General features: G+C 36.4%; 89 protein-coding genes, 2 other RNA genes and 1 pseudogene (2 of these 92 only partly in view). 54 read left to right on the forward strand and 38 right to left on the reverse strand.

The window, feature by feature from the left end; translation table 11 throughout:
* The 11 genes from WJN01_RS07490 to WJN01_RS07540 all read left to right on the forward strand — a co-directional run.
* Window positions 1–2,532, forward strand: the 3' portion of a protein-coding gene (locus tag WJN01_RS07490; RefSeq protein WP_445196532.1) for a malectin domain-containing carbohydrate-binding protein. It extends 993 nt beyond the left edge of the window; only the last 2,532 of its 3,525 coding nucleotides appear in the window; its start codon lies beyond the left edge, outside the window; it ends in the stop codon at window positions 2,530–2,532.
* Between the two features lie 17 nt (window positions 2,533–2,549).
* Window positions 2,550–4,970: a glycoside hydrolase family 2 TIM barrel-domain containing protein gene (locus WJN01_RS07495; protein WP_445196533.1), complete on the forward strand. Its 2,421-nt coding sequence runs from the start codon at window positions 2,550–2,552 to the stop codon at window positions 4,968–4,970.
* Between the two features lie 6 nt (window positions 4,971–4,976).
* Complete coding sequence (locus WJN01_RS07500; RefSeq protein ID WP_445196534.1) at window positions 4,977–6,218, forward strand: ribulose-bisphosphate carboxylase large subunit family protein; 1,242 nt, start codon at window positions 4,977–4,979, stop codon at window positions 6,216–6,218.
* Window positions 6,218–7,603 carry a four-carbon acid sugar kinase family protein gene (locus tag WJN01_RS07505; protein WP_445196535.1) on the forward strand — a complete coding sequence of 462 codons (1,386 nt, stop codon included), beginning with the start codon at window positions 6,218–6,220 and terminating at the stop codon, window positions 7,601–7,603. Before WJN01_RS07500 ends, WJN01_RS07505 begins: the two co-directional genes overlap by 1 nt.
* Window positions 7,600–8,265, forward strand: a complete 666-nt coding sequence (locus WJN01_RS07510; RefSeq protein ID WP_445196536.1) for an aspartate/glutamate racemase family protein — start codon at window positions 7,600–7,602, stop codon at window positions 8,263–8,265. The genes WJN01_RS07505 and WJN01_RS07510 overlap by 4 nt, the downstream gene beginning before the upstream one ends.
* A gap of 40 nt (window positions 8,266–8,305) precedes the next feature.
* Entirely contained in the window at window positions 8,306–9,559 is a 1,254-nt protein-coding gene (locus WJN01_RS07515; protein ID WP_445196537.1) for a bile acid:sodium symporter family protein, read from the forward strand.
* Between the two features lie 147 nt (window positions 9,560–9,706).
* Window positions 9,707–11,122, forward strand: coding sequence for an L-fucose/L-arabinose isomerase family protein (locus WJN01_RS07520; RefSeq protein ID WP_445196538.1), 1,416 nt, complete (start codon window positions 9,707–9,709; stop codon window positions 11,120–11,122).
* Window positions 11,123–11,151: 29 nt separating this feature from the next.
* Window positions 11,152–11,976: a transketolase gene (locus tag WJN01_RS07525; RefSeq protein ID WP_445196539.1), complete on the forward strand. Its 825-nt coding sequence runs from the start codon at window positions 11,152–11,154 to the stop codon at window positions 11,974–11,976.
* Window positions 11,977–11,981: 5 nt separating this feature from the next.
* Complete coding sequence (locus WJN01_RS07530; protein WP_445196540.1) at window positions 11,982–12,953, forward strand: transketolase family protein; 972 nt, start codon at window positions 11,982–11,984, stop codon at window positions 12,951–12,953.
* Between the two features lie 91 nt (window positions 12,954–13,044).
* Window positions 13,045–14,544 carry an FGGY family carbohydrate kinase gene (locus WJN01_RS07535; RefSeq protein ID WP_445196541.1) on the forward strand — a complete coding sequence of 500 codons (1,500 nt, stop codon included), beginning with the start codon at window positions 13,045–13,047 and terminating at the stop codon, window positions 14,542–14,544.
* A gap of 307 nt (window positions 14,545–14,851) precedes the next feature.
* Complete coding sequence (locus WJN01_RS07540) at window positions 14,852–16,048, forward strand: T9SS type A sorting domain-containing protein (RefSeq protein ID WP_445196542.1); 1,197 nt, start codon at window positions 14,852–14,854, stop codon at window positions 16,046–16,048.
* A gap of 189 nt (window positions 16,049–16,237) precedes the next feature.
* On the opposite strand, the gene WJN01_RS07545 is transcribed toward WJN01_RS07540, so the two are convergent.
* From WJN01_RS07545 to WJN01_RS07555, 3 genes are all read right to left on the reverse strand, one after another.
* Window positions 16,238–16,570: a CCC motif membrane protein gene (locus WJN01_RS07545; RefSeq protein ID WP_445196543.1), complete on the reverse strand. Its 333-nt coding sequence runs from the start codon at window positions 16,568–16,570 to the stop codon at window positions 16,238–16,240.
* A gap of 9 nt (window positions 16,571–16,579) precedes the next feature.
* On the reverse strand, window positions 16,580–16,861 hold the full coding sequence (locus WJN01_RS07550; protein ID WP_445196544.1) for a DUF2752 domain-containing protein: 282 nt from the start codon (window positions 16,859–16,861) through the stop codon (window positions 16,580–16,582).
* 100 nt (window positions 16,862–16,961) lie between these two features.
* Window positions 16,962–17,264 carry a hypothetical protein gene (locus WJN01_RS07555; protein WP_445196545.1) on the reverse strand — a complete coding sequence of 101 codons (303 nt, stop codon included), beginning with the start codon at window positions 17,262–17,264 and terminating at the stop codon, window positions 16,962–16,964.
* Between the two features lie 169 nt (window positions 17,265–17,433).
* Between WJN01_RS07555 and WJN01_RS07560 the strand changes: the two genes are divergently transcribed.
* Both WJN01_RS07560 and WJN01_RS07565 read left to right on the forward strand, forming a co-directional pair.
* Window positions 17,434–17,679, forward strand: a complete 246-nt coding sequence (locus tag WJN01_RS07560) for a hypothetical protein (RefSeq protein ID WP_445196546.1) — start codon at window positions 17,434–17,436, stop codon at window positions 17,677–17,679.
* Window positions 17,679–18,242: a DUF8465 domain-containing protein gene (locus WJN01_RS07565; protein WP_445196695.1), complete on the forward strand. Its 564-nt coding sequence runs from the start codon at window positions 17,679–17,681 to the stop codon at window positions 18,240–18,242. Before WJN01_RS07560 ends, WJN01_RS07565 begins: the two co-directional genes overlap by 1 nt.
* Here the strand turns inward: WJN01_RS07565 and WJN01_RS07570 are convergent.
* Window positions 18,239–19,141: a hypothetical protein gene (locus WJN01_RS07570; RefSeq protein WP_445196547.1), complete on the reverse strand. Its 903-nt coding sequence runs from the start codon at window positions 19,139–19,141 to the stop codon at window positions 18,239–18,241. The genes WJN01_RS07565 and WJN01_RS07570 overlap by 4 nt on opposite strands.
* Window positions 19,142–19,282: 141 nt before the next feature.
* Between WJN01_RS07570 and WJN01_RS07575 the strand changes: the two genes are divergently transcribed.
* Window positions 19,283–20,443 (forward strand): cysteine desulfurase family protein, encoded by a 1,161-nt coding sequence (locus tag WJN01_RS07575; RefSeq protein WP_445196548.1) that lies wholly within the window; start codon window positions 19,283–19,285, stop codon window positions 20,441–20,443.
* Here WJN01_RS07575 and WJN01_RS07580 read toward each other — a convergent pair.
* On the reverse strand, window positions 20,427–22,892 hold the full coding sequence (locus WJN01_RS07580; protein WP_445196549.1) for a TonB-dependent receptor: 2,466 nt from the start codon (window positions 22,890–22,892) through the stop codon (window positions 20,427–20,429). The genes WJN01_RS07575 and WJN01_RS07580 overlap by 17 nt on opposite strands.
* A 12-nt stretch (window positions 22,893–22,904) precedes the next feature.
* Window positions 22,905–24,590, reverse strand: coding sequence for a M23 family metallopeptidase (locus WJN01_RS07585; protein WP_445196550.1), 1,686 nt, complete (start codon window positions 24,588–24,590; stop codon window positions 22,905–22,907).
* Window positions 24,591–24,763: 173 nt separating this feature from the next.
* Here WJN01_RS07585 and WJN01_RS07590 point away from each other — a divergent pair, with 173 nt between their 5' ends.
* The 4 genes from WJN01_RS07590 (at window position 24,764) to rny (ending at window position 27,158) form a co-directional block, all read left to right on the forward strand.
* Complete coding sequence (locus WJN01_RS07590) at window positions 24,764–25,054, forward strand: coiled-coil domain-containing protein (protein ID WP_445196551.1); 291 nt, start codon at window positions 24,764–24,766, stop codon at window positions 25,052–25,054.
* Window positions 25,055–25,070: 16 nt separating this feature from the next.
* A complete protein-coding gene (locus WJN01_RS07595) occupies window positions 25,071–25,364 on the forward strand; it encodes a cell division protein ZapA (RefSeq protein ID WP_445196552.1) in 294 nt (97 codons plus the stop codon).
* Between the two features lie 55 nt (window positions 25,365–25,419).
* Window positions 25,420–25,526: non-coding RNA, 6S RNA (ssrS, locus tag WJN01_RS07600), on the forward strand.
* A 57-nt stretch (window positions 25,527–25,583) separates the two neighbouring features.
* Entirely contained in the window at window positions 25,584–27,158 is a 1,575-nt protein-coding gene (gene rny, locus WJN01_RS07605) for a ribonuclease Y (protein ID WP_445196553.1), read from the forward strand.
* Between the two features lie 76 nt (window positions 27,159–27,234).
* Here rny and xerD read toward each other — a convergent pair whose 3' ends face one another.
* On the reverse strand, window positions 27,235–28,131 hold the full coding sequence (xerD, locus tag WJN01_RS07610; protein ID WP_445196554.1) for a site-specific tyrosine recombinase XerD: 897 nt from the start codon (window positions 28,129–28,131) through the stop codon (window positions 27,235–27,237).
* A gap of 222 nt (window positions 28,132–28,353) precedes the next feature.
* On the opposite strand from xerD, the gene WJN01_RS07615 reads away from it, so the two are divergent.
* Both WJN01_RS07615 and aroQ read left to right on the forward strand, forming a co-directional pair.
* A complete protein-coding gene (locus WJN01_RS07615) occupies window positions 28,354–28,854 on the forward strand; it encodes a DUF3575 domain-containing protein (protein WP_445196555.1) in 501 nt (166 codons plus the stop codon).
* A 78-nt stretch (window positions 28,855–28,932) separates the two neighbouring features.
* On the forward strand, window positions 28,933–29,349 hold the full coding sequence (gene aroQ / locus WJN01_RS07620; protein WP_445196556.1) for a type II 3-dehydroquinate dehydratase: 417 nt from the start codon (window positions 28,933–28,935) through the stop codon (window positions 29,347–29,349).
* 134 nt (window positions 29,350–29,483) lie between these two features.
* On the opposite strand, the gene lpdA is transcribed toward aroQ, so the two are convergent.
* Window positions 29,484–30,860: a dihydrolipoyl dehydrogenase gene (lpdA, locus tag WJN01_RS07625; RefSeq protein ID WP_445196557.1), complete on the reverse strand. Its 1,377-nt coding sequence runs from the start codon at window positions 30,858–30,860 to the stop codon at window positions 29,484–29,486.
* A gap of 241 nt (window positions 30,861–31,101) precedes the next feature.
* Between lpdA and WJN01_RS07630 the strand changes: the two genes are divergently transcribed.
* Window positions 31,102–32,388, forward strand: coding sequence for an NAD(P)/FAD-dependent oxidoreductase (locus WJN01_RS07630; protein ID WP_445196558.1), 1,287 nt, complete (start codon window positions 31,102–31,104; stop codon window positions 32,386–32,388).
* A gap of 1 nt (window position 32,389) precedes the next feature.
* Here WJN01_RS07630 and WJN01_RS07635 read toward each other — a convergent pair.
* Window positions 32,390–32,940, reverse strand: a pseudogene (locus WJN01_RS07635) (DUF1572 family protein).
* 13 nt (window positions 32,941–32,953) lie between these two features.
* Window positions 32,954–33,424: a peptide-methionine (R)-S-oxide reductase MsrB gene (gene msrB / locus WJN01_RS07640; protein ID WP_445196559.1), complete on the reverse strand. Its 471-nt coding sequence runs from the start codon at window positions 33,422–33,424 to the stop codon at window positions 32,954–32,956.
* Between the two features lie 153 nt (window positions 33,425–33,577).
* Between msrB and WJN01_RS07645 the strand changes: the two genes are divergently transcribed.
* Together WJN01_RS07645 and WJN01_RS07650 are read left to right on the forward strand one after the other, a co-directional pair.
* Window positions 33,578–34,396, forward strand: a complete 819-nt coding sequence (locus WJN01_RS07645; protein ID WP_445196560.1) for a M48 family metallopeptidase — start codon at window positions 33,578–33,580, stop codon at window positions 34,394–34,396.
* Window positions 34,397–34,461: 65 nt separating this feature from the next.
* The gene (locus tag WJN01_RS07650) at window positions 34,462–35,772 is read left to right on the forward strand and encodes an MFS transporter (protein WP_445196561.1); all 1,311 of its coding nucleotides are present in this window, start codon (window positions 34,462–34,464) and stop codon (window positions 35,770–35,772) included.
* 67 nt (window positions 35,773–35,839) lie between these two features.
* Here the strand turns inward: WJN01_RS07650 and WJN01_RS07655 are convergent, their stop codons facing one another.
* The gene (locus WJN01_RS07655) at window positions 35,840–38,386 is read right to left on the reverse strand and encodes an ATP-dependent Clp protease ATP-binding subunit (RefSeq protein ID WP_445196562.1); all 2,547 of its coding nucleotides are present in this window, start codon (window positions 38,384–38,386) and stop codon (window positions 35,840–35,842) included.
* A 258-nt stretch (window positions 38,387–38,644) separates the two neighbouring features.
* Between WJN01_RS07655 and gyrA the strand changes: the two genes are divergently transcribed.
* The 4 genes from gyrA (at window position 38,645) to WJN01_RS07675 (ending at window position 43,623) form a co-directional block, all read left to right on the forward strand.
* Window positions 38,645–41,212 carry a DNA gyrase subunit A gene (gene gyrA, locus WJN01_RS07660; protein WP_445196563.1) on the forward strand — a complete coding sequence of 856 codons (2,568 nt, stop codon included), beginning with the start codon at window positions 38,645–38,647 and terminating at the stop codon, window positions 41,210–41,212.
* Window positions 41,213–41,229: 17 nt separating this feature from the next.
* Complete coding sequence (locus tag WJN01_RS07665) at window positions 41,230–42,480, forward strand: tetratricopeptide repeat protein (protein WP_445196564.1); 1,251 nt, start codon at window positions 41,230–41,232, stop codon at window positions 42,478–42,480.
* Between the two features lie 114 nt (window positions 42,481–42,594).
* Window positions 42,595–43,140, forward strand: coding sequence for a YfiT family bacillithiol transferase (locus tag WJN01_RS07670; RefSeq protein ID WP_445196565.1), 546 nt, complete (start codon window positions 42,595–42,597; stop codon window positions 43,138–43,140).
* On the forward strand, window positions 43,141–43,623 hold the full coding sequence (locus WJN01_RS07675; RefSeq protein WP_445196566.1) for a GNAT family N-acetyltransferase: 483 nt from the start codon (window positions 43,141–43,143) through the stop codon (window positions 43,621–43,623).
* Window positions 43,624–43,639: 16 nt separating this feature from the next.
* On the opposite strand, the gene WJN01_RS07680 is transcribed toward WJN01_RS07675, so the two are convergent.
* The gene (locus tag WJN01_RS07680) at window positions 43,640–44,203 is read right to left on the reverse strand and encodes a thioredoxin family protein (RefSeq protein WP_445196567.1); all 564 of its coding nucleotides are present in this window, start codon (window positions 44,201–44,203) and stop codon (window positions 43,640–43,642) included.
* A 45-nt stretch (window positions 44,204–44,248) separates the two neighbouring features.
* Here WJN01_RS07680 and WJN01_RS07685 point away from each other — a divergent pair, with 45 nt between their 5' ends.
* The 3 genes from WJN01_RS07685 to WJN01_RS07695 are packed head-to-tail and all read left to right on the forward strand — an operon-like array spanning window position 44,249 to window position 46,527.
* Window positions 44,249–44,584, forward strand: coding sequence for a tRNA-binding protein (locus WJN01_RS07685; protein ID WP_445196568.1), 336 nt, complete (start codon window positions 44,249–44,251; stop codon window positions 44,582–44,584).
* A 4-nt stretch (window positions 44,585–44,588) separates the two neighbouring features.
* Window positions 44,589–45,491, forward strand: coding sequence for a bile acid:sodium symporter family protein (locus tag WJN01_RS07690; RefSeq protein ID WP_445196569.1), 903 nt, complete (start codon window positions 44,589–44,591; stop codon window positions 45,489–45,491).
* 1 nt (window position 45,492) lies between these two features.
* Entirely contained in the window at window positions 45,493–46,527 is a 1,035-nt protein-coding gene (locus tag WJN01_RS07695) for a lysophospholipid acyltransferase family protein (RefSeq protein ID WP_445196570.1), read from the forward strand.
* A gap of 56 nt (window positions 46,528–46,583) precedes the next feature.
* On the opposite strand, the gene WJN01_RS07700 is transcribed toward WJN01_RS07695, so the two are convergent.
* Both WJN01_RS07700 and WJN01_RS07705 read right to left on the reverse strand, forming a co-directional pair.
* A complete protein-coding gene (locus WJN01_RS07700; protein WP_370479608.1) occupies window positions 46,584–46,967 on the reverse strand; it encodes a PUR family DNA/RNA-binding protein in 384 nt (127 codons plus the stop codon).
* A gap of 158 nt (window positions 46,968–47,125) precedes the next feature.
* Complete coding sequence (locus tag WJN01_RS07705) at window positions 47,126–48,883, reverse strand: ABC transporter ATP-binding protein (RefSeq protein ID WP_445196571.1); 1,758 nt, start codon at window positions 48,881–48,883, stop codon at window positions 47,126–47,128.
* Window positions 48,884–49,122: 239 nt separating this feature from the next.
* Between WJN01_RS07705 and nusB the strand changes: the two genes are divergently transcribed.
* The 5 genes from nusB to WJN01_RS07730 all read left to right on the forward strand — a co-directional run bounded on the left by nusB (window position 49,123) and on the right by WJN01_RS07730 (window position 51,941).
* Window positions 49,123–50,034, forward strand: a complete 912-nt coding sequence (gene nusB, locus WJN01_RS07710; RefSeq protein ID WP_445196572.1) for a transcription antitermination factor NusB — start codon at window positions 49,123–49,125, stop codon at window positions 50,032–50,034.
* Window positions 50,035–50,117: 83 nt separating this feature from the next.
* Complete coding sequence (locus WJN01_RS07715; RefSeq protein ID WP_445196573.1) at window positions 50,118–50,594, forward strand: DUF1573 domain-containing protein; 477 nt, start codon at window positions 50,118–50,120, stop codon at window positions 50,592–50,594.
* A gap of 11 nt (window positions 50,595–50,605) precedes the next feature.
* A complete protein-coding gene (yajC, locus tag WJN01_RS07720) occupies window positions 50,606–50,896 on the forward strand; it encodes a preprotein translocase subunit YajC (protein WP_445196574.1) in 291 nt (96 codons plus the stop codon).
* Between the two features lie 357 nt (window positions 50,897–51,253).
* Window positions 51,254–51,694, forward strand: a complete 441-nt coding sequence (locus WJN01_RS07725) for a GNAT family N-acetyltransferase (RefSeq protein WP_445196575.1) — start codon at window positions 51,254–51,256, stop codon at window positions 51,692–51,694.
* A 55-nt stretch (window positions 51,695–51,749) separates the two neighbouring features.
* A complete protein-coding gene (locus tag WJN01_RS07730) occupies window positions 51,750–51,941 on the forward strand; it encodes a hypothetical protein (RefSeq protein WP_445196576.1) in 192 nt (63 codons plus the stop codon).
* Window positions 51,942–51,999: 58 nt separating this feature from the next.
* Here WJN01_RS07730 and WJN01_RS07735 read toward each other — a convergent pair whose 3' ends face one another.
* Window positions 52,000–52,485 carry a hypothetical protein gene (locus WJN01_RS07735; protein ID WP_445196577.1) on the reverse strand — a complete coding sequence of 162 codons (486 nt, stop codon included), beginning with the start codon at window positions 52,483–52,485 and terminating at the stop codon, window positions 52,000–52,002.
* 148 nt (window positions 52,486–52,633) lie between these two features.
* On the opposite strand from WJN01_RS07735, the gene WJN01_RS07740 reads away from it, so the two are divergent.
* Window positions 52,634–55,558 carry an FAD-binding and (Fe-S)-binding domain-containing protein gene (locus tag WJN01_RS07740; RefSeq protein ID WP_445196578.1) on the forward strand — a complete coding sequence of 975 codons (2,925 nt, stop codon included), beginning with the start codon at window positions 52,634–52,636 and terminating at the stop codon, window positions 55,556–55,558.
* 6 nt (window positions 55,559–55,564) lie between these two features.
* On the opposite strand, the gene WJN01_RS07745 is transcribed toward WJN01_RS07740, so the two are convergent.
* Entirely contained in the window at window positions 55,565–56,452 is an 888-nt protein-coding gene (locus WJN01_RS07745; protein WP_445196579.1) for a UDP-2,3-diacylglucosamine diphosphatase, read from the reverse strand.
* Between the two features lie 157 nt (window positions 56,453–56,609).
* Between WJN01_RS07745 and aroC the strand changes: the two genes are divergently transcribed.
* The 7 genes from aroC to WJN01_RS07780 all read left to right on the forward strand — a co-directional run bounded on the left by aroC (window position 56,610) and on the right by WJN01_RS07780 (window position 73,393).
* A complete protein-coding gene (aroC, locus tag WJN01_RS07750; protein ID WP_445196580.1) occupies window positions 56,610–57,668 on the forward strand; it encodes a chorismate synthase in 1,059 nt (352 codons plus the stop codon).
* 245 nt (window positions 57,669–57,913) lie between these two features.
* Complete coding sequence (locus WJN01_RS07755) at window positions 57,914–58,363, forward strand: hypothetical protein (RefSeq protein ID WP_445196581.1); 450 nt, start codon at window positions 57,914–57,916, stop codon at window positions 58,361–58,363.
* Between the two features lie 356 nt (window positions 58,364–58,719).
* Complete coding sequence (locus tag WJN01_RS07760) at window positions 58,720–60,045, forward strand: beta-helix domain-containing protein (protein WP_445196582.1); 1,326 nt, start codon at window positions 58,720–58,722, stop codon at window positions 60,043–60,045.
* 153 nt (window positions 60,046–60,198) lie between these two features.
* Window positions 60,199–61,638, forward strand: a complete 1,440-nt coding sequence (locus tag WJN01_RS07765; protein WP_445196583.1) for a T9SS type B sorting domain-containing protein — start codon at window positions 60,199–60,201, stop codon at window positions 61,636–61,638.
* A 1-nt stretch (window position 61,639) separates the two neighbouring features.
* The gene (locus tag WJN01_RS07770; RefSeq protein WP_445196584.1) at window positions 61,640–64,084 is read left to right on the forward strand and encodes a PorP/SprF family type IX secretion system membrane protein; all 2,445 of its coding nucleotides are present in this window, start codon (window positions 61,640–61,642) and stop codon (window positions 64,082–64,084) included.
* 80 nt (window positions 64,085–64,164) lie between these two features.
* Window positions 64,165–72,375, forward strand: a complete 8,211-nt coding sequence (locus tag WJN01_RS07775; RefSeq protein ID WP_445196585.1) for a T9SS type B sorting domain-containing protein — start codon at window positions 64,165–64,167, stop codon at window positions 72,373–72,375.
* A 34-nt stretch (window positions 72,376–72,409) separates the two neighbouring features.
* A complete protein-coding gene (locus WJN01_RS07780) occupies window positions 72,410–73,393 on the forward strand; it encodes a PorP/SprF family type IX secretion system membrane protein (protein ID WP_445196586.1) in 984 nt (327 codons plus the stop codon).
* A 44-nt stretch (window positions 73,394–73,437) separates the two neighbouring features.
* On the opposite strand, the gene WJN01_RS07785 is transcribed toward WJN01_RS07780, so the two are convergent.
* Complete coding sequence (locus tag WJN01_RS07785) at window positions 73,438–74,466, reverse strand: glutaminyl-peptide cyclotransferase (RefSeq protein WP_445196696.1); 1,029 nt, start codon at window positions 74,464–74,466, stop codon at window positions 73,438–73,440.
* Window positions 74,467–74,553: 87 nt separating this feature from the next.
* Here WJN01_RS07785 and ffs point away from each other — a divergent pair.
* Together ffs and WJN01_RS07795 are read left to right on the forward strand one after the other, a co-directional pair.
* An RNA gene (gene ffs, locus WJN01_RS07790) (signal recognition particle sRNA small type) lies at window positions 74,554–74,652 on the forward strand.
* Window positions 74,653–74,708: 56 nt separating this feature from the next.
* Window positions 74,709–75,515: an SDR family oxidoreductase gene (locus tag WJN01_RS07795; RefSeq protein WP_445196587.1), complete on the forward strand. Its 807-nt coding sequence runs from the start codon at window positions 74,709–74,711 to the stop codon at window positions 75,513–75,515.
* 56 nt (window positions 75,516–75,571) lie between these two features.
* Here the strand turns inward: WJN01_RS07795 and WJN01_RS07800 are convergent, their stop codons facing one another.
* A complete protein-coding gene (locus tag WJN01_RS07800; RefSeq protein WP_445196588.1) occupies window positions 75,572–76,312 on the reverse strand; it encodes a hypothetical protein in 741 nt (246 codons plus the stop codon).
* A gap of 189 nt (window positions 76,313–76,501) precedes the next feature.
* The gene (locus tag WJN01_RS07805; protein ID WP_445196589.1) at window positions 76,502–77,920 is read right to left on the reverse strand and encodes a TlpA family protein disulfide reductase; all 1,419 of its coding nucleotides are present in this window, start codon (window positions 77,918–77,920) and stop codon (window positions 76,502–76,504) included.
* A gap of 218 nt (window positions 77,921–78,138) precedes the next feature.
* Between WJN01_RS07805 and WJN01_RS07810 the strand changes: the two genes are divergently transcribed.
* Entirely contained in the window at window positions 78,139–79,764 is a 1,626-nt protein-coding gene (locus WJN01_RS07810) for an ABC-F family ATP-binding cassette domain-containing protein (protein ID WP_445196590.1), read from the forward strand.
* Here the strand turns inward: WJN01_RS07810 and WJN01_RS07815 are convergent, their stop codons facing one another.
* Window positions 79,765–80,001, reverse strand: a complete 237-nt coding sequence (locus WJN01_RS07815; RefSeq protein ID WP_445196591.1) for a putative signal transducing protein — start codon at window positions 79,999–80,001, stop codon at window positions 79,765–79,767.
* Window positions 80,002–80,139: 138 nt separating this feature from the next.
* Between WJN01_RS07815 and WJN01_RS07820 the strand changes: the two genes are divergently transcribed.
* A complete protein-coding gene (locus tag WJN01_RS07820) occupies window positions 80,140–80,871 on the forward strand; it encodes a sulfite exporter TauE/SafE family protein (protein ID WP_445196592.1) in 732 nt (243 codons plus the stop codon).
* Window positions 80,872–80,931: 60 nt separating this feature from the next.
* Here the strand turns inward: WJN01_RS07820 and pheT are convergent, their stop codons facing one another.
* From pheT to uvrA, 10 genes are all read right to left on the reverse strand, one after another.
* Window positions 80,932–83,358 carry a phenylalanine--tRNA ligase subunit beta gene (gene pheT / locus WJN01_RS07825; protein WP_445196593.1) on the reverse strand — a complete coding sequence of 809 codons (2,427 nt, stop codon included), beginning with the start codon at window positions 83,356–83,358 and terminating at the stop codon, window positions 80,932–80,934.
* A gap of 226 nt (window positions 83,359–83,584) precedes the next feature.
* Entirely contained in the window at window positions 83,585–84,034 is a 450-nt protein-coding gene (locus tag WJN01_RS07830; protein WP_445196594.1) for a hypothetical protein, read from the reverse strand.
* 23 nt (window positions 84,035–84,057) lie between these two features.
* Window positions 84,058–84,198 carry a hypothetical protein gene (locus tag WJN01_RS07835; protein WP_445196595.1) on the reverse strand — a complete coding sequence of 47 codons (141 nt, stop codon included), beginning with the start codon at window positions 84,196–84,198 and terminating at the stop codon, window positions 84,058–84,060.
* An 86-nt stretch (window positions 84,199–84,284) separates the two neighbouring features.
* Window positions 84,285–86,132, reverse strand: coding sequence for an ATP-dependent nuclease (locus WJN01_RS07840; RefSeq protein ID WP_445196596.1), 1,848 nt, complete (start codon window positions 86,130–86,132; stop codon window positions 84,285–84,287).
* Between the two features lie 121 nt (window positions 86,133–86,253).
* Window positions 86,254–86,724: a hypothetical protein gene (locus WJN01_RS07845; RefSeq protein WP_445196597.1), complete on the reverse strand. Its 471-nt coding sequence runs from the start codon at window positions 86,722–86,724 to the stop codon at window positions 86,254–86,256.
* 257 nt (window positions 86,725–86,981) lie between these two features.
* Complete coding sequence (locus tag WJN01_RS07850) at window positions 86,982–87,713, reverse strand: hypothetical protein (protein WP_445196598.1); 732 nt, start codon at window positions 87,711–87,713, stop codon at window positions 86,982–86,984.
* A 133-nt stretch (window positions 87,714–87,846) separates the two neighbouring features.
* Window positions 87,847–90,258, reverse strand: a complete 2,412-nt coding sequence (locus WJN01_RS07855) for an alpha-ketoacid dehydrogenase subunit alpha/beta (protein ID WP_445196599.1) — start codon at window positions 90,256–90,258, stop codon at window positions 87,847–87,849.
* A 163-nt stretch (window positions 90,259–90,421) separates the two neighbouring features.
* Window positions 90,422–93,253 carry a gluzincin family metallopeptidase gene (locus tag WJN01_RS07860; RefSeq protein WP_445196600.1) on the reverse strand — a complete coding sequence of 944 codons (2,832 nt, stop codon included), beginning with the start codon at window positions 93,251–93,253 and terminating at the stop codon, window positions 90,422–90,424.
* Window positions 93,254–93,385: 132 nt separating this feature from the next.
* Window positions 93,386–94,075 carry an LOG family protein gene (locus WJN01_RS07865; protein ID WP_445196601.1) on the reverse strand — a complete coding sequence of 230 codons (690 nt, stop codon included), beginning with the start codon at window positions 94,073–94,075 and terminating at the stop codon, window positions 93,386–93,388.
* Between the two features lie 31 nt (window positions 94,076–94,106).
* Entirely contained in the window at window positions 94,107–96,938 is a 2,832-nt protein-coding gene (gene uvrA / locus WJN01_RS07870; protein ID WP_445196602.1) for an excinuclease ABC subunit UvrA, read from the reverse strand.
* Between the two features lie 133 nt (window positions 96,939–97,071).
* Between uvrA and WJN01_RS07875 the strand changes: the two genes are divergently transcribed.
* Window positions 97,072–97,596 (forward strand): DUF8685 domain-containing protein, encoded by a 525-nt coding sequence (locus WJN01_RS07875; RefSeq protein WP_445196603.1) that lies wholly within the window; start codon window positions 97,072–97,074, stop codon window positions 97,594–97,596.
* 1 nt (window position 97,597) lies between these two features.
* Here the strand turns inward: WJN01_RS07875 and WJN01_RS07880 are convergent, their stop codons facing one another.
* The 3 genes from WJN01_RS07880 to WJN01_RS07890 all read right to left on the reverse strand — a co-directional run bounded on the left by WJN01_RS07880 (window position 97,598) and on the right by WJN01_RS07890 (window position 100,683).
* Entirely contained in the window at window positions 97,598–98,320 is a 723-nt protein-coding gene (locus WJN01_RS07880; RefSeq protein ID WP_445196604.1) for a hypothetical protein, read from the reverse strand.
* Between the two features lie 72 nt (window positions 98,321–98,392).
* Window positions 98,393–100,087, reverse strand: a complete 1,695-nt coding sequence (ggt, locus tag WJN01_RS07885; protein ID WP_445196697.1) for a gamma-glutamyltransferase — start codon at window positions 100,085–100,087, stop codon at window positions 98,393–98,395.
* Window positions 100,087–100,683: an acyl carrier protein phosphodiesterase gene (locus WJN01_RS07890; protein ID WP_445196605.1), complete on the reverse strand. Its 597-nt coding sequence runs from the start codon at window positions 100,681–100,683 to the stop codon at window positions 100,087–100,089. The genes ggt and WJN01_RS07890 overlap by 1 nt, the downstream gene beginning before the upstream one ends.
* A gap of 78 nt (window positions 100,684–100,761) precedes the next feature.
* Between WJN01_RS07890 and glmM the strand changes: the two genes are divergently transcribed.
* The 4 genes from glmM (at window position 100,762) to WJN01_RS07910 (ending at window position 105,096) form a co-directional block, all read left to right on the forward strand.
* Window positions 100,762–102,150, forward strand: coding sequence for a phosphoglucosamine mutase (gene glmM, locus WJN01_RS07895; RefSeq protein WP_445196606.1), 1,389 nt, complete (start codon window positions 100,762–100,764; stop codon window positions 102,148–102,150).
* Window positions 102,151–102,319: 169 nt separating this feature from the next.
* Window positions 102,320–103,645, forward strand: coding sequence for a dicarboxylate/amino acid:cation symporter (locus WJN01_RS07900; RefSeq protein WP_445196607.1), 1,326 nt, complete (start codon window positions 102,320–102,322; stop codon window positions 103,643–103,645).
* A gap of 8 nt (window positions 103,646–103,653) precedes the next feature.
* Window positions 103,654–104,460 carry a sulfurtransferase gene (locus tag WJN01_RS07905; protein ID WP_445196608.1) on the forward strand — a complete coding sequence of 269 codons (807 nt, stop codon included), beginning with the start codon at window positions 103,654–103,656 and terminating at the stop codon, window positions 104,458–104,460.
* Between the two features lie 18 nt (window positions 104,461–104,478).
* Entirely contained in the window at window positions 104,479–105,096 is a 618-nt protein-coding gene (locus WJN01_RS07910) for a YiiX/YebB-like N1pC/P60 family cysteine hydrolase (RefSeq protein WP_445196609.1), read from the forward strand.
* A gap of 80 nt (window positions 105,097–105,176) precedes the next feature.
* On the opposite strand, the gene WJN01_RS07915 is transcribed toward WJN01_RS07910, so the two are convergent.
* From WJN01_RS07915 to WJN01_RS07925, 3 genes are all read right to left on the reverse strand, one after another.
* Window positions 105,177–107,075 carry a mucoidy inhibitor MuiA family protein gene (locus tag WJN01_RS07915; protein ID WP_445196610.1) on the reverse strand — a complete coding sequence of 633 codons (1,899 nt, stop codon included), beginning with the start codon at window positions 107,073–107,075 and terminating at the stop codon, window positions 105,177–105,179.
* 120 nt (window positions 107,076–107,195) lie between these two features.
* Window positions 107,196–107,612, reverse strand: coding sequence for a thiol-disulfide oxidoreductase DCC family protein (locus WJN01_RS07920; RefSeq protein ID WP_445196611.1), 417 nt, complete (start codon window positions 107,610–107,612; stop codon window positions 107,196–107,198).
* A gap of 100 nt (window positions 107,613–107,712) precedes the next feature.
* The gene (locus WJN01_RS07925) at window positions 107,713–109,590 is read right to left on the reverse strand and encodes a tetratricopeptide repeat protein (RefSeq protein WP_445196612.1); all 1,878 of its coding nucleotides are present in this window, start codon (window positions 109,588–109,590) and stop codon (window positions 107,713–107,715) included.
* A gap of 296 nt (window positions 109,591–109,886) precedes the next feature.
* On the opposite strand from WJN01_RS07925, the gene WJN01_RS07930 reads away from it, so the two are divergent.
* Window positions 109,887–111,455, forward strand: coding sequence for a thiol-activated cytolysin family protein (locus WJN01_RS07930; protein WP_445196613.1), 1,569 nt, complete (start codon window positions 109,887–109,889; stop codon window positions 111,453–111,455).
* A gap of 65 nt (window positions 111,456–111,520) precedes the next feature.
* On the opposite strand, the gene WJN01_RS07935 is transcribed toward WJN01_RS07930, so the two are convergent.
* Window positions 111,521–113,689 carry an endonuclease MutS2 gene (locus WJN01_RS07935; protein WP_445196614.1) on the reverse strand — a complete coding sequence of 723 codons (2,169 nt, stop codon included), beginning with the start codon at window positions 113,687–113,689 and terminating at the stop codon, window positions 111,521–111,523.
* A gap of 181 nt (window positions 113,690–113,870) precedes the next feature.
* Here WJN01_RS07935 and WJN01_RS07940 point away from each other — a divergent pair, with 181 nt between their 5' ends.
* Window positions 113,871–114,962 (forward strand): DUF2911 domain-containing protein, encoded by a 1,092-nt coding sequence (locus WJN01_RS07940; RefSeq protein WP_445196615.1) that lies wholly within the window; start codon window positions 113,871–113,873, stop codon window positions 114,960–114,962.
* A 60-nt stretch (window positions 114,963–115,022) separates the two neighbouring features.
* On the opposite strand, the gene recG is transcribed toward WJN01_RS07940, so the two are convergent.
* Window positions 115,023–115,343 carry the end of an ATP-dependent DNA helicase RecG gene (recG, locus tag WJN01_RS07945; protein WP_445196616.1) on the reverse strand. Its footprint extends 1,782 nt past the window's final position, so 321 of the gene's 2,103 nt are visible here — the last part of the coding sequence; its start codon lies beyond the right edge, outside the window; the stop codon is at window positions 115,023–115,025.

The raw sequence follows: 115,343 nt of genomic DNA on the forward strand, positions 1-115,343 counted from the left end.
GAACCGTTTTTTATTAACGGCACTTGTGAGTACGAACATTTAATTGGGAAAAGTCATTCTTTTTCAGAAACTGAAATACAAACTCGAATAGAACAAGTAAAAGCTGCCGGATACAATGCCTTTCGAGAAGGGCATCAACCCCATAACCTGCGTTATCAAGAGCATTTAGATGAAGAAGGTATTTTATTTTGGAGCCAGTTTTCAGCGCATATTTGGTATGATACACCCGAGTTTAAACAGAATTTTAAAACACTTTTAAAGGAGTGGATTAAAGAACGGAGAAACAATCCATCAGTAGTAATGTGGGGTTTGCAAAACGAAAGCACCATTCCAAAAGAATTTGCTGAGGAATGCACCCAAATTATTCGTGAACTCGATCCAACTTCTGCTAAACAGCGTATTGTTACCACCTGCAATGGCGGCGAGGGCACCGATTGGAATGTCATTCAAAATTGGTCTGGAACTTACGGTGGTGACCCATATAATTATGGGGAGGAATTGACGGAACAATTGCTAAACGGTGAATATGGCGGATGGCGATCGGCAGATTTACACACAGAAGGCGAATTTAACCAAAAAGGTGAATTGAGCGAAAATCGTTTTACGCAACTCATGGAAATCAAGGTTCGTGAAGCCGAATCGGTATGGGATAAAATTGTTGGACAATATCATTGGCTATTGTATTCTCATGAAAATCCAGGGCGTTCACAAAACGGTGAAGGTTTTCGCGACATCGATAAAGTAGGCCCTGTAAATTATAAGGGCATTTTCACCATTTGGGGAGAACCTTTAGATGCATTTTACATGTACCGAGCTAATTATGTGCCTAAAGAAGAAAGTCCGATGGTTTACATCGTATCACACACATGGCCAAACCGTTGGGAATCACCAGGGATTAAAAATGGTATCGATATCTATTCAAATTGTGATGAAGTTGAACTATTTAATGATGTTGAAAATAGTTCACTTGGGAGGTTGAATAACCCTGGATTGGGTAAACATTTTCAATGGAATAATGTGAATATAAAGTACAATGTGCTTTATGCGGTTGGCTATGTAAACGGTAAAGCCGTGGCAAAAGATTACATCGTATTAAATAATTTACCTGAAGCGCCAAATTTTGAAAAGTTGGTCAGTGAATCCAATGATATTTTAAAACCTGACAACATTAATTATTTATACCGCGTTAATTGCGGTGGATCCGATTATACAGATACTTTTGGTAACACTTGGTTGGCCGATGTTCATAAAACCGATGAAAATACTTGGGGTTCTTTATCGTGGACAGACGATTTTGAAAACCTTCCCGCATTTTACGCAAGCCAAAGGCATACTAACGACCCTATTGCAAATACCAAAGATTGGTCTTTGTTTCAAAGTTTTAGATATGGGGCGAATAAATTGAAATATGAGTTTCCTGTTCCCGATAGTAAGTATTTGGTAGAATTGTTTTTTAACGAACCGTGGCACGGAACGGGTGGCGGTATAAACTGCCAAGATTGGCGTGTTTTTGATATTGCTATTAATGGAGAAACCGTTGAGGAAGATTTGGATATTTGGAATGAAGTAGGGCATGATGCAGCATTGAAAAAATCATATACAGCAGAAAGCAAAAATGGGAAAATGGTTATTTCATTCCCAAATGTTGCATCAGGACAAGCAGTGATTTCAGCCATTGCCATTGCTTCAAAAGATAAAAACATGAAGCCTGCAAAACCTTCTGAGAAAGATATTTTGAATGTGCAAAGCAACATCGATTTTGAAATTGGTACTTGGTTAAATCTTAATCATAAACAGTATCTAAATACAAATATTGGGTATCAAAAATTGCCGCCAGAACTTTATGGAGTCCATTATTTGCGTTTTTCAAATTCTCATGAAAACAAAAATATTTCAGGATCATTTACATCAAAAGAAAATGCGAATGTTTATGTGTTATTTGATTCAAAATCCAAGCCATCACCATGGTTAATTGGTTATCAAAAGTTGAACGATACTGTTCGGAACAATGCCGGAACTGAGTTTCATGTGTTCAGAAAAGAAGTGAAAAAAGGTGAACAGGTGAATTTTGGAAGTCTTGGTGATGGAGAAATGTACTCAATTGTGGTTGTGCCAACTTATTCCATGGATGAACAAGACGGCCGACCCATTTTAAAGCTTAAAGCCGAAGATGCTAAAGTCACAGGCGAAGGTATTAATAAAGCCAATTTCAAAAAAAGTGATTATGTTGAATTTACCCAAAATACGGAAAACAGCATCACATTTACCGTAAATCCGGGCGTGGCGAATATTTATTTGATGCGTTATCATTACATGAACATGAATGACCATCCGGTAAAAGTGCGGTTGAAAATTGAGGATGCCAATGGTATTCTATTGCGTAATGATGATATTGAATTTCCCATAAGGCAAGACAAATGGAAAATTTTGAATACTACTTCTGGCGGATTTATTAACGCTGGAGTCTATAAAATAACTTTAGAATCAAACCAAATGAAAGGCTTACGTATAGAATCGTTTGAATTTCAATAAAACTAAAAACATCAACCATGAAGCGGTTTATCATATTTAGCTTTTTTCTGTCCTTGCTTGTGGCATGTAATACTTCAGAAGAAAAAAATGCTCGACTTATTGAGGATTTTAATTTCGATTGGCGTTTTCAATTGGGCGATCATCCTGAAGCTATTGATTCTTCATTCAACGCTGAAAATTGGCGAACCATAAATCTACCCCACGATTGGAGTATTGAAGGTGATTTTAGTGAAGAACACCCTGCAAAACCTGAAGGCGGTGCGTTACCAACGGGAATTGCATGGTATAGAAAAACCTTTAAATTGCCAGAAGCGTATCAGAACAAGTCCATTTGGATTGAGTTTGATGGCGTGTATCGAAATAGTGAAGTTTGGATAAATGGTCAGCATTTTGGAAAACGACCTAACGGTTATATTTCTTTTGCTTATGATTTAACCGAACATTTAAACTTTGGTGAAATCCAAAATGTTATTTCCGTAAAAGTTGATAATTCCGAGCAACCTAATTCTCGTTGGTATTCGGGTTCTGGGATATATCGAAATGTACGTTTGGTGGTTGCCGAAAATCTGCATGTAGCGCATTGGGGAACATATGCGACAACGCCACAGGTTTCAGAGGAAAAAGCTACTGTGGATTTGGAGGTAACACTTCAAAATGAATCGGAAACCGATAAATCATTTAGGTTGGTAAGTTCTATTTTAAATCAAGATAATTTGGTAGTTGCCGAAACAATTTCTGAAGGGCAAATCGGTAAAAACAACTCAAAAATAGCTGTTCAAAATTTTGAAGTATTAACTCCAAATTTGTGGGATACAAAACATCCCTACCTTTATAAAATCCAAACCAAGGTTTATGAGAACAATAAGTTGGTTGATGATTATGAAACACCTTTAGGTTTTCGGTATTTTAATTTTGATGCAGAAAAAGGGTTTTCATTAAATGGTGTTTCAACAAAAATCCATGGCGTTTGTTTGCATCATGACAATGGTGCTTTAGGTGCGGTTGCCAATTATGAAGCCATCAAGCGTAAACTACAAATCATGAAAGATATGGGCGTAAATGCTATTCGTGTTTCGCATAACCCTTCTTCGTTGGAGTTATTGGAATTGTGCGACAAAATGGGATTCATCGTACAGGTTGAGGCTTTTGATGTTTGGAAAAAACGAAAAGTAAAAGCCGATTACAACTTGTTTTGGGATGAATGGCACGAACAGGACTTAAAAGATTTTGTTAAGCGCGATAAAAATTTTCCCTCGGTGATGATGTGGAGCATTGGTAACGAAATTCGTGAGCAGTTCGATAGCACCGGAATTGCCATGACGAAAAAACTGGTAGATATTATTAAAGATTTGGATAAAACCAGACCAGTAACATGTGCATTGACAGAAAATGTTCCCGAGAAAAATTTTATATACCAATCGGGTGCTCTCGACCTTTTGGGTTTTAATTATAAGCATAAGGATTATTACGGTTTCCCTGAAAAATTTAAAGGTGAAAAAATAATCGCTTCCGAAAGTGTATCGGCGCTCGAAACCCGTGGACATTATGATTTGCCTTCCACCGAGATAAAACGCTGGCCACCAGCTTATAATGAACCTTTTGATGGAAATGAGGATTTAACGGTTTCGGCCTACGACCAAGTTTCGGCCTACTGGGGCGCAACCCACGAAGAAAGTTGGAAAGCCGTAAAGGCTTTGGATTATATTGCTGGTACGTTTATTTGGACGGGGTTTGATTATATAGGCGAACCTATTCCTTATCCTTATCCTGCGCGAAGCTCGTATTTTGGCATTGTGGATTTGGCCGGATTCCCGAAGGATGTGTATTATATGTACCAAAGTGAGTGGAGCGATAGGGATGTATTGCATATTTTCCCACATTGGAATTGGGAAGCGGGTCAAAAAGTTGACGTTTGGGCGTACTACAATAATGCTGATGAGGTGGAGCTATTTTTAAACGGAAAATCCTTGGGAACAAAATCAAAGGAAAATGACGATTTGCACATTATGTGGCGTGTTCCGTTTGAACCAGGAACATTAAAAGCAGTTTCAAAAAAAGATGGGAACGTGGTTTTGGAAAAGGAAATAAATACGGCTGGCGAACCTTCAAAAATTGAATTAGAGGCCCATAAAGAAACCATGAAAAATGACAATTACGATTTGGTTTATCTAACAGTAAACGTTTTAGATGGCAATGGTAATTTAGTGCCAAAGGCTGATAATCTGATTAATTTTGAGGTGTCTGGTGGTGGAAAAATTGTGGGAGTAGATAATGGTTATCAAGCCAGCTTAGAGTCTTTTAAAGCAAATTATAGAAAGGCCTATAACGGAAAATGCTTAGTTATCATTCAATCAAACGGAAAGGCAGAAAACATTCAAATAACAGCATCTTCTAATGGTTTGACATCTGAAAGCATTCAAATAACAACGACAAATTAAAAACCAATGGAACGAGTTTTTGCAGAATATTATATAGAAACGCCATATGAGGTGGAACATACTGCTGCTGTTTTGGCTGGCGAACAATCTTCGGGAACATTTGTTTCCGTTCCAGGTGAAACGGAAGAACTAAAACAAAGGTTTGCTGCAAGGGTTGAGGCCATTGAGCTATTGGATTTGGTCGATAACCCGTCAATTCCGGGTAACATTATCCCAGGTAAAAAATACCAACGGGCCAAAGTGAAAGTGAGTTGGTCTATTGAGAATTTTGGTTATAATTTACCCGTTTTAGTCAGTACATTACAAGGTAATTTATACGAAATAAGTCAGTTTACAGGTTTGAAATTGATGGATTTGGAGGTGCCCGAATCTTTTAAAAATCATTTTGAAGGACCAAAATTCGGAATAAAAGGGTCAAAAAAATCATGTAGCGTTGGCGATAGACCCATGATTGGAACGATTATAAAACCCAGTATTGGCATGTCAATTGAAGAAACGGCAAGTCTGGTGGAGTTGCTCATTGAAGCTGGAATCGATTTTATAAAAGATGATGAACTTATGGGTTCTGCGGCCAATTCACCTTTTGAGGAACGTGTAAAAGGCATCATGAAAGTTATTCGAAATAATGAACAAAAAACCGGAAAAAAGGTGATGTATGCCTTTAATATTTCTGATGAAATAGACCAAATGCAACGCAATTATGACACCATTGTTAATGAAGGCGGAAGTTGTGCCATGATAAGCGTTAACAGTGTGGGCCTGGCCGGAACAAAGAAACTTTGCGATAGAGGAGAATTGGTTATCCATGGACATAGAAATGGTTGGGGCATGTTGAATCGTCACCCATTGTTGGGTATTGAATTTCCAGCATATCAAAAAATTCAACGCCTGTGTGGTGTAGACCAGTTGCATGTGAATGGCATTCAAAATAAATTTTGGGAATCTGATGACTCTGTAGTGACTTCTATAAAATCCTGTTTAAAGCCCATGTTGGGTGGTTATGAAATTTTACCCGTTGTTTCTTCGGGGCAATGGGGCGGACAAGCCTTCGAAACTTATAGAAGAACCCAAACCACCGATTTACTGTACATGGCAGGCGGTGGTATTTTAGCGCACCCAATGGGACCAAAAGCTGGAGTAACCGCGTTACAGCAAGCTTGGGGAGGAGCGGTTGACGGTTTGTCTTTGGAAGAGACGGCAAGTAAATATGAGGCATTTGCAGCTTCAGTAAAGAAATTTTCTAAATAATGACAAAAACAAACCCCTTGCTTTTAGCATTTTATGGCGATGATTTTACAGGCTCTACCGATGCTTTGGAATTTTTAACCTTGGCAGGAGTTAAGACGATTTTGTTTTTGAAAAATCCTGAGCAGAAGGATTTAGATAAATTTCCAGAAATTCAAGCCATTGGTGTGGCAGGAAAAAGTCGTTCCATGTCCCCAAATGACATGGAAAATGAACTGATACCTGTTTTTAATAAATTTAAAAAATTCAACCCTAACCATGTGCATTACAAGGTATGCTCTACTTTTGATTCTGCACCACATGTTGGCAATATTGGAAAAGCCATTGAAATAGGTAGCACAATTTTTCAACAAAGAACCGTATTTGTTTCACCGTCTGCACCACATTTGGGGCGTTATTGTGCTTTCGGAAATTTATTTGCAAAAATGGGAATTGCTGGTGATGGTAAAATTTATAGAATAGACAGGCATCCTTCAATGAGCAAACATCCTGTTACGCCTGCACTTGAAGGCGATTTAACGGTACATTTATCAAAGCAAACCAATAAATCCATCGGTCTGATAAATGTAACTAAAATAGATGAGGGGAAGTCTGCCGTAATTTCAAAAGTAAAAGAGAATAAAGATTCGGAAATCCTGTTTTTTGACGGATTAAATAAAACACATTTGGAGATTATTGGGGGAGTATTCAACGAGTTTGCAAATGAGAACCCTTTGTTTTCCGTTGGATCCTCTGGAATAGCTATGGCTTTGGGGTTGGATTGGAAATCTAAGGGCATAATAGACGGTGAAAGGAAATTCAATGTTTGCGGTGAAAACGGGCCTATTTTGGTGCTATCCGGAAGTTGTTCTCCCGTTACAGAAAACCAAATTAATTATGCTATTGATAATGGTTTTGCCGAAATTGCTCTAGGCGTTGAAGCGATTAGCAATTCAAATCAAAACCAAGTTATTGAAGAGGTTGTTGGGCAAATAGTTGCCAATTTTGAAAATGGAAAAAGCATCGTATTACATACCAGCAAGGGTACAGAAGACCCAAGAATTTCAGATTCAGAATTATTCTTCAAGAACCAAGGGTTCGAATCCGAAGATATCCAAAACGCCTGTAGTTCTAATTATGGACATGTTTTGGGGCAGATTGCTAAACAAGTGTTGGCACAAACCGATATCAAAAGAATCCTTTTGGCTGGAGGTGATACTTCAAGTTACGCCGCTTCAGAATTAAATATTACAGCTCTTGAGATGATTGCACCATTGGCACCGGGCGCTCCGTTATGTAAAGCTATTTCGGACGATGAATGGGTTAACGGATTGGAACTGAATTTTAAAGGCGGACAAGTAGGAACAAGAGATTATTTTATAAAAGTTTTAAAAGGAGAAAAATTATGAAGGCAAAAACATTGGGTTTTGTGCATACATCGGCAACATTGGTGCCGTTGTTTCAGCAGTTGACAAACGAATATCTCAAGAATGTTGAAACATTCAATATCGTCGATGATAGCTTAATAAAAGATGTCATTAAAAAAGGTGAATTAAAACCTAACACTGCGGCAAGGGTAGTTCAACATGTGCAAGCTGCTGAAGATGCCGGAGCTGATGTTATTCTGGTAACCTGCTCATCTATTGGGGCAGCTATTGAAACTGCTGCGACTTTAAGTACGGTTCCAGTAATAAGGGTGGATCAAGCTATGGCTGACGAAGCCGTTAAAACAAGCAACAAAATTGGTGTCATTGCAACCCTGCCAACAACATTAGGGCCAACAACAGATTTGGTAAGGCGAAGGGCTGAAGCAGCCGGAAAAAACGTGTCTATTTCTTCAAAATTATGTGAAGGAGCGTTTGAAGCCTTAATGAGTGGTAATGGAGCAAAGCACGACCAAATGGTAGCTTCGGCATTGAAAGAACTAATGAAAGAAGTTGATGTTATTGTTTTGGCACAAGCTTCTATGTCTAGAGTTGTTGATGGTCTGAGCGTAGATGAAAAAATAGTGCCCATTTTAGCTAGTCCTGCTATTGCCATGAAGAAATTGGCTGAAATTTATTTTAATTAAAATCTATCTTGCTTTAAAGCATACCAACTAAACCAAAACCATGCGTAAATACATCCTTTATCTAGCCGTTATTCTTGTAATCTCTTCAGGTATTGGTTGGTTGCAAGATATAGGATGGTTGAGTAAATTAGGTTTTGTTTTAGGATTGTCATGCTTATCGGTTGGGGTTGGTGCAATAAAATCGCTTTCTGGATACCAATATACCTTTTGGATTGTTACTGCGGTGGCGGCGGGTTTAATCTATCCGCAAACATTTTTAAATATTGGAGGTATCGATTTGCGGAATAAATGGCTCATCCTTATAATCATTCAGTTGGTTATGTTTGGTATGGGCACGCAAATGAGCATAAAAGATTTTATAGGTATTCGAAAATCGGGACGAGGTGTATTGGTTGGTCTTTTGTGCCAATTTACTATCATGCCCATTGTCGGTTTTGTTATTGCGAAAACGTTTAGTTTTGAACCCGAGATTGCAGCGGGAATAGTGCTTATAGGTTCTTGTAGTAGTGGGTTGGCATCCAATGTGATGACTTATATCGCCAAAGGCGATTTGGTCTTGTCGGTTACCGTTACGGCCATTTCAACATTAACAGCTCCTATAATGACCACTTTTTTAATGAAATTATTTGCAGGGACGTTTATTGAAATCAATTTTTTCGATATGATGATGAACATCGTTAAAATTGTATTGGTTCCGCTAACGGCAGCTATGATACATGATGCATTGAAAATTTATGGAAAACAAGTACGAAAGAGAATAATGGGAATAGCAATTGTTTCTGGTATTTGGTTATTGGTGGCGCTTTTATTCAGTAACGTCATTTTGGGCACTGAAAAATACAACGGTGTCGAAATTTTGAACTTTATATGTGCCGCTTTTGTAGTTGGCGTACTTTATCATTATTTGTATAAAATTTTGCCAAAGGTTGACGCTTTTATGCCTCTTTTCTCCATGTTCGGTATTGTTTATTTTACTTTGGTAACTACGGCTGCAGGACGCGACAATTTATTGGAAATAGGAATGATATTGTTCCTTGCCGCTGTTTTACATAATACTGCAGGTTATATATTAGGATATTGGTTAAGTAGAGCGGGAGGATTGGATAAAAAACAAAGCCAAACCATTGCCTTTGAGGTCGGGCTTCAAAATGGAGGTATGGCCTCAGGGTTGGCAGGTGCTATGGGCAAATTGGCCACTTTAGGTTTGGCCGCTGCTGTGTTCAGCCCTTGGATGAATATCTCCGGATCTATGCTTGCAAATTATTGGAGGAAGAAGCGAGAAAGGTTGCAATAAAAACTCATAATGGCATTGTTTCTTGGTTCAAGAAAGAAATGCTTTTTTTTACAAAATTGACCACCGCTTAAAAAGTAATCTTAACTTAAATTAAGTTTGTTAATTTTATCAATCTTTTAAAAAACTAAATAAACGAAAACATATAACATGTCAAAACAAGCATTAAGCATCGGAATTATTATTGGAAACCGCGATTTTTTCCCAGATAGTTTAGTTGAAAAGGCAAGAACTGAAATTATTGATGTCTTTGCCAAACTAAATCTTAAACCTATTTTATTGGAGACTACCGACACTAAATTGGGTGGCGTTGAAACCTTTAAAGAAGCCCAGAAATGTGCTGATTTATTTAAAAAACATAATGAAGAAATAGCTGGTGTTTTGGTGTTATTGCCAAACTTCGGCGATGAAAAAGGGGTTGCCGATACGCTTAAGTTGGCAAATTTGAACGTTCCTGTTTTAGTTCAGGCTTACCCAGACGAATTATCTAAAATGAACGTAGTTAATCGTCGGGATTCTTGGTGCGGTAAAATCTCGGTTTGCAATAACCTATATCAATACGGTATTAAATATTCTTTGACAAGCAAGCATGTTTGTTCGCCTTCAGAGGAAGTTTTTCAAAACGATTTAAAAGATTTCGTTGCCGTTTGCCGAGTGGTGAAAGGATTGCGTAATGTACGCATTGGTGCTGTTGGCGCCAGACCTGGTGCATTCAATACAGTTCGTTATTCTGAAAAAATACTGCAAAGAAACGGCATCACTGTTACTACGGTCGATTTATCTGAAATTCTAGGAAAAGCCGATAAACTTTCAAAGGACGATGCCGTTGTTAAAAAGCATATTGAAGCCATCAATGCCTATGCACCGAAAGGCAAAACACCTGATGCTGCTATGATACAAATGGCAAAATTAGATGTGGTTTTAAACGATTTTGTTGAAGAATACGCTTTGGACGCCACTGCTATTCAATGTTGGACATCGCTTCAACAGAACTTTGGTTGCAATGTATGTACCAGTATGAGTATCATGTCTGAAAACATGCTGCCTTCCGCTTGCGAAGTTGATGTTACCGGAACTTTAAGTATGTACGCTATGCAATTGGCTTCTGGGTCTCCAAGTGCGTTGGTAGATTGGAACAACAACTATGCCGATGATATAAATAAATGCGTGTTGTTCCACTGCGGAAATTGGGCAAAATCGTTCCTTCCAGATATTGAAATAAGTAATGCTCCAATATTAGGAACAACCGTGGGCGTTGAAAATACCTATGGTGCATTGGACGGAAGAACACCTGCAATGCCATTAACCTATGGTAGAATTAGTACCGATGATCCTAAAGGCATCATTAAAGCATATATAGGTGAGGGTGAATTGACCAACGACCCATTAAATACGTTTGGCAACAGGGCCGTGGCGCAAATAAATGATTTACAAGGCTTGATGAATTACGTGTGCAGAAATGGTTTTGAACATCATGTGGTTATGAATGCTTCGAAAACAGGAGTTATTCTTGAAGAGGCTTTAGGAAATTATATGGGTTGGGATGTTTACAACCACAAAGGATAATTTCAAAAAATAGATGAAAAGGAAATATAATGATGAATAAAGAATTAAAATTGAAATCGGTTTACTTGAGAAAAAATCTTCTTAAGTACATTTATAAAGCAAAAGCTGGCCATACCGGAGGAAGTTTGTCATGTGTTGATACACTGAACGTTCTTTACAATCGTGTCTTGCATGTTGACCCAAAAAACTTTAAAAATCCTGACAGAGACCGATACATTCAAAGTAAAGGGCATTGTGTTGAGGCACTTTTTGTAACCTTGGCAGACCGCGGATTTTTTCCAGAATCGGATTTGGAGACTTTGTGTCAATTCCAATCACATTACATTGGCCATCCTACAAAAAAGGTAAATGGTGTTGAACAAAACACAGGTGCTTTGGGCCATGGTTTGCCCATATGTGTGGGTGAGGCTATTGCCGCTAAATTAGATGGGAAAACGTATCGTGTATTCACATTATTAGGTGACGGCGAATTGCCAGAAGGCTCCAATTGGGAAGCGTTTTTATCAGCAGCTCATTATAAGCTGGATAATCTCTATGCTATTTTAGATTACAACAAACAACAAATCACGGGAGATAATAGTGAGGTGATGAATACCGCTTCGGTTCGTGAAAAGCTGGAAGCTTTTGGCTGGGCAGTGAAAGAAGTTGACGGTCACAATCTTGAAGAACTTGAAGGAGCATTAAATAGTGGCCCTCTAGAAAAAGGCAAACCCAATTTTATCATAGCGCACACCATTAAAGGTAAAGGTGTGAGTTATATGGAACGCAATATTAAATGGCATCATGGAGTGCCTAGCCCAGAACAGTATGAATTGGCATTGAAAGAATTAAATGAAGCAGAAGCATTAATCTAAGCATTATGGAGTTAGACAAAATAGAGGAAAAGGATTTAAAAATGGGCAAGGCCAACCAAGAAGTGTTTTCTGAAACCATGCAGGCTTTGGCTGAAACTGATAGAAATATTATCGCTGTTACTAGTGATTCCCGTGGTTCGGGCAAATTGGTGCCATTTGGACAAAAATATCCCAATCAAATTGTGGAAGTTGGTATTGCTGAGCAAAATTTAGTGGGTGTAGCCTCTGGTTTGGCTTCCGCAGGAAAAAAGGTGTTTGCCATTTCACCAGCTTGTTTTTTAAGTGCTCGTGCTTTGGAACAGATTAAAAACGATGTGTGCTATTCCGATAACCCAGTGACTTTAGTTGGGATAAGCTCTGGTGTGAGTTACGGTGCTTTAGGAACAACGCACCACAGTCTGCACGATTACGCTGTGCTTCGAGCCATCAATAATATAACCATTGTTGCTCCTGCTGATAATTTTGAAACTGAGCAAGCAGTTCGTTTGGCTGCTGAACATGACAAACCTATTTACATGCGCTTTGGCAAAAAAGCGATGCCTTTTCTAGACGAAAACAATAAACGTTTTGAATTCGGAAAGGGACGTTTGGTGAGAGAAGGTAATGATTTAGCTATAATTGCCAGTGGTGAAACCGTTTACCCTGCTTGGTTAGCTGCCAAAAAACTGGAAGATGAGCATGGCATCAAAACAGCTGTGGTAAGCATGCATACCATAAAACCTTTGGATGTGAAATTGTTGGAAGATTTAGCTTCCAACGAGCGACCAATAATCACTGTTGAGGAACATATGGTAAACGGTGGTTTAGGAGAAGCTTGTGCTTCACATCTATTCCAAAAAGGATTTAGAAACCCGTTTAAAATTGTCGGGATTCCTGATGAATATACGGTTACAGGTTCACAGGTTGAAATCTTCAATCATTACGGTATTTCAAAAGAAGGCCTTTATGAAATCGGGAAAAAACTACTAAAAATTTGAAATTAGATTTTATAAAGATACCAACTAAACGAATTAAACTTCAAAAAATTTAATTCTTTTACTTGCTGAAGATTAAAAATCAATTAAAAGCATGTCTAAATCTTATATTTTATCGATAGACCAAGGAACAAGTGGAACCAAAGCCGTTATTTTTGATGAACTTGGAAATGTCGTTATTAAAACTACAGAACCCTTAAAATCTTATTATCCTGAATCAAGCTTTGTAGAACAAAATCCAGAGGAAATTTACCAATCGGTCATTCATGCGGTTAAAAATTGTGTTTCAGAGTTTAACGGAAAATTTCCGGGTGATGACCATAAAATTATTTCTTGCGGTATATCCAATCAGCGAGAAACATTTGTCTTGTGGGATAAAAATGGAAATCCGATGCACAATGCAGTAGTTTGGCAGTGCAAAAGGTCTATCTCAATATGCGAAAAACTTAAAGAAAAGGATTTAGAAATAACCATTAATTCTAAAACAGGACTGACTATAGACCCTTATTTTTCGGCTACTAAAGCCACTTGGCTATACGAGAACAATCCTAAAGTTAAAGAAGCTATAGATGCTGGTAATGCTTATTTTGGAACTGTCGATACCTGGTTACTGTATAAACTTACTAACGGTAAAAGTTATAAAACTGATCATACTAATGCATCACGAACCCTATTCTATAATATTTATGATTTAGAATGGGATTCGGAACTGCTTAAAATCTTCAAACTTGAACATTTAAATTTACCTGACGTCACTTTTTCATCTGATTATTTTGGCGATTCTACATTTGAAGGCACTTTTAAAAACCCATTGCCCATATCTGGAATTATTGGAGATTCGCAAGCAGCTTTTTTCGGTGAAGCCTGTTTTTCCAATGGTATGGCAAAAGCTACTTTAGGAACAGGCTCTTCTATTCTTTACAATGCTGAAAAAATGGAAACACAAGCCAAAAACGGTATGTTAACAACTATTGGATGGAGTATAAATGGACAGGTAAATTATGCTTTGGAAGGCGTTATTGTAAGTTGTGGCTCTACTTTAGAATGGTTGAAAAATCAGTTGGACATGTTCACTTCACATGACCAAATTGAAGTCATGGCAACATCTTTGAAATCCAACGAGGGTGTGTATGTGGTACCCGCATTTAGTGGTATGGGGGCACCTTATTGGCAGGAACACTGGAGAGCTTCCATTCATGGGTTGACTTTCGGTACTAATAAAGAGCATTTGGTGAGAGCTGCTTTAGAATCTATTGCTTTTCAAATAAAAGATGTCATCCAATCCATTGAAGAAGAAACCAACTCATCGTTAAAAGAATTAAAAGTAAACGGTGGTATAACAGCCAATAACTTTTTAATGCAATTTATATCAGATTTATTGAAAACACCAATTACGAATATGGGCATTACTGATGTGTCCGCTTGGGGCGCTGCCCTAATGTCAGGGTTAGGTGCAAAACTTTGGAATAATGTAAATGATTTTCCCCAACCTTCGCCAGAGGTTGTTAAAAGCTATAAGCCAAATAGCAATAGCATAACAGTGCAAACCTCTTATGGTAATTGGCAAGCTATCCTTAAAAATAAAAGGGCTTAACAAATTATTGCGGTTCGATGCACATTTAAGATGACTATCAGAAAAAGGATGTTAAAGCAGCGCGACATCGAACAAAAATGAATTTCAGCGAATTAAATTATAAATGCCATTAAAGGCATAAAAAAAAGAGTTATCTTATTTAATCAAATTTGAAGCTTCACAAGTGAATCATTGATTCACAACTATTTACTTATAAAATCGACCGTTGTTCAAAAATAGTTGTGAATTAAAATAAAATTCGCAATTTTGGGTATTCAAATACAATCGATTACAGAAATTATATTTAACAACTAAAAAACTATTTAAAATGAAAAAAAAATTACTATTGTTTTTAGTGCCCGTGTTATTGCTTGCTTCGGTTACGCAAGCCCAAATTAAATATTGGGACTTTGGGGCTAAAGAATTAGGAACGGGTTACGACAACATGCTTCCTGAATTCTATTTGAATGCATTTGCCAATTATTTACGACAAATTGATTGGGTTGACGGAGGAGGTACACCTGTGACTAATTTCGCAGATGGTGTTGCGTATGCACCTAAAACGGGTTATGAAAATGAAAACGGACATAGTGTGGAATCCCTTTGGTATTTAACGTTTAATGCAAATTACGCAGATTTTGCCAATTTTCACTTTACGCTATCATCAAAAGGTTCTTCACCAAACCCACCAAATGGTACTCTATTAAGTGGAGAAAGTCTTTATACTAAACCACAAATGTTGCCAGATTTAGATGGCGCCACTAATATGGTATTTTACAAAGATAGTAATAGCGATGCTCTTATGTCAATAAACAGCAATTTAACTAGATATGATGAACGTACGGGTATGCCGGACGCCATATCTGGTGAGTTTGAAGGGTGTATCCAATTTACAACACCAGGTGAAAAACGTTATAGGTCTGATGGAACAAGACATAGGGGTTTTTTAATGGATCTGCAGGCCAACGAGTATGTAACGGTAGTTGGTGCAGGACAGTATACTGATATTGAAGGTGACCAAAGTTTAGGTTGCGAAACAGGTTACTTGTCATTTGAATCTTATGGTGGAACTGGTACACCAGTTTACCAAGAAGACTTTGGAACAGGTAAGGGAGCTTTTGATTGTAGTGGTCTTACTGGTGGAGATACTGGCGATGAGGCACCGAGAGTTATGGAGTTTCAGGCGGACGGTGCACAAACATACAGACTTGCAAATCGCGGTGGTAAAATAAGAATTTACAGAATTTATATAAGTTCATCTTCAATTAAAAGTCAAGTGGAAGCACTTCTTGGAGTTGATGATGTAGCTTCTCCTGTTTCTACAGATTTAAAAGCCGTTGGTAACAGAGTATATTTATCAAACGTAAAATTAAACACAGAAATCAATATTTACAGTATTACTGGTTCTTTGGTTAAATCAATCAAAGTTGATGCTGATACTGATTTTGAGTTCAAATCTGGACTTTGGATAGCGACTTTAAAAACTGCTGAAGGACAAAAATCGGTTAAATTTGTAACTAAGTAATCTAAATCAGATTTCGAAAAATAATCCTTAATTTTTTAAGGACAATTAAATCCCTTGAAGGTGAGATATAATCTTCAAGGGATTTTTTATGATTCATTTTAAAATAGATATTAAATGTATTATGCAAGGGATATAGATAAAAATGAAAAAGCGACACGATGGTCGCTTTTTGTTTAGATTCATTTTTGATTATTGACCCATCATTTCTCTTATTCTCTCTTGCATTAATTCTTGGTCTTGTAGACCTTCCCATCCAAAGGTCATAACCATCCAAGCTACAAAAATCAAATATAGGGAGCTAAGAACGATTCCTATTATGGCTAAAATTTTTCCGGTTTTCACATTCGAAATTCCGGTATAGCCTTCTGGGTTTTCAGCATAAACTTTGGTTGCTTTATTGGCCAAAACTACGGCAATGATACCAAGAATTAAACCAACGAAGCCATAACAGCAGCAGGTTACGATTGACAAGATTCCGAAAATCAATATTAATGTTGCATTGGGTAATTTTTGTTGTTCCATATTATTGTTTTAATTGATTATAAATGTTTTTGCCACGAAGTTTCCAACAATGATAACTCCATTAAGAATGGCCAAAATAGTAATTATTTTGTTTGCATACTTGAAATTATGAAACGCATTAAAAGCCACGGCACCAAAAAGTATGATTAATGTATAAACAGCAGGATACATTTGAAAAGCTGCTGCAAATTCACCTTCAAAAATTAAAGCTATAGAACGTTGCAAGCCACAGCCCATACAATCAATGCCAAAAAGCTTTTTGTTTAAGCAGGGTAACATGTACTCTTCCATGGGATAAAATAAAAGATTAAGGTGCTAAAATATAAAAAGAGTAGTTTTTAAATATTCTTTTTTTGAAATACTTATCTGCTACTCTAACAGTTTTATGGTATTAAGAAGATAAAGCAGCAGCACCAATTCCTGCAAAAACTAATATCAATAAAATTATTCCAATCAATGAAATAACTAAACCGGCAATGGCTAAACCTCTTGGAACTTTAAAAATTCCTATGAAGGATAAAACAAGCCCCAGAATCCAGATTAACCATCCCAAAATAGGAATCCATCCAATAAATAAAGCTATTAGGGCAAGAACAAAACCTGCAGTTCCCAAGCCGTTAGATTTTTTCTCTGTTTGATTCACGATGATGGTCTGCCCAGAATTATTTTGCCCTCTGTTTTGACTTTCTTCCATTAGAGTTGATTTTAAGTTGGTTGTTGATAAAATAAAGATAGCAAAAGTCCACCTAAAATGCTCTTTTTTTTGTGAAGTAAATGATCAGGGAATTATTAAATACAAACCGTCACATTTGTAATTAAAATATTTTGATTTCTAAAAACTGAATTAAAGAGATAAAAAGAACATGAAATCTTATATTTGGACAAGCTTATCAACTAACGTCATAATATTTGAAATGAAATACTTCAACTATGTTTTAATCATCATTGGTGCTTTTGTTGCTATGTATGCCAAAGCTGGAGAAGAACAAAATCAATTAATATTAATTGTGGGCATTGTACTGTTGATGGTTGGTGTGTATAGAATTGCGAGAACCATACCGAGTAAAAATGATAGTGATAAAACCGATAATTCTGAAAGTGAACAATGATGTCGTTTAAAAAAGGTGATTATGTTTTGGTTTTAGATGAAGACCTGTCAGGCACTGTTAAAAGTATAAAAGGGAATGTTATATCCATTGAAACACAAGAAGGTTTTTTGATGGATTTTAATTCTAACGAATTGGTTAAAAAAGAGAAAAAGGAATCTATAAAATCCAATCTCTTTTCACATTCATCCATTGATGATGTTGTTTTGGAAAAAGAACAGCCCAAAAGAAAAAAGAAACCAAAAAAGAAGGCTAAAGAGCGCAATGAGCCAACAATGGAAGTGGATTTACATATTAACGAATTGGTTAAATCTACAAGAGGTATGACTAACTACGATATGCTTACTTTACAATTAGATACGGCCAAGCGTAAATTGGATTTTGCTATTGCCAATAGAATACAAAAGGTTGTGTTTATCCATGGAGTGGGTGAGGGCGTACTAAAATTGGAATTGGAATATTTATTTGGGCGTTACGATAATGTAAAGTTTTATGATGCCAACTATCAGAAATATGGTTTGGGAGCAACTGAAGTCTACATTTATCAAAATACAACTTCAAACTAATTAAAATCTGGAGTAACCTTTCTGCTTTTTTCTGAAGTCGGGATTTCGCTGGAGTTCAACGTCCCAAAATTTAAAGCATCCAAAGAAATTAAAGTTAAATCAATGTCGGTGATGACCATTGTAACCGTAAATGTTCTTAAAATGGTATGTTCTCTGTAACCTGTTGCTGCAACTGTTGTAGACACATCAGGATTTAAATAATCGGCTCCAACTTCACTATTTGTTATGTCATTGGCTGGGTTGTTATCTTGGGAGTCGTTTTCCTCATCACGTGTTTTAACACCGTCACCATCATCGTCATCGTCTAAATAATTCGGAATGCCATCTCCATCAGTATCCAAGGCATCACTTAAATCACCATCTCCATTGGGGTCTGGGCCTTCATCTTTTGTTAAAATATTGTCACCATCGTCATCAGCATCAATGTAGTTAGGCAATCCGTCTCCGTCGGTATCTCCATCAAATTCCAATTCAGCGGCAACACCATCATTGTCATCCTCCGTTAAAACTGTTTTAATTGTGGCCGTTCCACTCGTGCTCACAATATCTTCCTTTAGTTTAACTTCAGAATTTGGTATGGCATTGCAAAACAGATTGCTGGGCAAGGTGGTGTTGCTGTATGTTCTATAATTAAAAGGGTTTGATGTGCTTATGGTAACTGTTGTTTCAAAAATACCTGATTCATCAACATTTAAAATATTATCTAGAGTAAGTGTGGAAATGGTTAACGATAGAGATTCAGAAGGGTCGCTTTTTGTTTTATAAAAAACCAAAACATCTGTTTCGCAAGCTTCAAAAGTATCGTCAAAATCCAATTCAAAGGTGATGATATCGCCATCGTCACAAGAACTCATTGGAAGTAAAACAAAGGTAATTAGTACAAAAAATAGCTTACGCATTGGGTTTGGGTTTTAGGCAAAAATAACAGAATTGTTATTTATAACGTAGCTTATTGATAATAATTTTATTTCAAGTATTTTTGGGGCTTTAAAGTCTTTTAGTTTTTCTAGAGGCTTTTTGTAAACCTGAAATTTAGCTCGATGAAACCTGTTTATTTTGATAATGCTGCGACCACGCCTATCCGAAGTGAGGTGATAGATGCCATGACCAAAGTGATGCAAAGCCATTTTGGCAACCCTTCGTCGTCGCATAGTTTCGGCAGGGGTTCAAAAGCATTGGTTGAAAAATCAAGAAAAGCCATTGCGAGTCACTTCAATGTTTCGGCCGGTGAGATCATATTTACTTCTGGTGGTACTGAGGCTGATAATTTAGTGTTAAGAAGTGCCGTTAAAGATTTGGGCGTTAGGCAAATTATAACTTCAAAAATTGAACATCACGCCGTTTTGCATACGGTTCAGCACTTGCAGAAGGAATTTAAAATTGAGGTTAGTCACGTTAATTTGGACGAGAAAGGTGGGATTGATTTTAATCATTTAGAAAGTCTACTGCAGACCAACGAAAAATGCTTGGTAAGTTTAATGCACGTGAACAATGAAATTGGCAACATTTTAGATTTAAAGCGCACTGCCGATTTGTGCAAAGCAAACAATGCTCTTTTTCATAGTGATGCTGTGCAATCTATTGGCCATTACAAAATGGATTTGAAAGATATTCCTGTTGACTTTTTAGCAGCTTCGGCCCATAAATTCCATGGACCAAAAGGTGTGGGTTTTGCTTTCATCAGAAAAAATACCGGATTAAAATCCCTCATAATAGGAGGAGAGCAAGAGCGCGGGCTGCGTGCAGGAACCGAAAGCGTACATAATATTGTTGGTTTGGATGAAGCGCTTAAAATGGCATATCAAAATATTGAAGAAGAAAAACAGTATGTTGAGGATTTGAAGCATTATTTTATTGAAAGAATTAAAGCTGAAATCCCTCAAGTTATCTTTAACGGCTGTTCTTCAGATTTTGAAAAAAGCACCTATACGCTGGTTAATGTTTGCTTACCTGTCCTACCTGAAAAATCAGCGATGTTGTTGTTTCAGTTGGATTTGAAGGGTATTGCTTGTTCAAAAGGAAGCGCGTGCCAAAGTGGAAGCTCACAAAACTCACATGTTTTATCCGAAATTTTGAGTGATAAGGATTTATTAAAGCCATCTATTAGGTTTTCTTTTGGTATTTATAATACCAAAGAAGAAGTAGATTACGTAATTAATGTTTTAAGTGATTTTGTTGCTAAGTCTAAAACTTCATCGTAGTCCTCACATTAAAAACTCGAGGTGTTAAATAGTTGGGAATAGCATATTGGCGCTTGCTGTCTACATCGCGTACCCAAGTATTTGTTATCGAATTTTGCACATCAAATATGTTGAATATTTCGAAGCCGAAAGACAATTCTTTAAAAGGCTTTTTCCAGCCACTTCTAAATTGTTTTTTGGCATCAACTAACACAAATTGTAAGCCCAAATCGGCACGTTTGTAATCTGGTAATCTGTTTTGGTAAACATAAGGATCCGCATAACTTGGTGAGCCACCCGGCAGACCTGTGTTGTAAACCAAGTTTAAATACATTTTCATGCTTGGCACATTGGGCACATAATCTTGAAAAAGTGCTGCAAATTTTAAACGTTGGTCTGTTGGACGTGAAATATAACCTTGATTATTGATGTTTTCTTCCGTTTTTAAGTAACCAAAACTAAACCACGATTCTGTTCCTGGTACAAATTCGCCATTTAATCGCATATCCAATCCGTAGGCATAGGCTTTGGCACTATTATTTGCACGATAGCGAATACGAACGTTTTCAAGCGTGTATGGATTCACATCAGATAAGTTTTTATAAAATAACTCAGAGGTTAACTTAAAAGGTCTGTCCCACATTTTAAAGCTGTAATCGTTGCCCAAAACCAAATGAAACGACTTTTGTGCTTTAACTTCTGGTTGGATAACGCCATTGGCATCGCGCAGTTCTCTATAAAATGGCGGTTGGTAATACATGCCCGTTGCTACCCTAAAAAGCATATCTTTTTCCCAATCGGGTTTTATGGCAAATTGGGCACGCGGACTAAAAACCATTTGGCTTGATGATGAAATACCATCACCACTCACTTGCCAACTATGTCCTCTAACACCGGCATTATACCAAACTTCGTTATTACCCCAAGCACTTCTTTTGCTCCATTGGGCATAGGCCTGAAAACGATTTATGGTGGTATTGTTGGTAGCCCTAACATTGGTGAAAGGCAACAACGGACCCGAGTAAGGTTCGTAGGGCTGTTCGTTAACTAGAGTTGTTTTCGGGGGGCGTAATGAAAATCCTGCCGAGTCGATAACTTCCCATTCCACCAAACGGTCGCGTATATTTTCATTGGTGTATTTTACTGACCATTCAATACGGTTGTCTTCAATTTTAAAATCTCCTTTGTGTTCAACATTCGTAATCAAAGCATCCAAATCGTTTCTGCCATGGGTCAATTGACTGCCAATGCCTTCGCTAAATTCAACTTCGCCTAAATTTTCTTCACCAATGCTGTTGTTTACTTCGCCTAATCTATACTGCGCAAAAATATCAAAGTACTCCTCCTCGGTGGTATGATAGGTTGAAGAAATTAAATGTAACGTTAAATCATCATTCGCAAAATAGGAACCTTTAAATGCACCAAATAAGGTTTGATATCTGTCTTTTTCCTGACCTTCATAAAATACAATAAGCGCAACTGGGTCGGCCAATGTCCCGAAATTTGTTTGGCGTGTTTGGGGTTGGTAATTATACTTATTCAAAGAAGCATTTCCTAAAAAGCTCATATGGAATTTATTCGTAAACTTATAGGTGAAATACGCTTGGGCATCAGCAAAAGAAGGTTGAAAATTGGTTTCAGTTTCTTTGGCATTAACCAAAAGGCTATTGTCTCGATAACGCAAACCAACAATTCCGGTAAATCTGGAATCTTTGCTTATGTTTTCTATAGAGAGGCTTCCGCCGAGTAAACTTAAATCGGCATTAATTTCAAATTGATACGGGTTTTTGTAGGTGATATCCAAAACCGAAGAGAGTTTGTCACCATACTTTGCCTGAAACCCACCTGCAGAAAAATCCACATTTTGAACTAAATCGGTATTTACAAAGCTCAGTCCTTCCTGTTGGCCGGAGCGCACCAAAAAAGGTCTGTAAACCTCAATGCCATTAACATAAACCAAATTTTCGTCGTAGTTCCCACCGCGTACGGAGTATTGTGTACTCAATTCGTTATTGTTGCTAACACCTGGGAGGGTCATCAATAAATTTTCAACACCGGCATTTGCGCCAGGCATTTTCCTGATAACTTCTGGTTTTAGTGTTACAATGCCTTCAACTTCCTTTCGTCTGTTACTGTTTATTATTACAGTGGCAATTTGTTCAACGGTGTTACTCATTACTGGATTAAACTCATAAGTTTCACCATTTTTTAGATTAAAAGTGCTTACCACTTTTTTATGGGAAATATGTGTAAATTCAATAGTAATGTCCTTATTTATCGGGATGTCTATGGTGAAGAAACCGTTTTCATTGGTTTTGGTTCCGCTATCTCGGCTGGTTTTAATGTTTACATTTTCAATGGGCAGGCTATTTTCATCTAAAATAACACCTCTAATGGTTGCTGTTTGCGAAAAACCCAGAGCAAGTGCGGAAAATAGTAAAATGGTGGTCAGTAAAAGTTTTGCCTTCAAAGATGTAAAAGTTTATTTTCGATAAAATAACGCTTCAAAAGTAGAATTATTTCCAACATTATCGGTAACAATCACCTTTAAATTATTCTGTGTGTCAGTGATTATGCCATCGTTAAAATCATGGGTAAGGGTTTTAGTTTTGTAATCGTATTCAATTAAAATCCATTTACCATTTACCGTTGCCCTGTAATTGGATATGCCCGATTCATCATCATCAATTTTTACTTCCAGAAATCGGTATTTGCTCAACCATTGCCCGTCTTTAAAATTTGAAGCCGTAATGGCGGGCTTTATAGTATCCATGGCCAAAGCATAAGTGCCCAATTTTTTGGTGCTCGCCGTTAAAATATTACCTTGTTTTTTGGTGTAAGTATATGATGGGTATTGCCTGTAGCCAATTAATCTGGCTATGTATAATTTTTCGATATCCTGACTATTGTATTGACTAACGTCGTAGCTTATCGTGAAATCTTTCATCGTTGCCACCACATCATCGTGCAGTTTTAATGTATCGTTTTTTACTTCAAAATCTATATAGAAATCCTCATAAAACGTGTTTTTATAAAAATCAACCGAAACATTCCCCGACTTTAAATTTGTGGTTTCGTTGGCTTTTATAAAGTAAGGTGTAGTTTTTGGAGCCTCAGGTTGAGATATGCTATTTTTGGAGCCTTTTATTTGAATAGTAACCCAAGACTCGTTGTTTTTATAGTCTGCCACCCTGATTTTATAAACAGAATTCGTGCTATCCTGAATGGACAGAACCCCATCATTTATTGTCGATTTTAAAATACTTAGTGGATTGTTTTTCTTGAATAACTTTTGAAGACGCTCTTTGTTTTTTGAAAAGTGTTCGTAATCAATCAATTGGTTAATGTGCTTGGTTTCATCAAATGAAAAGCATTGAAAATCAAGTTCAAAATTTCTACTGCCATTTACAAAAGTCTGTATGTTGTATACGCCGTTTGAGTTTGCCGCCAAGTCTTGCCTGTCAATAGTGCTTATGCCAAAGCCAATTTTACCAATGGCTTGAATGCTTTCTGCAACATAATCGCCATTATTAAGAGCTGTTAGCCGCAATTTTTGTTTGGATTGTGAATTATTTATAAATGCATTTTCATCCAAAGGATAAACATAAAGAGATTTTACAACAGGAACAGTGGTGTCTTTGACATCTATTCCAAAAAGCATAGGGTTCATTGGGCGTTCCTCTTTGTCCCTGATTTCAAAATGCAAATGTGGGCCACCAGAACCTCCTGAGTTTCCGCTGTAAGCCACTAAATTATCTTTTTCAACTTGCAGTTCATCGGCACGTGGAAACAATTCAATCTCATAACTCTCCTGTTCATATTGGTATTTCTTTACATAAGCTTCAATTTCTAGAGCAAACTTTTGTAGATGGGCATAAACCGATGTATATCCATTGGGATGGGTAATGTATAAAGCCTTTCCGTAACCATAATGTGAAACTTTTATTCTACTGACAAAACCGCTGGCAACTGCTTTAACATTCAATCCGGTACGCTGTTGTGTTTTAATATCCAAGCCGGAGTGAAAGTGGTTGGAACGCAATTCTGCAAATGTTCCGGAAAGTACTAATGGGATTTCCAAAGGATTGCTAAAATAATCTTGTGGGTAATTACTTTGGGCACTTGCAAATAATGAAAAAACTAAAAATAGGGGCAGTAGAAAACGCATAAAAATCTATTGGGCTAAAATATTAATTAAGATGTTAAATGGCAAAGAATTAAACAAAAATCAAGCCATTTATTGTATATGCTAACCAGAATTATTTTGAAATTTTATGAAAAAACAATTGTAATTTATGCTTCGGAATGTTAACTTTGTGAGATAAGTATTGAAATTTGTAAATGAGTAATATTGAGGATATTGTAGATTCGTTAGAAAACAAGATTAGTAAAGTATTACACAAATTAGAGCTTTTAAAGCTTGCCAATTTGAAATTAAGTGAAGAATTAGAAGTTTCAAAGCAAGAAATTAAAACCCAAAAAAAGCATATTGCTGATTGGGAAGAAAAGTACGAAGCCCTTAAAATGGCAAATACAATACTTGGTAGTGACGATAATAAAAGAGAAACTAAGCTTAAAATAAACGCCTTAATCAGGGATATTGATCATTGTATAGCTCAATTATCTGATTGATTAAACGTTAAACCCAATGTCAGAAAAGCTTAAAATAAAGCTATCTATAGCTAACAGAGTATATCCTTTAACAATTGAGGCCCATCAAGAGGAAGGATTGCGAAGAGCGGCTAAAAACATTGAGGTTATGATAAAGCAATTTGAGCAAAGTTATTCTGTTCGGGATAAACAAGATGTATTGGCCATGTGCGCTCTACAATTTGCTTCCCAAGTAGAGCAGAAGTCCATTGATAAAGCAAATGTTAACGAGCATGTAGAAGAAAAACTTAATGCTTTAAATGAATTGCTACATTCGCATTTGGCCTCTTAAACGTTCTTTAAAATAAATAAAAGTTACTGCCTGCATTGGTTATTTTTTTTGATAAACTCAACGTTAATTCTTTAAAAAGGGTGAGTTTAAGTTGTAAAAGCAAGCTGCCTTGAGCAGATCCTTGATCAGCTTGTTAGCCCTAAACTTGTTTTTAAGGAGTTTATACAAAATTTTAAACTGGTGTAGGCTTTTTTTATATATTCAAATTAACTAAACACGATGGACAACTCAATTATAATTGGAGTAGTAGGGGTTATTGTAGGGCTTATAGTTGGCTTTATTATAGCTAAGTTACTCGAGAAAAACAATGCTTCAAAACTAGTTAAGGAAGCAAAGAAAAGCGCGACCTTGATACTCAAAGAGGCGCACAGCGAAGGCGAAAGCATTAAAAAAGACAAAATTCTTCAAGCTAAGGAAAAGTTCATAGAGCTAAAATCTGAACATGAAAAGGTTATTTTGGCGAGAGATAAAAAAATGGACGAGGCGGTTAAGCGTACCCGTGATAAAGAATCCCAGGTTTCTAGTGAACTTTCCAAAAGCAAAAAACTAAACGAAAGCCTTGAGGCTAAAATAAGCGATTACAACCATAGGTTGGATGTGCTTGACAAAAAACAAGAGGAGCTTGATAGATTGCACAAAAGCCAAGTACAGCAGTTGGAAGTTATCTCAAGTTTATCTGCCGAAGAAGCCAAAGAACAATTGGTGGAATCTTTAAAAGGTGAAGCTAAGAATGATGCTATGTCATACATTCAAAGTGCTATGGAGGAAGCTAAATTAACTGCTGAACAAGAAGCCAAAAAGGTCATTATTAATACTATTCAACGTATTGGAACAGAAGAAGCTGTTGATAACTGTGTGTCAGTTTTCAATATTGAATCGGATGACGTAAAAGGACGAATCATTGGTCGGGAAGGTAGAAATATCCGAGCCATTGAAGCTGCAACTGGTGTAGAAATAATTGTTGATGATACCCCTGAGGCTATCATCTTATCATGTTTCGATTCTGTTAGAAGAGAAGTGGCGAGGCTGTCACTTCATAAATTGGTGACGGACGGTAGAATTCATCCAGCTCGAATTGAGGAAATTGTTAATAAAACACAAAAACAAATAGAGCAAGAAATCATTGAGGTTGGGAAGCGTACTGTTATAGACTTAGGAATTCACAATCTTAACCCTGAGCTTATCAAGATGGTTGGTAGAATGAAGTATCGTTCATCTTATGGACAAAACCTATTGCAGCACTCTCGAGAGGTTGCCAAACTTTGTGGTGTAATGGCTGCAGAATTAGGATTAAACCCAAAATTGGCAAAACGTGCCGGATTATTGCATGATATTGGAAAAGTGCCAGACGCAGAGGCTGATATGGAAACACCTCATGCTATATTGGGTATGCAATGGGCAGAAAAATATGGTGAGAAACCTGAGGTTTGTAATGCCATTGGAGCGCACCATGATGAGATAGAAATGAAATCGCTTTTAGCGCCTATAGTGCAAGTTTGTGATGCTATTTCTGGAGCCAGACCAGGTGCACGTCGTCAAGTTTTAGATAGCTACATTCAGCGTCTGAAAGATTTGGAGGATATCGCGTTTGGATTTAACGGCGTTAAAAAGGCTTATGCCATTCAAGCTGGTAGAGAGCTTCGCGTAATTGTTGAAAGTGAAAAGGTAAATGATGATATGGCAGCCGATTTATCATTCAACATTTCTCAAAAAGTACAAACCGATATGACTTACCCCGGGCAAGTTAAAGTTACTGTTATTAGAGAAACAAGGGCAGTTAATATTGCTAAATAGGCTGTTCTCTCAAAATAATAAAGAAATTAAATCCAGCAGTAATGCTGGATTTTTTATTTATAAAAAGAATAAATCTCTATTTTCTTGGATGGTATTTTTCAACAACATCGGTTAAATGACTTTTGTCCAAATGAACATAGATTTCTGTTGTTGTTATGCTCTCATGGCCCAACATTAATTGAATAGAGCGCAGGTCGGCATCATTTTGTAACAGATGTGTCGCAAAAGAATGTCGGAAGGTGTGTGGTGAGATGTTCTTTTTTAAACCGATTTTTTCAGCCAATTGTTTTATGATAGTGAAAACCATGGCTCGCGTAAGTTGCTTTCCTCGTCTATTCAAAAATAAGGTGTCCTCGAAGCCGGATTGAATCTTCAGATGATTTCTGACTTCATTTCTGTAAATGTTTATATATTTTTTTGTAACGTCAACAATGGGCACAAACCTTTGTTTGTCACCTTTTCCGGTTACTTTAATGAAGCCTTCGTCAAAAAACAAATCAGATATTTTTAGGCCAATTAGTTCACTTACACGCAATCCGCAACCGTACAACGTTTCAAGCATAGCTCTGTTCCGCTCACCTTCAGGTTTGCTTAAATCGATGGCTTTAATAATGTTGTCAATTTCTGTTTCAGACAAAGTGTCTGGCAGTTTTCTGCCAATTTTTGGGGATTCAATAAGCTCTAACGGATTGTCTTTTCGGTAATCTTCAAATACCAAAAAATTAAAAAAACTTCTTAGGCCGGATATTAAACGAGATTGGGAGCGTGGATTTACTGTTTTGGCAACATCATAGATAAATTGTTGAACAATTTCAGAGGTTGTACTAATAGGTGATGATTTTATGTTTCCATCTTCCAAAAAAGAAATGAGTTTTTTTACATCAAGCGAATAGTTGTCAATAGAGTTTTGCGATAATCCGCGTTCTATTTTAAGATAGGTTTGATAATCCTTAAGTGCGTTTTCCCATTTCATTAGAGTAAAAATAAAGAAATAAGAATAATTTAAAATACTTTGTTTGTTTATAATTAAACTTGTTTATAAATAAATTGTTAATAATATAAATTTTATAACATTGAATTACAGATACTTAAATATTATTGTTAATAATAATGTTAATAACTCTGACCTAAATGCGATATTATTAAAAAAAATGACTTTAATTTGTGAATATCAAATCTTCTAACACTTTAAATTATGAAAAACTTATTATTTAGTGCCGTAATTGTTTTCTTGGTCGTTTCAAAAGTAACTGCTCAAGAAAATGTTGTGAAATTTAATCCTTTGGCTTTAATTGTCGGGTCTTTTGAACTTGGATATGAAAGGGTCTTAAACGACAGTCAGTCATTACAAGTGGATTTAGGGTATGCGTCATTTAGTTCAGGCTCTTTTGACTATACTGGCTTTGGAGCTGGGCTACAGTACAGGTTTTATATCCAAAAATCACATGATGCACCTACAGGATGGTTTGCTGGACCTATAGCAAGCTACTCTTCAGCTAGTGCAGATAATGATTTTAAAACGTCTGTTTTTGCTGCTGGAGGGGTCATTGGGTATCAATGGAACTGGAATCCTGTAACCTTAGATATATACGGTGGGCCAGCATATTATAGTATTGAAGCAGATGATACTTCATTTGATTTTGGATTTGATGGTATTGGTCCTCGTTTGGGGCTTTCACTAGGTTTTGCTTTTTAGAGGAATATTAATTCATATAGTTGAAAAGGGGAGCGTTTAGGCTCCTTTTTTTATATCTATTTTTAATATATTTACTTCATGAAAAAACTAATAATCATCAATGGTCCCAACCTTAATTTATTGGGAAAGCGCGAGCCCAATATTTATGGAAATTTAACATTCAGAGAATTTTTTGATCAGGTAAAAAAGAAGTATCCGAATGTGGATTTAAGCTATTATCAATCAAATATTGAAGGGGAACTTATCGATAAGCTTCATGAAGTTGGTTTTAGTTATGATGGTATTATTTTAAATGCCGGGGCTTATACGCATACTTCAATTGGTATTGGTGATGCCATTAAAGGAATTGAAACCCCTGTGGTAGAAGTGCATATTTCTAACACTTTTGGACGCGAAGAGTTTAGGCACCAATCCTTCATTTCTCCAAATGCTAAAGGAGTTATTCTTGGTTTTGGATTGCAGAGCTATGAGTTGGCGATTCAAAGTTTTGTCTAGACATTTTAGATTACTAGATTCTTAGACATTTGCTTAGCAAATTTTAAATAAACAAAAAGTTCCAGAAATTTCTGGAACTTTTTGTTTTTTATAAGACAATCTAATTTTCCAAGTTGTCTATAAATCTAAAAAGTCTAAATATGTATTACTTCATCATAAGCAGCAGCAACTGCTTCCATAACTGCTTCGCTCATTGTTGGGTGAGGGTGAACTGCTTTTAAAACTTCGTGACCTGTTGTTTCTAATTTTCTGCCTAAAACAGCTTCGGCAATCATATCGGTTACCCCAGCGCCAATCATATGGCAACCTAACCATTCACCATATTTGGCATCAAAAATAACTTTTACAAAACCATCTTTGTTACCACCTGCACTAGCTTTTCCTGATGCAGAGAATGGGAATTTTCCAACTTTAATATCAAAGCCTTTTTCTTTGGCAGCTTTTTCAGTTAAACCTACACTGGCAATTTCTGGTGTACAATAAGTGCAACCTGGAATATTTCCGTAGTCAATAGGCTCTACATGGTGGCCGGCAAGTTTTTCAACGCATAAAATACCTTCGGCTGAGGCAACGTGTGCCAAAGCCTGACCGGGCGTAACATCACCAATGGCATAATACCCAGGAATGTTGGTTTGGTAAAAGTCGTTTACAATAATTTTATCTCTGTCGACTACAATACCAACATCTTCCAATCCAATGTTTTCAATGTTTGTTTTAATACCAACGGCACTTAAAATGATATCAGCTTCAAGTGTTTCTTCACCTTTACTGGTTTTTACAGTTGCTTTTACGCCTTTTCCAGAAGTATCAACTTTGGTAACTTCAGCAGAAGTCATAATGTTAATGCCTGACTTTTTAAAAGAACGTTCCAATTGTTTTGAAACATCTTCGTCCTCAACAGGTACAATATTTGTTAAATATTCAACAATGGTAACCTCAGTTCCCATCGAATTGTAGAAATAGGCAAACTCAACACCAATGGCTCCAGAACCAACAACAATCATTTTTTTAGGTTGCTTTTTTAAGCTCATAGCCTCACGGTAACCTATCACTTTTTCACCATCTTGAGGCAGGCTTGGTAATTCCCTGGAGCGTGCTCCAGTGGCAATTATAATGTTATCGGCACTGTATTCTGTTCCGTCAACATCAACCTTTTTTCCTGGTTTTAGTTTTCCGTAACCTTCAATAACGTCTATTTTGTTCTTCTTCATTAAAAACTGAACCCCTTTGCTCATGCCTTCAGCAACCCCGCGACTCCGTTTTACAACCGCGTCAAAATCGTGTTTTGCGTCTTTAACGGTTAGTCCGTAATCCTCTGCATGTTTCAGATATTCAAAAACTTGGGCAGATTTCAATAATGCCTTTGTTGGAATACAACCCCAATTCAAGCATACGCCACCAAGATTTTCTTTTTCAACAATAGCGGTTTTAAACCCCAATTGTGATGCTCTAATAGCCGTAACATAACCACCAGGACCACTTCCAAGAACAATAATATCGTATTTACTCATTTGTTAAAATTTAGGCTACGAATTTACGAAATCGATTTTTAATAAAGAATTTAGAACGCTTTTAAATCGAAAAAAAATCCTCGGACTTTTTATTCTTGGAGGATTGGAGTTTTCAATCATGTAAAATTGACTATTTAAGTTGAGGTGTTTAATAACCATTACTATAATTTATTTATTGTTAGATGTGTGAAATTCTTTATTCAACATCTTTGCCTTACCTTTGTAAAGCAAGAATAAATTTATGAATATACCTATAACCAGCTTCCCCAGAATCGTAATAATTGGTGGTGGTTTTGCAGGAATTGCATTAGCAAAAAAATTATCAAAACAAGAAGTTCAGGTTGTGCTTTTAGACAAGCATAACTATCACAATTTTCAGCCCTTATTGTATCAGGTTTCCACTGGCGGATTGGAACCTGATTCCATAGCATACCCAATAAGGAAGATTTTAAAGGATTTTCCCAACTTCTACTTCAGGCTAGCAAATGTTGAAGAAATTGATGCCCAAAAGAATATGGTTATTACCGATATAGGTAATCTTAAGTTTGATTATTTGGTGGTGGCTTCAGGCTCTGAAACCAATTATTTTGGGAATTCTGAGATTGAAAAAAATAGTATGGCCATGAAAACCATACCTCAAGCTTTGAATTTAAGGAGTCTAATCCTTGAGAATTTCGAAGCGGCACTCTTAACTTCAGACTTGAACGAACGGAACGCTTTAATGAACTTTGTAATTGTTGGAGGTGGGCCAACAGGGGTGGAGTTGGCCGGAGCTTTGGCTGAAATTAAAAAGGGCATTTTGCCTAAGGATTACCCCGATTTGGATACACGCATGGTACAGATAAATATTATACAGTCCAGTGATTGTATTTTAAAGGGTATGAGCGATAAGGCCTCACAAAAGGCCGAAGACTTTTTAGAGAATCTTGGGGTAAATATCTGGAAGAACGTCCGGGTAACCAACTATGATGGAAAAACTGTTACCACAAACACCGATTTAACTTTTGAAACGGCTACCTTGGTTTGGGCGGCTGGAGTTAAGGGTGCTACCATTAAAGGGTTGGATGCTGATGAATTTATAACCAGAGGCAATCGAATTTTGGTAAATGAATTTAATCAAGTTAAGGGGTTTAAGCACATTTTTGCCATTGGTGATATTGCTTGTATGGAAACAGAGGAATTTCCAAACGGATTGCCCATGATGGCGCAACCGGCCATTCAACAAGGTCACCAATTAGGTGATAATATGTTAAGGCTAATTGAAGAAAAACCCATGAAACCTTTTAAATATAAAGACAAAGGATCTATGGCAACCATTGGTAGAAATAAGGCTGTGGTAGATTTACCAAAAATCAGGTTTCAAGGTGTTTTTGCTTGGTACGTTTGGATGTTCGTTCACCTCTTTTTCTTAATAGGTTTTAGAAATCGAATGGTGGTTTTTGTTAACTGGGTGTATAATTATGTACGCTTTGATAGAGAAGCTAGATTGATTATTCGTCCGTTTAAGAAGAAATTAAAGGCTGAGTAGTTTATAAATCGTCTGTAAAATGACGTTTGCTTTTTTTTTGACTGAATTTTTCTTGGTTGTATTTTGATGATTCACCTTTAGGGATGGACAAAGATTGCCATTCATCACCTTTGATTAATTTTTCCAAAAATACAATTTGACCCACATGATAAGCGTAATGAGCTAATTGCCTGTTAATGGCTTCAACAACCGTGTGTCCACCATTTCTAATGTAAATTATACGTTCTAAATCTTCTTCTCTTAAAGGGTTAATTGCACTAAATAAACAGTGCCAACCACTTTCCCAAGACGCTATAATTTCTTCCTTGGTTTGGTAACTGCCAACAAATTCATTATCGCGGTTTCTCCAAGTTTTTTCACCGTCCTCAGTTAAAAAGTTGGTCCATCTGCTCAACATATTTCCAACCATATGTTTTACAATTATTGAAATACTATTGGCGTCTTCATTGCTTTGCCATAACATTTCGTCAAAAGTTAATTGGCAAAGGTTTTATCACCCAAACTTTTATAGTATTCAAATTGTTTTGTGATGCTTGTTAAATAACTCTCCATTTAAAAAAAATAGTTAGTCTTTAGGAATAAATTTCAACGCAACGCCATTAATGCAATGGCGCTTTCCTGTTGTTTCCCTTGGGCCATCATTAAATACGTGTCCTAAATGTCCACCACAGGTTGCGCAATGTTCTTCTGTTCCGTAAAAGGAATGAGACTGACTCGCATAAGCTACATTGCCCTTAATTTCTTGGTCAAAACTGGGCCACCCAGTACCAGAATCAAATTTATGCTCGCTTTTAAATAAAGGTGTATCACAGCCTTTGCAAACGTACACGCCTTCTTCGTAGTTTTTGTTTAGCGGACTGCTAAATGCACGTTCGGTGCCCGCTTTTCTTAAAACATAAAATTCCATCTCTGTGAGTTGAGCTTTCCATTCAGCTTCAGGTTTAACAACAGTATATTGTTTTTTTGATGGTTTTTGCGTGTTTCCTTTACAATTAAAGGCTAATAAAACTAAGGTAAGTAAAAGTATTTTCTTCATTTTATATTTTTGGTAACAGTCGTTTTACATTAAAAAACTTTACAAATTAAAGGTCAGAATTAATTTATGGTCTTGTGACGAATAAATGCAAATTGTGTCATAAAATTAAGGTATGATTTTTGTATTTTTAACAACAATAAAAAATTTAAAATAATGAAGCTGAAAAAAGCATTTTTAATATTTGGTATAGTCTTGGTTGCTATATCTTGTGCAACAAATCCATTCACCGGAAAAAAAACCATGGCTTTAGTGCCAAATTCACAATTATTCCCAACGGCTTTTGCACAATATAATCAGTTTTTGAGTGAAAACAAAGTGGTAACTGGCACTTCCGAAGCCGCTATGGTAACTCGGGTTGGTCAGCGCATAGCGGTTGCAGCAGAGCGTTATCTAAATGCCAATGGTCATCAAGGTTATCTTAACGATTACAAATGGGAATATAACTTAGTGGACGACAAAACTGTAAATGCTTGGTGTATGCCAGGAGGAAAAATAGTGGTTTATACAGGTATTTTGCCCATTGCAAAAAATGAAACAGGGTTAGCAGCTATAATGGGACACGAGGTGGCTCACGCTTTGGCAAATCATGGGCAACAGCGTATGAGTGCGGGCATGTTACAACAATTGGGAGCTGTGGCTGGAAATATTGCTATTCAAGATGAAAAATCAAGAAATGCGTTTAATCAATATTATGGAGTGGGTTCTACGGTTGGTGTTATGTTGCCTTTTAGTAGGGCGCACGAAACCGAAGCGGACAACATTGGGGTATACTTAATGGCCATTGCTGGCTATAACCCAACAGAGGCTGCAGAACTTTGGAAACGCATGAAAGCTAATAGTGGTGGACAAGCACCTCCAGAAATTTTAAGCACACACCCTTCCAATGATTCACGTATAGCAAATCTTGAGGCGATAGCTCCGAAAGCTATTGCTGAAGCTAAGAAATTCGGAATAACTTCATTTAGGGAATAGTTGCTGCTATTCAAATAAAAATATTTAGTTACTTTAGAAGCTGCTAATAAAAGGCAGCTTTTTTTATGGATCATCTAAAAAAAGGAAGTAAAAAAATTCTCAATGCTTGGGCGTTTTACGATTGGGCAAATTCGGTTTATACACTCACCATTGCCTCATCTATTTTTCCTATTTTCTATTCGGCATTATTTATATCAAGTGCTTCGGAAATTAAAACGGTTTGGGCTTTTGGTTATGAATTTAAAAGCACCGCGTTAATAACGTTCGTAACCGCATTTACTTTTTTGGTCGTTTCTGTGATGTCCCCAGTACTTTCAGGAATCGCAGATTATGTTGGTAATAAAAAGAACTTTTTAAAGTTTTTCTGCTACGTTGGTAGTGCAGGTTGTATTGGCTTGTATTGGTTTGATATTTCCCCTAGTGGCATACATTTAAGTTTGCTGTTTTACTTTATGGGGCTTATAGGTTATTGGGGCAGTTTGGTATTTTACAATTCCTATCTTCCGGATATAGCTTTTCCTGAACAGCAAGATAGTGTTAGTGCCAAAGGATTTTCAATGGGTTATATTGGTAGTGTTATTTTGTTGATTATTAACCTGATTATGGTAATGACGCAAAGTGAGGGAGTGGCAAAAATGCAGATGATGCGTTATTCGTTTATTACTGTTGGGATTTGGTGGGCTTTGTTTAGCCAATACACCTTTTATTATCTACCAAAAGGAGCCTCAACAGGACATAAAGTAACAAAGGCGGTTATTTTTAATGGTGTGAAAGAGTTGAAACAAGTATGGGAACAGCTCAAAGAAAACCTTCGTTTAAAACGTTATTTGTATGCTTTTTTCGTGTTTAGCATGGCGGTGCAAACCATAATGCTTGTTGCAGTTTATTTTGGTGAAGAAGAAATTGCTTGGGGCAGCGATGGCGAAAAAACAACGGGATTAATTGTCAGTATATTGGTTATACAGTTAGTAGCTATCGTGGGGGCTATATTGACTTCAAGGGCTTCAGCTAAATTTGGAAACATTAAAGCCTTAATTGCAGTCAATTTCATTTGGATGTCCCTGTGCTTTTATGCTTATTTTATGGTAACACCTATGCAGTTTTACATTGCAGCGGGAATTGTTGGCTTGGTTATGGGGGGCATTCAATCTTTGGCACGTTCAACATATTCCAAATTTTTACCAGAAACGGATGATACTACATCATACTTTAGCTTTTATGATGTGGCCGAAAAAATTGGGATTGTAATTGGCATGGTCATTTTTGCCTTTATAGATCAGTTAACGGGCAGTATGAGAAATGGTATATTATTTTTATTTATCTTCTTTTTATCCGGGATTATATTGTTGTTTCGCGTTCCAAAATCAAGTAATTAGGGATGAATTAAAAAAGCCCGCATTATCACTAACACGGGCTTTACTGTTATTCTATTCAATATGAGAATTAAGATTCAGTGGGCTTTTCGGCCTTTTTAATTGAAATTTTTAATTCTTCAGTTTTATTATCTAAATCAATATTGATTTCATCACCTTCTTGAAGATTTGAAGCCACAATTTCCTCTGCTAGGGCGTCTTCAACATATTTTTGAATTGCTCTCTTCAAGGGCCGTGCACCATATTGTTTGTCAAAGCCTTTTTCAGCTATAAAATCTTTAGCTGACTTGGTCAAGGTTAATTGATAGCCCAATCCATTAATTCTGAGCAAAAGCTTTTCTAGCTCAATATCAATGATTTTGTTGATGTCTTCTTTCTCTAACGGGTTGAAAACTACAACATCATCAATTCTATTTAAAAACTCAGGGGCAAAAGACTTTTTGAGTGCGTTCTCAATAACGCTTCTTGCATTGGCATCTTCCTGGGCCTTTTGCGATGCAGTACCAAATCCAATACCTGTTCCAAAATCTTTAAGTTTTCTGGCTCCAATGTTGGATGTCATAATAATAATAGTATTTCTAAAATCAATTTTTCTGCCCAAACTATCTGTTAAATATCCATCGTCAAGCACTTGCAAGAGCATATTAAATACATCTGGATGCGCCTTTTCAATTTCATCCAAAAGAATAACCGCGTACGGTTTGCGTCTAACTTTTTCCGTTAATTGCCCGCCTTCTTCGTAGCCAACATATCCAGGAGGTGCACCAATTAATCTGGAAATGGCAAATTTTTCCATGTATTCGCTCATATCTATTCTAATCAGCGAATCTTCGCTGTCAAACAACTCACGAGAGAGCACTTTTGCCAATTGTGTTTTACCAACACCAGTTTGCCCCAAGAAAATAAATGAGCCAATCGGTTTATTTGGGTCTTTAAGTCCGGCACGGTTACGCTGAATGGCCTTAACGACCTTAGAAACGGCTTCGTCCTGACCAATGACTTTACCTTTAATTAGGTTTGGTAATTGGGCAAGTTTATTAATTTCGGTTTGTGCAATTCTATTCACAGGAACACCTGTCATCATGGAAACAACATCGGCAACATTATCTTCCGTTACAACTTCACGGTGTTGCTTCGTGTCTTCTTCCCATTTCTCTTGGGCAATTGACAATTCTTTTTCAAGACGTTTTTCATCATCTCTCAATTTAGCGGCTTCCTCGTATTTTTGCTTTCTAACAACGGCATTTTTAGTCTCTTTAATGGCCTCAAGTTGTTTTTCAAGCTCAATGATTTGTTTTGGAACATCTATGTTGGTAATGTGCACACGAGAACCTGCCTCATCCAAAGCGTCAATGGCTTTATCTGGTAAAAAGCGTTCGGTCATGTATCTATTTGTCAATTTCACACAAGCTTCAATGGCTTCTGGCGTGTAATCAACATTGTGATGGTCTTCATATTTGGCCTTGATGTTATTAAGGATTTCAATGGTTTCTTCAACAGAAGTGGGCTCCACAATTACCTTTTGAAAACGACGCTCTAAAGCTCCGTCCTTTTCTATGTATTGCCTATATTCATCCAAGGTTGTCGCTCCAATGCATTGAATTTCACCACGTGCCAAAGCTGGTTTGAACATGTTTGATGCATCTAAACTTCCGGTTGCACCGCCTGCCCCAACGATGGTATGAATTTCATCTATGAATAAAATAACATCATCATTTTTTTCAAGCTCATTCATAACAGCTTTCATGCGCTCTTCGAACTGCCCGCGGTATTTTGTCCCTGCTACTAAACTTGCTAAATCAAGCGTTACAACGCGCTTGTTAAAAAGAATTCGGGAAACTTTTCTTTTAACAATTCTGAGTGCTAAACCTTCGGCTATTGCAGATTTACCTACACCGGGCTCGCCGATTAAAAGGGGATTGTTTTTCTTTCTTCTACTTAAAACCTGGGAAACACGCTGAATTTCCTTTTCTCTTCCCACAACAGGGTCAAGTTTGCCTTCTTCAGCCAAAGCGGTTAAATCGCGTCCAAAATTATCTAATACAGGCGTTTTGGACTTTTTATTGCTTTTTCCAGCGGGAGCATTGAAAATATCTTTTGAAGCTTCATCTTCAGGATTGTTGTCGTCATCCTGAAATGATTCAGCTTTCGGTTCTATATAGTTGTTATCGTTTGTAATCATAAGTTTAAATTGTTCTTTAACATTATCGTAGTCAACTTTAAGCTTATTCAAAAGCTTGGTAGTGGGGTCATTTTCGTTTCTTAAGATACAGAGCAAAAGATGCGCAGTATTAATTGATGTACTTTGAAATAATTTGGCCTCTAAAAACGTTGTTTTTAAAGCACGTTCTGCCTGCCTTGTAAGATGTAGGTTTTTCTTTTGGTTTGAAGCTACAGCAATATTTGGGTTAGCAGGACTTAAAATTTCAACCTTTCGCCTTAAATGATTTAAATCAATTTCTAAGGCATTTAATATGTTGATTGCTTTGCCATTGCCGTCTCGCAAAAGACCAAGCATTAGGTGTTCAGTGCCAATAAAATCATGGCCTAAACGCAATGCTTCCTCCTTGCTGTAAGCAATAACATCTTTTACTCTTGGGGAAAAATTATCATCCATATTCTCGTCCTTTCAGCATTAAAAATAGTAAAACATTTTACCAAAGGCAAAAACTATACCTTAAATTGTCTATAAAATGCTAATTGACGAAAAAAACTTTATAAAATCAAAATATTTGGAGGTTTACTTATCAACCGAAAAAGCACCCAAAATTGTTAATAAAAACATTAAAAATTACCATTGAAACACCAGTTGAAACTTATGAAATATTTATATTAGCATGTTTTGAAAAACTCGTAAAACTAAATTGAATTATTTATGGCAGAAGGAGAAAAATTGATCCCTATTAACATTGAAGATGAGATGAAATCGGCTTACATTGACTATTCAATGTCGGTCATTGTGTCACGTGCTTTACCAGATGTAAGAGATGGTTTAAAACCAGTTCACAGACGCGTGCTTTATGGCATGCACGAACTTGGAGTTAGAGCAAATTCAGCACACAAAAAATCCGCAAGAATAGTTGGAGAAGTTTTAGGAAAATACCATCCTCATGGTGATACATCAGTTTACGATGCCATGGTGCGTATGGCCCAAGAATGGAGTTTGCGTTATATGCTAGTTGATGGGCAGGGAAATTTTGGCTCTATTGATGGTGATAGCCCAGCAGCAATGCGTTATACTGAAGCACGTATGCGTAAAATATCTGAGGATATGTTGGCAGATATTGAAAAGGAAACAGTAGACCATCAATTAAATTTTGACGATACATTAAAGGAGCCAACAGTTTTGCCAACCCGTATTCCCGGGCTTTTGGTAAATGGGGCTTCAGGTATTGCGGTTGGTATGGCAACAAATATGCCTCCCCACAACATAACAGAGGTTGTGAATGGTACTATTGCATATATTGAGAACTCAGACATTGAGGTTGATGAACTGATTCAACACGTTAAAGCTCCAGATTTTCCGACAGGTGGAACTATTTACGGTTATGATGGTGTTAAAGAAGCTTTCCAAACTGGGCGGGGGCGAATTGTAATTCGTGCTAAAGCCAATGTTGAGGAAGTTAACGGGCGCGAGTGTATCGTTGTAACTGAAATTCCATATCAGGTCAACAAGGCAGATATGATTAAGAAAACTGCAGATCTGGTAAATGAGAAAAAACTTGAAGGCATTGCCACAATTCGAGATGAGTCTGATAGAAAAGGAATGCGCATTGTTTATGTTTTAAAGCGCGATGCAATTCCGAATATCGTATTAAACAAATTATTTAAGTATACTGCGCTACAATCCTCATTTAGTGTGAATAACATTGCATTGGTTAATGGTCGTCCGCAGTTATTGAACTTAAAGGACCTCATTCATTATTTTGTGGAGCACAGGCACGAAGTTGTTGTTAGACGTACAACTTTTGAATTGCGTAAAGCCGAAGAACGCGCTCATATTTTAGAAGGCTTAATCATTGCATCCGATAACATCGATGAGGTTATCGCATTGATTAGGGCATCTTCAAATGCTGATGAAGCACGCGAAAAATTAATGGAACGCTTCAAATTAACAGAAATTCAAGCTAAGGCCATTGTTGAAATGCGATTACGTCAGCTTACAGGACTGGAGCAAGATAAACTGCGCTCTGAATACGAGGAGTTGATGAAAACTATTGAAGACTTGAAGGATATCCTTGATAAAAAGGAAAGAAGAATGGATATCATTAAGCAGGAGTTGGAAGAAGTTAGAGATAAATATGGTGATGAGCGTCGTTCGACTATTGAGTATGCAGGTGGGGATTTAAGTATTGAAGATATGATTCCTGATGAAAAAGTGGTGATAACCATTTCACATGCAGGCTATATAAAGCGTACATCGCTTACCGAATACAAAACGCAGAACAGGGGAGGAGTTGGACAAAAGGCTTCAACCACTAGAAATGAAGATTTCTTGGAGCATCTTTTTGTGGGTACCAATCATCAATACATGTTGTTCTTCACCTTAAAAGGGAAGTGTTTCTGGATGAGGGTATACGAAATTCCAGAAGGAAGCAAAACTTCAAAAGGAAGAGCCATTCAAAACCTTATAAATATTGAGCAGGATGATAAAGTAATGGCCTTCATCTGTACCCAAGATTTAAAGGATGAAGATTACATTAATAGCCATTATGTCATTATGGCTACTAAAAATGGTCAGGTTAAAAAGACTTCATTGGAACAGTATTCCCGTCCGCGTACGAACGGTATAAATGCCATTACGATTAAGGATAATGATGAGTTGCTAGAGGCTAAATTAACAACCGGTAATAGCCAAGTTATGCTGGCATTGAAATCGGGTAAAGCCATTCGGTTTGAAGAAGCCAAAACAAGGCCAATGGGACGTAGCGCCTCTGGTGTTAGAGGAATTACCCTTGGTCATGATAATGATGAAGTAATAGGCATGGTAACTATTGAAAACCCTCAAGAAGAGTCTGTTTTGGTGGTTTCGGAAAATGGTTATGGTAAGCGCACCTACATTGATGACCCGGAAGATGGAGAACCCGTATACAGAATCACCAACAGGGGTGGAAAAGGGGTGAAAACCATTTCTATTACAGAAAAAACAGGTAAATTAGTGGCTATTAAATCTGTAACTGATAATGACGATTTAATGATTATCAATAAATCAGGAATTGCCATTAGAATGGTGGTTGCCGATTTAAGAGTAATGGGAAGGGCCACCCAAGGGGTAAAATTAATTAATCTTAAAGGTACCGACTCTATTGCAGCTGTGGCCAAAGTAATGCGTGATGAAGATGAAGTTAATGGAAACGATTCAGAAAGCCAAGATATTACTGGTGCCACTGAAGATGGCACAACTCTTGATACCAACTTAGACAACAATAACACTGAAAGTTAAATTAAATATTACAAAAAATGAAAAAAGGAATTCTTGTAGCTTTAGCTATTTCGGTTAGTGCATTTTCATTTGCACAAAAAAAGGAACTGAAGGCTGTTGAAAAGGCTATTAAATCTAGCAATTTTGCTGAAGCAAAAGCTGCTTTAAAACAGGCTGAATCTTTAATGTCTGCTATGGACGATAAAACTAAGGCCAAATATTACTATTTGGAAGCACAAACTTTGTATGCAAATGGAAAAGGTACTGATGCTGATATTGATGCTTCATTGGAAAGTTTGAGTAAAGTTGAAGGTGATTACCAAAATGAGGTTGAGGAACTTAAGGTAAAAATGTTAAATGAAATGCTTACTGCTGGTAACGATGCCTATGAAGCAAAAGATTATTCAAAGGCATCTAAGTATTTCGAAAGATCTTACAGGGCTTCAACAAAAGACACACTGTTTCTCTATTATGCTGCATCTGCCGCTGTGAATGTTAAAGAATACGACCGAGCTCTTAAACTGTATGAGGAACTTAAAAATATGGGTTTTACTGGAATTAAAAAAGAATATTATGCAACTAACGTTGAGACTGGAGAAGAGGAGGTTATGGACAAAAATACGCGGGATATTTATGTAAAAACCAAAAGCCACAAAGATCCAGGTGAGCGTACTACAGAATCAAAGAAACCTGAAATAGTTAAAAATATAGCTCTAATATACATCAGTCAAGGTAATGATGAGAAAGCTCTTGAATCTATGGATGATGCAAGGGCAGAAAGTCCAGACGACATCAATTTAATATTAAGCGAAGCGAACATCCATTTTAAAATGGGTAATACCGAAAAGTTTAAATCACTGCTTGAAAGAGCTACTGAACTAGATCCCCAAAACCCAGAATTACAATATAATCTTGGTGTTATTTCCTCTGAATCAGACCATCCTGAAGAGGCAAAGGCTTATTATAAAAAGGCTATAGAATTAGATCCAAACTATGTAAATTCCTATATAAATCTTGCTGCTCTAATTTTAGGTGAAGAAAGACCTATTATAGAAGAAATGAATGGCTTGGGAACTTCTAAAAAGGATAATTTAAGGTATGATGAATTGAGGGAAAAGCGAAAAAATCTTTACAGAGAAGCGATACCATATTTGTCTAAAGCTTTAGAAATTAAAGAGGATAATATTGAGGCGGCAAGAACATTAATGAATATTTACAGTATTATTGGAGAAACAGATAAATTTAAAAGCTTAAAAGAAAAGGTAGATATGCTTGAAGCAGGTAATTAATCAAGCTTTTACCATTACTCTACTTTAATTAAAGCTGGAATAATACTAGAGATTGCGCCAAATAAGGTAATTTAATTTGATTACTTTATTTGGCGTAAATTTTTATATTTGTTTATGACAGAGAAAGAACTTCAGCGACTTAAATACCCAATTGGAAAATTTGACTGTCCGCCCAGTATTTCAAGAGAGCAAATAGAAAGTTGGATTTCTATTTTAGAGCATTTTCCCAACAGATTGGAGAAGTTGGTTGCAAATCTTTCAGACCAACAATTGGATACCCCATATAGACCAAATGGTTGGACGATACGGCAAGTTGTGCACCATATTTCAGATAGCCATCATCATAGTTATTCACGTTTTAAATGGACGCTAACAGAAGAATCTCCGGTTATTAAGGCTTATTTTGAAGAACGTTGGGCAGAACTTGCAGATTCTAAATTTGCTCCAATTGAAATGTCTTTAAATCACATTAAAATTGTTCATTTTAAATTGGTTTATTTGCTTAAAACACTTTCGGATGAAGAGTTGAACAAATATTTCATTCATCCTGAAACAAATAGTAAGGTCACGTTAAAATGTAATATTGGTAATTATGCATGGCACAGCAACCATCATTATGCGCATATTGAAAATTTATTAAAACGAAAAGGCTGGCTTTGAATGATACGACAAGTACATATTGATGATGCTAAATCACTATTGGAGATTTACAATTATTTTGTGTCAAATTCTGTGGTGACTTTTGATATTGAACCTTTATCCTTAGATGCTTTTGAGAATAAAATGGCCCATATTATTGCAGAATATCCATTTTTGGTTTTTGAAGAAAGCAACGAACTTTTGGGTTATGCATATGGTAGCAGATTCAGGCCGAAACCGGCCTACAAAAATACAGTTGAAACTACGGTTTACGTAAAAAATGGATTGCATGGAAAACAGATTGGTACACAATTGTATAAAGAATTGCTCCAGCTTCTTAAAAAGCAAAATCTTCATGTGGCTTTAGGTGTTTTGACTCTTCCAAATGATGCCAGTGTTAAACTACATGAAAAATTTAATTTTAAGTTGGTCGGCCATTTTAAAGAAGTTGGCTTTAAATTTGGAAAATGGCTTGATGTTGGCGTTTATCAGTTAAATCTTTAAATCCAAAAAGAAAAGCTCAAAATGGTTTTTTCCATTTTATATTACAGCCAATGCTAGGTTTTTGTAATTGAGTATTTTCCTTATCCAAAATCAAACAATCCAGAGCATGTTTTAAATCTTTGCCTGTTAATGCTATGCCGTTTTCTGGTCGTGAATCATCAAGTTGGCCACGGTAAACCAATTTTAAATCGGCATCAAAAGCATAAAAATCTGGTGTACATGCTGCGTCATAAGCTTTAGCTGCTTCTTGGCTTTCATCATATAAATAAGGAAAAGGGTAATTCTCGTTTGCAGCATGAATTTTCATGTTTTCTGGAGAATCCTGCGGATAATTTTCAACGTCGTTACTTGAAATAGCTATAAAGCTAATCCCTTCTTTAGTGTAAGTATTTGCTATGTCAACAATTTTAGAATTCACATGTATTACAAATGGGCAATGGTTGCAAATAAACATGATTACAGTGCCTACTTTGCCCTTAGCATTATCAAGATTTACGAGTTTTTCGCTAACAGTATCGGGAAGTTCAAAATAAGGAGCTTCGGTGCCTAACGGAAGCATATTTGAGGGTGTACGGGCCATAATTTTAGTTTTTCCAAAGTTCGTGATAAATTGTATTTTTAAAAAATGAACAAGCACATAACTTTTGAGGATTTCAGTAAAGTTGATTTAAGGATAGGTACCATTATTGAAGTGAACGATTTTCCTCAGGCAAGAAAACCTGCCTATCAACTTACAATCGATTTTGGAGATTTAGGGATTAAAAAATCTTCCGCTCAGATAACAACCCTTTACAAAAAAGAAGACTTGATGAACAAGCAGATTGTGGCGGTTATTAATTTTCCCAAAAAGCAGATTGCCAGTTTTATGAGTGAATGTTTAGTTTTAGGCGCTTTAAACAATAACGATGTTATACTGCTAAATCCAGAAAACATAGTTAAAAACGGCAGTGCCGTATCTTAAAAATATGCAAGAGCTAGACCAAGCAAAAATAAACTTTGATAGTACAGGTCTTTGGATTTTAAACATTGCTTTGGCAATTGTCATGTTTGGAGTGGCTCTTGGTATTACTATTGGTGATTTTAAACAATTGCTTAAAACGCCCAAGTTATTGATTGTTGGTATTCTATCACAGTTTATACTGTTGCCATTATTGACTTTTGTTTTGGTAAGTTTAGTTAAACCGCAACCCAGTATTGCTTTGGGTATGGTTATGGTTGCTGCTTGTCCCGGCGGTAATATTTCCAACTTTATGACGCATCTGGCAAAAGGCAATTCAGCATTATCTGTAAGTTTAACTGCTTTTGCCACGTTCATGGCTGTTTTTATGACACCGTTTAATTTTCAGTTTTATGGAAGTTTGTATCAACCAACGGCACAAATTTTAAAGGAAGTGGAGTTGAGCCCTTTTGAATTGATAGAATTGGTACTTCTAATACTTGGAATCCCGTTGGTTTTGGGCATGGTATTAAAATATAGGAATGGGTTATTGGCGGACAAATTATCTAAAATTTTAAAACCATTTTCAATAATTGTATTTGCCTTGATTGTTGTATTGGCATTTTTAAAAAATATTGACGTGTTTAAAAGTTACATACACCGTGTTATGCTTTTAGGAATTGGACATAATATTTTGGCTTTGATATTGGGGTTTTTGGTGGCTAAAGTATTCAGGCTTTCATTTGCTAACCAAAAGACATTGACCATTGAAACGGGAATTCAAAATTCTGGTTTAGGACTTTTGTTGATATTTACCTTTTTTGATGGATTGGGTGGAATGGCCATTTTAGCAGCATTTTGGGGTATTTGGCATATAATTTCCGGGTTAACCTTGGCCTTTTATTGGTCATATAAAGCATCAAAAGTATAGCATGGTAAAAACAATTTGGCTCTATAGCGTGCGTGCTTATTTAAAATTGGCCATGTTTTTTTATTTTAAAAGAATTGAAGTTTATGGTGTTCATTTAATTCCTAAAGAAAAGTCTGTTTTATTCCTGTGTAATCACCACAACGCGTTATTGGACCCATTGATTATAGCCATAAAAAATAAGCGTTTTTTATATTTTTTAACCCGAGCAGCCGTATTCAAAAATCCTCTTATAGCAAAACTTTTAGGGACATTACAAATGATTCCTGTGTTCAGGATAAGAGACGGTTGGCTCAATTTGAATAACAACTCAGCTATTTTTAAAACATGTTCTAAATTATTAAAGGAAAAGGAGGCTGTTGTTATTTTCCCTGAAGGAAACCATAACTTAAACCGCACTGTTCGGCCTTTAAGCAAGGGGTTTACGCGGATAGTTTTTGAAACGCTTGAACAATTTCCTGAAACAGATTTACAATTGATTCCGGTTGGGATCAATTATGAACATGCAGAAAAATTTCCTGATAGTGCTTCGTTGTTTTTTGGAAATCCAATACCTGCAAAAGATTTTGTTTTAAAGGACAAAAATGAATCTGTGATTTTTATGAAGAACAGTATTCAATTGGAAATATCAAAACTAACAACCCATATTCCATCCGAAAACTATGGAGACACATTAAATAGGCTCAATGAGTTACAGGTCAATTTTTTAAACCCTATAAGCGTTAATAAAACCATATCCAGTAATTTTCGATTTGTTGAGAGCGTCGGGAAGAAGAAAAATCAATTTATCAAGTCGTTTTTTTATGTTGTTTTAATTGTCTTATTGATTGTTCCTTATGCCATTTGGAAACTTATGGTACAACCCAAGGTTACCGAAATTGAGTTTCTTTCTACCTTTAGGTTTGTGGTTGCCATTACATTGGTGCCTATTTGGGTTTTGCTATTATCGATTGTGCTTACCACAAATTTTGGTTGGTCTATGGCGTTGGTTTATTTTATTGGTGTTTTGGGTACGACTTTGGTTGTGGTTAAAGCATAAAAAAACCGTTATATTCTAATACAACGGTTTTTGTAATATTTTAAATGATATTCCGATTATATATCATCAAAGTCGATATCGGTGAAACTTCCCGGGGTTTTTAATTGGTCTTCGGTAACTCTTGGGCTATCGTCGTAATCCTTTTTAAAATCTTTTTGGTGTCTTTCGCTAATTACTTCATCACCTTTCTCATCAATAATAAAATCGGTCATTTCAGATAAGATTTCCTTAAATTCTTCAAAGTCCTCTTTGTATATGTAAATTTTGTGTTTTTTGTAATGAAAAGACCCGTCGTCGTTTGTGAACTTTTTACTCTCAGTAATTGTTAAGTAGTAATCCTCTGCTTTAGTTGCCCTTACGTCAAAAAAATAAGTGCGTCTTCCTGCTCTTAATACTTTCGAAAAAATTTCCTCTTTCTCCATCATATCGTTGTTCTTCATAGTTGAATTAAATTTTTTATTAATCAATAGTTTACCAAAAATCTAAAAAAAACCGATACTAACCAACATTTTTTAAAGTTTCTTTTTAGAATCCAATCTTTTATTGAATTTAATTGAATAAAATGCGCCTAATTAATTAACAGTGAACAGGTTGGGATTTAGTGGCCCGCAGGTTGGCTCAATTGTTTTAGATAGAGGTGTTTGTAATAACCATCGATATTTATAAGCGAGTCATGCGAGCCTTCTTGAACAATTTTGCCGTTATCTAAAACAATAATTTTATCGGCGTTTTTCGCAGAAGAAACTCTGTGGCTAACAATAATTGCTGTTTTCCCTTTAGATATTTTACCCAATGTTTTCAATATTTTTTCTTCGGTTTCAGTATCTACGGCAGATAAACAATCATCAAATAACAATATTTTGGGTGATTTAATAATGGCCCTTGCTATGGAAACACGTTGCTTTTGTCCACCAGAAAGCGTAATGCCACGTTCGCCCAACACGGTATCGTAGCCTTTATTGAATTTCACAACGTTTTTATGAACTTGGGCATTTTTCGCTGCCTCAATAACATCCTCTTCAGTGGCATCCTGTTTTCCAAATTTTATATTGTTTTTTATACTATCTGAAAACAGAAAGGCATCTTGTGGCACATATCCAATACTGTTCCTTAAGGTGTTTAAATTGTGTTCTTTTATTTCTGTACCATTAATTTTTATGGAACCTTCATCTATATCATAAAGCCGTCCGATTAAATCCAGAATTGTAGATTTACCAGCCCCAGTTTTTCCTAAAATGGCTAATGTTTCTCCTTCTTTTATGTTGAAACTTATATCTTTTAGGGCTTGAATATTGGTATCGTCATATGTGAATGAAACATTTTTAAAAGAAATGTCACCTGTGATTTCTGTTTCATCATGAACCATATTCTTAATTTCGGGTTCAATTTTTAAAAACTCATTAATGCGTTTTTGCGAAGCTTCGGCCTGTTGCACAATTGAGGTAACCCAACCCACCGTTGCCACCGGCCATGTAAGCATATTTACATAAATAATAAACTCTGCAATGGTACCAATGCTGTTTATTTCACCGTTTATATATTGCATACCACCTATATAAATAACCATGAGGTTACTGGTGCCAATAAGTAAAATCATCATGGGGAAAAACCAGGCTTGTACTTTTGCCAAGTCAATTTGTTTACCTTTACTTTCTTCAGCTAAAGATTTAAAGTTGACCGAGGTTTGTGGCTCAATACCATAAGCTTTAATTACAGAAATACCACTAAATGATTCTTGGGTAAACGTAGAAAGCTTAGACAAATATTCTTGAACAATGGTGCTGCGTTTATGGATTTCGCGACTTAGTTTATAAATAATTACAGATAAAATGGGCAAAGGCAAAATGGTATATAAGGTAAGCTTTGGTGAGGCATTCAGCATATAAATTATTACAATAACAAATAGTGTAATAGTGTTGATGCTATACATAAGTGCTGGGCCAACATACATCCTAACCCGACCAACATCTTCTGTTATCCTATTCATCAAATCCCCAGTTCTGTTTTTCTTATAGAAGTTTAAGGACAGTTTTTGGTAGTGTTCATAAACTTCATTTTTCAAATCAAATTCTATGAATCTTGACACGTTAATGATGGTCTGTCTCATAAAAAACGTGAGGATACCCCCAATAATGGCTGCTCCAATAATATAAAGTATGGCCTCGGTTAATTCGGATTTGAATACACTATCTGAAACCCCGCCGTCAGCATATTTTTCAATAGCTATAAATATTTTTTTTACATACCTAGGCGTGTAAACCAAAAATATACGCGCTAAAATGGTAATGAGAATACCAATTAACAAGTGCGTTCTATATTTTACAAAATATTTATTTAGATGCTGTAATTCTTTCATTATAGAAAAACGAGATAGAAGGGCAAATATATGGTTTAAATGCCAATAAAGGCAGACAAAACAATTGTGAAGTTGTTAAAAAAGGCTTAAAGCCAATTACTGTAATTAAAGTAAATTTAAAGTGTTTGTTTTTAAATATAGTTTTATTTTTGCAGCGTAAAAACCGTGATAAATTTTCATCTTTTTAATTAAAGTTCTTTGCAATGATGTTAACCAGGCGACATATTCGTGTAAAAGTAATGCAAACACTATATGCTTTTAAGGGCAGTGAAAGTGACGATTTTAGTAAGGACCAAAAGTTTTTGCTTTTCAGTATTGATAACATGTACAATCTTTACTTGCTTTTAATTTCGCTGTTGATTGAAGTTCAAAAAAGAGCTGAGGAAGACTTGCAAAAGAAGCAAAATAAACACCTAGCCACTAAAGAAGACAAAGACCCAAACCGAAAGTTTGTTAATAATCAACTATTAAAAGGTTTATGCGAAAACCTTCAACTTAAAAACCAGTTAGAAGCTAATAAAATAAATTATTGGGAACTTGATGGCGAATATGTAGATGTTGTTTTTAAAGCTATAACTTCCAGTGATTTGTACAAGGAATACATGAAAACTCGGGTGTCAGATTTTCATGAGGACAAAGAGTTTATTGTTGATGTTTTCAAGGAAATAATTGCCCCCAACGAGAAGCTATATGATTATTTGGAGGACAAAAACTTGACCTGGTTGGACGATCTGCCTACGGTAAACACAACTATTTTAAAACTGTTGCGAAAATCAAAAGCAAATGTGGCAGAAGGCTTTTTTGTACCACAATTGTATAAAGATATTGAGGATAAACAGTTTGCCATCGATTTGTTTAAAAAAACACTTTTGAATAGAACCGCAATAAACGAGGAAATTGACCTTAAAACACAAAATTGGGATGCTGATAGGATTGCCAATGTAGATTATGTGTTGCTACAAATGGCTATATGCGAGTTGAAAAATTTCCCGTCTATTCCGGTAAAGGTTACAATAAATGAATATCTGGAAATATCTAAGGAATATTCAACCCCAAAAAGTAGCATATTCATCAACGGTATCTTAGATAAACTGGTTAAGGAATACGAGGCTTCTAGTAAATTGAAAAAAGTGGGTAGGGGATTGATGTAAATTTCTGTTAAGAAACTGTGTAAAATTTTTAATCGGTTAAATAATTGTTATTTTTGTTCACCTTAAAAATTAATATATCTATTATGAAAAAAATAATTTTAAGCCTTAGTGCCTTATGTTTGGTGGCTTTTATATCATGTAAAGAGAATGCGGCCAAAAAAGTTGAAGAAAGCAATGTGGCGGCTGCAGCAGAAAGAGATGCTGTGGCATCAAAATTTCCTGTAATTGAGTTCGATAAAACGGAACACGATTTTGGTGAAATTGAGGCAAGAACACCAGTTGAGACTGTATTTTCATACAAAAATACCGGTGATGCTCCTTTAGTTATAACCGATATTAAAAGTTCATGTGGCTGTACAGTGCCCCAAGATTGGAGTAGAGACCCTTTAGCTCCTGGAGACTCTGGCCAGTTTACAGTTAAATTTAATGGAAGTGGTTCCAATAAAGTTTCAAAAACCATTACTGTTACAGCAAATACCGAAAAAGGCAGTGAAGTGGTTAAAATTACCGCTTTTGTAAAGCCAGATCCAAATAAACCAACACCAGCTGCGGCTCACTAATTAAATTTAAAATGGGAGAAGGAATGGGACAATTACCGTTTTTACTGCTTATGATTGCAGTAGTGTATTTCTTTATGATTGCGCCACAAATGAAACGCGCAAAAAAAGAAAAGAAATTTGCAGCCGAATTAAAACGCGGCGATAAAGTAATAACCAAAAGCGGGTTACATGGAAAAGTGGCAGATTTAAATGACAAAGACAACAGTTGTATTATTGAAACTATGGCTGGAAAACTTAAGTTCGATAAATCGGCAATTTCTATGGAAATGAGTACAAAGCTCAACGCACCTGCTAAAGAATAGAAATCTATTAACTTCACAATAAAAAAGCTTCCAAATATTGGGAGCTTTTTTATTTAACATAGTCTTGTGATTATCCATGGAACTTCCATTTGCGATTGGCGCTCTGTTTTTGTAATTTTGCAAATATGCGAAAAGGAATAGGTAAACAACAAAATTACAGAGTCTTCAATTTTAATTTTCTAGTTTTTAGAATTCAATCAGATAAATTTATCCCTCCAGCAATCTAGTTTTTTGGCGATTTCAGGTAAATCCTGTTTTTTAATAAAAATATCGCTCTCTGCGATACCTTATCCTCATTTCATTTTTTAAGTTCAATCTTTTTTAAAATTAGAAAAGACTGCAAATAATTTTCTATACATGACCATAAAAACCTATGATGCCTTTTCTAGGCTGTCAATCATTAACATAAACCGCATTGCCAATTTTTTGTTTCAGAATTTCGACCAGTTTCGGGACTCGAAAAGTGCCATTAGAAAGTCCCTAATGTATGCCGCAAAAGAGATTCCGGGGCTGGGCGGTTATGTGTTTGTACTTGAACATAAGGACGAAATTGTAGGTGCCGTTGTGGTAAATAGAACGGGAATGAACGAATATCTTTCAGAAAATATATTGGTTTACGTTGTTGTGAAGAAGGAGTTTCGTGGAAAAGGAATTGGCAAGAAATTGATTGAACACACCATTGACTATTGCAAGGGAGATATTGCCATTCATATCAATAAGGATAATCCCGCTGTTAACATGTTCAAAAATAAAGGGTTTAAGGCGCGAAATATAGAAATGAGATTAACACGTCATTAATCAATAGAAAGTGCAATAGCATTAAATCAATAGTAAGTTTAAAATAATACAATACATGAAAATATTATATATAAGAAGAAAAACAAGATACGAAAAACGGCACAGCGTAAAAATGGGCGAATTAACAACTAAGGTTACCTACATTAAAAAGTATTTACTCGGGCTACCGGTTAAAACGCTTCACAAATACAGAAGGACCTATTATGGTGAAGTTAAAAGTTGTGATGACTGTATGTTGTTCGTTTAGCATTAAAAATAAAAAAGCACCTTGAAAGGTGCTTTTTTGATATATTATAATATTTGTTTTAGAAACGGTAACGAATACCCAAAGCAATATCAAAATCTAAATCGTCTCTGTAATCGCCAAAACCTAATTCAGGCCTTGCATCAATAGATAATTGTAGTGGAATATCAAAATTATATTCGATTCCTATGTCACCAGCAATAAAAACAAATGTTTCACTGTCATCAAATCCAGGAGGCACATTATCGAAGCTATAAGAGCCTAGTCCACCACCAACACCAGCGTACCAATTAAAATTGCCTTCAAGAATCCAAACCCATTGGTAAATACCGGCTAGTTTAAATCCGTCGTAACCGTTTCCACTTCTCAGTCCTAAGTCTAATTCTAGTCTGTTGTTTTCGCCCAATGCACGTTGATATGATATCTCGGCCCCAAAGCCATCGCTATCTCCTAAACGCAATCCAATGGCATTGTCTGAAATGTCTTGGGCGCTTAACGCAAATGTAAATCCGAGTACGGCAATTGATAATAAAAATAATTTCTTCATAAATTAAAAGTTTTATTGTTAGTAGTATATACGACCCTTTTTAACAAAAAGATCATTTTTTTGTTCTTCGAATTATTTTACAAAAATAACGCCAAAAATGTGATTATATTTAACAACTGTATAGTTTTATAAACAATTTTTCAATTTCATGACGTTAACGCCACATTTACAGGAGTTAAGCAAAAAACTTTCTGGTGAACTCTTTTATGATGATTTGATAAAATCAATATACGCAACAGACGCCTCAGTTTATAGAATGTTACCATTGGCAGTGGCGTATCCAAAAAATAAAGAAGATATAAAAGAACTAATCAATTTCGCCAAAACCCATAAAATCTCATTAACACCAAGAACGGCAGGGACTTCGCTTGCTGGGCAATGTGTGGGTGAGGGCATCGTGGTTGATGTTTCCAAATATTTTACAAAAATTATTGCAGTTGATGAAAAAGCCCAAACGGTAACCGTTCAGCCAGGTGTAGTTCGAGATGCTTTAAACAATCATTTAAGGCCACATGGCTTATTTTTTTCACCAAATACCTCAACTTCAAACCGTTGTATGATTGGGGGAATGGTAGGTAATAACTCTTCAGGCACCACATCAATTCAATATGGTGTTACACGGGATAAAGTTCAAGAAATCCATGCCATTTTAAGCGATGGAAGTGAGGTTGTTTTTAATGAAATTTCTAGGGAAGATTTTCAGAGCAAAACAAAGCAGAACAATTTGGAAGGACATATTTATAAATCTATTTATACTGAATTAAATTCCGAAGCAGTTCAAAACCAAATTATTGAAAACTTTCCTAAACCAGAAATACATAGAAGAAATACAGGTTATGCCATTGATGAGTTAATAAAATCGGACGTTTTTTCTAAATCTGACGAAAAATTTAATATGTGCAAGCTCCTTTCTGGAAGTGAGGGTACTTTGGCATTCACTACTCAAATCACTTTAAAATTGGATAAATTGCCACCAACTGAAGTTGTTGTGGTTGCCGTGCATTTTGACAGTATTGAAAGCTGTATGAGTGCTGTGGCATTGACCATGAAGCACAATTTGTATGCTTGTGAAATGATGGATAAAACCATATTGGACTGTACAAAGCACAACAAGACCCAACTTGAAAATAGGCAGTTTATCGTTAAAGATCCCAAGGCTATTTTAATATGTGAGGTTAGGGCAAATACCTCGAGCGAGGTCATGGTTTTGGCCGATAAGTTGATTGAAGATATTAAGGCCTCAAATTTAAGTTATGCCTACCCTAAACTTGTGGGCGAAGATGTAAACAAAGCTAATAATTTAAGAAGTGCAGGTTTAGGCCTGCTTGGTAATATAATTGGAGATAAAAAATCAGCAGCATGTATTGAGGATACGGCTGTGGCCCTGCCAGATTTGGCCAATTACATTAGCGAGTTTTCAGTGTTGATGAAAGGTTACAATCAAGAAGCCATTTATTACGCTCATGCCGGTGCTGGTGAATTGCATTTGCGACCAATTTTAAATTTAAAGAAAGCCGAGGACGTTATATTGTTCAGAAAAATAACGACCGATGTAGCCCATTTGGTTAAAAAGTATAAAGGTTCCATGAGTGGGGAACATGGCGATGGAATTGTGCGTGCGGAGTTCATTCCGATGATGATTGGGGATGAAAATTATACCATCTTAAAGAAAATTAAAACAGCTTTTGATGCGGATAATATTTTCAATCCAGGAAAAATAGTTGATGCTTTTAAAATGGATGAATCCTTAAGGTATCAACCAGATAGGGTAGAGCCAGAAATAGAATCGTTGTTTGATTTTTCAAAATCTCAAGGGATTTTAAGGGAAGCCGAAAAGTGCAACGGCTCGGGCGATTGCAGAAAGCTGCCCGAGTTTGGTGGCACTATGTGCCCAAGTTATAGAGCTACCCGAAATGAAAAAGACACAACTCGCGCTAGAGCAAATGCGCTTCGTGAATTCTTAACAAGTTCTAATAAACCAAACCCATTCAACCATAAAGAGTTGAAAGAGGTTTTTGATTTGTGTTTAAGCTGTAAGGCCTGTGCTAGTGAATGCCCAAGTAGTGTGGATGTGGCTGCGTTAAAAGCCGAATTTCAATATCAATACCAAAAGGCAAATGGGATTAGTTTGCGTACAAAGGCGTTCGCTTATAACAATAAGTTGAATCGTTATGGAAGCTTGTTTCCCAAACTTTCAAATTTTGTGTTTTCAAATGGTTTTACGTCTTCAATTTTAAAAAAATCATTAAAGGTTGCCAAGGAAAGAAGCTTACCCTTTATTTCAGAAAAAAGTTTAAATAAAAGATTTAAAAGCATTAAAAATCAATTGGTTGTAAAGGGAAAAATAAAAACGGTTTATTTTTTTAATGATGAGTTTTTAAATTATTTGGATGCGTCAATAGGAGAGGATGCCATTCACCTTTTAACCGCATTAAACTACGAAGTTAAACTTGTAAAACATGCTGAATCTGGTCGTTCATTTTTATCAAAGGGATTGTTGGAACAAGCAAAAGATTTGGCAAACAAAAATGTTTCCATTTTTAAAGATTTGGTTACAGTGGAAACACCTTTAATTGGTATTGAGCCTTCTGCGATTTTAACATTTAGGGATGAATATTTAAAATTGGCAGAGGATAATAGTTCGGCAGAAGCCCTATCGAAAAATACCTTTTTAATAGAGGAATTTATTCAGAAGGAAATAGAATTGGGCAACATAAAATCTGAACAATTTACTTTGGAATCAAGAACTATAAAATTCCATGGGCATTGCCATCAAAAATCATTGGGCAACCAATTATCGAGTTTTGCCGTTTTAAATCTGCCAAAAAACTACAAAGTAACTATCATTCCAAGTGGATGTTGCGGTATGGCAGGTAGTTTTGGCTATGAAGAGGAGCATTACGAGGTAAGTATGAATATCGGTGAACAAACTTTGTTCCCAGCAGTGAGAAAAGCTTCAAAAGACACCATTATTGCGGCCAATGGAACGAGTTGCAGGCACCAAATTAAAGATGGTACGCAACGAATCGCAAAACATCCCATTACCATTTTAAGGGAAGCCTTGCTCAATTGACGGGTTCTATTTTGCTTTCTTGCTGTATTGCTCAACTATAGTAATAGCGGCAATTAAATCTTTAGTTTCCATATCAATGGCTTCATCTTCATCTTCAACAGCAAAGGGCAATAACTTATCTTTATTGTAATTGTAAATTTTCCAACGTTTAAATTGGTATTCCAAAGCCGTGAAATTTTCCACCCAATCACCAGAGTTTAAGTACATGGTTTTTCCTTGCCTGTTTTCTTTATAAACGACCTTGGGCTGATGTATATGACCACAAACAACATAGTCGTAACCATTTTCAATGGCCAAATCTGAAATTATAGTTTCAAAATCGCTAATGTATTTAACGGCACTTTTAACGCTGTTTTTTATTTTTTTGGAAAATGAATAGCGTTCCTTGCCGCGTTTCTCTAAAATCCAATTTACAAATCGGTTCATAAGAATCAAGAGGTCGTAGCCATAGCTTCCAAACTTTGCCAACCATTTCGCATTTTGAATGGAAATATCAAAAACATCACCATGAAAAAACCAAGCTTTCTTTCCATCAAGCTCTAAAACTGCTTTGTCCACTATAGAAATATTGCCAATGGTTGTATCGCTAAATTTTCTTAGCATTTCGTCATGGTTTCCTGTAATGTAGATGATTTCAACCCCATTGGAAGCCATGGTCATTATTTTTTTGATGACTTTTAAATGTGATTTTGGAAAATAGCGTTTGCTGAATTGCCAAATATCAATAATATCGCCGTTTAGAATAAGTTTTTTTGGGGCAATACTGTTAAGGTAATTCAATAAATGCTTGGCGTGACAACCGTAAGTTCCTAAGTGAACATCAGATATCACGGCAATTTCTACTTTTCTTCTTATTTCCAATTCAGGTGTAGGTTTGTTTGGTACAAATAACAAGTTTTAGTGTTATGTGGATATTATCTGATAATTATTTGTTTATGAGGCTATTGTTAATTAATTGTTATGGATACTATTTTTTCTAAGGCCATAACTTAGTGCGTTTTCTTTTCCTAATTTATAGGATTAGCGTTATTTTAGCCGAAAATTGAAACTTATGGCTGGTAATTCCTTTGGAAAACTGTTTACGCTTACAACTTATGGTGAATCTCATGGACCTGCATTGGGAGGTGTTATTGATGGTTGCCCACCAGGTATTGAATTGGATTTTGATGCTATACAAGATGAGTTAGACAGACGTAAACCAGGGCAGTCAGCCATTGTTACACAACGTAAAGAACCAGATGGGGTTAAGTTTCATTCAGGTATTTTTGAAGGTAAAACTACGGGAACACCAATAGGTTTTGTTATTGAAAACACCAATCAAAAATCCCACGATTATTCACATATAAAAGATAGCTACAGACCTAGCCATGCAGATTATACTTATGATAAAAAGTATGGTTTGCGCGATTATAGAGGTGGTGGACGAAGTTCAGCAAGAGAAACGGCATGTAGGGTAGTGGCTGGAGCCATAGCGAAACAGATGTTGAGCGATGTTGAAATTAATGCTTATGTTTCAGCTGTTGGCACAATGAAGCTTGATAAACCATATACGGACCTAGATCTCACAAAAATAGAATCTAATATTGTGCGTTGTCCAGATCAGGAAATGGCACAAAAAATGGAAACTTTCATTAAGGAGGTGCGTAGTAAAGGCGACACCGTTGGTGGTGTTGTAACTTGTGTGATAAAAAATGTGCCTGTTGGTTTGGGTGAGCCTGTTTTTGATAAACTTCATGCTGAATTGGGTAAAGCCATGTTATCCATAAATGCTGTAAAGGGCTTTGAATATGGTAGCGGATTCCAGGGAAGCACCATGTACGGTAGTGACCATAATGATGCCTTTAATAGTGATGGCTCAACGAAAACAAATTATTCTGGGGGTATCCAAGGGGGGATAAGCAACGGTATGGACATTTATTTTAATGTTGCCTTTAAACCAGTTGCTACACTTATTCAAGAATATGAAACTATTGATAAAGAAGGTAAAGTTGTTAAAATGCATGGCAAAGGACGTCATGACCCTTGTGTTGTGCCAAGGGCCGTGCCTATTGTTGAGGCTATGGCGGCGCTTGTTTTGGCAGATTTCTATCTAATCAATAAGATTTATTAGCAATTTATATTTGTTCTTTTGGGTTAAGTCTCAAATTTGCCCTGAATGAGCTTCCCAAATTCATTTGAAATATTTTATTCCAAGTTTAAGATTATTGAGTTTTTTAGGAGTTAAAGACATGTTGATGACATTTAGTCTTGACATGCAACATCTAAATTTGTAATTATTTCTAAAAAAATCGATAAAACGCTTGTTTTTTACGATAAATTACATAGATTTGTGCTTTAATCCCTTAAATCTAAACCATGAAACTAAAAATTTTCATTTGCAGTTTTGCCTTCCTACTGGTAGCTAGTGTTAGTTTTGCTCAAGGCAAAAAGGATCCTAAAAGTATTATCAGCGAAAAAATTTCCATAAAAAAGTATCACAACAAGGATGAGCTTGACCGTATGCAAAAAGGTGAGTTGATAGAGCTTTACACGGAAAGAAATCAAGTTTTGGTAAACACCTTGCCATATATTGCTTTTGCTACAAAGCCAGGAATTACCATGTCTACTTTAGGTATTCCAAATGATAGCGATAACAGAAAAGCTTTAGAAGACCAATTTGATACCACAGATGACTATCTTGAAAAGTCAACTGAGTTTCATAAAGTGTATTTGCCCTATTCAGATACGAAGAATTTGATTGCGGCAATATTATTTTATGAAGAAATCATGAAATCATTGCATCAATACGCCGAATTTCGACAGTAGTAAATTATTCGCTTATTTTAAGATTTAGATTTTGTTTTTAATTTGAAGAAATTAAAAAAGGAGGATCCGAGATATGAATTTACGTCACACTTGATAAATTCTTACAATTTTCATTAAAAAATATCAAATCTTAAAAATTACAGAAATGCAACGTAATCATTTTCTTTTCCAAAAATTTTAAACCTTAAATGCGTTTGTATATCAGTTTGATGTATTTCATCGAGTGATTTTGCTTATAAATTTTTTTAAAATATGCATTTCAACGAAATAATTGGTATTTCATAGGGTTTTTTGTATTTTTGGATTATATTATTAAAGAAAAAAACATCGAGTTTTTAATCATAAAATAAATGACAATGAAAAACTTTACCCAAATCATTTTCATATTTCTTTTTGTAACGGGCCAACTTTTTTCCCAACAAGAAAAGGGAATCGTCGGTTCTGAAAATTGGTTAAACAATTGGACGGAATTTAGACCCAACCAATCAGACTATGGCGAGCCTACAAAAATATTAGCTGGAAATATTACAGAAAACACAACCTTGGTTAAAAGTCAAGTTTACTTGTTGCTTGGCAGTGTATTTGTAACTAATGGAGCAACTTTGACCATTGAGCCTGGAACGGTTATAATGGGTGACCAGAAAACAAACGGATCGCTTACCATAACTAAAGGCGCTAAAATTGAAGCTTCTGGACTGCCTACTGATCCCATAGTGTTTACCTCTAATCGCACGGTAAAAAGAGCGGGAGATTGGGGAGGTATCATTATGCTCGGTAATGCGGCGTCAAATAGATTTGGCAATGGTTCTGCTTCCTCCTTTTTTCCAGACTTGAATCCATCAAATTATGCTTTGGCAAACTATGGTGGCGAAAATAGTGAAGATGACTCGGGCATACTTAAGTATGTTAGAATAGAGTATGCGGGCAAAAGGCTAAAAAATGGTTCTTATTTCAGTGGACTTTTACTGGCTGGAATTGGGTATTCAACGACGCTCGAAAATATTATGGTTTCCTATTCTGGAGGAAATGCCTTTGATATTTGGGGTGGACGTTTAAATATGGTAAATCTTGTTTCATTCAAAACGAATAACAACGATTATGAATTCAATTTTGGTGCACAGTGCCACTTGACTAATTCTTTGGCAGTTAGATCGCCTTATGTATCAAATAGCACGGGCTCAAGATGCTTGAAGGTGTCGTCGTACGATAAAAAGGAAAACATAGATTTTTCAAAGAAAGCAACGTCTGTTGTGGCTAAGAATATAACTTTTGTTAATGATAGCCAAGATTTGGAAACCGATATAAAAATGGGACTTGTAAAGGCTGCTGTATATGTTGGAGACTTTGCGTCCTTGGATATGAATAAGAGTGTTATTTCTGGTTTTAACCCTGCAGTTGTTTTAGAGGACAAAATTTCAGTTAATCAACAAAACCTAGAGAAAATCAGGTTTACTTCAATGTATTTCAATAACTGTAATGGAAACATTTTTGTTGAAAACAATGCAAACAATGAAGATTTAGAGAACTGGTACGGAAATAGTGCATTTTTTAATGTGTACTCAAAAAGTGCAAATGCGGAAACGTTCATTGATTTATACAATGAAAGAAGACCAGATTTCAGGTTGCGTATAAACAAGATAATTGCTTCGAATGAAGTAGACCCAGATTTACGAATGGATTAAAAGAAAACCAATTGAATAAGCCCCCAAAGCCTATTATACTTTCCTTATTTTGATATGCTCATGAATTTAGGAAATTCTTTAAAATACTAACTGTTATAATGTTAGGCGATAATTGTTTTTGGGAGTATTGTTTGCTGAATAAAATAATATCGAATGAAGAATTTTACTCTAATTAGCATTTTAATTTGCCTTGTTTTCTCTGTCTCGGAGAAAAGCTTTGCGCAAATGGTTATTGGTAAGCCTAGTTTAGGTTTTACACAGGCTTGCGCCAGTCCTTCATTCAATACCTATAATGTAACCTTTAGTTTTTCGCCAGACACGGCATTATTGCCAACCAATCAGTTCATGATAGAATTGTCTGATGAAACAGGAGACTTTTCTAATGCAACAATCATATATTCATCTAACGCTGGTGCTGTAACGGCATCTCCGGCTACTTTAACTTTTTCAGTTCCTACTTCAATAGCTGGAGAAGCTTATAAAATTAAAATCAAAAGTACTGCTCCAGTATCATCTAGTACGCCATCTAATGCGTTTGCCGCTTATTATAAAATTCAAGACACACCATTTTCAATCAATAACCTGATAGCAACGGGTTCTTATTGCTTAGGTGGAAGTTATTTATTGACCATTGATAACCCAGGTGGCGAGAACAACGATTCCCCATTACAGTATCCATCACTTACATTTAATTGGTATAAAAGAATTGATGATACAAATGATGTTTTTGTGGCAACAGGAGAGAGCCTTAATGTAAGTGAACCTGGAACTTATTTTGTTGAAACCAATTACGGTACTTGTACTTCCAATTCATATTCAAATAGAGTAACTGTTAGTCAAGCAACTTCACAAAGTAGTTCAAGCATTAGTTCAAGTAAAGGAAATCCATTTTGCTCTGGTGAAGGCGCTACAATTTTAAGTGCCATTAACGGGAATAGTTACCAATGGTATAAAGATGGTGAGGTAATTTCTGGTGCAACCGATCAAATGTATGAAACTAGTGAATCTGGAACATATTCTGTAAACATTGACTTAGGTGATTGTACCACAAGTGCATCTATAGATTTGGAAAGCACAGGATTTACAAGTGATATTAATGTTGAAAAAGTTAACATGATTGATGAAAATGAAACATTAGAGGTCATTATTACTACAGATGCTGTTGGTCCGCAATTCAAGTGGTTTTTAAATGAATCATTAATATCAAGTGCAGTTACAAATACCTATGAGGTCAATCAAACAGGTAGCTACAAAGTTGTGGTCAACCAAACATCAGGTTGTACGGCATCTAGCGAATTTAGTTTTCTTGTTCAAAACGCTTTTCCCAATGTTGTTGAAATTCCGAATTTAATTAGTCCGAATAATGATGGTGCCAATGATACTTGGATTATTCCCCAAGAATATGTTAGTGGTACAAATACAGAAGTTACCATATTAAATTCATCAGGAAAGGTGGAACTTCAAACAAATAACTATCAAAATAACTGGCCCCAAAATCAAATTGATTTTAAAAGTATAAATCCAGTGTATTACTATATAATAAAACCCCAAAACGGCAAAACCAAAAAAGGCTCCATTACGGTGGTCAAATAGCATGACAAAACATATTGTACATATTATTTTGTTACTCTGTTTTATACAGCAACTCTATCCTCAAAATGACGATGGAGTTGTTGCGTTTGACATACCAGCCAGAAATTCTCTAAAATTTAACAGGTATATTATTAATCCAACCTTCAGTTTTGTTAGGGAACAAAATCGATATATCAGCTTCAATAACAAACGCGAATGGGTTCAATTTGATAACGCTCCGCAAACCTATTTATTTAGTTATTCAGGTAGATTTAGAGAAAATATTGGTATTGGTGCTGGTTTGTTCCAGCAAAATTATGGTGTGTTAACCAACTTTGGAGGTGTATTGAATTTTGCATACAACGTGATTTTGGATAGGGAAAGTAATTTAACATTCGGATTGAATTTAGGATTCAATAAAAGTGGCATCAATGATGGAAATGTAATTACAAACTTTCCAGACCCATCATTAAACAATATTCCATCCAACTCTGTTATTTCCATTAACCCTGGAATTAATTACGGTACGGCATTTTTTGATTTTGGATTATCTGTAAACAATTTGGTGTCTTACAATCTAACAAATTCAGTGATGATTGAAGATAACCCCGCTCAGGCATTGCAAGCACACATCATGTATACCGGATATGTTAATAGCCGTGGTTTCTTTGATGAAAGTAAATTTTCTGGTTTACTAAGATCGGAATTTCAAAAAGAAGAAACCGTGATTTCCGGGCTCATGATGCTAACCGTGCCAAAAGGAATTTGGGCTCAAGTGGGGTATAACACATTGTATGGAATGTCAGCGGGTATCGGATTAAATATTAGTGAGCAATTAGCCATTGAATACAACTACGAAAAAGCCATGGGTAATTTATCTGCTTTTGGTAACTCCCACGACATTACTTTGGCATTTAAATTTAATAATCCATTCAGATATAATTACAGTGGTGACGACGAAGAGGAAGCTTTATTGATTCCTTCAAAAAGCAAAAATACTAGAGTGGCCAAACGTAGAGCTTCTTCAAGTCCAAAACCTCGTAAAAAACCAGAAACCGAGGTTGCACAAGTAAAACAATTGGGTACGAATGGAATGTCTTCAAACGGTGTTGAAGAAACTAAAATAGAAGCTGCCCAAACGCAAACGGCAGAAAAAGAACAACAAGAACAAGCCAGATTAGCTGAAGAAGCTAGAATCAAGGCAGAGAGAGAGGAAAAATCTCGATTGGCAGAAGCAGCTAGAGTTAAAGCTGAACAGGAAGAACAGGCAAGATTGGCCGAAGAAGCCAGAATAAAGGCAGAGAAAGAGGAAAAGGCGAGAATAGCGAAAGCAGCTAGAATAAAGGCTCAGCAAGAGGAACAGGCAAAAATAGCAGAATTAGCTAGAGTTAAAGCCGAGCAAGAAAAAGAAGCAAGATTGGCCGAGGAAGCCAGAATCAAGGCTGAGACAGAGGAAAAGGCAAGACTAGTTGAAGAAGCTAGAGTCAAAGCTGAACAGGCAGAACAAGCAAGGTTGGCTGAAGAAGCTAGAATTAAATCTGAAGAAGAAGCTAAACAAAAGCTTGTAGAGGAAACTCAAGTTTCAGAAAATAATATAGTGTCTGGTTTTGTTCAAAAAATGAGCGACTTGGCAAAATCATCTGAGGAAACCAATAAGCAACAGCGTGATTTATTGTTGAAATTAACCGAAAAAGTTGCCAGCAAGCAAAAAGATCTTGATGACCTTAAAGAGGAAAACGATTTAAGCGAGCAAGGAATTTATCAGGAACCAAAAGCGTTTAAGAGCGTTTCAGCAGAGAATGCTGTTTTAGAAACTCTTAAAACAGAAATAGATGACGCTATAAATGAGCAAAGTGAAAAAATAGCGGAACTGGAAAACCTTTATCAAGCTAGACTGAAAAAAGTTAAAAGTAAAAATGATGCCACTAATTTGGCCTATTTAGAAACCATAGAAACTTTAAAAGAAGAGCAGTCTCAAATTGTTCAGTCTAAAGAAGAACTATATTCAACGTTAGCCGAAATTAAAGTGGCAACCGAAATTGAGAGAAAACGTAGGATCAAGCGAGCTCTTTATGATAATCAGGAAGATCAGTACAACAAAGATAGAGCTAGTTTGGAACGTATTAAAAAGTTTACCGAGCCAAGTGCAGAGCCATTAACATCTGCAGATTTTGATAACGGCGAAGAGTTAAGCAACATTCAAATTGTAAAAGATGTTAAGCATGTTGATGAAGGATACTACGTGGTTGTGGCGGTGCATTCAGATGTAAATAAACGTGATGAGTTTTTATCAAAAGCAGTGGCTGCAGGTAGAACCGATATCGATTTCTTCTTTGATGTAAATACTAGTAAATACTACATCTATTACAATAAGTTTGATACTATTGATCAAGCTAAATCGATGATGGAAACGAAAGGAAGTGAGCCATATAACGGTAAAATGTCAATGGTTAAAATTGAAAACTAAAAACTAAATGATATAAATTACAGACTAACATTTCTTTTTGAAAAGCCCCAAGTAAAGAGGAGATGATAAATATAACGACTATGAAAAAACCTACTTTAATAATTCAAGGACTTCTGATTTTGATGCTGTTGTTGAGCATGCAATCAATCGGACAAAATTTGGTTCCTTTTGTACCTCGATATGATGAGGCCATAAAGGGTGACATACTTTTAATAGGAAACAGTAACGTGGGGCTGCATGTCTCAGATCCTTACAACGGGAACGATACGAATGATAGGGTGGATGCTGCCGTTTATGTTGACATTGATGGAGACCCAAGTACGTTCAATTCCAGTAGTGCAGATTTGGATGTGCCGAATGATGTAAACTGTTATCAAATAGTCTATGCTGGTTTATATTGGAGTGCGGTTGTTAATGGGGCTGATCCAATTTCAGATGTTAAATTTAAAACACCTGGTGGAACTTATACAGATATAACAGGTACCCAGGTGTATTTCCAAAATGCCGCAAACAATAGCCAATCGAATACCTATGTGTATTATCATGACGTAACAGATATGTTAACGGCATTGCCAAATCCGGAAGGTACATATTCAGTCGCAAACATTTCTTCTTTGGTTGGGCCACAACCCAATCAAGAAGGACTTTCAGCTGGATGGTCGCTTTTCATAGTTTATGAAGACCCTTTATTGCCTAGTAAATATATCACATCCTTTGATGGATTTACTAAAATTACATCTACCATTAGTGAAACCTTTCCTGTATCAGGATTTCAAACTATTCCGGTAGGACCCGTTCGTGCCAAGTTTGCATTTAGTACCATTGAAGGAGACAGAAGATATACAGGAGATTATTTAAGGCTTAATGGGACCACAATTGATGCCACAAATAGTGCAGGTACGGTGATACGACCAGGAAATAACTTTTTTAACAGTACAGTTTCTTATATAGATCCAGTTACCAATACCCCAGAACTTTTTACAACAAGAGTGCCTGATGGTTCAAATACCCTAGGTTTTGATGCAGGTATCATCAATATTCCGAACGCGGGAAACACAATAATTGCCAATGGGGCAACATCTGCTACCATTAGCTTAGGAAGTAATTTGGATATTTATTACTACTATTTCAGTGCATTTGCCATCGAAATTATAGCACCAAATATTGTATTGACCAAAATTGTTGAAGATTCGCTAGGAAACGATATCGGTGGTCAGATAGTAGATTTAGGTGACGAACTTTATTATACTATTGGTTTTCAGAATAACGGTAATGATGATGCTAGGGATATGATAATTAGGGATATACTTCCAATCAATGTTGTTTTTAATTATCCTTCCGATATAGATACATTGCCTCCAGGTGTAACTGTTCAGAGCTACGACCCAAATACCAGAGAGCTTATTTTTAGCATAGATGAATCCATTGTTGAGGAGAATGACCCGGTTTCAGAAATTCGTTTTAAAGTTACCGTAGTATCTACGTGTAGCTTGTTAAGTGATGCCTGCGCCAACATTATTAACAATCAAGCATATGCTACTTATAAGGGTACCATAAACCCAGATTTTATTATTTCAGACGACCCAAGTTATGCAAGTAATACAGGGTGTTTGTTGAATCCTGGTGCAACCAATTTTCTTGCCGATTTAAATGATTGTACTTTTGAAGAGGAAGTAATTTTATGTGGTTCAAGTGTAACCCTAACTGCAGGTAGTGGCTACGACGCTTATACTTGGTCTACAAGTCCAACGGGCACACCAGTAATAGGTACAACGCAATCCATAACCGTAACACAAACAGGAACTTACTATGTTCATAATACCGCGGTTGCTCCTTGTCAGTCAACTGACCAAGTGTTTAATGTCATTACCTTTGGAGCTAACGTGACCAATCCTGTTATTCCTTTTGCTGATGAAGTTGTAACATGTCCTAACGATGGTAAATTACTGCCAAATATATTCTTGTGCGGTGCGAACGATTCGCGATATATAGAAACAGGTATTACTGATACAACATCAATGATTTGGGAAGTATTAGACGAGGGAAGTTGTGCTGCTGTTGCCAACGAAGATTGTGCCAATGAAGATCCAGCCTGTTCTTGGAACCAAGTTGAAACGGGACCAAACTTTTTAGTCGATACGGCAGGACAATATAGATTGACGTTGAACTATTCAGGCGGTTGTTTCAATCAGTTTTATTTTAACGTTTATACCAATTTGTTGGTTCCAACAGTTACCTCAAGAGATATTTATTGCACCACGCCCGGTGAAATTGTTATTGGAAGCGTGCCTAGTGGCTACGAGTATAGTATTGATGGTGTAAATTATCAACCAAGTAATACGTTTTCAGTAAATACTTCCGGTATTTATTCGGTTTATATCAGACAAATCGGAGTATCACCAAATCCATGTATTTTTTCAGTACCTGATGTTCAAATTAGGGACAGGGATTTTACCGTTTCAACCATTATCAATCAACCATTATGTCACGGCGAACGAGGAAGTGTTGTGCTGGCTGCCAATGATGTTCGTCCGCAATATTTCTTTTCAATTTATGACGGGGGAACTTTGGTAAACAGTGTTGGACCAATTACGCAAAGTGACTATACCTTCAGTAATTTAAATCCGGGGATATATACCGTTAATGTATCAACCGAAGATGGCTGTGCCTATACAGGAGATATTGAAATCATCGAACCACCTTTATTAACGGCCACTGCTGCACTCACTAAACCCTTAACTTGTACCGATGGTGAAATAACCGTTTATCCAGTAGGCGGAACTCCACCATATTACTATTTTGTTAACAGTACAACTGTTTTTCAAGGAACACCAATAATAAATGTTACAGCACCTGGGGTTTATGATATTACGGTTGTTGATGCCAATAACTGTTCGGCAGATACATCCATTACCGTTGATGCTCTTTTACCACCGGATTTCACAATGTCGCAATCAGATATATTATGTGCTGACAACGGAAATGTTGGAAGCATTGTTGTGAACGTAACGAACCCTAACGGAAATACTTTAGAATATAGCATTGATAACGGTGTAACTTTTGTAAGTTCCCCAACTTTTACAGGTCTTGCGGCGGGTACTTATGATGTGGTCGTTCAATACAGCGTAGGGCCTGACGTGTGTACCACAGCTCCACAAAGTATAACCATTACCACACAACCGGCCATTACTGGGACAGCAACCTTAACAACACCATATTCTTGTACAAGTACCGGTGAAATTTCGGTTTCTGGTGTTTCAGGTGGAACAGCTCCCTACGAATACAGTATTGATGGTTTTAACTTTCAAGCTGGAACAACATTTACTGGACTTACGGATGGAACGTATACAGTAACTATTCGTGATTCAGGAGGTTGTACGTTTATTACAGCGCCAATTACAATTGACCCAATTGACCCAATAACCGATTTAACATTCAGTAATACGCCAATAAGTTGTCCATCGTTAACTACCAATGTGACCGTTGATGCCGTTGGAGGAAGAAATCCAATTCAATATCAAATTATTGCACCAGCAATAGCGGCCACGCCATATCAGAATTCTAAGAATTTTAACGGATTAACACCAGGAACATATACGTTTCAGGTTATAGATGCCAATGGATGTACGTATAGCGAATCATATACAATTCCTCCGTTACCTGCCGTTACAGTGAATACTGTACTAACCAAAGATTTAGACTGTACAGCTTCACCTGATGCCGTTATTACAGGTACTATTACCAGTGGAACAGCACCATTTACTTATGCTGTTTCTATTAATGGTGGTGCTTATACTAATTTAGGAGCAACGGGTTCTCCTTTTACTTATACAACAGCAATGGATGGTATGTATCAATTCGAAATAACCGATGCCAATGGTTGTAGTGTAGAATCAAGCGTTCAAACCATAAATACTATTTCATTACCTGAAATAACTTCCGTTACGTCAACGCCAAACTTATGTAATGGTGATACATTTGGTGCTATTCAAGTTGTAATCAATAATACTGTTGGAACGCCTCCATTTGCAATCAATGTTTATAATGATACCACTGGAACGGATTATGGTACACAAACATCAGGTTTGCCAGCAGGAAATTATACCATTACGCTTACCGATTCTAAATCTTGTACAGATATTGAAACCGTAACTATTTCAGAGCCAGATGCTATTGCGTTTACTTTGTCAAAAGTAGATATCACGTGTAACAACCCAGGTGGTTCTAGTCTTGGGGAAATCACAGTTGAGAACGTTACGGGAGGAACAGCACCTTTCACTTATTACATTACCAATAATTTTGGTGATGTGATTCCAGGAAACCCTTATTCTGCGGTATCCAATGAAAATCATACGTTTAATATCATCAATTTTGGAAATTATACTGTTAATGTGGTTGATGCCAATGGATGTAGCCTATCGCAACAAGTTGTAATGGCATCGCCTCCGTCTGATTTATTGATTGATGTTTCAACTGTTCCATCAGATTGTACTATTGGTGGTACAGCAACGGTTCAAGTAATTTCGGCGGTGGGAAGCGGAAGCTATGAGTTTGGTATCTTGGAATTCAATTCCGCTCCTTATACATCGACCTATTTTGGTCCGGACCTTCCTGGTGGAGATACACGAACGTTTACCAATTTAGTGCCTGGGGTACTTTATACTTTTGTTGTTCATGACCTTACAACGGATTGTTATTACGTAAAATCTGCTGATACTGAAATTGACGCGGCATCAACAATGACTTCATCTGTTGTACCTAATAATGTGGTTTGTCAAGGTGAAAACAATGGTAGTGTCACCTTTACTATTGACAATTTTGACAGCACAACAACGTCTGTAGATTATGAAATCTATTCCGCGTTTGATAATGTTTTGGTTGACGGGTCAACAAACGTGGCCGTAACTTTTGGAACACCTGAAACGGTAACAACACCTTCACCGGGAACTTTATCGCCCGGTCAATATTATATCGTCTTTACTGAAAATGGAACGGGTGCATTTAATGGATGCCAATCGGCTTCAGCCATTTTTGATATAAATGAGTCTGCCGTCGATTTGGATGTAACGGCTACAGTCAATCAAAATGCAAACTGTAATCCAACTTCTGGAGTAATAAGCGCTATTGCAACCAATGGTACAGCGCCATATTTATTTCAACTGACAACATCTGCTGTACCACCATTAGATACAGACCCATCATGGGCTTCAGCAAATACATTTAATGCCGATGCAGGAACGTACTATGTACATGTCATCGATGCCTACGGATGTATTAAATCAACCCCTGCAATCGTTCTAGGTACTGACCCAGAGCCTGTAATCGCCGCTGTAACCAATAATCAGTGTACTGTAACCGAAGGGAATTTTGAAATTGATGTTACATTAACAACTCCGGGCATAGCCCCATACAGTTACAGCATTGATGGTGGAGCTTTTCAAACACGCACTGCACCTTTCAGCATTTCAAATTTAGCTTCAGGAATCCATACTGTTGAGGTTCGTGATGCCAATGGTTGTGGAAATTTAGTAACCATTGATATTGAAGCCCCAATTGAATTAGTGCCAGATGTAACAGCCTTGGCCACTTGTAACGATGATGATGGCGAAGTAACCATTACAGGAAATGGTGGTTCAGGTTCATATACTTATGCTATAAGTCCGAATCTAGCATCCATTAGTTTAAGTGGCAATGTGTTTTCTGGAGTACCATCAGGAACTTACACAGTAACCATAACTGATGCAGTAACCGGATGTACCAATGATGCATCTATAGTTGTTCAGCAGGAAACACCTCCAACAGTGACTACACAACCAACCGCAGTGACTTGTTTTGGAGATAATAACGGTTCCTTTGAAATTAATGTGAGCGATTATTCAGGGCCATATAACTACGAAGTTTTTGATGCTTTGGGGGCTTCGGTAACAGGCATTATTGCTGCCAATACTACAACAAACCCAGAACTGGTAACAGGCATGTTGGCTGGAACCTATTCGGTGGTTATTACTGAAACAGCTAGCCCATTTTGTACAGCTAGTTCCAATGCAATTGTTAGTTCTCCATCTGAACCTTTGGTGTTGGTTGCCAATGAAACTTCCAATGTAACCTGTGATGATGACAAAGGAACCATCACGGCTGTTGCCACGGGAGGTTGGGGCAGTTATGAATATGAATTGATAGGTGCAGCTACGGTAGCCTATTCGCCTAACGGAACATTTACAGGCTTATCTGCCGGTGCTTATACCGTTAACGTTCGTGATGCAGGAGGGTGTATCGTTTCAGAAAATATAAACTTGAACCTTCCTACACCTATAGATGCTACTATTAACGCTAGCCCAAGTTTATTATCTTGTTTTGGAGATGCAAATGCTACAATAACAGTAAGCGCAACAGGAGGGCAAGGAAGCAATTATACTTATGTACTTAATATGATTGCTCCAACAGTAAGTTCATCAGGACCCCAAACATCTCCAGTTTTTGGTGGATTGGGTGCAGGAACCTACAACGTTACGGTGACAGACGGATATAATTGTGAATTCACTTCGGCCGATGTTACCATTACAGAGCCTTCTCCAATTGAAGCTCTTTTGGTTAAAGAAACATCACAAACCTGCTTAACAAATGCAACCTTAACACTAAGTGCAGCTGGAGGCACAGGAAATTATGAATATAGCAATAGTTCGACTTTTTCAACTATTTTAGGCTCATTTGCGTCATCAGTTACTTTCCCAGTTTCTCCAGGAACTTATGAATACTATGTTCGCGATGCCAATGGGTGTACTGCAATGGTTTCCAATGAAATAACCATTGATCCATTACCAGCATTAACGGTTAATCTAGATACAACAAATGCCACTATCAATTGTGCGGGAGATACAGACGGTGTCATCATCGCTATGGCACAAGGTGGTTTGGGCAACTATGTTTATACACTTCAAGATACGTCTGGTAACGATATAACGCCAGTTACCCAAGATAGCCCAGGAGTATTCACAAACTTACCGATTGGTAGCTACCAGGTTAGAGTTGAAAGTGGCGATTGTTTAATTACAAGTGCACAGGTTACCATTACAGAACCTGCTACACCGTTAACCGCTAGTTTTGTTCCGTCTGATATTACCTGTCCTGGGACAAACAATGGGATGTTGGAAATAACAGCTTCTGGTGGAACTGGAATTATAAAATACGCCATTTCACCACGTATGGATCAATTTTTTGATGACCCAATTTTTGATGAACTGGCTCCAGGAAATTATCAAGCGATTGCCCAAGATGAGTTAGGTTGTTTTGTCTTTTTTGATTTTACCATTAATGATGCGATTCCTACAGTATTGACCATTGTTCCAGGTTCTGTTGTTCCTGAAGATTGTGATGGGGATAACAACGGGGCATTTAGCATTGAAATATCAGGAGGACAAATGCCCTATAGCGTTGCTTTAGATGACCCGAATGGAACCTACACCACAGGAACAACAACACAAACGTTTTTTGATTTCACTGGACTTGGTGGAGGAGACCATATCGTTTATGTGCGCGATAACCTAGGCTGCGAGACAGAATGGAACATTCCATTCCCTGAATTTATACATATAGATCCAATTGCTGTTGTTGAGTATGGTTGTACCAATAATTTATCTACAAACATGGTCACAGTAACCACTGATGATAGCGTTGATCCTGTGGATTTAGATTACTCATTGGATGGTGGTCCGTATCAAGCCAGTAATATTTTCATCGATGTGCCTGCTGGTTTAGGACATTACATTGATGTAAGACATACCAGTGGATGTGTTCAAAGAACTGAATCTTTTGATATTGAAGGGTTTGACCCGCTTCAAATGGCATTGGATGACAGTGAATTAAACCTGATTAGAGCCATTACAACAGGAGGTGCAGAACCTTATGAGTATACCTTGAACGGAGTATCTTATGGTAGTGAAGATACCTTTATCATCTATGAATCTGGCAACTATACGGTAACGGTAACCGATGCCTATGGTTGTGTTGTAACGGCTTCAGGGTATTTTGAATACATCGATGTTTGTATTCCAAACTATTTTGTACCACAAAATGGTGGATGGGGACCAGGATGCACCAGTCAGTATAGAAATTTAACCTTTGACATTTTTGATAGATACGGACGTAAAATTGCCACTTTGGGTGTTGACGAAAAATGGGACGGTAAATACAACGGTAAAGAGTTGCCTACTGGAGACTACTGGTACGTTGTTAAGTTGAATGACACTAAAGATAAACGTGATTTTGTTGGACATTTTACATTGTATAGATAGGTAATTAGGGGTATAAACCACTAAATAGAAAATTATGCGAATAAGAACTTTAATATTGAATATACTACTTTTGGTCATGGCAAAAAGCTATGCGCAAGAGTTGAACTTACCTGTTTTTACCCAATATTTGGCTGATAACAATTTTGTTGTTTCCCCAACCTATGCAGGTATTGGCGATAACCTAAAGCTTAGGGCAAACGGCTTGACCCAATGGGTGGGGATAAAAGGAGCCCCCGATAACCAATCCTTTTACGGTGACATTAGAATTGCCGATCGCACGGGTGTTGGGCTGTCGTTCTATAATGATAGAAATGGTAACACCATTCAAACAGGGGCAAAGTTTTCGTTCGCGCATCATCTTATTTTGGATTATTATTCCAAAATGTACCTGTCTTTTGGTATTTCGTATAATATTAACAACTTCAGAATCGACATCAATAATTTCAACACAACATATGAAAACCCAACTATTGACCCCTATGTAACTGACGATAGAAGGACGACCAACCATAATTTTGATGTTGGAGCGTTGTTCAGGTTAAAGGGATATTTCTTGAGTTTTAACGTGAACAATGTTTTGGATAAAGACTTTGATAGTTCCTCAAGAATATTTGAACCAAACCTACTTTTGAATTATCAACTCTATTCAGGTTATACGTTTAGGGGGCCTAAAAAAAGTGGTTTGGAGTTTGAGCCGTCCATGTTTTTTCAAATGTTCACTAGTGACAAGCGTTCAAGTACCGATGTGAACTTTAAGTTCAGAAAGTACAATAGGGATGAAGATTATTATTGGGCCGGGATTTCCTATCGTTTTTTAAACGACCAGTTTTTTAAACCTTTAAACATTGGACCGATGGTAGGTTTTAAAAAGTCGATTTTCTATTTTGGGTATGCCTATCAGGTCACCACCAACGACTTGGCCGGGTACAACTCAGGTACACATGTGGTTACCATTGGTTTGGAATTTTTACAGGGTATTAGTAATTGTCCATGTACACAAAGCCCTGTGCATCATTAATGGCTAAGAACATATTTGGAATTATTGGTAATAAATAAAAAAGTCTATTTTTCGATAACCTGCACTTCAAATAATTTATCCCAACGTTTTCCGGTTACAAAAATGGTTTTGGTTTTTGGGTTATACGCAATGCCATTTAAAACATCTAAACCGGAATGTTGGGTTACTTTGTTTTTTAAAGCTGTAAAATCAATTACGCCTTCAACAGCGCCATTTTCTGGATTTATTATGGCTACACCATTTTTTTGGTAACGGTTAGCGTATATCTTGCCATCAACCCACTCCAATTCATTGATGCCTACAATTTTTCCCTTATTGGTGCAAACTTGAATATAATCTTCCTCAACTAAAGTTTCTGGGTTAAGCAGCCAAATATTTTCCGTACCGTCGCTTTTATAAATCACATTGCTGTCGTGGCACAAGCCCCAGCCTTCTTTACTGTTTCCGTATCTAAAGCTGTCCAGTTTTTCAAAAGTATTTAAATCATAGATAAACCCTGTTCCTTTTTGCCAAGTTAGCTGATATATTTTATTGTTTAAAATAGTCAGCCCTTCACCAAAATATTCATCCGCTAAATTGATGTTTTTAATGATGTTTCCAGTTTTATAATCTACTTTTCTAAGTTTAGATTCTTTGTTTTGCCCCGTACTTTCATAAAGCGTGTCGTTAAAAAATTCAAGGCCTTGGGTATAGGAGGTTATATCGTGTGGATATTCATTTAAAATTTCAAAACCGTAAACTTTAGGCAGCTCACTGTTTAAAATAGTAACCTGTGAAGATACGGATTGCTTTTCATTGTTAAAATAAACCGTGGCCTCAAGCGCTTGTTTCCCTAATTTGAAATTTTTTAGAGGAATTGTACTTTCTACTTTTTTACCTGATAGCAAATAACTGACCGAATCAATGGTGTAGTTTTTTTTGTTTTCAATAGAAAGGTTTAAAGTTGCTGCATTGGAGATGTTTCCTTTTTCGGCATTTGTTTTTATGGTGAAATAATTCTGACTGGAATTTGAGCCACATGAAGCAATAAAACTACTTAAAAAAATGATTGTTAGGAATTTGAACATTTGGATGCGAAACTAAAATTTGGAGCAAGATATTTATTTAAAATCAGTTTAAAAAATCATTGTGATAATTTTAAAAGGTTGTATCTTTGCACCCGGCAAGTCCTACACAACCAGCTCCTGTTGAATCCTCCAGGTCGGGAACGAAGCAAAGGTAAATGGTCGTAGCGGTGTGATGTAGGTAGCTTGCCTTTTTTTATGCCTTTTAGTTTGGCAAATCTTTCTATCTTTAAATTCAAATTTCTTAATAAATGTCTAAAGTTGTTTTAATCACGGGCGGTTCTTCGGGTATTGGTAAATCTATTGGTGAGTTTTTAAGCGAAAAAGGATTTGTAGTCTATGGAACAAGCAGAAAACCAGAGAACCATACAGAAAGCAAGTTCCCAATTTTAGCTTTGGATGTTAAGGATAACACCAGTATAAAGAAGACCGTAGCCACCATTATTGAGAAAGAAGCCAAATTAGATGTTTTGATTAACAACGCAGGAGCTGGCATTACCGGCCCAATTGAAGAAATACCCGAGACGGAGATTAAAAACAATTTTGAAACCAATTTTTTTGGTCCTATTAATGTGATAAAAGCGGTGTTGCCACAAATGCGAAAGCAAAATTCGGGTTTGATTATTAATGTCACCTCTATTGCAGGTTATATGGGATTGCCTTACAGAGGTATTTATAGTGCGAGTAAAGGTGCGTTGGAACTTTTAACAGAAGCGTTTAGAATGGAACTGAAAGATTTTAACATAAAAATGACCAACGTGGCTCCGGGTGATTTTGCCACCAATATTGCTGCCGGTAGATATCATGCACCTTTGCTTGATTCTTCACCATATAAAAAACCTTATGGAAACACCTTGGATTTAATGAATGCCCATGTAGATAATGGTAGCAATCCAAATTTAATGGCTGAAGCCGTTTATAAAATAATAAAAACCCCAAACCCTAAAGTGCACTATAAAGTAGGGGAGTTTATGCAGAAGTTTTCTATTGTTTTGAAAAGGATTTTACCGGATAAGGTTTATGAAAAACTTTTGATGAACCATTATAAAATCAATTAGAATTATTGTGGACAAGATTTGTTTTTTTTTCGTTATAAGTTATGGATTAGAGTATTTTAAGATGAATAATTTATTGAATCATAGATTGAACTTTCAATAGAGGCAAGTGCTAGAATAGCAATGTAAGGTAAAATTACCTCGACAATAAGCAAGGCAGTTAAAATAACTTTGGCAAATTCATTAGCACCTGTATATTTTGGTGCGAATTTTTTCAAGGCATCAAAAAAAGAACTCTGCTTCATGCCACTTTTTGCTACAAAGAAATTTTTGTTCCAAAAATTATTCTGTTCAAAAAAAATTCTTTCACCTTTTTCTAAATTTAACAGAAACCTAGATTTTAAAAAATTACTCGGATATTCTTTAATGGATTTTACCTCATCAATTGAAAACTTGAAAGCTTCAATAAATGTTTTTTTTGTGTGAATTTGTGATTTGTGTTTTAGAACAAAAATTTCATTTCCTGATAAAAAAACAACATCACTTTTTGGTTTTTGATTTTTTATAAACAGATAAAGTAAGTAGGCAATATAGATAAATATGATTAATACTAAAAGTCTTTTTGAGAAAGGAATCCTATCTAAAGCATTTTCTACCACATAATCCATCAATTTCCCTAATGATGCAGTTAATAGCATTATTAAGAATCCTAAAATAATATACTTTAAATATTTAGTTTTTTTAGTGTACGTCACATTTGATAAAAAAGCTTTGTCAACGGTTCTACCTTTATCTAAGTTTAGTACAAATTCATCTAAGTTCTCAGCAGTTTGAGGTATTTTAAACTTTATTTTTTCCATGAATTTATTATAATTCTAATAACTTCATCGAATATAAATTTAAAATTTTAATAATTCTTGTTAACTCATAAAAAGTAATAAAATTATTTGTTTGTAATGATGCAACTGAGATTTAAAAAGAAATCGAATAAGTATAGTGAAAAAGAGGGATTGGATTTGCAGAATTTTTCCATTATAAACTTTAAAAACCTATTTATTAATTAGGCCTAAAAGTTGGTCTTCAAAATAAGAAGAAAACAAGTTGGTATTGCTATCAACTATTTTGGAATGCTTATCTAAAATAATAGTTTTTGTCATAGGGTGCACGGCTAAAACTTCTTTAGCTTCTTTAGCATTTTTAAATTGATATTCGTTGGCTATATCGAATTTATGGGCATCCAACATCTTTTTGGATTTATCAATACCACATTCATCAATGTTAATGGTTATAAAGTTTACCTCAGGATATTTTCTCTTCAATTCCTCGAGCTTAAAATGGCTCTCTTTAAAGTGTTCGTAATAAATTCTTGACCAAAAACTAATAGCCGTTGGCTTATTCACCAATGAATTTATGTTGAGTTCCTGATTGTTATAATTAACGACATTAATTTCTGGTAGTTTTAAGCCATCTCTTAAGTTGTTTAAAGATTTGGCGTAACTTACCATAACATTTTTATAGTTTTCATTACCACATTTGGCTAAGTAGGATTTCAAAATAGCCTCATTATCATCCTGCTTTTTGCCTTTAGATATATAAGCCATGGTAAAATAATACAGTAAATCATCTTTAATTGTGGTGTTTTTTATCAAGCTGTCAATGAGATATAATCTATCTAGATTGTAACACACGGATTTTCTATCAAACGATTTGTCATCTGAATGGCTATCATGCATTTTTAAAGACATATTGCTAACATTGTGTCTCAAAAAAGTATTGTAATTGTAGTAGGAACTAAGAAATTCGTCGTTGTAATTGACGTCTTTTCTATAATCATAAAAATCGTCTGGCAAAGTTTTTAAAATGGCAGCTTTGTCCTTGCCATAATGTACAAACGGGTAAACTTCCTTCGCGGAATAATAATTGTAATTGATGTTTGCTTGGGCAATTTTTTTGAAAAGGTCGGAAGGTTTATACTTCTCATTAAAACTTTCCAAAGCTTCAGCTTTCATGTTTTTTAGGGAATCAATAAGATGCTGATAGGTATTTGGGTTTAATTGGCAAAGCCGAACAATATGCTTTTCTTCTTTTTCACTTTCCAAAAAGTCGTTGATGAGGTAGTTGTTTTTTTTGTCGCCATTTCCGGTAAACACCAATGATTCATCAAAGTCCAAAGTATTTAATCTAAAAAGAACACTGTCCTGGGGTTCAAGTAAAATCATTTGGTATTCTCCGCCATGGCGAAACGCATACAACCCTTGTTGAAGGTCGTTGACTTTATATAAAAACCTATTTCTACCATCAAGTTTAATGGTATCAATTATGGCTTCATTTTTAGATAGAACAACGTAATTTGTGTTGGGGTTTATAATTTCGCCACCAACATAGGCATAATTGGCGGCTTCATTATTTTCTTTTTTACAACCTAAAAATGTGATAAGCACAAATATTAAGGCATAGAATATCTTCATAAATCCTTCCTGAGAGTGTTTCTTAAGCAAAAGTATACCATGTATTTATAAAGTCCTGTTAATGCGCTGTTAAATGTTTCCCAATCAAATAAAAGCTTAATAGTAGCAAATAATTTAAAAATGAACAACTTTGATTGTTCTCATTAGATTATTTGACCAAAGATTTTTCGTGTAACCAATGTAATTGTCTACTTTTGCAAAAAATTTAAAGACCCTTTATGTTATCTGTATCAAATCTTTCAGTTCAGTTCGGAAAACGAGTTCTTTTTGATGAAGTAAATACCACCTTTAATAATGGCAACTGCTATGGCATTATTGGTGCCAACGGTTCAGGAAAATCTACGTTTTTAAAAATTCTTTCAGGAAAACAAGAGCCAACCTCTGGTCATGTTTCTTTAGAAAGCGGTAAGCGTATGTCTGTTCTTGAGCAGAACCACAACCTTTATGATGAGCATACAGTTTTGGAAACCGTGTTGATGGGAAATAAACCCTTATATAAAATCAAAACGGAGATTGATGCGCTTTACGCGGATTATACAGATGAAAACGCCGAAAAAATTGGCGAGCTTCAAGTAGAATTTGAAGAAATGAATGGATGGAATGCCGATAGCGATGCCGCGGCGTTATTGTCCAATTTAGGCATAAAGGAAGAACTGCATTATATGATGATGGCCGATTTGGACGGAAAACAAAAAGTACGTGTGCTTTTGGCGCAGGCCTTGTTTGGAAACCCTGATGTATTGATTATGGATGAGCCTACCAACGATTTGGATTACGAAACCATTTCATGGTTGGAAAATTTCTTGGCCAATTATGATAATTGTGTGATTGTGGTGTCTCACGACCGTCACTTTTTAGATGCTGTTTGTACGCATGTTTCAGATATCGACTTTGGAAAAATAAACCACTATTCAGGTAATTATTCGTTTTGGTACGAGTCATCTCAACTAGCTGCCAAGCAACGTGCACAGCAAAACAAAAAAGCTGAGGAAAAGAAAAAGGAACTTGAAGAATTTATTCGTCGTTTCTCTGCTAACGTGGCTAAAAGTAAGCAAGCTACCAGTAGAAAGAAAATGATTGACAAGCTTAATATTGCTGATATTAGACCGACTAGCCGTCGTTATCCAGCCATTATTTTTGAGCGTGAGCGCGAAGCGGGTGACCAAATATTAAATGTTGAAGGTTTGGCTGCCTCAATTGATGGCGATGTTTTGTTTAAGGATATTGATTTAAACTTGGCCAAAGGCGATAAAGTGGTTGTGTTTTCAAGGGATTCAAGAGCAACAACTGCTTTTTATCAAATCTTAAACGGTAAAGAAAAGGCGGATGCCGGAAAATTTGCTTGGGGTGTTACTACAACCCAATCGTATTTGCCATTGGATAACAGTGAGTTTTTTAACAACAACCTTAATTTAATTGATTGGTTGCGCCAATGGGCTAAAACTGAAGAAGAGCGCGAAGAAGTAAATATCCGTGGATTTTTGGGCAAAATGATTTTTAGTGGAGAAGAGGCCTTTAAAAAATCGTCTGTACTATCTGGTGGTGAAAAGGTTAGATGCATGCTTTCCCGTATGATGATGATGCGTGCTAATGTGTTACAGCTAGATGAACCAACAAACCATTTGGACTTGGAAAGTATTACGGCATTTAACAACTCATTAAAAAACTTTAAAGGTACCGTTTTGTTTACAACGCACGACCATGAGTTTGCACAAACCGTTGCCAATAGAGTAGTGGAGCTAACACCAAATGGCGTCATAGATCGTTACACTACTTTTGACGAGTATATGCAGGACAAAAAGATTAAGGAGCTACGCGATAAAATGTATGCCGTTACTGCTTAATTAAGCTTCCAGTTCTGAGGTTAAATTTTCTACGATTGGCAAGGCTTTTTCGAGTTCATCATTATGAACCAAGACTTGTTGCAAGCCGCCACTTTCGCCACCAAATAATGATGTTAATCCTGAATCGGTTTGTTCTTTAACCACGGGAATAATGTCTTCATTTTCCAAGGCATCAGCAATACGTTGCGCTGATATATAATCCCCTGTATAAACCTTAGTGTAGTTTGTGTGTGGCATAGCTTTGAATTTTGAAGTTCTGTTTTCTAAATGTACGAAAAAAATTTAATTTTTCACCTAACTTAAGGGTTGTGAAAGTCTTTTTAGAATGCTGGTTTCTGCTGAAGTTTTACGTATATTTAAAGGATAATTTCTGTTTTGAAGAACGTCGACCCCATTTTTTTAATTCTTGCCCTTTTGGCCGAAATAATTGGCACTATCGGTGGCTTTGGTTCTTCGGTGTTTTTTGTTCCATTAGCTAATTTTTACTTCAATTTTCAAACGGTATTGGGAATTACTGCCTTGTTTCATGTGGTGAGTAATTTGAGTAAAATAGCTCTTTTTAGAAAAGGTATAGACAAAAAACTCATTCTTTATATTGGCGTTCCCGCGGTATTGTTTGTTATTGTTGGTGGTATATTAAGTAAATATCTCAATACGCGATTCCTTGAAACTATTTTGGGTATCTTTTTAATCTCACTGAGCTTGCTCTTTTTAATCAAGAAGAACTTAATTGTAAAACCAGAAAAAAAGGAAGCCTTGGTTGGCGGTTCTTTGTCAGGGTTTATTGCGGGAATTTTAGGAACAGGTGGTGCTATTCGAGGATTGACCATGGCAGCATTCAACCTAGAGAAAAATGTGTTTATTGCTACCTCGGCGGTTATCGATTTTGGTGTTGATTTTAGCCGAACCGTGGTGTATTTTCTCAACGGATTTATATCCAAGGATATATTGATTTATATCCCTTTTCTCTTTTTTATTGGAATTTTTGGAAGCTATTTGGGTAAGCTTCTTTTAAAGAGAATCTCGCAAGAAAATTTTAAAAGATTTTCACTCATTTTAATCCTGCTCATCGGAATTGTCACTATTCTCAAGATTTTGATAAAATAAAAAAGGTTGAATTATTTGGCTATCACCAACAATTCAACCTCTTAATTTTTTGGCCTTTATTTATCTCAATTCGGCGCCAAGCTGTTGTTCAAAATTACTTTGCAGCTTGCTCATTATTTTATCAATTTGCTTGTCGTTAAGGGTTTTGTTTTCGTCTTGAAGTGTAAAACTAACCGCATAACTCTTTTTGCCTTTTGGCAGGTTTTTACCTTGGTACACGTCAAACAGATTAACGTCTTTTAATAATTGCTTTTCGCTTTGTTTGGCTATTTTATAAATGGATTCAAAGGTTACGTTATCATCCAATAAAAGGGCAAAATCGCGACGTACTTCAGGGTATTTAGGAATATCCTTGAATTTAATCTTATTATGTTTTACCATATCCAAAACGGTATCCCAATTAAAATCGGCATAAATCACTTCTTGGGCAATATCAAAATACTTTAAAATTGGTTTTTTAACCAAACCAAAGTCTACAAGTTTGTTTTTTCCTAAACTTAAGGTCAAGCCTTCCGAAAATAAATCGTTGGCAATGGGCGTTTCATTAAATCTTGAAATGCCCAAACGCTCAAGAATGGAAACAATGGTGCCTTTCATTAAAAAGAAATCGTTTTTCCCATTCGCAGAATGCCAGTTTTCAATGGTTTTATTTCCGGTTATAAACACCGACAAATGTTTAAATTCCTCTCTTTTGTCGTTGTACCCGTGATAGGTTTTTCCAAATTCAAATAACTTTAAATCGGAACGCTTTCTGTTGATGTTAAATGACACAGCTTCTAAACCAGAGAACAATAAGGACTGTCTTAAAACAGACAAATCGTTGCTTAAAGGGTTGAGCATGGTAATATTATGCTCATCCTTTAATTGCTCGCTCAGCTTTAAATAATTTGGTGTGGTGAGCGAGTTGGAAAGCATTTCGAAAAACCCCTGTGCCGCCAATTGGTTACCCACAATATTTTGGATTTTATAATCCTCAAAACGGGTAGTTGCCGAAATGGAAGCGTTTAGCTTTTCAGTGGTTTTAATATTGTTATAACCATACACACGCAAAATTTCCTCAATAATATCAGCTTCGCGTTGCACATCGTTTCTGTAGGCAGGCACCGTTAAACCAACACCGGCTTCGGTAACGTTGTTCACTTTTATTTCCAACGAGGTTAAAATGCGCTTGATGACTTCCTTCGGGATTTCCTCTCCAATCAACTTTTTGGCATTTTCAAAACTTAAACGCACCTCAAAATCCTTAATCTTGGTTGGGTAAACATCAATGATGTCGCTCGTAATTTCACCGCCAGCAATGTCTTGAATCAATAGGGCGGCACGCTTTAAAGCGTATTCTGTAATGTTCGGGTCAATACCACGTTCAAATCTAAAAGAGGCATCGGTATTGAGGGCGTGGCGTTTGGCTGTTTTACGCACACTAACAGGATTGAAATACGCGCTTTCCAAGAAAATGCTCGTTGTGTTTTCGGTAACTCCAGAATGAATACCGCCAAAAACTCCGGCAATGCACATCGGTTTTTCGGCATCACAAATCATTAAATCGTCTTCGTGGAGTGTGCGTTCAACACCATCCAAAGTGGTGAACTTTGTACCAGCCTTTAAGGTTTTAACCTCTATTTTGTTGCCTGCAATTTTAACCGCATCAAAGGCATGCAATGGCTGACCCAAATCGTGCAACACATAATTTGTGGCATCCACAATATTGTTAATTGGGCTTAAACCAACAGCTTTTAAGCGGTGTTGCAACCAAGCAGGCGATTCCTTTACCTTTAATTTAGAAATGGTAACCCCGCAATAGCGTGGTGCCAAATCTTTATTTTTTACATCCACATCTATTTTTAGGGTGCGGTTATCCACACGAAACGCACTAACCGATGGTGTAATCAGCTCCAAATTAATGTCCTTTTGGATAAGCCCCGCTTTTAAATCACGCGCTGTTCCCAAATGGCTCATAGCATCTGCGCGGTTTGGGGTTAAGCCAATTTCAAAAACATGGTCGTCTTCAACATCAAAAATATCGGCGGCCAGTGTGCCAACTTTTAAATCTTCATCCAAAACCATGATGCCATCGTGCGATGTACCCAAACCAAGTTCATCTTCGGCGCAAATCATACCGTGGCTTTCCTCCCCCCTAATCTTGCCTTTTTTAATGGTCCACGCTTCGCCTTCCGCAGTGTATAAGGTTGTGCCAATTGTGGCAACGGGTACTTTTTGGCCCACGGCAACGTTGGGTGCACCACAAACAATTTGCAATGGTTCGTCGCCACCAATAGTTACGGTAGTTACTTTTAACTTATCGGCATTGGGGTGTTGGGTGCAAGTTAGTACCTCGCCAACAACTACGCCTTGTAAACCGCCTTTTACCGATTGGTAAGTTTCCAAGCCCTCAACTTCAAGGCCTAAATCGGTAAGTAATTCGCTGGTTTGTTCTGGTGTCCAATCTGTTTTTAAAAATTGCTTTAACCAGTTATATGAAATTTTCATCGAGTGTTATGTAATTGAAAGGTGCAAAGATAAAGTTTTGCGTCAAGCATTCAAATATTGGGTTATGAATTGTGGGGTAAAATATTTAGAATAAGAATGATTGTTGAAATGGTAATTTTCGCTTAACGTTGCGCGGTTTAACAAAGTTGGGGCAATTTGGGCAAAATATTGTTATGAAAATTAATAGTGGAATATCCGTAGGATTTTCCACAAAGCACAATAGCAGCTATTGCGCTAAACCGCTGTTATGAGCAGCTTTTATTTGCTTCGAATTCCAACTTTCTCCATACATTTCCTCTTCGACAGAATACAACTTCGCTTTTTCAGGAACTTGTTTCAGCATTACTCTTAAGAATGAATCAAAAAGTTTATGTCCATTTTCTGGAATTACTCTAACTAAATCAAACTTATACATAAATTCTTCTGTAAGCGTTACCGTTCTGTCATTGATATTGCATTCAATATTTTCTCTTATCCAATCTGATGCAGAAACAGTTAAATAGTAAATATGAGTTACCTCTTCAATCATACTAACATAAAGTGGAATATTTCTATTTGAAATAATTTCGGTTGGTTTCATATAGTAACCTTTAATTGAAATAATGAAAGATTCTTTTGCGAAATCTTTCACTTTTTCATATTGAACAAACGGACTTAATTTTTGAGGTTTTATCATTTATGTAAGGTTGTTGAAGTTGCTCATAACTTGGTGATATGCGTCGTTTTAATGACTTCTAACAATTGATAAACCATATTGGAAACCTCAAAAAGTCCCGAAGTTAAAACGGCAATAACGGCAGATATGATAATATCTTTTGTTATGGATAGAATATTGCTCATTTTAGTTAAGCTATTTTCAATTTTACTCGAATAAAGTTAATCTTTATTTTTCGACTAATAGGATTGGGAATAAGATGGAAAAGATTTTAATTCCATTTTTTTAATATTTCGTGTCTCAAATCCTCAAACAGAGTTAACTTATTTACCTTAGCCTTAGTTTTATAGGTTTTTATGAATTCGTTTGATAATTTTAATTTTAATGAATCTAACTTTTGTTTGTTTCTTAACCTTTCATCTTGATTTTTTAATTGTATAATACAAGCTTTTTTCTCATCAATCGAGTATTTTTTGTCCATTTCTCTATTGAAAAAATCCAAAACAAATTTTGTTGGCATTAAATCCTCTAATGTGGAGTTGACGGGTATGGATTTTACTAAATCTCTTAAAGTGAAAACATTAGAACTACTATATGATTCTTTGAATTTTTCTAAAATTCTTTTTTTATTGTCTTTACCTTCTTTGTCATCATCAAATAATATAAAGGCAGGAATTGATTCATTTACTAAGATACTTGCAATACCTGGAGCTTTTGAGGCGCCACCCGCTGATTTAATAGAAAAATTTGAAATATTATTCAATCTAAAAATATGGCTAATAACTTGTTTGTCATCTCCTCCTTCAACTAGAAGAATATTTTGAGGAAGCAACTCCCTGAATAGATTCAACCCAAATGCTGACAACAGTACGTCATCGTCTTCTATAGGCGTGCTTTCTCCAATTTGATTTATGGAAGTCTCAGCTTTTTCTTTTTTTACAATCCAATGTCTTTCTGGACAATTTGTGTCTACCATATAATGACTATGAGTTGAAACAAAAACATGATTATTTTTTCCAATTTTAATAATTTCATCTCTCATATATCTTATTCCACTCGGATGTAGGTGAACCTCTGGTTCATCAATTAATATTACATTGTTTCTTAAATTATTGGTTTCATTTGTAACCGAAAGTGATAGAATTAACGAAACAAATTGCTTGAATCCTTCACTCCTTTGTTCCATTCTAAAATAGTTGTGCTTTTTATCCTTATCTTCAATAAATACTTGACAATTATTACCATTTATGGAAATGACAACTTTAATTTTATGCTCTTTCCATATTTTATTTAAATGCTTTGTTATCGCTAGTGACATTTTGTCTTCTAACTCATCACTTTTTTCTTGCTTTTTTAGAGCTCTTTCGATGACTTGTTTTATTTTTTTATTATCATCATATCCGCAAATATTGAATATGTTTTTTAACGGTATTGACAATTCTGGGTTTTCTTTGAAGCTAACTAAATTAATGACTGAATTAATCAAATATTCTTTTTTTGGCTTCCAAACTTGAACCTTAGGTATGTTAATGTTAAAAACAGGAAATAGTTTATCAACTATTATACTTTCAAGTTTTGATTTAGTTAATAGTTTTTGGTTACTCGACAAAAATGAAGAAGCATTTAAATGGGTTATTTTTTCCTTAATATTGTTTTTTATTCTTATAAAATCAATGGTTTCATTTTCAACTAAATACTCATAAAGTGGGATTTCAGCTATTTCAACTAAATATCCTTCGTCGGCTACATCCTCTTTGATGTATATGTTTTTCGAAACATTTTTAAAATGAATTTTATTTGCGAGAGATTCAGGAATTCCACATTTTTCTTTTAAATGTCTAACCCAGTAACTGCTTGTCTTGATTTCAAATGAAATGTATAGTTCAATGTATTCTTCGTTATCAAGAGAATTCTTGAAGCAGATATCTTCGTAATCAATTTCTGAAAAACCGTCATTAATTAAGCTTAAAGATTCAAGTATCGCGGATTTCCCAGTTTCATTCAGACCTACTAAAAAAGTCGTTTTACTTTTGTTTGAATAATTTCCATATTCCATAAATGGAATAACAATATCCTTGATACTTTTATAGTTAATGACTTCAACCTGCTTTATTTTCATTACTCCCCTTGTTAAGTTTCTATTTTGTTCGGCTTTGTTCCTTGTTTTTTGCTAATTTAAAAGAAAACCTTTACAGATAATCTCAGGATGAAAGTAAATTTCTAAGAACTTTTCAACAAAATCACATCTCCTCCAACATCAAATTATAATCATATTGCAAGTCTTCATGCAGTTTGGCAATAATCTTTTTTACCAAAAGGAGTTGGCGGGCGTACATGTTTTGCAGTTGGGTACTGCGTTTTATACTGGGTTTAAAATCGCGCAGTTTTTGGCAAAAGTAGAGGAGCAGCTCTACTTCGGTTTCCTTGTTTTGCGAGTAGCGGATGTACTTTTTTACGTTCCGTAGAATTTTGCGGGCACTTTTCCTTATATAAAAATAGCTGCTGGTGTTTATGAGGTTGAACTCGTCGTCCATATAGCTTTTTACGCTTTCTATATAGCCGCTTTCGTTGTGCGATTCGAACAACAAATAGGTGAGGAGTTCTTTGTTTTCTTGCTTAAATCGGCCCAAACGCAAACAGAGTTCTAGAATTTCTTGCGTTGAAAGGGTTTGCAGTTCTTTTTTGATTTCCGGAAGTGAGGCTGGTTTCATTAAAATAATGGCGTAAGCCCTAAATTTACTGATTTTTATTCAGGGTGGAAAAACTTGGTTTTTATATTTTAAGGTGAGTTGGGTTTAACTATTATCCTCTCTTGGTTAGAGGTAGAACATTGTCACCTTGAGCGCAGTCGAAAGGTTTTGAATTTCAATAAATCTCAATAGGTCTCGACTGCGCTCGACCTGACAAATATGTAGCTTATTTATATGAAGTATATTGTTATAAATCATTCAATCAAACTCACGTGATTTTAATCCAAATCGATGCCCTCTATTTTTTCCATACCTGTGATTAATTTTTTGATGTATTCAAAAGACTTTTCGTGGTTTTCGGTTCTTACCAAATCGTATTTAACATCGGTTTTCCATTTGTCTTCTTCGTCAGAATCCATATAGTTTTTAATGAATTTTTGCAATTCTTCAGGAGAAGCAGTTAATAGGTATTCGGAATCGAACTTTTCGTGTTTAATGTTCAAGTCGTGGGTTTCTATTAAATGCTGCAGTTTTTCAGATGAAAACCATTTTACGGAAACGCTATCGATATCTGTCATATCAAATTTAACCAAAGAGTGTGTTGTAACTTGATGGTAATTAAACAGGTCTATATTGCAATTACAGTTTGAAGTAAGCGGGGTGAAGTCCAAAAACAGTTGACCTTTTATTTTAAAAGGCATAACCGAAAAAATGGCTACTTTATCTTTTTCTTCATTAATAATAAAATAGGCGTCTTTTTCTTTGTTGTATCGTTCAATATCTTCTGGTGCCGGTGGTGTGGAGTCGTGTTTTTGCTTTTCGTCGTTATACTCTTTAACCGAGGCGACAATCCATGTGTTATTGGGGTCTTTAATGTCTTTCCATGTTCCTAGAAATGCTTTTTCAAACGAGATGGTGTCTTCTGTGTAAAATGGAAATAACGATTTTACGATGCATGAGCTGAATAGAAGGCCCAAAAGTAAAACTATGAAGGATTTATACGTTTTCATGGTTTTTGAGTTTAGTTATATCAAATCAAAGCAACGCAAAAACAAATGAAAAAACAATGATATTTATCAAATAAAGTTTTGGGAAAATAAAACCGAATGGAATTATTGAGTCAGGGGTATTTTAAAACTAAAATTACCTCAGTTTTGGGAAATCACTTGGGTTGTACTCGTACATGATGGCATAAATGGCCTCAAAAATATCTTCTGCTGAAGGTTTTGAAAAATAGTCGCCATCATTGCCATAAGCCGGTCTGTGCGGTTTGCCGCTTAAGGTTTTTGGTGCGCTGTCCAAATATTGAAAAGCGTTTTGCTTGTTTAGAACTTCATCCAAAATATAGGCTGAAGCACCACCAGGAACATCTTCATCAATAATAATAACCTTGTTGGTTTTTTCGATACTCTTAACAATATCGTGGTTCAAATCCAAAGGCATCAAGGATTGTACATCTATAATTTCGATATCAATACCAATAGCCAATAATTCTTTTGCGGCTTGCTCTACCAATCGCAATGTAGAACCGTATGACACTACCGTAATGTCCGACCCTTCTTTTATGGTTTCAACAACCCCAATAGGTGTTTTAAGTGCGCCAAGGTTGTTCGGCATTTTTTCCTTTAATCGATAGCCGTTTAAACATTCTACCACAATAGCGGGGTCGTCACCAAGAAGCAAGGTGTTGTAGAAACCGGCAGCTTTGGTCATGTTTCTGGGCACCAACAGATTAACGCCCTTAACCAAGTTTAAAAGACCGCCCATTTGCGACCCAGAATGCCAAATGCCTTCCAGTCTGTGGCCACGCGTTCTAATAATTAAAGGTGCTTTTTGTTTGCCTTTTGTACGGTAATGGGTGGTTGCCAGATCGTCGCTTATGGTTTGTAGGGCGTATAAAATATAATCCAAATACTGAATTTCGGCAATTGGTCTCAGTCCGCGTAATGCCAAGCCAATACCTTGCCCAACAATGGTTGCTTCACGAATGCCTGTATCGGCAACGCGTAATTCCCCATATTTTTCCTGTAAACCTTCCAACCCTTGATTTACGTCGCCAATGTTTCCCGTATCTTCACCAAAAACCAATGCTTCGGGATATCTGCCAAAAATGGCATCAAAGTTATCACGAAGAATGATGCGGCCGTCAACTTGTGGCGCATCGTCATTATAGGTTGGTTTTATTTCCTTTATTCGGGTGTTGGAGCCTTGCGTTTCCGAATATAAATGCGAACTGAATTTTGGTTGCACCTTCTCAAAAATAGCATTAATCCAGCTGCCAAGTTGTTTGCTTTCCGCGGTAGATTCGCCAATGGTATATCTTAATGCCTTTCTGGCGTGCGATAAAATGTCTTTTCGGGTCGGCTCATTAATTGAGGTTAAGCTTTCCCTTATTTTAGCAATGAATACGCCATTTGCACTGGTCGTTTCAATTTGTTTTAGCATGGAAATAAGCTCTTGCTGCTCATTTTTTATGGGCTTTAGGAAAGTACTCCAAGCATTTTTTTTGGCCTCCCGAACATCACGTTTTGCTATCCTATCAATTTCTGTCAAAACCTCATTGGTGGCAATACCGCTTTCAATCATCCATTCCCGCATTTTGGTATTACAATCGTGCTGGTTTTCCCATTCCAAACGCTCTGGTGTTTTATAGCGCTCATGCGAACCTGAGGTTGAGTGTCCTTGTGGTTGGGTGACTTCCGTAACGTGAATTATTACAGGAACATGCTCCTCTCGGGCAATGGCACCCGCCTCTTGAAAGGTTTCTACCAAATTGGCATAATCCCAACCTTTTACACGAAGGATTTCAAAACCTTTGTTTTTGTCATCGCGCTGAAACCCTTTTAATATTTCTGAAATATTTTCTTTTGTGGTTTGGTGTTTGGCATGCACTGAGATGCCGTATTCGTCATCCCAAATGCTTATCACCATGGGTACTTGCAACACACCTGCTGCATTAATGGTTTCAAAAAACAGTCCTTCACTTGTACTGGCATTACCGATGGTTCCCCAAGCCACTTCATTTCCATTTACGGAAAAATTGGTGGCATTGATGCCTTTAACTTCCCTAAAAATTTTAGAGGCCTGTGCTAAGCCCAATAAACGTGGCATCTGCCCAGCAGTAGGTGAAATGTCTGAACTTGAGTTGTACTGTTTGGTGAGGTTTTTCCAACTGCCGTTATCATTCAAACTGTGGGTAACAAAATGCCCACCCATTTGACGACCGGCCGACATGGGTTCCAACTCTAAATTGGTGTTGGCATATAGGCCAGCAAAAAATTGCTCTGGAGTAAGTTCTCCCAGTGCCATCATAAAGGTTTGGTCCCTATAGTAGCCCGACCGCCAATCACCTTTCAAAAAGGCTTTTGCCATGGCTAATTGAGGCACTTCCTTTCCATCACCAAAAATACCGAATTTAGCCTTACCTGTAAGTACTTCGCGACGACCTAACAAACTACATTCTCTGCTGATAACCGCTGTTTTGTAGTCGTTTATGACTTCAGCTTTAAAATCTTCAAATGAGAGGTTATTTTCCAGGTCTGGTAGGGTTTGCATTTACTCAAGTTTAGCTTGGGCAAAAGTAGTTAATTTTTGCTTTCTCTCCAATAATATTGAATGCTAAATGGTTGTTAAATTTGTAAAAAAATATGATTTTGCGACTAAAATTTAAAAAATAATCACTTAAAACGCGTTTTGTGTTAGAATTATTTAAAATACTTTAATACCAGCGTCTTCTAAACAAGCCTAATAAGGATTGTGGGTCTAAAGTGAACTTAAAACGTATTTTTTGGTCGTAATGCGCTTGACCAATTTCCCAACCCAAGTTGGAATAAACAGGAAAGTAAATCTCAAAATAATCGGTTACTAAATTAACCCGAATACCTGAATCGTAAACAAAATGGGCAGTATCCATTCTATTTTTTACCAATCCAATATCTCCATAGGCCAAGATATATTTCCAAAGAGTTGTGCTTGCATTTAATGTGGTTATCCATTGGTTGGCAAAGGGAGTATCCAATTTCGATTTGAAACCACCCTCGGCAGTAATATACTGTTGACTGAATATTCCTGTGGCTTCAGATCTACCCAAATAGTTGTAATCGAATAAGTAATCAGTTGGCCTATCGAGTGCAAAGCTGAAATAATTTGAGCTTGGATCTGTATTATTTTCAAGAAATGCTCCGGCGAACATGCGTAGATTTAATTGCCTGTTGCTTTCGAAAAGACGTCTGTATTCATAATTAAAAGATAGTTTGCTGAATTTTTTTCCGATTTGAAAATCGGCAAACCAGCTACTGAAATTAATTAAGTTGTCATTTGAATCGATATAGCGAATATCAAAAATATTGTAATTAGGCTCAGTAGACGTGAAAACATTATTGACGTCTTTATCCCTTTTTATGTTTACGTGCCTCAATTTTAGCATACTGCGCTTGTTGGACCGAAAGTCGTCGTTTTGCCGAAACATGAGCGTTAATGAGGGCGTAAATTGGGTAACAAATAGGCCTGGTGCATACGAAGAATAACCACCAACAACACCATAATTAATAAAGTATAGATTGCTGTTATCTAAATAATGTGTTTGTGAAACCGCTCCAGAACCAGTTAATGACTGCGATTTAAACGCATAATTGGTGCTAAAGCTATAATTTAAAAGTTTTCTAAGAACCGTTTTGTTATAGGTTTTTACACCTAAAGTTACACCGTCATAAATATTGTTAAACTCTGCCATGGGCATAAAAAAGACTTGATTGTAATTAGGGTCTTCAATGTCTTTAAATAAACGAAATTGAAGCGGTTTGTTGTTAAAAAAGAAACCCTTAAGCGATTTCCAATTGTCCCTAAGATTAATTTCTGGAATGGTGTTGTCGTAGTTTAAAACCAATTTATTGGCATCATTTCTAGGAATGGTTATGGTTTTGTCACCATCAATGTTTTCAACCCATGTTTTCGAAACAATATGGTCGTTATTAAGGCCGTATAAGGAAACAGGCATGCTGTTGTCCCTTTTATTTTTTATGGTGATGGTTATGGAATCCGCCGTTTTTTTAACTTTTTTAATCTTAAAATCTATCTTCTTGCGGGTTTTTAGATAGTCATTAAAAAACCAATCGATATCTTTGAAAGTTTTTGATTTTATATAGTTTTCAAAGGCCTTTGCAGAGGTTGCTTTTAGCTTGTTTTCAGCCAAAAAAAATTCAACACTTTCTTTAACGATATCGTGGTTTACAAAATCATCCAAATACTTCAAACCTATGCCAGCCTTGTATTTATTGGCTATATTGTGGTTAAATTTTAATAACGAGTCCTTTTGCATGCTCAAAGGTTGGTCCCTATTGGTACGAGCCATAAGCATAAAGGCCAGAATGTATTTGTCGTTAAATTTCATGTCTGCCACATGAAAAGATCGTACGCCCCAAAAATCGGCTATGGTGCCCAAAAATTTCATGTCGGGGTAGTGCTCATCAACATAATTCATTAAGTAATAAATTTGTATGCCGTCAAGCAGCCATTGTTCTTTTCTAGGGTTGATCAATAAGGTGTTTTCTAAATAATTGTGCAACGCAATTTTTAAAAGTTTAAGCTCGTATTGAAAATGACTAGGGTATGGTTTAACAAAACTTGGCAGAAAATTTAAGCCATAAATAGGATTTTTATCATTGTCAATCTGGGACAGTAAAATTCTTTCATGCGGATATTTTCCAAAACTTTTAAAAAGGAAGTTGGTCACTTTTTCGGTGATCAATACTTTATCCAGAACCTCAAGGTCTTTGTCAACCATATCTGAAACAATGGAAAAACCTTCTGTTTGAATGGTGTTGAATTTTGAATTTTTACTGAGGAAAAGTTTGGTGTTAATTCTATCTTTTCCTTCCAGGTGAACAATTTGCTTGTTTGGAAGCTGGGTTATGCCAGCGGTGTTCAATTCTGAAGTCAAAACATAACCATTGGGATGTTCAATATCCATGGTGATATCCGATTTCGGAATGAACATATCATCAAGGTCCTTGTTGCTATAATATTGCCATTCGCCATCATAAATGGCAGGGGTGATATACCAATACCTTAAATTATAATCGCCCTCGTTTGTGATGCCATAGCTTGTGAATTTGGAATTGGGTATTTGTACCGAATATTCTAAATCAATGGTATACGAGTCACCTGGTTTCAGGGGTTCGGGTAATTCTACCTTTATAACATCAATTTGATTTTTTACCTGTTGAAAATGCAATGCTTCACCATTTTGTTTTATTGAGGCCACAACGGAAAAGCCACGATCTTCGTTTTTTGCCAAATGAAAATCGTTTTTGTACTCGTCGGCCATTCTTATAGCCAATTGCGTTTTCTTTGTGGCGTAGCTATTGCTCCAATCGTTAAGGTAAATGGTGCTTAGCTCATCGCTTGAGGTATTTTGATATTGAATGGTTTGCGAGATTTTTATTTGCTTATTTTCTACATCAAATACCGCTTTCAGGTCTATTTTATTTTGACCAAAGGTAGAAAAGCAGACACATGAGAAAGCAACAAATTTTATTAGGAAGAATCTCAATTTTTCAATAACATTAATGGTTAGCAATTTGTTTAAGGCGATGCAATATAGTAAAATATGGCGGCAAAAAATGATCCTTAACAAATATTATGCACGCATAGGTAATTTTGGTTTAAAACGAAAAGACAGAACTTAAAAATTTGGGCTTAATCTTGAATCTTTGTAGAATGCGTCCAATATTGCAATCACTTCGTCTTCACTGTCAACCAAGTGTATAAGATCTAAATCTTTGGCACTAACATTTCCAAATGAATTTAAAAGTGTTTTCTTAATCCAATCTATTAGGCCTTCCCAAAAATCTGTTCCCACTAATATTATAGGGAATTTCCCAATTTTATGGGTTTGTATAAGGGTAAGAGCCTCAAAAAATTCATCAAGCGTACCAAAGCCTCCGGGCATAACCACAAAGCCTTGGGAGTACTTTACAAACATAACCTTGCGCACAAAAAAGTAATCGAAATCCAAACTTTTATCTGGATCAATATATGGGTTATCATGTTGCTCAAAAGGTAGCTCTATATTAAGTCCAACCGATGTGCCACCGCCTAAATGTGCGCCTTTGTTGCCCGCTTCCATAATCCCTGGACCACCACCAGTAATTACACCATAGCCGCCTTCCACAATTTTTTTGGCAATGTTTTCGGCAAGTTTATAGTATTTATCCTCCGGTTTTGTTCGTGCCGATCCAAATATGGATACACATGGACCTATCTTGCTCATTTTTTCAAAACCATTGACGAACTCGCCCATGATTTTAAAAATGGCCCAAGAGTCATTGGTTTTTATCTCATTCCAGCCTTTATGGTGGTGTTCTTTTCTCATAAATTTCAGTGTTATAAATTTTACTAACCCGCTAATTTAGTTCTTTTTTCAAGAATTTAGCCGTGTAGCTTTTTTTGTCTTTTATTACTTCTTCGGGTGTGCCTTCTGCCACAATTTTTCCTCCACCTTTTCCACCTTCATAGCCTATGTCAATAATATGGTCTACCGTTTTGATAACATCCAGATTATGCTCAATAATAAGTACGGTATTGCCTTTATTTACCAATTTGTTGAGTACAGCCATAAGGACGCGAATGTCCTCGAAATGAAGGCCTGTGGTTGGTTCGTCGAGAATATAAAACGTGTTTCCCGTATCTCTTTTTGAGAGTTCGGTAGCCAGCTTAATACGTTGGGCTTCACCTCCTGAAAGTGTGGTGCTTTGCTGTCCAAGTGTGATATAACCCAAACCGACATCCTTGATTGTTTTTAGCTTTTTATGGATTTTTGGAATGTGCTCAAAGAAATCAACGGCCTCATTCATGGTCATGTTCAGCACATCGCTAATGGATTTTCCCTTATATCGAATTTCCAAAGTTTCACGATTAAAACGTTTGCCCTGGCACGTTTCGCATTCCACATAAACGTCTGGCAGAAAATTCATTTCTATAACACGCAAACCACCTCCTTGACAGGTTTCGCATCGTCCGCCTTTCACATTAAAACTGAAACGTCCTGGTTTGTAACCACGTATCATAGCTTCGGGAATTTTAGCAAACAAGCTTCTGATCTCACTAAAAACGCCCGTATAAGTTGCAGGGTTACTTCGCGGTGTGCGCCCAATAGGCGATTGGTTAATATCAATCACCTTATCGGTATGCTCTAAACCTGATATGCTTTTGTAGGGCATTGGTTTTTTAACGCCATTAAAATAATGGGCATTCAAAATAGGGTAGAGAGTTTCGTTTATTAACGTAGATTTTCCGCTACCCGACACCCCTGTAACCCCAATCATTTTTCCCAAAGGAAACTTAACCGAAACATTCTTAAGGTTGTTACCTGTACAACCTTTTAATTCCATAAATTTTCCGTTGCCTTCTCTTCGTTTTTTAGGGACTTTTATTTCCTTGGTGCCATTCAGGTAATCGGCCGTAAGGGTATGGTGGGTTTTTAACTCGTCCGGATTGCCAATGCTAATGATATCGCCACCGTGTTTGCCAGCTTTTGGCCCAATATCGATTACATAATCGGCGCGTTCAATCATGTCCTTGTCATGTTCAACAACAATAACCGAATTACCTATATCGCGAAGCGAAGCCAAGGAATTTATCAATTTTTCGTTGTCACGTTGGTGCAAACCAATACTTGGTTCATCCAAAATATAAAGCACACCAACCAATTGCGATCCTATTTGGGTGGCTAACCTTATGCGTTGCGCCTCACCGCCAGAGAGTGATTTCGAGCTTCTGTTCAAGGCCAAATAATCCAACCCGACATCCAATAAAAACTGTAATCTGGACTTGATTTCCTTGACAACTTCTTCAGCAATCTTAAGCTGTTTTTCAGAAAGATGTTTATGTAAATTATTAAACCAATCGGCCAGTTCTGTAATATCCGTATTAGCCAGTTCGGCAATGTTTTTATTGTTAATTTTAAAATAAAGTGACTCTTTTTTTAACCGTGAACCCTCACAAACTGGACAGGTAATTTTATCCATAAAATCTTTTGCCCAGCGTTTTAATGAAGTTGATTCTGCTGTTTTGTACTGATTTTCTATAAAGTTTGCAACACCTTCAAATTCAATTTTGTAATCTCGGGTTACGCCCAATGTTTTACTTTCTACGGAGAATTTTTCATTGCCGCCGTAAAGAATCATTTGTTTGGCTTCCTCAGGAATATCCTTATAAGGGTCAGACAGTTTAAAATTAAATCTTTGGGCAATGGTTTCAAGCTGTTTGAAAATCCAACTGTTTTTTTCTGGGCCATGGGGTGCCAAAGCTCCATTTTTTATTGATAGTGAAGGATTTGGAACAATTTTATGCTCATTGATTTGATGTAGCGTGCCAATACCATTGCAGTTAGGGCAAGCTCCTTTTGGGGAGTTAAATGAAAAATTGTTAGGCTCAGGATTGGGGTATGAAATTCCACTTGACGGACACATTAAACTTCTACTAAAATAACGCGTTTCATTGGTGTCTTGGTCAATAACCAAAAGCACATCTTCACCGTGGTACATGGCCGTGTTGATAGTTTCGGTCAAGCGCTTATCGTTATCAACTTGGTCATTAATTACCAAGCGGTCTATGACTATTTCAATATCATGGGTTTTATAACGATCCAGTTTCATGCCCCGAACAATATCGCGAATCTCACCATCGGTTCTCACCTTTACAAATCCTTGCTTGGCTATTTGCTCAAAAAGTTCGCGATAATGCCCTTTTCTAGAACGCACAATAGGCGATAAAATATTAATGCGTTTGCCCTTAAAATCACTTATGATGAGTTCTTTTATTTGCTCATCGCTGTAGCTCACCATTTTTTCACCCGTGTTGTAGCTGTAGGCATCACTCGCACGAGCAAACAACAAACGCATGAAATCGTAAATTTCGGTTATTGTGCCAACCGTTGAGCGAGGTGATTTGCTTGTTGTTTTTTGTTCAATAGCGATGACGGGTGAAAGGCCATCAATTTTATCAACATCGGGGCGTTCCAAACCACCTAAAAACTGCCGTGCATAGGGCGAGAATGTTTCAATATATCGGCGTTGCCCTTCAGCATAAATTGTATCGAAAGCCAATGAAGATTTTCCGCTTCCAGACAAGCCCGTAATAACCACAAGCTTCTCTCTGGGAATGGATACATCAATGTTTTTAAGATTGTGTACCCGTGCTCCTTTTACTTCAATAAAATCGGTGAATTGGCTCATAAAATCTTAGCAAATTTGCCTGTTTTGTAGGCAAGATTGCAAAGGTACAATTTTAGTTGTTAAATTGTTGTGAAGATTTATTTTGGATTTCTTATCATTGTGGAAGAAACAACCATTTGAACTAAAAATAAAGATGAAATTATTAGGAATAGGTTCGCGGATAGACCACCCAGAATATGGAAAAGGCGTAGTAACCAATGTGACTTCACAACACTATTGGGTAACTTTTATTGAAAACGGATTGGAAACCATTGATTTGGATAGCGAAATTGAAGTTATTGAAGCAGCCGATGGCGATGTGGATACCGTTAGCTTTTTCGAAGTAGAAAGCAGCCTTGTAAAGATATTAAAAAAATGGAGCGATGTGAGCGAAATTGTGCCTATAGCCGATAAATATAAAGGAGGGAAAATAATTCTTGAACCTGCCGATACAAGCTTGAAACCCTACGAATTGCCCATCGATACGTTTTTTCATAAAATTACTATGGTAAGAGACAGACTTCGTGTTATGGAGCAACGCATAAATTCCAGCGATTTGGATGAACAAGGCAAAATAGATTTACAGCAATATATAACAAGAATTTATGGCAGTTTAACCAGTTTTAATGTACTGTTCAAATCTAAGAGCCATAATTTTGTTGGACAAAAAGGGAAGTAGTTTATTTTGTGCCCTTTATGTCTTCAATTTGAAAACCAAAAAACATGAAGCTATGAAATGTGGGCAGTTTGGCACCGCTTTCGGTAGTCGTCCAATGGCTCCAACTGGCTTCTAGGCCACCAATGGGCAGAATATTTACCCACATTTGAAATTTGGTTGGCATACCGTTTTCATCCAAATACCATAAGTAAGAATCTCCAGGTTCAGATCCGCCAGTTGTATATGTAACCAGCAAGGCTTCTTTGCCATTTACAGTTTTCACCAATCTACGTTCTGTGCCAGGATCAAATACTTTATAGGGTGCCACAAGCCAAAAAGAATCGTTTTCATAGTACTTTTTGGCCTTTTTAATCAAGTCTTTTGCAATTTCACCTTCATTTTTGAAACTATGGATGTAGACCTTACTTTTAGAATAGTCGTTTAAATTAAGCACCACTTTGTTTTCCTTCCAGTAAACGTCACAGGTACTTTTTTCTCTGTCCCATTCGTAGTGCCTTCGTTCTTTAAACGTCCATTCGATTCGGTTAGTGTTTTGGAAGGCTTGATAATCAAGAGCATCCAACATTTTATGGGCTAGGGCATCGGCCTGCTCTCCTTGAATTCCCGTTGGTAAATCTTCATCATATTTTATATAAAGGAAACCGAAAAACAACAAACTGGGAAGCGTCAAAAAGATGATGACACCAGCAATTATCTTTAGTGTTTTTTTTGGTTTCTTGCCCATTACGGTCAAATATGTGCTTTATAAATTGATGCCTAAATTATTAAATAAGACTCTTTTAAGGAAAGAAAAGCACTAAAAACCGATGGCAGTATCATCCCCTCGATAATCGGCACCACCTTCATACGACTTATCCTTTAAAACGAGTATTCCATCGACCTTGCCAATTACGGGTGTGACTTTTTCATTTATGGAATAGCCTAATTTTTCTAAGTTTTCAATAAGAGTTTTGTCAAATTGATTAGGCTCCATTCTTATTTCATCGGGTAACCATTGATGATGAAACCTTGGCGCATTCACAGCTTCTTGCATGGTCATATTATACTCATGAACGTTCAAGATAGTCTGTAAAACAGACGTGATAATGGTTGAGCCACCTGGCGTGCCAACGGACATATACAATTCCCCATTTTTTTCAACAATTGTTGGTGTCATGGAGCTTAACATTCGTTTTTCCGGAGCTATGCTATTGGCTTCAGCACCAATGAGTCCGAACATGTTTGGCGTACCAGGTTTACTGCTAAAATCATCCATTTCATTGTTTAAAAAGAAGCCCAATTCAGAACAATACAGTTTAGAACCATAAGCTCCATTTAATGTTGTAGTGGCGGAAATAGTATTACCAAATTGATCTATAATAGAGTAATGGGTGGTTTCGTCGCTTTCTATAATTTGAATGTTGCCATGGTTTACATCAGTTGATTTGGTTGCTTTTTCAAAGGAAAAATCGTGCATTCTTCGGTTTAGATAGGTAACGTCTACCAGTGTGTCCATTGGAATGGATACAAAATCGGGGTCACCCAAATAAAAGCTTCTATCTGCATACGCACGTCTTTCAGCTTCGGTAATCACCTGTATGCTTTTTAATGAATTATGCCCAAATTCATCCAAAGGAAAGGGCTCAATCATTTTCATGATTTGGGTTAAACAAACCCCGCCACTTGAAGGAGGTGGCATAGAAATTATTTTTAAACCATCATAAGTAAATGTAAGTGGTGTACGCCATTTGGGTTCGTAATTTGCGAGATCATCTTCGGTAATGATACCTCCATTGTCTTGAATGAATTTTGTCAGAATCCTTGCTGTCTCACCTTTGTAAAAACCATCTTTTCCATCTTTTAAAACGCGCTCTAAAGTTTTAGCCAAAGCCGGATATTTAATAGTGTCATTGATCTTCCAGTGTTTATCAAACAAAATGGAATCTTTATTCGCCTTTGGAAAAAGCGGTTGGTATTTTTTAATTCTTTTTTCTTGCTTTTCGGTAACCACAATTCCTTTTCTTGCCAGCTCAATAACAGGAGTTAAAATATCTTCAATGGGAAGCGACCCCATCTTTTCATGAACTTCTAACACGCCAGCGATAGTGCCTGGAACACCAACTGCCATGGCGCCAATGGTGCTTTTTTCAGGGATTACCACGCCATTTTCATCTAAAAACATGTTTTTTGTTGCTGCCATAGGTGCTTTTTCCCTGTAATCAATAGCTCCAGTTTCTCCATCCGCTTTTCTATACACCATAAAACCACCGCCGCCAAGATTACCGGCATAAGGATATGCTACGGCCAAAGCCAATTCCGTGGCTGCCATGGCATCAAAAGCATTTCCGCCTTTCTTTAAAATATCGATGCCGACTTGGGAGGCTTCAACACGCGCAGAAACCACCATGGCAGTTTTAGCTAAAACACCTCTTTTGCCATCAACTGTTTTGATGTTTTTTTTGCAAGAGGCAAAGGCGATGAATAGAATGAAAATATAAATAGTATGTCGCATCATTTAATCAGTTTTAGTTCTTCAAGTTTTTGATTGGAGGAAATGATTAATTCATCAAAAAAAGTAGAAAATTCGTTTTCAAATTCGGAATAAAACGCTTCAAGTTCCACAACGGCTTCGTTCATACTGGAGCGGTTTTTGGTGCGTCTGTTCATACCATCCAAAACCCTTGAAATGCCTTTAATGGAGGCATAGCTCACTAGCCAATTGTCGGTCATCATGTAGGGCATCATTTTTTGTACCCTCAATGGAAGGATGTCGTAGTGCTCTTCAAGAGAATCATAAAAATCATCAACATATTCATTCAATGGAACAGGAGAATATAGCCTCCAATTCTTGGCCAAAAAATGGTCGTAAAGAATATCCACAATAATCCCAGAATAATGTCCATACTTTTCGTGAAGCCTTTTGGTACTTAATCTTACAGTGTCATGTGCATCGGTAAACGTATCGATATGACGATGGAGCAAAATGCCCGTTTGCAGGTCTTTAGGGTATTTTTTGTATTTGCTTCCTTTTATGCCATCAGCAATGAAATTTCCAATAGTTACTAAATCATTGTCTCCAGAAAGATATATATGGGCGAGATAATTCATAGGTGAAATTTACAAATTCCGTTTTAAGAAAACCCATTTTGAAATACTATATTTGCTTTTTAATATTTAAAATTAATTATGACACTGATTAAATCAATTTCTGGAATTAGGGGAACTATTGGTGGACAAGTGGGTGAAAACCTAACCCCAATAGATGCCGTAAAATTTGCCTCGGCCTACGGTATATGGCTAAAACAACAGCGTGAAAAAGAGCACTATAAAGTTGTTGTGGGACGCGATGCTCGTATTTCCGGAAAAATGATTCAAAACTTGGTCATGAACACGCTTGTTGGCATGGGCATACATGTGGTTGATGTTGGGCTATCAACAACACCGACCGTTGAAGTAGCCGTGCCTTTAGAGCATGCAGATGGTGGCATTATCTTAACGGCCAGCCATAACCCAAAACAATGGAACGCCCTAAAACTTTTAAATGATAAAGGAGAGTTTTTGGATGCCGTTGAAGGTGGAAAGATTTTAGATATTGCTGAAAGTGACAATATAAGTTTTGCCGATGTGGACAGCCTTGGGAAAATAACTAAAAATAGTGCTTATATTGATTTGCACATTATTGAAGTGTTGGATCTGGATTTGGTTACCGTCAATGCCATTGAAGAAGCTCGTTTCAGGGTAGTTGTTGATGGCGTAAATTCTACGGGAGGTATTGCCATTCCTTTGCTTTTGGAGCGTTTGGGTGTTGATGTCATAAAAATACATTGTGAACCTAACGGACATTTTCCGCACAATCCAGAGCCTTTAAAGGAGCATCTAACCGATTTATCCGAAGCTGTTAAAAAGTATAAAGCGGACTTTGGCATTGTGGTAGATCCTGATGTGGACCGTTTGGCGTTTATGGACGAAAATGGAGAAATGTTTGGTGAAGAATACACTTTAGTGGCCTGTGCCGATTATGTGTTGAGTAGAACACCTGGAAACACGGTAAGCAATATGAGTTCTACAAGAGCTTTAAAAGATGTTACCGAAAAGCACGGTGGCACTTATGAAGCCAGTGCGGTAGGTGAGGTGAACGTCGTAAAATTGATGAAAAAGAATAAAGTGGTTATCGGTGGCGAGGGCAACGGTGGCATCATTTATCCAGCCGCACATTATGGTCGCGATGCACTTGTTGGTGTGGCTTTGTTTTTAAGTCTTTTGGCCGATAAAAACATCAGCGTAAGCCAACTGAGAAAAACGTACCCAAGTTATTTTATGGGGAAAAAGAAGATTGAACTTACTCCAGGATTGGATGTTGATGGAATTTTAAAAACCATCCAAAATCGCTATAAAAATGAAAAACTAACCACCATTGATGGCGTTAAAATAGACTTTGCCGAAAGTTGGGTACACTTACGAAAAAGTAATACGGAACCCATTATTAGAATCTATACCGAAGCCAAATCTCAAGAAGAAGCCGATGCCTTGGCTGATCGATTTATTGCGGAATTGGGGGAGATTGCCAATAAATAGAAAAAGAATCGATAATTATTATTCATCCCAATTTTAGTACTTTAGAATTGGGGTGAATTTGTTTAAGGTGTTTCTAAACCAAAAGGAAATACTTATCTTGTCTCAAATTATTAAGAACAGAAATTACTAATCAATTCCTCTCATTTGGAGAGGTAAGGAGAGGCTCAATATGAAAAAACTAGCATTACATTGGAAGATTATTATAGGAATGGTTCTCGGAATCATTTTTGGCTTTATTATGAATGGTGTTGATGGCGGTAAAGATTTGGTAACCGATTGGGTATCGCCATTCGGAACCATATTCATCAATTTATTAAAGCTCATCGCAGTGCCTTTAATTTTGGCTTCATTGATTAAAGGCATTTCAGATTTAAAGGATATTTCTAAAATTAAATCGATGGGACTGCGGACCATTAGCATTTATATTACTACCACATTGGTAGCCATAATTATCGGTCTGGGCATTGTAAATACAGCAAAACCTGGGGATGGTATGCCCCAAGATACCATTGAAAAGATTAAACTGAAATATGCAAACGATACTGGGGTGACTGATAAAATCACAGAGGCGACTGCCCAAAAAGATGCGGGTCCGTTAAGGGCTTTGGTGGATATTTTTCCTAGCAATATTTTTCAATCTTTTGCCGAAGCTTCCATGCTACAGGTTATATTCTTCGCTTTGTTTGTTGGTATTTGTTTGCTTTTGATAGGAGAAAAGAAAGCTAAACCACTGATTGATTTTTTCGATTCCTTGAATGAAGTCGTTATGAAAATGGTCGATTTAATCATGCTTTTTGCGCCTTATGCCGTTTTTGCCCTTTTGGCAAACGTCATCATCGCTTTTGATGATGCCGAAATTCTAGTGAAATTGATTTACTATTCATTATGCGTAGTTGGCGGACTCATCATCATGATTGGTTTTTACATGCTTTTAATCAAGGTTTTTACAAAAAAATCGCCATTCTGGTTTTTAAAGCAAATCAGTCCCGCGCAATTGTTGGCATTTTCAACCAGTAGTAGTGCTGCCACTTTGCCGGTAACTATGGAACGTGTAGAAGAACATATTGGCGTAGACAAGGAAGTTTCTGGTTTTGTGCTTCCCGTTGGTGCTACTGTAAATATGGACGGAACCAGTTTGTATCAAGGTATTGCGGCCGTGTTTATTATGCAGGTTATTTGGCCAGAAGGTTTAACATTTACCAACCAATTGGTCATTGTTTTAACCGCATTACTGGCTTCCATTGGAAGTGCGGCTGTGCCCAGTGCAGGTATGGTTATGTTGGTTATTGTGTTGGAATCCATTGGTTTTCCAGCAGAATTATTGCCCATTGGCTTGGCGCTCATTTTTGCGGTAGACAGACCTTTAGATATGTGCAGAACCGTTGTAAACGTAACTGGCGATGCTACGGTTTCCACAATGGTTGCAAAGTCGTTAGGCAAATTGCACGACCCAAAACCAAAAGATTGGGATGACCATTATGAGGAAGTGAAATAACTAAGACTATGGAATTAAAATCTCCTGTTGTTTCAGTTCAATGGTTGAACGAAAATTTAAATGGTGAAAACTTAGTCGTTTTAGATGGAACCATAGGAAAAGCATTTGATGCTTCGCAAAAGCAAATATTGAATGCCCGTTTTTTCGATATCAAAGCAAAATTTAGCGACACTTCGGATCCATTCCCTAGCGCATTTCCTTCTACAGAACAATTTCAAAAAGAAGCGCAAACCCTTGGAATCAATAATAATAGTGTTATCGTGGTTTATGACGATAAAGGCATTTACTCCAGCGCAAGGGTTTGGTGGATGTTCAGAGCCTTTGGTTTTGAAAATATAGCTGTTTTAAATGGTGGATTTCCTGCGTGGTTGAAGGCGAACTATCCAACGCAAAACATGAAATCTTATAATGGTGAAAAAGGAAACTTTACCGCAAATCTTCAGCCTAATTTTATGATGTTTTTTGATGACGTAAAACAGGCTTCAGTAAACAACACGCATACCATTATTGATGCCCGTTCGGTAAACCGATTTAAATGCATTGAACCCGAACCAAGAGCAGGATTACGTATGGGAACCATTCCAAATTCGGTTAATTTACCCTATACCGACTTGTTGGAAAATGGTGCGTTTAAATCTAAAGAGGCATTAGAAAAAGCCTTTTCAAAACTTATAAAGGAAAAACCCGTTGTTTTTTCGTGTGGTTCTGGTATTACAGCTTGCGTTTTAGGCTTAGGTGCACATATGGCCGGTTACAAAAATATTTCGGTCTATGATGGCTCTTGGACAGAGTGGGGCAGTTTGGTAAAAGAATAGATTAACGCATTATAGTTTATGAAGTATTTGATACTGTCCATACTGATTTTTATTGGCTTAACGGGCTATTCACAGAATATAACATTAAAAAATGGCGACTTAATTTTTCAGTCGATTGATTGTGGCCCGCTCTGCGATGCAATAAATCAAGTTACCGAAGGTTACAAAGGTCATGATTTCAATCATATGGGTATGGTGGTTATTAAGGAGAATACCGTATTTGTTTTAGAGGCCAGTGGAAAAGAAGTAAAACTAACGCCCTATAAAAACTTTGAAGGAAAAACCAATCTACCCATGTATGTTGGTAGATTGAAAAAACGCTTTAATAAATTAATACCAGTGGCCATTTCTTTTGGGTTGAAACAATTGGGCAAACCTTATGATGATGCCTATTTGTATGACAATGGCAAGTATTATTGCTCTGAGTTAATCTACGATTGTTTTTTGGAAGCTAAAGGAACTCCAGTTTTTAAGTTATACCCAATGACCTATAAAGTACCTGGTTCTAATGATTATTTTGAGGTTTGGGAAGACTATTTCAATAATTTAAATATAGAAGTTCCTGAAGGCAAATTAGGTTGCAATCCCGGAGGAATTTCAAGGTCTGGGAAAATCAAGATTTTAGGTAAAATATAAAGGTTTATGAAAGCTTTTAAAAACCGACATTGCTTGAATACGTTCGCAATGACGGTTTTATTACTCCATAAAAAGATTACCTACAAATTTATTGACTGGTATTTTGGATACTTAAGTGCATACGAGAACTTATATGTCTTTGTTTCACTCGGTTTTATGTTTATGGTCCATTTAAGTAGGCCTTTTTTGGAATCGTAGTCGCAATCGTTGTACTCAATATCATCAACTTTTATGTCTTTGTTTTGGCTGATGGGAATTCTATCCATAATGATTAAATCTATTGCTGTTTTTTTATTGTTCTTAAGTTCAATTTCATAAGCTTTACTTATTATTTTATTGCTACCAATAGTATTCACTTTTTTAAAGTTATTGGTAGCCTTACGTTTTATATTAATGTTCGGGTCAACGCCAAGTGAAACTGTTAAGCTATCCGTTGTGGCATAAGGGTTTACACTTGTTTTTCCAGAATAGCTGCCTTCAAAATAAATGTTGGCTTCACCTGGCAATAGATTATACTGCTGCCATTCACCGATTTTGGCTGTTAAAAATACATTTTCATTCACAATAGGCGCAGCAAAATATGAATATGTGGCAGGTACTTCAAAATGGTCGATTTCAATGACCGAAATATCACCATCTGAAGGAATGGTTTGTTGTTTTTGTATTTCAAAATTGGTATTGCTTATGCCTTCAACAATGATTTCGCCAGTGGCCGTTTGGTTTTCCTTTGGCTTGCTGTAATTGTTGGTGTAATCATTCATTTTGATAGAAGAAACACTTCCGGTTACATCACTTCTTTCACTTTTACCATATCCAACAACTGCAACTTCTTCAAGCATCTGCATATCTTCCTCCAAATTCAAATTTATAACACTAGAGTGTATAGGTAAACTTTCACTTTTAAATCCCACATACGAAAACACCAATTCCTTACCACCACTGGCTTGTATGGAATAGGCACCATCAAAATCGGTTACTGTGCCATTGCTAGTGCCTTTAACGATAACATTTGCCCCAGGCAAAGGAACACCTGAGCCATCGGTAACAATGCCACTTACCGTTTGTATAAAAGGATTGTATTTGTAATTGTATTTTTTTGTAGCATTTTCACTTTGATAATAACCACTTATAAAGTTTAAATATTTTGGGTTAAGCTCTGGTTTTAAGTTATTAGTGTATGGGTCGTTAGTAGAAAGCGTGAGTTTGACATCCTCCCAATTGGTGCCCGTGTTTTGGTAAACATGGGCTTTATATGCCAAATTCAAGGGTTTGTTTATGTCTTGGGCCTTAAGGTCGTAAATGGGAAACCAGCCTGCGTTCGTAACATTATATTTTATGGTTAAATTGAGTTGAACTGCATTAGTGGTGTTAAGTTTAAGCTTTATTTCGCCAGTTTGTACTTTGTCATCAGCATTGAGTTCTCTCAATTGACTTTTAAGTGCGTTAATCTCGGCATCCAGTTCGCGTTTCTTTTTAACTGATTTATGGATGGCGTTTTTTATTTCGGTTACCCGTTTTCTGTAATAAGCTGTAAATTCTTTTAGTTTTTCAAGATTGACAACTTGATTGTTGTTTCCCAGTTGTCGGTTTTCGGTAATGATGTTCAGCTCTTCTTCATAGCCAGAAATCAAATCATCTTCAAGTTGAATGAGGTCGTTAAGCGCTTTGATTTTATCTTGAAACGCTTCAATATCCTCAGATTTGTCCTGTTTAGTGATATAGTTTATGCCGTAATTGATGGAAATAATGGAAGCATTCTTCAAGCCTGAAACCTGAATGCTGTTTTCTTGAATATATGGAGAAAGCTTATCAAAGGTGAATTGGGTTGTGCCAATGGGCAAGGTTATATTGGCAGTTCTAGTAATTTCGGCACCATTTACAAATACCGTTACGGCTTTAACTGTTGAGGTTATTGGCTTGTCGTTGTTTGAGAAGGAAAGGGAACAGCTTAATAAAAAAAGAAAAATGGAATATTTCATGACTTTGGATATTTTAGTTTACAGTAAAACTATTTAAACCCTGAATGAATGAAAATGAACAATGAGTAAACACACCTAAAATGAAGGTTAATGAGGTGTTTGGTTTAGAGAGGTGTGGGTTTAATCTAAAAACTTGCTTTTTAGTTCGGGTGTGGGAATCATACAAGCATCTTTTTTTCCATACCATTTATAGCGGTTTTTGGCTATAAAATCGTAAACCCAATTGCGAATAAAAGTAGGAACAATAAAAAATACACCTATAAGATTTCGCGGAAAACCTAACTTTGAGCCTATTTTTAGAGCTGCAGTAGATTTGTAATCAATGCCTTTTTGCGGATTGTAAAGCAGAATGGAATCTATTTTTGAAGTATCGATATTAAATTCGTCAATAATCTCTTTTCCAGTTTCGCTTTGCAATGCCGTGAACATAAATTGATTCATTTTGTCATGTTTTATAACATACTGCACACTACTGTTACAAAGGTTGCAAACACCATCAAAAAGGATAAGTTGTTTATTTTGGGGGATATTTATCATAGCCGTTTGTAATTGCAAGAAAGCAGGACGAAGCAATCTGTTTCATCTAAAAAGATTGCCACGCCTTAATGGTTCGCAATGACGTTACAAATATACAGTTTTAAAGGCCACTTAAAAAGTCGTTTAAATCGGTTTCTTTATCTAAATCAAGTTTCTTTTTAAGTCTATATTTACTTTTTAAAACGCTATCGGGCAAAACATTCAGCATTGATGCTATTTCTTTCGTTGAGAGGTTCATGCGCAAAAACGAGGCCAGCCTTATTTCCTTTTCGGTGATATCGGTATAAATATCCTTAAGTTTAATGTCAAAATTGTTGTGCACCTCAGAAAAGTAAGATTTGAAAACCTCCCAATCTTTATCTTCCGCACTTTCTTTTTTAAGTAACATCACCAATCTTCTAAATTCAATTTTAAACAGTTCGGGGGATTGTTTTATCTTCTCCAAATTTTCTTTCAACTCTTGTATAAAGGTGTTTTTTTGAACCAAATGAAGGGTCTGCGAGGCCAGTTCTTTCTTTTTGAATTCGATTTCCTGTTTATAAATTTCCTCTTGTTTTTCACGTTCAATTCGGTTCTTTTTTATAAGTTGTTTAAACCCAAAAAACAAAAGACCTGAAACGGCCACAAAGGTAAACATGCCTCCAGCATAAAGCCCTTTTCGCAAATTGCTTATTTCTACCTCTTGGTTTAGCGTTTCAATCTCTTTTTCTTGTAAAACAATGGCGGTTTCTTTTTTTTCTAAATCAAAAGCGGCTCGCAATTCTTCAATTGTTTTGACTTTTTCCTTATTCAGTATAGAATCACTTAATGTTTTAAATTCTTTGTAGGTTTCCAATGCCATACTTGTTTGAGCTCTTTTTTCGTAAGCCTCACTTAGGTGTTTTAAGGCTGTTCGCTTAATAGATATATTTTCATTTTTATCGGCATAATTCAAGGCACTTTTTGCGTAATTTAAAGCAACATCAGGTATGTTCTTTAAATTATAGACTTCTGCCAATTTGTTTTCTGATATGGCAATTCGTCTTAACGCATTTACGTTTTTTGAAATTTCTATGGATTTATTGAGATGCTCAATGGCGATATCAAACGCTCCTAATTCTATATGGGACTCGCCAATGTTTGTTTCTGTTGCAGCTTGTAATGAAGTTACTTCGGCCAATTTGCTCTTTTCTAGGCTTCTTTTAAAATATTCTAAAGCTTTTTTTGGTTGACGCAAAAGATTGTACATCACTCCTATATCATTCAATACTTGTGCCTGATAATAAATATCGTTTTGATTTATATAAATTTCAAGTGCTTTTTCATTGTATGAAATGGCCTTTAATAAATTGCCCAAGTTGTGCTCAATAGTTGCCAAATGATTGTAGCAATCCGCTATGCGAATTGAATCTCCGAGTTGTTCAAAAATTTGAAGTCCTTTTAGAACATTAGACAACGCAATAGAATAATAACCTTTATTTTGATTTATGGTACTTTTAAAATCATAGGCCAAAGCAATTCCGATGGAATCATTCTGTGCTTTTGCATTGAATAGATCTATTTCATTTATACTATCGGCCTCATTTAAATTACCTTGCGAAAACTCTAGAATGGCAAGCCCTCTATAGGCTTGGGAAATATGTGTGTGATTTTGAAGTTCTTTTGCAATTTCAAGACTTTTGTTGTAAAAGTATTTGGCCGAATCAAGCTTATCATTATTGTTATTTAAAATCCCAAGCTGGTAGTTTGCTAATGAAACTCCGGTTTTATAATTTAATTGTTCGGCTAGTTTAAGTTGTTCTTTAGCAAAATACTTTGCCTTTTCCGGAGTGCGGTACATGTAATAGTTAACCAAATGGTTAATAGTCTGCACTTTTAATGTAACTGATTTTTGTTTGTTGTATGCATTTAATAAGCTGTCGATTATGGTTTTGTTTTGACAAAACAACATTACTGGAACCAAAAAAAGCAAAAGACTTATTGTTTGGGAATATTTCATTTTGTGTTTTTTAACTGAAACTAAGTTAGTTAAATTTTAAAATCAAAACACTTCTTTAAGAAGCTGTGTCTATGCTTCATTTTTTATTTGTCCAGTATTTGTCTATGAATTTTCTTAATATTTATGTATTTAATTTACTGATTATTAATTATTTACAATTTATTTAAAATTGCATTTTCCTGATTTGATTCTTGGTAAAATATACAAGATGTCCAGACTTTGTCCATGCTTAAAATTAGTTTTCAGCGATGTTGGTCTCTAATTTTAACATGTTGAATCACAAAAAATTAGAAATTATGAAAACACAGCTATTAACAATGAGACAGTTTTTTGGAGGATTACTGTTCTTAACTATTTTATTTTCATTCTCTGGATGTAGTTCGGAAAGTGCAACAAACGATGATAACAATGTAGTACCCGATGAGACTGCAAAAGCGATTAATGATTTTCTGGCAAGTTTGAGCAACTTTACACAACCAGAAGTGTCGGGTGAAGAATTTATTGAAGAAGTAAGTAAAGAGCGAGAAGGCCAAACACAAGAATGTGTTGTTAAAAAATATAAAATGTCCCCGGGCTTTAGTGAAATGATATTACTGGATCCAACAAGTGATGTCATTTATCCTGGAGCCATGTTAAAAGGGGAGTCTATTCCGACAGGTGAATACATAGGCATTACCGGAAACAGAGCCCCAATAACCTTGTCGGTTTCGCTTGAAAACTTAAATGGAAAGCCATCTACTGTTATTGAAAACCCGCGTATTGATACCGTTAGGGAAGGTGTTAAAAACCTTTTGCAGCAGGGTGTTTCGGGGTCAGCTTCAGCGGCAGTTAATTTTACAACTGAGGAAGTTTATTCTGAAGAACATCTAAATGTTGCTTTGGGGGCGAGTTATTCAAAGGGGAAGAATAGTGTGTCTGGGTCGTTTAACTTTAGTAGCTCAGAAAAAAAGTATAGGTACGTTATTAAATATTTACAGGTTTATTATACCATAGATTTATCCATTACCGATAGTGAAAACCCCGGAGTTCTTTTTACGGCGGTACCAAACTTAAATTCTACCAGCCCTGTAATTGTTTCTTCAGTTAAATATGGTAGAATGTTGCTGTACACTGTTGAAACCAATTCTGAATTCACTGAAACCCAAGCAGCCTTTAATGCGGCGTTTAGTGGTGGTGAAGTAAATGGGCAAGGGGAGCACCAAGCTTTTTGGAACAGTTCAACTGTAAAAGCTTTGGTAATAGGTGGCTCATCAGGTGATGCTGCAAAAGTTGTGAGCGGTCCAGAAGGTGTTTACAATTATATTACCGAAGGTGGTGAGTATTCTTCTGATTCACCAGGTGCCCCATTAGGCTATACCTTGAGATATATTAGAGAAGGTTTCCCCATAGCCAATGTGGTTTTGTCCAGCGAATATAATATTAGAACCTGCTATGAGGCCTATCAAAAATTTGGAGTACAGCTATATGGATTTAATTGTGTTGATAATGATGGTGAATCAGGTAAACTTGAAATTTATGGTGGTATGACCGGTGAAATTTATCAGAACAATTCGAGAATAAACGATGTTTTTTGGTACAGGGCTAAAGAAGAACCGCTTGATGTGGACGAAGGCGTTTTTTACAACCTAAACCAATCTGCCATGGAAGTAGAATTATATAAACCAGATTTAGAGAATGATTATGTTGAACTATGGGCTCAATTTTATGAGGACGATGCACTTGACGATGATTATTTTGGTAGTGTAACCAAAAAGATATTGCTTAAAGATGTGCAAAGTACCAAGGAGCCTTACATCCGCATAAATTTACAGGATGATCCAGGCAGTGATATGCGGGCCTATTTCTATGTGTGGCGGGTTTATTAAAACGTATTATCATTTAAATGCAGCTGGCACCTCAAGTTGTGGGTTCAACAACTTGGTGTTGGCTGTTATTTTTTGATGGCTTCCACAAGCTCTAGTTGCTCAAGGCTAACATTGGTGGTAAAGACACCGTAATTCACCACGGCCTTGTTTTTTTCAATTTTATCAATAGTGCCAATGGCTCGTCCGTCTTCCATACGTACACGATCGCCAATTTTTAAAACGGGTTTTGGTTTCGGGGTTTCAATGACTTTTGTCTTTTCAGCTTTTTTCTTTTTTCTTATGACTTCAACTTTCTTTTCAACCTCCTGTTTTATCTGTTTTTCTTTTGCTTTTTCGGCTTGCTTTTGTTTTGCTGAAATCTTTTTGCGCTTGGAGTTTTCAATTTGAACCAACTTGAAAAGTTCATCCATAAGTTCTCGTTTACGCTTGTTTTCAAAGTATTTTTCAGCAATATCGTTAACTTTTTGTCCTAAATAGATTAAACGTTGGTTGCTATCGTACAATTCTTGATAGCTTTCCAGTTTCTTTTGGACTTTAGAGTTTATTTCTTGAAGTCTATCTGCTTCGTCGCTCTTTTTCCTTTCATTGGCTTTTAGCGACTCACTTGTTTTTTCAAGTTTTGAGCGCTCTTTTTGAAGTTTGGCAATTGTGGCATCAAAACGGACTTTACTGTGTTCAATTTTCTTTTTGGCACGGTTTATCAAGCCATACGGAATGCCATTTTTTTGGGCAACTTCAAAAGTGAAACTACTACCGGCTTGCCCGATAACCAGCTTAAAAAGCGGCTCCAAAGTGCGTTCGTCAAAAAGCATGTTGGCATTGAGCATAAAAGGCATTTCGTTGGCCAAAATCTTTAAGTTGGAATAGTGTGTGGTGATAATCCCAAAAGCTTCACGATAGTAGAATTCCTCTAAAAAAGTTTCCGCCAAAGCACCTCCCAGCTCTGGGTCGCTTCCTGTTCCAAATTCATCAATTAAAAAGAGCGTATTTTTGTTGCACTTCTTCAAGAAATAATTCATCTGTTTTAAGCGGTAACTGTAGGTGCTCAAATGGTTTTCAATGGATTGGTTATCTCCAATATCACTTAAAACCCTGTCAAATAAACAAACCTTGCTGCGTTCGTGCACAGGGATTAGCATGCCACTTTGCAACATAACTTGTAACAAACCAACAGTTTTTAGAGTAATACTTTTTCCGCCGGCATTGGGACCAGAAATAACAATGATTCTGCTATCCTGCTTTAGGGTTATGGTTTGTGGGAATGTTTTCTCTCCCTTTTTTAAATTGGTTAAATAAAGCAGTGGGTGATAGGCATCACGAAAATGCATGCTTTTATCTTCTGAAAACTCGGGGAGAATGGCGTTGATGGATTTGGCGTATTTTGCCTTAGCGGAAATCACATCGATATCAATCAAAAACGATTGGTAATCTATTAAAAGAGGCAAAAAAGGACGGATAAAGTTGGTTACTTCTTTTAAAATTCGGATTATTTCTTCGTGCTCCTCGTACTCTAGGTTATTAAGTTCTCGGGTATGTTGTAAAGTTGTTTCAGGTTCAATATAAACAATGCTGCCCGTTTTACTGCCACCCATTATGGCTCCTTTAACTTTACGTCTGTACATGGCTTTTACGGCCAAAACCCTTTTATTTTCAACCACGGTTTCACGAATATCGTCTAGGTACTCCAAATTGTGGTAGGTGTTTAATGCTGTAGTAAAGCTGGCGTTTATTTTACTTTTTATACTGTTTATGGATTGACGAAGCTGAAAAAGTAAATCTGAGGCATGGTCTTTAACATCGCCAAATCGATCAACAATAGAGTCGATTTTTTCAATCAGCACATTTGTCACTTCAATATGAGCGGCAAACTGCCGAAGGTTGGGGTAATATTCCTCAAACTTATTTAAAAAGGTTAAAATGCCATTAACCGTTGAAGACATGGCCGCAATCTTCATTAAGCCATGAACATCCAAATAGGTATTCTCAATTTTTAAAAGTTTTATTTCTTTTGAAATCGAATCGAAGCTATGATTGGGAATTCGGTTGTCATTATCAAAAGATGATATATAATCATTGGTTAAACTCAACGAAAAAAGCAAATCTTGCTTGGTTTTGAAAGGGCCAATCTCCAAGGCTTTTTCATTCCCAAGGGGGGTAATACAATGTTCGCTAACCTGCTGTAAAACGGTTGGAAACTCTAAATCCTGTAATGTTTTTTCGTGAATATGAATCATTCCTTATGATGCGCATCTTAAAAAAGACATGCAAAGTTAAAAGAATATCTTAAGCAGATCAATGCTTCTTAAAAAATAGTTAATTAACAGTGAATCAGGTTTCTTTAACAAAACACTAACACCTGCCGATTCGATTTCTCTCTAAATTGGTAATCAAATCAATCAACAAACTTCAGTTATTATGAAAACAAATTACTTTTCTTCAATTTTTACTTGCTTATTTCTAGTAGTCAGTTTCAATTCGTTCGCTCAATTAAATACGCCCCGTGGAAGCCAACAGGCAACTGTTTCACAACGTGTTGGTATTTCGGATGTTTCTCTTAAGTATTCCAGGCCAAGCGTTAAAGAACGCGAAATATGGGGCAAACTTGTGCCATATGGCATGAATAATCTAGGTTTTGGAACGGCTACTGAAGCACCGTGGCGAGCAGGAGCTAATGAAAACACGGTCATCACTTTTACCCATGATGCCAAATTAGAAGGCAAACCAATAGAAGCTGGCACTTATGGACTTCATGTCAATGTAAAAGACGAAAACAATGCCACAATCATTTTATCAAAAGATGCAGATGCTTGGGGTAGTTTCTTTTATGATGAAGCCCATGACGCGTTGAGGGCAGATGTAAAAACCAATGTGGTTCCGCACAGGGAATTGTTGACTTATGAATTTAACGATGTTGGTCCATCATCTACCACGGTCTCTTTAATTTGGGAAAAAAAGGAAATTCCGTTTAAAATAGAATTTGATGTGAACGATATTGTGCTGAATGATATAAGGGGAAAATTAAAAGGCCAAAACGGATTTATAAGGCAAAATTGGGAACTAGCTGCGCGATATGCATTGAATAATGGAGGCGATTTGAACGAAGCTTTAGGTTGGGTTGATGGTGCAATCTCAGGGAATTTTTACAGTGAAAAAACCTTTAATAATTTAGCGCTTAAAGGTCATATTTTAAATAAGTTAGGAAATACCAATGAATACAATGCTTTAATGGATGAGGCAGCAACCTTGGCAAATAAAAATCAGCTAAATAATTTAGGGTATCAAATGTTGGGGATTAAGGATTTCGATAGAGCCTTAAAGTATTTTAAGAAGAATGTGGACGATAACCCAAAGGATGCAAATTGTTATGACAGTTTAGGTGAATGCTACAAAATGATGGGTGATAAGAAAAATGCAATAAAAAACTTGAGAAAATCGTTATCGCTTAATCCGTCTGCTAATGTTAAGGCTAATTCAGAGAAACTTTTGGCGGAACTCAACGCCACATAAAATATCATCAATCAAACTACAACAGTAACTTTAGGCTCAATCAATAATTTGGTTGGGCCTTTAACTTATGTAATTCCAAATATTCTTAAACTTGCTAAGTTGCCTGTAAGTATTCAGAATTGCTTTGTTGTAAGTATTGGATAGTGTAGGGTCTTCGTTTATGATTTTTTTTGCATAATATCTGGCAGATTGAAGAATGTCTTTATCCCTCACAATATCAGCTATTTTTAAGTTTAAAACCCCACTTTGTTGGGTGCCCATAATATCGCCAGGGCCTCTTAGTTTTAAATCAACCTCGGCAATTTCAAAACCATCACTGGTTTTTACCATGGTTTCCAATCGGGTTTTGCTATCACTACTGAGTTTGTTTCCGGTCATTAA

Origin of the sequence: Tamlana sedimenti, from assembly GCF_038148895.1 — a bacterium.
In the GTDB taxonomy this organism is placed as follows: domain Bacteria; phylum Bacteroidota; class Bacteroidia; order Flavobacteriales; family Flavobacteriaceae; genus Tamlana.

Excerpts from the sequence above, each read along its gene's own strand:
- WJN01_RS07495 (WP_445196533.1), top strand. The coding sequence starts at position 2,550 with ATGAAGCGGTTTATCATATTTAGCTTTTTTCTGTCCTTGCTTGTGGCA.
- WJN01_RS07500 (WP_445196534.1), top strand. The coding sequence starts at position 4,977 with ATGGAACGAGTTTTTGCAGAATATTATATAGAAACGCCATATGAGGTG.
- WJN01_RS07505 (WP_445196535.1), top strand. The coding sequence starts at position 6,218 with ATGACAAAAACAAACCCCTTGCTTTTAGCATTTTATGGCGATGATTTT.
- WJN01_RS07510 (WP_445196536.1), top strand. The coding sequence starts at position 7,600 with ATGAAGGCAAAAACATTGGGTTTTGTGCATACATCGGCAACATTGGTG.
- WJN01_RS07515 (WP_445196537.1), top strand. The coding sequence starts at position 8,306 with ATGCGTAAATACATCCTTTATCTAGCCGTTATTCTTGTAATCTCTTCA.
- WJN01_RS07520 (WP_445196538.1), top strand. The coding sequence starts at position 9,707 with ATGTCAAAACAAGCATTAAGCATCGGAATTATTATTGGAAACCGCGAT.
- WJN01_RS07525 (WP_445196539.1), top strand. The coding sequence starts at position 11,152 with ATGATGAATAAAGAATTAAAATTGAAATCGGTTTACTTGAGAAAAAAT.
- WJN01_RS07530 (WP_445196540.1), top strand. The coding sequence starts at position 11,982 with ATGGAGTTAGACAAAATAGAGGAAAAGGATTTAAAAATGGGCAAGGCC.
- WJN01_RS07535 (WP_445196541.1), top strand. The coding sequence starts at position 13,045 with ATGTCTAAATCTTATATTTTATCGATAGACCAAGGAACAAGTGGAACC.
- WJN01_RS07540 (WP_445196542.1), top strand. The coding sequence starts at position 14,852 with ATGAAAAAAAAATTACTATTGTTTTTAGTGCCCGTGTTATTGCTTGCT.
- WJN01_RS07545 (WP_445196543.1), bottom strand. The coding sequence starts at position 16,570 with ATGGAACAACAAAAATTACCCAATGCAACATTAATATTGATTTTCGGA.
- WJN01_RS07550 (WP_445196544.1), bottom strand. The coding sequence starts at position 16,861 with ATGGAAGAGTACATGTTACCCTGCTTAAACAAAAAGCTTTTTGGCATT.
- WJN01_RS07555 (WP_445196545.1), bottom strand. The coding sequence starts at position 17,264 with ATGGAAGAAAGTCAAAACAGAGGGCAAAATAATTCTGGGCAGACCATC.
- WJN01_RS07560 (WP_445196546.1), top strand. The coding sequence starts at position 17,434 with ATGAAATCTTATATTTGGACAAGCTTATCAACTAACGTCATAATATTT.
- WJN01_RS07565 (WP_445196695.1), top strand. The coding sequence starts at position 17,679 with ATGTCGTTTAAAAAAGGTGATTATGTTTTGGTTTTAGATGAAGACCTG.
- WJN01_RS07570 (WP_445196547.1), bottom strand. The coding sequence starts at position 19,141 with ATGCGTAAGCTATTTTTTGTACTAATTACCTTTGTTTTACTTCCAATG.
- WJN01_RS07575 (WP_445196548.1), top strand. The coding sequence starts at position 19,283 with ATGAAACCTGTTTATTTTGATAATGCTGCGACCACGCCTATCCGAAGT.
- WJN01_RS07585 (WP_445196550.1), bottom strand. The coding sequence starts at position 24,590 with ATGCGTTTTCTACTGCCCCTATTTTTAGTTTTTTCATTATTTGCAAGT.
- WJN01_RS07590 (WP_445196551.1), top strand. The coding sequence starts at position 24,764 with ATGAGTAATATTGAGGATATTGTAGATTCGTTAGAAAACAAGATTAGT.
- WJN01_RS07595 (WP_445196552.1), top strand. The coding sequence starts at position 25,071 with ATGTCAGAAAAGCTTAAAATAAAGCTATCTATAGCTAACAGAGTATAT.
- rny (WP_445196553.1), top strand. The coding sequence starts at position 25,584 with ATGGACAACTCAATTATAATTGGAGTAGTAGGGGTTATTGTAGGGCTT.
- xerD (WP_445196554.1), bottom strand. The coding sequence starts at position 28,131 with ATGAAATGGGAAAACGCACTTAAGGATTATCAAACCTATCTTAAAATA.
- WJN01_RS07615 (WP_445196555.1), top strand. The coding sequence starts at position 28,354 with ATGAAAAACTTATTATTTAGTGCCGTAATTGTTTTCTTGGTCGTTTCA.
- aroQ (WP_445196556.1), top strand. The coding sequence starts at position 28,933 with ATGAAAAAACTAATAATCATCAATGGTCCCAACCTTAATTTATTGGGA.
- lpdA (WP_445196557.1), bottom strand. The coding sequence starts at position 30,860 with ATGAGTAAATACGATATTATTGTTCTTGGAAGTGGTCCTGGTGGTTAT.
- WJN01_RS07630 (WP_445196558.1), top strand. The coding sequence starts at position 31,102 with ATGAATATACCTATAACCAGCTTCCCCAGAATCGTAATAATTGGTGGT.
- msrB (WP_445196559.1), bottom strand. The coding sequence starts at position 33,424 with ATGAAGAAAATACTTTTACTTACCTTAGTTTTATTAGCCTTTAATTGT.
- WJN01_RS07645 (WP_445196560.1), top strand. The coding sequence starts at position 33,578 with ATGAAGCTGAAAAAAGCATTTTTAATATTTGGTATAGTCTTGGTTGCT.
- WJN01_RS07650 (WP_445196561.1), top strand. The coding sequence starts at position 34,462 with ATGGATCATCTAAAAAAAGGAAGTAAAAAAATTCTCAATGCTTGGGCG.
- WJN01_RS07655 (WP_445196562.1), bottom strand. The coding sequence starts at position 38,386 with ATGGATGATAATTTTTCCCCAAGAGTAAAAGATGTTATTGCTTACAGC.
- gyrA (WP_445196563.1), top strand. The coding sequence starts at position 38,645 with ATGGCAGAAGGAGAAAAATTGATCCCTATTAACATTGAAGATGAGATG.
- WJN01_RS07665 (WP_445196564.1), top strand. The coding sequence starts at position 41,230 with ATGAAAAAAGGAATTCTTGTAGCTTTAGCTATTTCGGTTAGTGCATTT.
- WJN01_RS07670 (WP_445196565.1), top strand. The coding sequence starts at position 42,595 with ATGACAGAGAAAGAACTTCAGCGACTTAAATACCCAATTGGAAAATTT.
- WJN01_RS07675 (WP_445196566.1), top strand. The coding sequence starts at position 43,141 with ATGATACGACAAGTACATATTGATGATGCTAAATCACTATTGGAGATT.
- WJN01_RS07680 (WP_445196567.1), bottom strand. The coding sequence starts at position 44,203 with ATGGCCCGTACACCCTCAAATATGCTTCCGTTAGGCACCGAAGCTCCT.
- WJN01_RS07685 (WP_445196568.1), top strand. The coding sequence starts at position 44,249 with ATGAACAAGCACATAACTTTTGAGGATTTCAGTAAAGTTGATTTAAGG.
- WJN01_RS07690 (WP_445196569.1), top strand. The coding sequence starts at position 44,589 with ATGCAAGAGCTAGACCAAGCAAAAATAAACTTTGATAGTACAGGTCTT.
- WJN01_RS07695 (WP_445196570.1), top strand. The coding sequence starts at position 45,493 with ATGGTAAAAACAATTTGGCTCTATAGCGTGCGTGCTTATTTAAAATTG.
- WJN01_RS07700 (WP_370479608.1), bottom strand. The coding sequence starts at position 46,967 with ATGAAGAACAACGATATGATGGAGAAAGAGGAAATTTTTTCGAAAGTA.
- WJN01_RS07705 (WP_445196571.1), bottom strand. The coding sequence starts at position 48,883 with ATGAAAGAATTACAGCATCTAAATAAATATTTTGTAAAATATAGAACG.
- nusB (WP_445196572.1), top strand. The coding sequence starts at position 49,123 with ATGCAAACACTATATGCTTTTAAGGGCAGTGAAAGTGACGATTTTAGT.
- WJN01_RS07715 (WP_445196573.1), top strand. The coding sequence starts at position 50,118 with ATGAAAAAAATAATTTTAAGCCTTAGTGCCTTATGTTTGGTGGCTTTT.
- yajC (WP_445196574.1), top strand. The coding sequence starts at position 50,606 with ATGGGAGAAGGAATGGGACAATTACCGTTTTTACTGCTTATGATTGCA.
- WJN01_RS07725 (WP_445196575.1), top strand. The coding sequence starts at position 51,254 with ATGACCATAAAAACCTATGATGCCTTTTCTAGGCTGTCAATCATTAAC.
- WJN01_RS07730 (WP_445196576.1), top strand. The coding sequence starts at position 51,750 with ATGAAAATATTATATATAAGAAGAAAAACAAGATACGAAAAACGGCAC.
- WJN01_RS07735 (WP_445196577.1), bottom strand. The coding sequence starts at position 52,485 with ATGAAGAAATTATTTTTATTATCAATTGCCGTACTCGGATTTACATTT.
- WJN01_RS07740 (WP_445196578.1), top strand. The coding sequence starts at position 52,634 with ATGACGTTAACGCCACATTTACAGGAGTTAAGCAAAAAACTTTCTGGT.
- aroC (WP_445196580.1), top strand. The coding sequence starts at position 56,610 with ATGGCTGGTAATTCCTTTGGAAAACTGTTTACGCTTACAACTTATGGT.
- WJN01_RS07755 (WP_445196581.1), top strand. The coding sequence starts at position 57,914 with ATGAAACTAAAAATTTTCATTTGCAGTTTTGCCTTCCTACTGGTAGCT.
- WJN01_RS07760 (WP_445196582.1), top strand. The coding sequence starts at position 58,720 with ATGAAAAACTTTACCCAAATCATTTTCATATTTCTTTTTGTAACGGGC.
- WJN01_RS07765 (WP_445196583.1), top strand. The coding sequence starts at position 60,199 with ATGAAGAATTTTACTCTAATTAGCATTTTAATTTGCCTTGTTTTCTCT.
- WJN01_RS07770 (WP_445196584.1), top strand. The coding sequence starts at position 61,640 with ATGACAAAACATATTGTACATATTATTTTGTTACTCTGTTTTATACAG.
- WJN01_RS07775 (WP_445196585.1), top strand. The coding sequence starts at position 64,165 with ATGAAAAAACCTACTTTAATAATTCAAGGACTTCTGATTTTGATGCTG.
- WJN01_RS07780 (WP_445196586.1), top strand. The coding sequence starts at position 72,410 with ATGCGAATAAGAACTTTAATATTGAATATACTACTTTTGGTCATGGCA.
- WJN01_RS07795 (WP_445196587.1), top strand. The coding sequence starts at position 74,709 with ATGTCTAAAGTTGTTTTAATCACGGGCGGTTCTTCGGGTATTGGTAAA.
- WJN01_RS07800 (WP_445196588.1), bottom strand. The coding sequence starts at position 76,312 with ATGGAAAAAATAAAGTTTAAAATACCTCAAACTGCTGAGAACTTAGAT.
- WJN01_RS07805 (WP_445196589.1), bottom strand. The coding sequence starts at position 77,920 with ATGAAGATATTCTATGCCTTAATATTTGTGCTTATCACATTTTTAGGT.
- WJN01_RS07810 (WP_445196590.1), top strand. The coding sequence starts at position 78,139 with ATGTTATCTGTATCAAATCTTTCAGTTCAGTTCGGAAAACGAGTTCTT.
- WJN01_RS07815 (WP_445196591.1), bottom strand. The coding sequence starts at position 80,001 with ATGCCACACACAAACTACACTAAGGTTTATACAGGGGATTATATATCA.
- pheT (WP_445196593.1), bottom strand. The coding sequence starts at position 83,358 with ATGAAAATTTCATATAACTGGTTAAAGCAATTTTTAAAAACAGATTGG.
- WJN01_RS07830 (WP_445196594.1), bottom strand. The coding sequence starts at position 84,034 with ATGATAAAACCTCAAAAATTAAGTCCGTTTGTTCAATATGAAAAAGTG.
- WJN01_RS07835 (WP_445196595.1), bottom strand. The coding sequence starts at position 84,198 with ATGAGCAATATTCTATCCATAACAAAAGATATTATCATATCTGCCGTT.
- WJN01_RS07840 (WP_445196596.1), bottom strand. The coding sequence starts at position 86,132 with ATGAAAATAAAGCAGGTTGAAGTCATTAACTATAAAAGTATCAAGGAT.
- WJN01_RS07845 (WP_445196597.1), bottom strand. The coding sequence starts at position 86,724 with ATGAAACCAGCCTCACTTCCGGAAATCAAAAAAGAACTGCAAACCCTT.
- WJN01_RS07850 (WP_445196598.1), bottom strand. The coding sequence starts at position 87,713 with ATGAAAACGTATAAATCCTTCATAGTTTTACTTTTGGGCCTTCTATTC.
- WJN01_RS07855 (WP_445196599.1), bottom strand. The coding sequence starts at position 90,258 with ATGCAAACCCTACCAGACCTGGAAAATAACCTCTCATTTGAAGATTTT.
- WJN01_RS07865 (WP_445196601.1), bottom strand. The coding sequence starts at position 94,075 with ATGAGAAAAGAACACCACCATAAAGGCTGGAATGAGATAAAAACCAAT.
- uvrA (WP_445196602.1), bottom strand. The coding sequence starts at position 96,938 with ATGAGCCAATTCACCGATTTTATTGAAGTAAAAGGAGCACGGGTACAC.
- WJN01_RS07875 (WP_445196603.1), top strand. The coding sequence starts at position 97,072 with ATGAAATTATTAGGAATAGGTTCGCGGATAGACCACCCAGAATATGGA.
- WJN01_RS07880 (WP_445196604.1), bottom strand. The coding sequence starts at position 98,320 with ATGGGCAAGAAACCAAAAAAAACACTAAAGATAATTGCTGGTGTCATC.
- ggt (WP_445196697.1), bottom strand. The coding sequence starts at position 100,087 with ATGCGACATACTATTTATATTTTCATTCTATTCATCGCCTTTGCCTCT.
- WJN01_RS07890 (WP_445196605.1), bottom strand. The coding sequence starts at position 100,683 with ATGAATTATCTCGCCCATATATATCTTTCTGGAGACAATGATTTAGTA.
- glmM (WP_445196606.1), top strand. The coding sequence starts at position 100,762 with ATGACACTGATTAAATCAATTTCTGGAATTAGGGGAACTATTGGTGGA.
- WJN01_RS07900 (WP_445196607.1), top strand. The coding sequence starts at position 102,320 with ATGAAAAAACTAGCATTACATTGGAAGATTATTATAGGAATGGTTCTC.
- WJN01_RS07905 (WP_445196608.1), top strand. The coding sequence starts at position 103,654 with ATGGAATTAAAATCTCCTGTTGTTTCAGTTCAATGGTTGAACGAAAAT.
- WJN01_RS07910 (WP_445196609.1), top strand. The coding sequence starts at position 104,479 with ATGAAGTATTTGATACTGTCCATACTGATTTTTATTGGCTTAACGGGC.
- WJN01_RS07915 (WP_445196610.1), bottom strand. The coding sequence starts at position 107,075 with ATGAAATATTCCATTTTTCTTTTTTTATTAAGCTGTTCCCTTTCCTTC.
- WJN01_RS07920 (WP_445196611.1), bottom strand. The coding sequence starts at position 107,612 with ATGATAAATATCCCCCAAAATAAACAACTTATCCTTTTTGATGGTGTT.
- WJN01_RS07925 (WP_445196612.1), bottom strand. The coding sequence starts at position 109,590 with ATGAAATATTCCCAAACAATAAGTCTTTTGCTTTTTTTGGTTCCAGTA.
- WJN01_RS07930 (WP_445196613.1), top strand. The coding sequence starts at position 109,887 with ATGAAAACACAGCTATTAACAATGAGACAGTTTTTTGGAGGATTACTG.
- WJN01_RS07935 (WP_445196614.1), bottom strand. The coding sequence starts at position 113,689 with ATGATTCATATTCACGAAAAAACATTACAGGATTTAGAGTTTCCAACC.
- WJN01_RS07940 (WP_445196615.1), top strand. The coding sequence starts at position 113,871 with ATGAAAACAAATTACTTTTCTTCAATTTTTACTTGCTTATTTCTAGTA.